Source organism: Kitasatospora sp. NPDC101155, from assembly GCF_044768305.1.
GTDB lineage: Bacteria > Actinomycetota > Actinomycetes > Streptomycetales > Streptomycetaceae > Kitasatospora.
On record NZ_JBIWPN010000016.1, the window covers coordinates 55,445 to 170,787 of the forward strand.

Consider the following 115,343-nt stretch of genomic DNA (forward strand, 5'->3'; position numbering starts at 1 on the left):
GAGGTGTGCCCGGTGTCGGAGACCTCGCAGATCAGGCTGCGGTCCCGGATCAGCCGGACCCGGATCGGCCCGGGGGCGTACCGGATCGCGTTGGTGACCAGCTCGCTCACGATCAGTTCGGTGGTGAACACCAGCTCCGCCAGGCCCCATTCGTCCAACCGCCCGGTGACCAGGCGACGCGCCCGGGCGACCGCCGCCGGGTCGGGCGCCAGCTCCCAGTCGACGACCTGCCCGGCGCCGAGCCGGCGGGTGCGGACCAGCAGCAGGACGGCGTCGTCGTCCACCGGCCCGGGCAGCAGAGTCGCCAGCGCCTCGTCGCACAGCCTCTCCAGCGGCTGGCGCAGCCCGGCCAGCGTCTCGGTGAGCCCGCGCCGACCGTCCACGGCCTGCACCAGGCCGTCCGTGTACAGGGCGATCAGGCTGTCGGCCGGCAGGTCCAGCTCGGCGCTCTGGAACGGCGGGCCGCCCAGCCCCAGCGGCCGCCCGGCCGGCAGTTCCGCGTAGCGGACGCCGCCCTCCGGGTCGGCCACGACGGGCGGCGCGTGGCCTGCCCGGGCCAGGCTGCACCGGCCGTTGACCGGGTCGTACACCGCGTACAGGCAGGTCACGCCGCCGCCGCGCGGCCTGCGCGGGTCGTCCTCCTCGCGCACCACGTCGTCCAGGTGGGTGAGCAGCTCGTCCGGATCCAGGTCCAGCCGGGCCAGCACCCGGATGCCGGCCCGCAGCCGGCCCATCGCGGCGGCGGCCCGCACGCCGTGGCCGAGCACCTCGCCGACCACCAGGCCGACCCGGCAGCCGGACAGGGGGATGACGTCGTACCAGTCCCCGCCCACCCCGGTGCGGGTGTCGGCCGGAAGGTAGCGGCTGGCCGACTCGACCGCGCTCACTGTCGGCAGCCGATGCGGCAGCAGACTGCGTTGCAGCCGCAGTGCCGCGGTGTGCTCCCGGGTGACCGCCGGCATCAGCGCCACGCCGATCAGCAGCGCACCCAGCCCCAGTACGGTCACCCCACTGACCCGGCCGAGCAGCGGCAGCCGGACGGAGGTCGCGCCGTAGTCGGGGGCGGCGTAGACGTGGAAGGCGGCGTAGCAGAACAGGAAGAGCATGATCAGCCCGCCGATCCCGGGCAGGACGCCCTTGAACAGCAGGTCCCGGAGGCTGCGGGTGAGCACCCGGCGGTGGTACCAGACGCAGGCGAAGCCGGTCAGACCGTAGTAGAAGGCGATGGCCAGGCCCACCGAGTCGATGGAGTCGGCCAGCACGTCGCTGCTGATCGAGGAGAGCAGCACCAGGAAGACGATCGACACCAGCCCCATGCCGACGGTCGACCAGGTCGGGGTCAGGAACCGGCGGTGCAGCCGGGCGAAACCGGACGGCACGGTCTTGTGCGCGGCCATCGAGAAGACGGTGCGGGCGGTCGGCAGGATGGTGGTCTGGGTGGAGGCGACCGCCGAGGTCAGCACCATCAGGATCAGCAGTTCGGTGAGCGCGGGGCCGAACCCGGTGGTGCCGAACACCGCACCGCCGAGGCCGGAGAGCACGTCTCTGGAGTTGGCCGGGTTGGCCAGCCCGATGCCCGTGGTGCCGGCCCCGGCGAAGGCCTGTGCCGAAGTGGCGACCAGACCGTAGATGACCAGCAGCAGAACGGTGGACAGTACGGCGGCCCGCCCGGGGGTGTGCCGGCTGTCCGCGGTCTCCTCGTTGACGGTGAGCGCGGTGTCCCACCCCCAGTAGATGAACACCGCGGCGAGCACCCCGGTGGTCAGCGCCTGGGGGGAGGGGACGTTCAGCGGATTGAACCAGGAGGCGGAGACGTGCGTCGCGGTCGGCGGGCCGCCGGTGTAGACCTTGACCAGGGCGGTGACGGCGAGAAGCACCAGGGTCGCGACCTCCAGGCAGACCAGCCAGCGCTGCAGGGCCGCCGACACCTCGATGCCCACGTAGCAGACCGCCGTCATCAGGGCGATCCAGGCCACCCCGGCCACGGTGGTCCACAACCGGCTGGCTGCCAGCGAGTCCAGTCCGACCAGCCGGAAGCCGTAGATGCCGGCGATCTCGGCGAGGTTCGCCATGGTGATCACGTCGGCGACGATCAGGCCCCAGCCGCCCATCCAGCCGGCGTGCGGGCCGAACGCTCGGGTGGCCCAGGCGAAGGTCGTCCCGCAGTCGGCGTTGACGGCGTTCAGTTCCCGGTAGGCGTACGCGATCAGCAGCATCGGCACGAACGCCAGCATGATGATGATCGGGGCCTGCAGCCCCACCCGGGCCACGATCACGCCGAGCGCCGCCGCCAGACTGTACGCCGGCGCGGTCGAGGAGATCCCGATCGCCACCGACGAGAACAGCCCCAGGGCGCCCGCCCTGAGCCCCTTCTCACCGGCGCCGGGCCCGGGTGCGAGCGGCGTGGCGGGCTCGGCGGGGCGAGGGGAGCTCTTCACACCAGTTACCAACTCCGCAGTTACCAACTCCGCGTCTCGCGGCGGCAAGCCTTGCGATCACCATTCTCCCCGCCCGCCGGGAGGGCCGCCAGACGGGCTCGACTGGCGGCGAACCGGCGTGATCCGGGCAAGGGCGCCCGAGGAACCCATGGCAAGGGGGCTCACGGGCCCCAGGGGGCGAGCGTGGTCCTCCGGCCGGTCCGTGCCGCCTCGCGGATCTGTTCCAGCATGCGGTGGCGCCGGACGGCGTGCCGGAAGTCGGGAAAGCCGTCCTCGCCCGGTGCGAGGCTCCCGGTGATCTGCTCGCGCAGCAGCGCGTACTCGTGGGCGACGTTGTGGGCGGGCTCGACGGCTCGCTCGGTCCAGTGGGTCAGCGACCGCTGGTAGCGGGCGGGGACCGGGAGTTCGACCGAGCCGCCGTCGTCGCCCCGGGCACCGTACAGCCGCAGCCGCCCCATCCACCACAGGTCGTGGTCGGCCTTCACGACGAGGTCGCCACGGGTGCCGTTGATCTCCCGGTGGAAGCCGGTGGCGCGGGATGTACCGCCGCGGAAGTGCATCGCGGCCACGGCCCCCGATTCGAGCAGACCGGTCACGGCGATCTGGTCCTCGGTGCTCTTGGCCGCGACCGCTCCGCTGGTCACGTGGGTGACCTCGGGACGCAGGTTCGCGATGTGCGCCGATATCTCGCGGAACTCGCCGAGCACCATGGCCAACGCGTCGACCGAGTGTCCGAAGGGGATCGACAGCAGGGTGGCGCCGCTCCTGACGTCCAGCACGTACGCGTGGCCGTCGTCGTACGTGGCGCCCCAGGGCCCGCCCCAGCCGAGCATGCTGGTCGACAGCACCCGGCCCACATAGCCCTCGGCGACCAGGTCGCGCAGGTACCGAAGCGACGGAGCCGACCGGGCCTGCAGGCCGACAGCCGTCAGCAGCCCCTGCGGTGCGCGAGGTCGGCCAGTTCCTCGGCCTGCGCGAGGTCGACGCCGAGCGGCCACTCACTGAACACCGTCTTCCCCGCTTCGAGTGCGGGCCGGATGAGTTCCAGATGGTGCGGAACCTTCACCGTCACGACGACGAGGTCGACCTCCTCGTTGCGGGCGAGCTCCTGCGCGCTGCCGAAGGTCAGCGGTACCGCGTGTTGTGCCAGGAGGCGACGTCGCCGACGGCGTAGATACCGGGTGCGGCCTGGCACAGTGCGTCGCACTCCACCCCGTCCGCGAGGCGCAGGCCCGAGCCGCTCAGCCAGCCGGTGGCGGGAGTGGCGCCGAGGGCCAGGACGACGAGGTCGGCCGGCAGCGTGGTGCCGTCGCCGAGTTCCGCCCCGGTCACTCGGCCGCCGGTGCCACGCAGCCGGCGTACCGGGATCCCGCAGCGCAGGCGGGTGCCGTGGGCGCGGTGCAGGTCGGCGACGACGGCGCCGACGCGCTCGCCGAGCGGGCGGCGCACCGGGACGGGCTCCGGCTCGACCAGGGTGACCTCCAGGCCCATGGTCCGGTGTACGACTGCGTCCGGCGCTCCTTCGTGGCCGGGCCCTGGTGGGGGCAGTGCGGGTGGCTGCTCTCCGAGCTGATCCGCGGATCAGCTCGGAGGGCCCGTAGGTCCTCGTAGCGGGTGACCAGCCACGGGGTGCTGCCGTCCCACAGCCGCACCCGGCTGATCGGGGCTTCGGCCTGCAGGGTTCGCAGGGCCGGCGGCGGGTCGAACGGGCAGCCGGCCGCCCGGGCCATGGGGTAGTCCGGTGCCCGCGCCGTTGGCGCATCGGAGCCCGACGCCGAGATGGTGCTCATGGTTGCTCCGCCCTTTCCGGAAGTCCGATATGAGGGCAGGTGCCAGGACCGGAGCCCGGCGCGCGGGGCGCGACGGGGCAGCGGATCGGATCCCGCCGCCTGCGGGAGGAGATACCGAAGAGAGAACCCCGGGGGTTCAGGAAGCCGTTCCGCCCCGGGTGGTGCGGGGCGACGTCGCTTCCCGGAGCATGCAGCGGACGATGGGCAGGGCCGTGTGCATGGCCTCGCTCAGCGCTTGCACGTCCTGTTCGGGCAGCTCGGCCAGCAGGTCGGCCACCCGGGCCCGCTGCGCGCGGTGGCGCTCGGCCAGCAGCTCGTGCCCGGCATCCGTGGTGGCGACGAGGCTGACACGCCCGTCCTTGGGATCCGCCGACCGCGAGGCCAGGCCCTGGCGTTCCAGCCGCTGGACCAGCGCGGTCATCGTCTTCAGCACGGCCGCGGTGATGTCCCTGGTGGCCGCCTGCGCCTCCGCGCTGCGCGGTCGCCGGAGCGGCACCGCAACCCGTCGACCGGCCGGCTCGACGAAGGAACGGCCGCGACCCGCTCCGGCGCCCGGCCGCGCCCCGCGCACACCGGGCCCCGGTCCCGACGCCATGCGGCAGCGGACATCCGAAGGACGGCGAGCCATGGGCACCACCTCGGCATCCGGCACCGGTGCGCCGCAGGCTGCGGCACCGCACGTTCCCGTGCCCGAGGTGGCCGGCCGCCCGTACAGCGCGCCGCCGGCCCGCGGACCGGTCGAGCGAATCGCGGCGGCCGTGACGGCGCGGGCGACGGACGGCTGCGTGCTGGTGACCCTCGACGGCCGGGCCGGAGCGGGAAAGTCGACGCTCGCGGCCGCGGTGGCCGCCTACCTGGGCGGGCCAGGACACGCGGTCGTGGTGCACGGCGACGACTTCTTCCACCCGATGCCCTGCCACGAACGCCTCTCCATGGAACCGGAAGAGGGCTACCACTGGCTCTTCGAGTGGCAGCGGCTACGCGATCAGGTCCTCGTCCCGCTCTCCGACGGCCGGCCGGCTCGCTACGAGCAGTTCGACCGGGACGCGAACGCCCTTCGGGCCGGCGGGCCGCGCAGCGTGCCGCCGGCGGACGTGGTGATCGTCGAAGGGGTGCTGACTGCCCGGCCGGAGCTGGCCGGTTTCTACGACCTGACCGTCTTCGTCGACACCCCGAGCGAGCTGTGTCTGCGCCGGGTGCATGCCCGTCCCGACCTGCGGCCCCAGCGCGAGGCCTGGCTCACCCACTGGCGGGCCGTCGAGGAGTACTACCTGACCGCCACGGACATGCCGGCGCGTGCCGATCTCACCGTCCCCGGGGACTGACGACGACGCCCGGTGAAGTGCCCTTGTCCGCAAGAGGGTTGATGGATCAGCGCTGCTCCTCCGGGCGGCCCTCGACCTCCCAGCGGGTGTGGAAGATCCCGTCCCGGTCGACCCGGCGGTAGGTGTGCGCGCCGAAGAAGTCCCGCTGTCCCTGCACCAGTGCGGCCGGAAGACGCTCCGCCCGCAGGCTGTCGTAGTAGGCGAGCGCGGTTGCGAAGCCGGGGGCGGGCACGCCCAGTTGGGCCGCCACCGAGACGACCCGTCGCCAGGCCGACTGCGCGGAACCGAGCGCCTCCCGGAAGTGCGCGTCGGTCAGCAGCGTGGGACGCTCCCGGTCCGCCTCGTACGCGGCCCGGATCCGGTCCAGGAACCGAGCCCTGATGATGCAACCGCCGCGCCAGATCACGGCCATCTCGCCGGGGTCGATCTGCCAGGAGTACTCCGCGCTGCCGGCCTGGATCTGGTTGAAGCCCTGGGCGTAGGCCACCATCTTGGAGGCGTACAGAGCCTGCTCGACGTCGTCCGCGAACCGGTCCGCCGCCGCGCTGTCGAGCCACGTCTCGGTGGGGCCGGGCAGCCCCCGTCCGGCCTGCCGGAGCGGCACGCTGCCGGACAGCGCCCGGGCGAAGACCGCCTCGGCGATCCCGCTCACGGGCACGCCGAGCTCCAGCGCGCTCTGAACCGTCCAGCGGCCGGTGCCCTTCTGCTCGGCCTGGTCCAGCACGACGTCGACGAAGGGCTTGCCGGTCGCCGCATCGGTGTGGGCGAGGATCTCGGCGGTGATCTCGATCAGATAGGACTCCAGGCGCCCGGCGTTCCAGCTCCGGAAGACCTCGGCGATCGCGTCGGGCTGCAGTCCCGCGCCGTGCCGCAGCAGGTCGTACGCCTCGGCGATGAGCTGCATGTCGGCGTACTCGATCCCGTTGTGGACCATCTTGACGAAGTGACCGGCGCCGTCCGGTCCGACATGGGTGCAGCAGGGCTTGCCGTCGACCTTGGCCGCGATGTCCTCCAGCAACGGCCCCAGGACCCGGTAGGCCTCCGCGGTACCGCCGGGCATGATGCTCGGCCCCTCCAGCGCGCCCTGCTCGCCACCGGAGATCCCGCTGCCCACGAAGTGCAGTCCGCGTTCCCGCAGGGCCGCCTCCCGCCTCCTGGTGTCGAGGAAGTGCGCGTTCCCGCCGTCCACCACCACGTCGCCCTCGTCGAGCAGTGGCACCAGCTCGTCGATGACCGCATCGGTCGGTGCCCCGGCCTTGACCATGATCACGATCAGCCGGGGGCGTTCCAGGGCCGCGACGAACTCCTCCGTGGTCCCGGCCGCCAGGAACTCGCCCTCGTGCCCGAACTCCTCCAGCAGCGCCGTGGTCCGCGCCTGCGTGCGGTTGTGCACAGCCACGCGGTATCCGTGACGGGCGAAGTTCCTGGCCAGGTTGCGGCCCATCACGGCCAGTCCGGTGACGCCGATCCGGGCGGGTGACTGCTCGGTCATGGCGGGAATCTCCAAAGGTCTCGGGGGCCTGGGGCCGTCGGGATCGAGGACGTCGGGTGCCGGGTGCGCCCGTCGCCCTGTCCCTACTCCGCGGAGAGCGCGAGGACCTCGTCCTCGGGAAGCTCGACGTACGCCTGCCCCTCCACCTCGATCTCCGATCCGGAGAACCTGTTGAAGAGGATCTTCTCGCCGACCTTGACGTCCACCGGGTGCGGCTTGCCGCTCCCCAGCTGCCGGCCGGGCCCGACCGCCACCACCTCGCCCTTCCACCTCTCCGGGTCCTGCGGTGTCGCGCCCCCGATCGGCTTGACGATCAGGTGATCGTGCTTCGGGTGGAAGTCGGGCATGGCATGGTCCTCTCACGTAGACGCCTGCGGCGCAGCCGGGGCCGTCCCCCACACATCGATTCTCCCGACGTTCGAGGTTCCCGCACCCGGACGGAAACGGCGGCACGGTCGAACGGGACCCGTCACGAGCCGCGGGACAGGACGAACGGGTCCAGCGTTTCGCCGCCGATCCGCGTCCGCGTCACCGCCGGTGCCGGCGGCCGCCGGTGCCCTGACCGAGCCCACTCTCAGGGCCGATCATCATGGAAGACGACTGCGGTATTAGGCTGGTCCGGGCCCGAACGACCCCTCACCCGACCACGCGGTACGGGCGTGGGGGCGGGGGCGGGCCCATGACCAGGACATACGCAGGGGGGACAGAGCAGGATGCACGAGGAGCAGGAGCACACAGGGTTCATCGACCACACCGGCTACGCCGATGACGGGGACCACCCGGAGCATGAGGACGAGCCGCGGCGCCGCTCGACCACGCGGAGGGTCGTGCTGGTAGCGGTCGGCGGGGTGTTCGCCGCGTTGGTCGGGGTCGGCGGGTACGGCGCGTACAACCTGGTGAACGCCGTGTCGGGCGGATCCTCCGGGGGCGGTGGCGGCGACAAGGCGGCGTCCGCGACCTCGTCGCCGCAGCAGCCGCCGAGCACCGAGCAGGCCGAGGCGGTCGCCAAGGACTTCCTGGCGGCCTGGGGCCGGGGGGACTTCACGGCCGCGGCCGGTCTGACCGACCGTCCGGAGGCCGCCCGGATGGCGCTGACCGCGTTCCATGACGGGGTGCCGACCAAGTCGCTCGCGCTGACCGGGACGGGCCCGGCCTCGTCCGGCACCCCGAGCGAACCCGCCGTCGGCTTCAAGGTGCGGGCGGAGTTCGACGGGGCCACGGAGGCCTGGGAGTACGACAACGTCCTGGGCGTGATGCGGGCCGCGGACGGGCGGACGCTGGTGCGGTGGGCGCCGAGCGTGGTCCACCCAAAGTTCTCCGCGGGCAGGACGATCGCCGTGCGGCCGCTGCCCAACGCGGTGTCGAAGCCGACCGACCGCAAGGGTCGGCCGCTGGACGCCTTCCCGTCGCTGCGCGGCGTGCTGCCCCAGATCGCCCCCGCCGACGGCGCGAAGGTGGTCACCGGGCAGGCCGTGGTGCTGTCCGGCGGCGGCGGACCACAGGATCCGGAGCAGTTGTTCGTCCTCACCCCGCCGAGTGCGCCGCAGGTCACGCTCACCCTGGACGCAGACCTCCAGCAGGTCGCCGAGGAGGCGGTCAAGCAGCAGTCGGCGGGCGGCAAGCCGGCTTCGCTGGTGGCCGTCCAGCCGAGCACCGGGCAGATCCTGGCGATGGCCTACGCCCCGCAGGGCGGCTTCAACCGCGCGGTCGGGGGCGGGCAGGCGCCGGGCTCGACGATGAAGGTGATCACCTCGGCCGCGCTGCTGGAGGCCGGGGTGAGTCCGGACACCGTGGTGCCGTGCAAGGAGACCACCTACTCCCCCAGGGCCTGGCACAACGACGAGCCCGGGGACTTCCCCGCCTACACGCTCGCCGACGACTTCTCCCGCTCCTGCAACACCGGCTTCGTCGACAAGGGCCTGGAGAAGCTGCAGCCGGGCACGCTCGCGACGGTGGCCCGCGACCAGTTCGGCCTCGGCCTGCAGTGGCACATCGGCATCCCGAGCCGGGACGCCACCATCCCGGTGCCGGGCAGCAAGGACGAGGCTGCCGCCGAGTACATCGGCCAGGGCCAGATCCAGGTGAACTCGCTGCTGATGGCCTCGGTGGCCGCCACCGTGCAGAGCGGAACGTTCCGTCAGCCCGTCCTGCGGGAGGACGTCAAACGCGTCTCCGCGACCGGAAAGCTGCCGGCCGACGTCGCCCGCGATCTGCGCGCGATGATGGCCAGGACCGCGACCCAGGGCACAGCCCGCGCCCCGATGTCCGGGCTGAGCGGCCAGATCGGCGCCAAGACCGGCACCGCCGAGGCGGGCTCCGGCCAGGCCACCAACAGCTGGTTCATCGCCTACCGCAACGACCTCGCCGTCGCGGCCGAGGTCGAGGGCGGCGGCCACGGCAACAGCGCGGCCGGTGTGGCGGCGGCCCAGGTGCTGAAGGCGGGCGGCGGCAAGGGCTGACGGAGGGTCTCCCCCCCCCGGCGGCGGCCCCGAGGCCAGGGGCCGCCGCCGCACTTCGGCTGGTTGACCACCGAGTTGCCGGTCTACTCGCCGAGCACCGTCAACCTGAAGACCAACGCCCACACTCGGCCGGTCGGGCAGCGGCCGTTCATCGAGCTGGAGCCCACGGACCACCCGCTCGCCGTCGAACAGCGCGAGGGGATCAGCCAGGACCGCGTCCGCGAGATCGTCAGGGCCGTGCTGCATCCGCGGTGACCGCCTGTGCCTTCCCTCCGGCAGCCGGGCCACCGAGGTCCAGGCCGAGCAGGCGTGCCAGGCGTCCCGCCGTCCCGGGCAGACCGTCCGCCAGCAGGGTGGTGATGCCGAGTTCGGCCGCCGGGACCAGGTTCGCCGGCTGGTCGTCGACGAACACGCAGGAGCCGGCGGGCAGGCTCATCCGGTCCAGGACCGTGCGGTAGATCGCCGGGTCCGGCTTGGCGATGCCCTCGCGCTCGGAGACCACCGCGACGTCGAACAGCTCCCAGACGCCGGTCGCCGCGTACGGGTCGTACGGGTCCAGGCCGAAGCTGTTGGAGAGCAGCGCGACGGTGTACCCGGCGCGGCGGGCCTCGCGGGCGAGTCGGACCATGTCGGCGGCCGGGCGGACCGCCGCCCAGGCCCGGCCCATCAGGTTGTCGCCGTCGACCCCGAGGACGGCCCCGGTGCGGGCGTTCCACTCGGCCTGCCCGAGCCGGCCGTGCTCCAGCTCGGTGTAGAGCTGTCGCACCACGGGGTCGGTGGTCAGGGTACGGCGCCAGGCGTCCGCGTCGAGCCCTTCGGCCACGGCCCAGGCGCCGGTCGCCTCGCGGACGCCCTCGGTGAGGACGCCGACGAAGTCGAGGATCAGGCCGCGGTAGCCGGGCGGCAGTTCCTCGTCGGCGGTGCGCTGGTGCATGGCGGGTGTCCTTCCTCCGCGGTCCTACCGCGACGGTACCGGGCGGGCGAGGACGGCCGGGAGGGCCGGGAGAGCCGAAGGTGCGGGTACGGAAAAAATCGCTTGCCCGGGCCGGGAGTGGCTGCCATCATCTGAGCCATGATCAAGAGAATCGAGCCGGCCGTCCGCTGGTGAGCGCCGCCGCCGGGCGGCGGCGCTCGACGGCGCGGAACGGGAGGAGCTCCGGCAAGGGAACTGAGCCCCAGAATCCGGGCTGATCGGCATCATGGCAGGATGTCTGAACTGATCGATCCGACAGTCCGTCTGCGGACCTCGTTCCTGGCGGCGGTGGCCGAGTTCCACGGCGAACTCGGCCGTCCCGTCCCGTGGTTCGTCACCGACGTCGACCCGCCCGCGTTGACCGACCCCGCCGCCTTCGGCGGCTACGTTGCGCGCGTCCTGGCCGAGCGCACCGAGGCGGGCATGCGCGCGGACGCGGCGGTGCCGATGACGACGCTCTGGTGGGCCGACGGCGACCAGTTGCTGGGCCGGATCGCGATCCGCCACCGGCTGACCCCGAGGCTGCGGCGGGTCGGCGGGCACATCGGCTACGACGTGCGGCCGAGCGCCCGGCGCCGGGGCCACGCGACCGCGATGCTCGCCGCCGCCCTGCCGGTCGCCGCCGCGCTCGGCATCTCCCAGGCGCTGCTGACCTGCGACGAGTCGAACACCGCCTCACGGCGGGTGATCGAGGCCAACGGCGGCCGTCTGGTCGGCACCGACGCCGGCAAGCTGCGCTATCTGCTGCCGACTCCTGCTTAATCGCCCGAAATCCGGAAGACCGGGTAGCCGGGGGCGATCCGCAGCAGTTCCTCGGTGGGCGCGTCGGCGCCGATGCCGTCGAAGAAGTAACTGACCTCCCACTTCCAGCGGCGCAGGTAGGCGCCCAGCACCTCGGGCTTGTCGGCGTCGGGCAGTTCGGTGGCGTGGAAGGTCTCGACGCGCCGGCCGACGCGCAGTTGGCCGGTGCCGGCGACCCGCAGGTTGCGCACCCACTGGACGTGGCCGCGCGGGGCGACCAGGTAGCGCTCGCCGTTGTGAGTGAGCAGGTTGACGGGGTTGGTGCGCCATTCGCCGCTCTTGCGGCCGCGTACGGCGAGGACCCGGGAGCCCCAGAGGCTGAGGCCGGCCTTGGTGAGGCCCGCGACCATCCGGTGGACGACGTTGTTGGCGGCGGTGCCGAGCCGGGTGGTGGGCTTGATCTCGCGGGTGGCGGGGTTGGGCGACTGCGCGGGCTGGGACATCGGACTCCCTCGATTCCGTGACTGCCGCTTCTATTCGAGAGCGCTGCTCTCGGCGACGTCTTCAGCATGGCAGTGGGAGACCCGCAAAGCAAGAGCAGTGCTCTCACTCATGTGCGCCGCTCTGAATCTGTGGCAGGCTGTCCCCATGCCAGCGATCCGGACCGCCCGCGAACGGGCCCGCGAGGAACTCACCCGCGAGATCAAGCAGGAGGCCCGTCGGCAACTCGCCTCGGCGGGCGCCCAGCAGCTGTCCCTGCGCGCCGTCGCCCGCGAGCTGGGCATGGTCTCCTCCGCCCTGTACCGCTACTTCCCCAGCCGCGACGAGCTGCTCACCGCGCTGATCATGGACGCCTACACCGAGCTCGGCGACGCCGCCGAGCAGGCCCTCGCGGCCACCGCCGACGCGCCCGCCCGCGAGCGCTGGCGGGCGCTCTGGCAGGCCACCCGCGACTGGGCCCGCGCCAACCCGCATGAGTTCGCCCTGATCTACGGCACCCCCGTGCCGGGCTACGCCGCCCCGAAGACCACGATCGAGGCGGCCGCCCGGCTCCCGCTCGCCCTGTTCGGCCTCGTCCGCGAGGCCCCCCTCAACCCCACCCCGCCCGGCCCCACACCCCGGGGCGCCCTGCCCGAGCAGCTCACCCGCTTCACCGCCACCCTCGCCCCCGGGCTCCCCCAGCACACCCTCGCCCGCGCCGTCTCCGCCTGGGTCCAGCTCATCGGCCTGATCGGCTTCGAACTCCACGGCCACCTGGTCGGCTCCTTCGACCCCGCCGACGACTTCTTCGCCTGGACCATCGAACAGACCGCCGACAGCCTCGGTCTCTGACCGGACGTCTCCCCGCCGGTCAGTCGCCCAGCAACCGTCGCGCGGCGAGGGCGAGCCTGGCGCGGGTCAGGCCGGCGGGGTCGGTGGGGTCGAACTCCAGGACCCTGGCGATCTGTTCGAGCCGACGGGCGACGCTGCTGTGGTGCAGGTGGAGGAGCTCGGCGGCGCGGCGCAGGGAGCCGGTGGCGCAGTAGGTGTCCAGGGTCTCCAGGTCCTCCGGACCGGCGGCGAGCCGGGCGACGGCGGTGACGTCGGCGTTCTCGCGCAGGGCGGCCGCGGGCACCTCGGCCAGCAGCGCCAGCGCACCCAACTCGCCGTAGTGGAGGGCGGGTTCGCGCGCGGTGGTGAAGCGCAGGGCGGTCCTGGCCTGCCGCCAGGAGCGCTCGGGGCTCCCGGGTTCGCCGAGGCCCGCCCGCACCCCGTCCGGGAGCCGGGCCGGATCCGGGGCAGTGGCCAGGATGACGCCGACCTCGCCGAGCGGCGCCGCCTTCACCGGCCGGTCCGGACAGAGCAGGACGCCGAGCCGGTCGAGCGGGAGCAGCGGGAGCCCCGCGGCCGGCGGGAGCTGCGTACGGACCGCGACCACGGTGAGCGCCACCCCGGGCGCGAAGCCCAGCAGCCGCAACGCCCGTGCCCTGGCCGCCTCGTCGCTGTCGGCGCTGATCGCCAGCTCGACCAGCGCCGGGTCGGCCATGGTGGTGCGGGCCGGACCGTAGCGTTCCACGGCGGCCGCGACGGCGATGGCGAGCCGGTCGAGCAGGACCTCGTCGAGCGGGCCCGGCGGGCCGGGGCGTTCCAGCCACACCGTGCCGATCTCCTCGTCGTCGAGGGTGACCGGCACCTCGCTGGACGCGGGCGACGGCTCGGTGGTGGCCTCGGTGCCGTACGGCGAGACCCGGATCACCCGCCCCGCGCCGTGCAGCCGGATGCCCGCCAGGCACTCGGCCAGGCCCGCCGAGGCCCGCGCGAGCGCCGGCAGGTCCACCCGACGGCGCATCAAGGTGTCGTAGAAGCCGACGATGCGGATCGCACCGTCGACGTACGGATCGAGTCCCGACAGCCGTACGGCCAGTGCTTCCATGGCAGCAGGATAGGGCGGCGGGCCCGGCTGCGGGTGCGCCGGTCGGCGCGCGATCGGGCCGGGACGCGCGACGAACGGCGGGTGACCGGCCACCGGACGGCCGCCAGGATGGTCCGCATGGATCCCGAACTCGAAGCATTCATCCCGCTGTTCCCGCAGACCGACCTGACCGATCCGCCGGCCGCGCGGGGCCTGCTCGCCGAACTCGCCGCCGCCGTGCCCGCCCCGGACACCGGCGAACTGAAGGTCGAGGACCGTACGGTGCCCGGCGACCCGGACGTCCCCGTGCGGATCTACTCCCCGCACGGCGCGCGGGGCGCCGTGATCTGGCTGCACGGCGGCGGGTTCGTCATGGGCAACGTCGACACCGAACACCCCTGGGCCGCCCGGATCGCGGCGGGCTCCGGCGCGGTGGTGATCTCGGTGGGCTACCGGCTGGCTCCCGAGCACCCGTTCCCGGCCGCCCTGGACGACGCCTACGCCGTCCTGCGCTGGACCGCCGAGCACGCGGCCGAGCTCGGCGTGGACCCGGACCGGATCGCCGTCGGCGGCCACAGCGCGGGCGGCGGGCTCGCGGCCGCGGTGGCGCTGCGGGCGCGCGACGAACGGGGGCCGGCGATCCGCTTCCAGCTGCTCAACCAGCCGGCGCTGGACGACCGACAGGAGACCTGGTCGGCGCGGAACTTCACCGACACGCCCTGGTTCAACCGCGACAAGGCGACGACGGCCTGGCGGCACTACCTGGGCGCCCAGCCGGCCACGCCGTACGCCGCCCCGGCCCGGGCGGCCGAGCTGTCCGGCCTGCCCCCGGCCTACATCGCCACCGCCGAGCTGTGCCCGAACCGCGACGAGGACCTCGGCTACGGGCTGCGGCTGCTGCAGGCGGGTGTGTCCGTCGAACTGCACCAGTGGCCGGGCACCTTCCACGGCTCGCAGGCGGTCGTGTCCGCCGAGGTCTCCCAGCGGCAGAACGCCGAGCTCGGCGCCGTGCTGCGCCGCGCGCTGGCGGACTGACCCACGGCGCGGTGCCCCACCCGTCGATCCCGACGCCGGCCCCGACGTCAATCCCGAGACCAACCCTGGAAGGACACCCGTCATGGACCTCCGACTGCCGCTCTGCGAAGCGGATTCCCCCTCGACCGGCCTCGATCCCGCCCGCCTGCAGGCCGCCCTGGACGGCGTCCACCGCGCAGGCGTGCCCGCGGTGTTCGCCGAGGTCCGCGCCGCCGATCGCGTCTGGCGCGGCGCCGCCGGGGTGGCCGACCTCGACACCGGCCGCCCCGCCACTCCCGAGCTGCGTCAGCGCGTCGGCAGCGTCACCAAGGCCTTCACCGCCACCGCGGTCCTGCGGCAGGTCGAGCGGGGCCGGATAGCGCTCGACGCGCCGATCGGCGACGTGCTGCCGCGGCTGGTACCGGGCGAGCGCGGCCGGAAGGTGACGGTCCGGATGCTGCTCAACCACACCAGCGGCCTCGCCGACTACCTCCCGTACGCGTACCCGTCCCTGCGGAACTTCCCCTCGGTACCGGACATCTCGACCGAGAGCCTGGACGACAGCCGTTACCGGCACTTCGACCCGGTCGAGCTGATCGACCTGGGCCTCGCCGCGCCGCCCGTCGGCGAACCCGGCGGCCCCACGGGCGTGTACTCCAACACCAACTACCTGCTGCTCGGCCAACTCCTGGAGCTGGTGACGGGTGTCGCGGCCGAGGAGTGCATCACCCGGGACGTCATCGAGCCCGCGGGCCTGCCCGACACCGGGTTCCCGACCGGGCCGTCCCTCGACGGGCCGCACCCGCGGATGTACGAGTCCTTCTACGGGAAGATCGACCCGCCGCGCGACTACAGCGACTACGACATGTCCTGGGTGGGCCCGGCCGCCGCGCTGGTGTCGACCATGGCCGACCTCAACCGCTTCTTCGCCCTCCTGCTCGACGGACGGATCGTCAGCCGTCACTCACTGGCGCAGATGCAGTGCACCGTCCCGGTCCGCGCCTTCGACGGCACGACCATCGACTACGGCCTCGGCCTGCACCGGGCCGACCTCGGCTGCGGCACCTGCTGGGGCCACGACGGCTCCGCCTGGGGCGCCGGGACGATCTCGCTGACCAGGGCCGACGGCACGCGCCAGCTGTCCGCGGCGGTCAACCTCCAGCGCTGGAACCGCCCTGACGCCTCCGGTCGGCCCCAGCCCCACCCGATCGACGGGGCACTCGCGGCTCTGTACCGGCAGGCGATGTGCGGCCACGACGGCCCCGCCCGGCCCGCGGACGGCCGCTAGGCGCGGCCGCGCAGGCCCGATCAGCCCCGCGCGGAACGCGGCGGGACGCTGCCGCCGGCGGCAGCGTCCTCCCTCTGATCAGCGGTTGCGCCTCCACCAACGGGCCATCGCCTCCCGCTGGGCGGCCACGGTGGGAAAGTCGGCGACGGCCACGGCCGCGCGGCCCTGGCGAATCAGGAGGAGGGCCAGCTCCCGGGCCGACCCGAGCTCCATCGAGGTCCGAAGCACCTCGACGGCCTCGTCCACCCGGCCGTCCCGCTCCAGGAGCCAGGCCAGTGACTGGTCCCACTGGTCGGGCTCCTGCGCCCGCACCGGCTCGATCTCGGCGATGCCCTCCCTGCTGCGGCCCGTCTCTCCCATCAGCCACCACCGGACCGACCGGATCCAGTCCAGCTTCTCCCGGACGAACTCCAGCCCGGCGGCCGGTGTCCTGGGCAGCAGCCCCATCAGCGGGCCGCCCACCCGGGAGGAGAGCTTGTCGTGGTCGGTCTCATCGCGCACGACCTGCTCGCGCTGGTCGAGGAAGGTCCTGCCGACGATGCCGGCCGGGGTGTCGCGCGGAGCCCGGGCGGCGACGTAGTAGGTCACCATGCCGCCGGCGCTCAGCCCGTAGAGCACGATCGGACGGTCGTCACGGGAGCGCTCGTACGCGAGGAAGTCCACCACCAGGTCGATCCAGTCGTCGTACAAGAGGGTGCTGCCGCGGTCGAGGTGGACGCGGTGTCCGCGCCGCGGGAAAACGAAAAGGCAAGGAGGTCAGCGACTCCTTGCCACTACCAAAGTACCGCGCCCAGGGGGCCTTGCGGCAAGGCCCCCGTCATGGCGCAGAATCGTCGCCCGAGGCCGGAACACACGAAATCTTCGGTTCGCGACACACATACGCATTTGTCCTGCGTACGGGCCTCGCGCGAACCCCATGGGGGAAGTACTGATGATCGACGTGATCGTGGTCGGCGGCGGGCCGACCGGTCTGATGCTGGCGAGCGAACTGCGGCTGCACGACGTGCGGGTGGTGGTGCTGGAGCGGCTGACCGAGCCGACCGACCAGTCCCGCGGCCAGGGCCTGCACGTGCGCAGCGTGGAGATGATGGACCAGCGCGGGCTGCTGGAGCGGTTCCTCGCGGTGAGCGGGAAGTTCTCGGTCGGCGGTTTCTTCGGCGGCATCTACAAGCCCTGGCCGGAGAGCATGGACACCGCCCACCCGTACGGGCTGACCACCCCGCAGCCGGTCACCGAGCAGCTGCTCAACGAGCACGCCCTCGAACTGGGCACCGACATCCGGCGCGGCCAGGAGGTGGTCGGGCTGAGCCAGGACGAGGACGGGGTGAGCGTCGAGCTGGCGGACGGCACCCGGCTGCGCTCGCGCTACCTGGTCGGCTGCGACGGCGGGCGCAGCACGGTGCGCAAGCTGCTCGGGGTCGGCTTCCCCGGCGAGCCCTCGAAGGTCGACACGCTGCTGGGCCAGCTGTCGCTGACCGAGGACCCGGCGACCGTCGAGGCCGTCGTCACCGAGGTCCGCCGGACCCAGATGCTCTTCGGTGCGATCCCCCAGGGGGACGGGTTGTACCGCGTGATCGTGCCCGCCGAGGCCGTGGTCGAGGACCGCGCCACCGCGCCCACCCTGGAGGAGTTCCGGCAGCGGCTGCGGGCCGTCGCGGGCACCGACTTCGGCGCCCACTCGCCGCGCTGGCTCTCCCGCTTCGGCGATGCCACCCGGCAGGCCGAGCGCTACCGGGTCGGCCGGGCCTTCCTGGCCGGCGACGCGGCGCACATCCACCCGCCCACCGGCGGCCAGGGCCTCAACCTCGGCATCCAGGACGCCTACAACCTGGGCTGGAAGCTGGCCGCCGAGATCCAGGGCTGGGCCCCGGCCGAGCTGCTGGACAGCTACCACAGCGAGCGCCACCCGGTGGGCGCCCGGGTCGTGGAGAACACCCGCGCCCAGATGACCCTGCTGGGCACCGGGTCCGGCCCCGCGGCGCTGCGCGAGCTGCTCTCGAAGCTGGCCGACTTCGAGGAGGTGAACCGGTACATGACCGAGATGGTCACCGCGGTCGGGGTCCGCTACGAGCTCGGCGAGGGCCACGAGCTGCTCGGCCGCCGGCTGCGGGACGTCCGGCTCAAGGAGGGGCGCCTGTACGAGCTGATGCGCGGCGGGCGGGGGCTGCTGCTCGACCGGACCGGCGGCCGGCTCGCGGTCACGGGCTGGGCGGACCGCGTCGACCATGTCGTCGACGCCACCGAGGAGTTGGACGTCCCCGCCGTCCTGCTGCGGCCCGACGGGTACGTGGCGTGGGTCGGCGAGGACCGGCAGTCCCTGCTCGACGCGCTGGCCCGGTGGTTCGGCGCCGCCGCGTGAGCGGCTCCCTCTCCTGGCGGACGACGCGCCCCGCCCGTCCGGGCTTCCGGACGGGCGGGGCGCGGTACTTCGGCGGGCCGGCTCCCGTGGCCCGGCCGCCTACCTCGGCTTCGGCTTGATCATCGCGAACGGAGCGCCCTGCGGATCGGCGACCACCGCCATCCGGCCGGCCACCATGTCGAAGGGCGGGGCGAGGACGGTCCCGTTGCGCTTGACCACGGTGTCGACGCAGTCGTCCACGTCGTCGACCGAGAAGTAGGTCAGCCAGTGCGGCGGGGTGCCGGGCGGGTCGTTGGCGAGCATCAGGGCGCCACCGACGGCGCGGCCGCCGACGTGCAGCTCCCAGTACTGGTCGTTGCCCGCCACCGGCTTCACCTCGATGCCGAAGGCCTCGCCGTAGAAGGCCGTGGCGCCCTTGACGTCGCTGGTGTGCAGTTCGTTCCAGGTCAGCGCCCCGGCCTCGTTGACCACCTGGGCCCCGGAGAACTCGCCGGGCTGCCAGACGCCGAACACCGCGCCCTGCGGATCGGCGGCCACCAGCATCCGGCCGAGGGAGCCGACGTCCATCACCGGGACCAGCAGGGTGCCACCGGCCTCGACGATCGCGTCCTGGGTGGCCTCCGCGTCGGTGGTGGCCAGGTAGCTGGTCCACACGGTGGGCGGCTCCGGCATGCCTTCGGGGGCCGCCGCCGGACCGATGCCGGCAACCGCCTTGCCGTTGAGCATGCAGACCGCGTACCCGCCGAACTCGGCCGGGCCCGGCTGACCCTGCCAGCCGAAGAGGTCTCGGTAGAAGTCCAGCGCGGCCTGCTGGTCCTTCGCCATCAGGTCGACCCAGCACGGGGTGCCGGTCGCGTACGGGGTGGTGACGTCAGGCATTCTCGCCCTTTCCTCGGGAGGTCCCCCGGCAGTCACCCTCCCGTCCCCCACCGGGATCCGCCACCCGACACGCCGCCCGACACGCCGCCCCAGGGGCGGAACCGACAGCGCCCCGGCGGCCCGGCGGAGTGTCTCCAACGGTGACAACCTGGTCCACCTTCTCGACCCCGATATCGACGCCGTCACCGAGCGTCTCTGCGACGCTGTCGCCCCCACCGTCACTCCCGACCAGTGACACCGGTACCTCCCTGGCGCCCCCTACCGACCCGCCTGCCGCTGCCCCCCGCTCACCCCAGGTCGGCGAGGGCCGCCTCGACGGCGCGGTGAAAGGTCGGGTAGGCGAAGATCATGTGCCGCAGCCGGGCGATCGGCACCCGGGCCTGGATCGCGACCGCCAGGCCGTACAGCACCTCACCGCCCATCGGCCCGGCGGAGGTCGCCCCGACGAGCACGCCCCGGTCGGCGTCCGCGACGAGCTTGACGAAGCCCTCGTTGCCGGCCTTGTGGATCCAGCCCCTGGTGGCGGACGGCAGCTGGGTGGTGCCCGTGCGGACGTTCAGCCCGCCGTCGCGGGCCTGCCGTTCGGTCAGGCCGACGGCGCCGATCTCCGGATCGGTGAAGGTCACCCGGGGCAGGGCGCGGTAGTCGGCCTCCGGGCCGGGGTCGCCGAGGATGTCGCGGACGGCGATCTCGGCCTCGTACATCGCGACGTGGGTGAAGGCGCCGTGGCCGGTGACGTCGCCGATCGCCCACAGTCCGTCGGCGGCCCGCAGCTGCCCGTCGGTGGGGACGGCGCGGGCCGCCGGATCGAGTCCGACGGTGTCCAGGCCGAGTTCGCTGAGGTCGGCGCGGCGGCCGGTGGCGACCAGGAGCCGTTCGGCGGTGAGCAGTTCGCCGCCGTCCAGGTGGAGGGTGAAGGTCGTTCCGTCGTGCTCGGCGCGGACGGCGCGGGCGCTGGTGCGGATCTCGATGCCCTCCCGCTGCAGGACCGGTGCGATCAGCCGGCCGGCCTCGGGTTCCTCGACCGGCAGCAAGAGGTCCAGGGCCTCGACGACGGTGACGGCGCTGCCGAAGCGGGCGAACACCTGGGCGAGTTCGAGGCCGATCGCGCCGCCGCCGAGCACCAGCAGGGATTCGGGCAGTTCCTTCGCCGCGACGGCGTCCCGGTTGGTCCAGTACGGCACCTCGGCCAGCCCCGGGACGGGCGGCGCGGTGGGGCGGGTGCCGGTGGCGATCACGACGCCGCGCCGGGCGGTGAGCTCCTGCCCGTTCACCGCGACGCGGCCCGGACCGGTGAGGCGGGCCCGGCCCCGGATGAACCGGGCGCCCTTGCCGGTGAGGCGGTCGACGGCGACCCGGTCGCTCCAGTCGTCGGTGGCCTCGTCGCGGATCCGGTCCGCGACCGGGGTCCAGTCGGGGGTGACCTGGGAGCGACCGGCCATGCCGGGCACCCGCCGGGTCTCGGCGAGCAGGTTCCCCGCCCGGATCATCATCTTGCTGGGGATGCAGCCCCAGTACGGGCACTCCCCGCCGACCAGCTCGGCCTCGATGCCGACGACGTCCAGGCCGGACTCCGCGAGGCGTCCGGCGGCGTGCTCGCCACCCGGGCCGAGGCCGATCACGATCACGTCCGCCTGCTGCTGTTCGCTCATCGCCGGTCCTCCTGAATCGGGTCGACCCGTCACCCCCACCACGCTAGGCGCCCCGCCGCGGACCGGCAGCGGACATGGTCGGGTGGCCGACGGTCCCCTCGCGGCCGGGCAGGGCCGACGTGCGGCCGGGCGGCGTTCCGGACCGTCCGACACGCACGGAAACCGGTCGGTGGCGCCACCGCCAGGACGGCCGCCGCAGAGGCCACCATGTGGTGCATCCGCCGAACCGCGCTGCCGGCTGCCAGAGACCTCCAGGAGGAGACCTTCGATGATGCGTGCGACCTGCAACGGCGTCGTCCCCGCCGGGGCCCCGCGCCCGGCCCGGGCCGTCGCGGACGGCACGGCCGGGAACGCGCCGCTCGTCACCGGGAAACCGGAGGAGGTGTCGGCCCCGTGACCGGCAACGGAATCGTGCTCTACTGGCGGCCCGGCTGCCCGTACTGCACCTGGCTGCGGCGCGGCCTGCGGGTGAAGCGGCTGCCGTTCGGCGAGACCGACATCTGGTCGGACCCGCAGGCGGCTGCCTTCATCCGCTCGATCGCCGGCGGCCACGAGACCGTCCCCACCGTCACCGTCAACGGGCGCGCCATGGTCAACCCGAGCGTCGCCGAGGTGCTGGCCGCGGTGGCCGACCACGCGCCGGGGCTGCTGCCCGCCGAGCAGCCCGCGACACCCTGGTGGCGGCGTCTGCGGCGAGCGCGGCCGTGAGCCGGAACGCCAACCCGGACGCCTTCCACCGGCTGCACCGGGCGTCACCGAGACAGTCCTCCGCCGCGCCCGCGACGCGAACGGGACGGAGCTTAGACGGTGGTCACGCGAGCAGGCCGACGGCTCGCTGGAGATTCACCCTCACGAGTGATTGCTACGCTACGCACACTAGCGGACACTCAGAGTGTCCGGAGAGCTCACGGGGCTCTCCCGGCGTAAGGAGAGTCGCTATGGCCGCAACCGAAGCAACCGCCTCCGACGCCCCGCAGATCGCGGGCCACTCGCAGCCCACCCGCCAGGACCAGGGCCTCGCGGCGATCGGCGGCAACGTCGGTGCCGTGTGGCGGGCCTGGTGGACGTGGACCCCGTCGAACGGGACGTTCAACCTCCAGCTCCCCTGGAACGTCATCGGGATCGACTCGACCGTCGTCATCACGGCCTCCGAGATCTACTCCAACGGCAACCGGTTCGTCGGCGGTGCCGCCTTCCAGGTGTCGAGCATCGCCCCCGGCAACGGAATCGTGACGTTCAAGATCAACATCGGCTGGGGCAGCCCGCTGCCGATGCGCACCGACGTGCTGGTCTTCAACTGACCTGGTCTCGAAGACCGGGGACGCACCACCGATCGTGGACGGGGACGGCGCCGGCCCGCCCCGTCCACGATGGCGCTCGGCAGGACCCCTTCGACACCACCACGGACCGCCGAGCTGCGGCGCCGCAGGATCGACTTCTGCCCGCTTCACGAGAGCCTCGACCCGGCTACCGCCGGGCCGGCTCGCCTACAGGTCAGTGCACCTGGCGGCGCAGCCTCAGTGACCCACCCCCCGGTACCACGGCAACGGGCGCGTCCCGCTCGGGCCCAGATGCTCAGCCCCCGCCCAGGCGACTAACGCCACCAGGAGGGCAAGGACCACGATCACACCGAAGCGCCACCGTCCGACTCGTGGGAGCGGAAGCGTCGAACTCCCGGTCCGAGAACCCCAGCCGAGATAGTGCCCGGCCTTGCCGCCCTGAACGGCCGTGAAGACGATCACTGACGGTCTGCCGAGGCGCTGCGCTCCGGCGCACAGGACGAGTAGCCGGGTCTCCCACCAGGCATGACCGTCTTCAAGGTCAACGATGACGACGATCGTGCCGGCGGAGCTGCGCAGCGTGCTGAGGATATGGCTGCCACCGCTGTCCACCACGGGCAGGCCCGGCTGGTCGGTGATGTTGCATGGAATCACCACCGGCCGCTGGGAGGTGGTTGCCGCGTTCAGCGCGATCTTGACACTGGCGACCTCGAACGAACCTCCGCTGGAGGCCAGGCCGTCCAGGATCACCAAGATCACGGGGACGAGGCTCAGTACGGCGATGCCCAGCAGCGCCCAGCCGGCGGGCACCTCCCCCAGACGCAGTTGCTTTCGGGCAGCACCCCAGGTGATCAGCAGCAGCACGAACAGGGTGAGGGCGAAAAGCATCGCCAGCTTGGTACCGAAAGGCCAGAACCCCAGAGCATGCTTCTTGGAGTGCCCTGATCGTGGTTCGTCGGACTTTCCCATGTCGAACGCCTTTTGCGGTCTGATGTCAGGCGATGCCTCTGCCCGTCCGGGGCGCGCGCTACCGCACGGCACCAGTCTGTGACAGATGCACGCCGCACGCCCACCGCAGCGACCAGGAAGACACGCCGGTCGTCCAGACGGCGAGGATCGGCTCCAGCATCAACGGGGTGCTCCAGGTGACCCGGCCCGACCGGCCGTCCACCACCCACGGCCCCGGGTCCCCCGACTCGTCAACCCAGCTCACCACCGTGCCGCCCATCTGCCGTCCGACGGCAAGTCGGGAGCGCCCGGGTTGCGCCGTCCCGACGACGGGACCTCCCGGAGTTCCGGCCTGGCGCGCACTTCGCTGCCGCGCGTGCGTGAATGAATCGTCCACGTGCGTATCTCTGTTCGCGGTTCGAGAAGTCCGCAGGAAAGCGTCATGGCACAGACGAAGAAGCCGCAGTCGATAGAACATGTGGTGATCATGGTTCAGGAGAACCACACCACCGACACCTACTTCCGCTCCGTGCGGGCGTACGGGGCGAACGTCGCGACCGGCTGGCCGCACCCGACGCCCACGCCCACACCGCCGCCGCCCTCCCCGGTCGACGGGCCCAAACCCGTCGCCGACGTGCTGCTGCGCGACGGCACCTCGCTGGGCCCGCCCCAGGACGTGCTCGCCAACTGACATGCGTCGGGCGGCCCGTGACGGCCGCCCGACGCCGGACCCGGGGCACGGGAAAAGGATGGTGAGAGCGATGGTCGAGTTCCACGAACGGCGGCGGGCGACGGCCCAGGTGCGGCAGACCCGCGAGGAAGGCGCCCGGGCCCCGGTCGGCGACTACGTCTCGCGGGCCGACGCGCTGGCGCCCGGCCGACTGTACCGCCAGGTGCTCGGCGTGGACGGCGCGGCCCGTCCGATGACCGCGCAGGAACTCGCGGGACTCGGCGATCCGATGGCCGCGGTCTTCTTCCGCCGGGGCGGCTTCCCGATGACCCTCCAGGACCTGCTGGGCGGCCTGCCGCCGCTCACCTCGGCCGCGCAACAGGCGGTGTACCTGATCGGCGAGGCCGGCCAGATCCCGCCCGCCAGCGCACCCGGACTGCACCGCGACCTCCGGTTCGCGATCGCCCGTTCCGTCCAGGGCCGGGACGCCGACCTGCTGATCAGCACCGGCGCCAACGCCGACCCGGCCACCACCTTCCTCCAGGTCGCCGCCTGGGACCCGACCGCGAAGGTGTTCAACTACTACATGCGGATCAGACCGGCCTGGGTCTGGGCCGGGAACTCGTGGTCCGCGCTCGCCGACGGCTCCCGGGGCAACGGCTGCTTCGACAGCCATGTCAACGGCAGCGTCGTGATGAAGGAGCTGAAACAGCCCTGGAGCAACTGGCAGACCCAGGCGGCCGGCATCCAGCTCGCCCCCGACGACCCGTTGCGCGCCGACCCGCTCTACCAACAGGTCACGGACGCCCAGAAGCTGGAGCTGACCGTCCGCTCGCTGGTCACCCGCTGGACCGCGGCCCGGCTGGACGCGGTCACCGCGAGCGGCACCATCGAGCACCCCGACCACCTGCTGCGCCAGTTGTTCACCACCACCTCGGTCAACCTTGCCAGCACCGCCACCCAGAGCACGACCGTCACGACGGCCGGCGCCGACCTGCCGCTGCCCGCCGGATTCTGGTTCAACGGCGACGCCCTGCTGGACATGGACACGCTCGCTCTGCCCTCCACCGCCGCGCTGCCGCTGGCGCCAGCCGCCCGGTACGTCGAGAGCCTGACCACCTTCGACTTCCGGCTGGAGGAGCGGGCGAGCGGCTTCTCCCGACCGGGCGACACCTTCTTCGCGTTCGTGGTCCCCGAGGCCGCCTACGAGGACAACGACGTGGTGCGCCAGCTGGTGCAACGCGGGATCGTCCCGGCGAAGCTCGCCGCCTGCGCCCTCATGGTCGACTTCACCAACCCGGTGTTCAGCCCGGACCGCGCCCGGCTGGCGGCCTACGTCCCGACCGCGCCGACCGGCGTCGCCGCGCTCGGTGAGCAGGTCGTCCGGGCGATCCTCGCCGCCGCCGCGAAGCTGCCGGCCGACAGCCCGGAGGGGCGGTTCGCGGCCGCCTGGGCACTGGCCGACGACGAGTGGCGTCCGGCCTTCGCCCGGCGCATCGACGCCTACCTGGTAAGCGTCGCCGACCGCATCCGCACGAACGCCGGATTCGCGGACTACGTACGGCTGGCGGAGTCCCGCCGTCGCGATTTCAAGGCGATGCGACTGGACGAGTTCGAACTCACCCTGCCCGTCACCAACATCCCCGCCGCCGCCCCCCGACTGGCGATGGCCGAGGACGCCACCGTCACCCAAAGGAGACCGTCGTGAGCACCATCAGCTCCTACGACCCACCCGGTAACCTCACCGACCTGGACGACACCGGACGCAAGGCCTGGAACGACTTCGTCACCAGCAACATCGACCAGGCCGTCAAGGGCCCCGACGCCAGCCAGACCCTCCACGACAGCCCGCGCAGCCAGTACTACGACCTCACCACCACCGACACCGCCGCCGACTCCACCGTGGCGACCGTCTCCTGGACGGCCTTCCCACGCCGGATCAAGGTGACCTCGACCGGCGACTCCCAGCGCTGGCAGCGCGCGGACGCGAGCCGCGACGTCCAGGACGAGTACTGCGAGTGGAGCGTCGCCCGCGACCCGGCATCGGGGAAGATCACCCAGGTCATGTTCACCTGCGAGGGCCCCGAGTACTGGGGCCTGCTCGCGCGGTCGAGCCCGGACACCGTCCTCCAGCTCTACCGCACCCTCATCAGCCCGAACGTCCAGCAGAGCGACCTGTTCGGACCCGACGGCAGCTACCGGCCCCGCAACCGCTGGAACGACTCCACCGCCCACGGGGCGATGCACCTGATCCAGGCAGCCAACACGCTCAGCGCCGAGATCGAGCTCGCCGCCGCGGCCACCATCGTCCGGGTCGTCAACGGTGTCGAGCTGACCACCGAGCAGGAGCTCATCCAGTGCAGCAAATACGGTGAGCCGGAGCGCAACAGCGACCCGCACATCGGCGCGGCCGTGAACGCGCTCGCCCGGCAGAAGGCCGACATCGCCCTGGCCAACCCCGTCGGGCTCTACTTCGACGACCTGGCCACGGACGGCTGGGCCGCCCCGGACGGCTCCGACCCGAAGAGCTACTGGACCTACCAACGCGGCGACGCCACCCATCCGGTGCGGGCGCTCTACCAGGTACCGGCGAACAAGGGCTTCACGGTGGGGGACATCACCATCAACGGCACGCCGATCCGGTTCGGCGCGCAGATCGCGGACTTCATCACCATCAAACTCTCCGCCGTCGCCTGCCGGTTCGGCCAGAGCACCACCCAGCCGCAGACCGCCTGCGTGGAGTTCCCACTGGCGCCCGCCGGGCCGACGCTCACCGCGAGCGCCCGGTCGGAGCCCGGCCACCGCAGCCCGCTCTCCGTCCCCGGGGCCCCGGCCACCCGGCGCCGCTGATCGCCCGGGCCTGATTCCGCCCGAGCGCCTCGGTCCGCCCTGTGCGGCCCGGGGCGCTCCCACGCGCGGGAACCGCCACCGCACCGGCAAGCGCCTCTCGGAGCGCAACGGCCTCCAAGACCTGCGCCGGGCACTGGAATTGGCCTGCGGATGAACGGGTCGAGCGGGGCGGTGCTCGGGCGTTGATCCTGCGTTGATCGGGGGGTGACAGCGTACGGGTGCCGCCGAAAACTCGGTCGGAAGCTTGGTAGAGAGGCACATTCGGATGTTCAAGCACCGCAGCCGCACCCGTATCGCAGCCCGACTCGCCTCGGTGGCGGTGGCCGTCGGGCTGGCCGTCCTGCCGCAGGTCGGCGCCTCGGCGCAGGCCCAGTCGCGGGCGGCGACGCAGGCTCACACCCAGGTGCAGGCCGGCCAGGCGACCGGTGGCGGCACCGGCGACATCAAGGAGTGGAACGGCACCGGCGCCTAGCGAGTGTCCTGCACGAAGGGCAGGCAGATCTAGCACGACTCATGTCTCGGCGGGCAGCGCGACCAGCTCGCCGAGGAGGGTGGCCACGTCGGCGGCGTCCGGGAGGCCGAGTCGTTCGAAGATGGCGTGCGCCTCGTGCAGCCGGGCCCGGGAGGCGTCGGGGCGGCCGAGTTCGGCGAGGGAGCGGCCGAGGACGACCAGTGCGTACCCCTGGTCGCGCTGGGCGCCGGTCTCCACGGTGATCGCCAGGGCCGCCTCGGCCTCCGCCGCCGCCTGTTCCGGCCGGGAGAGGGCCAGCAGGGCCTCCGCGAGGCGCACGCCCGCCAGGGCCTCCCGGTCGCGGCGGCCGGCGGTGGCGGCGAGGGCCCGGCACTCGCGGCAGCGGTCGGCGGCCTCCTGGTAGCGGCCCAGGCCGTGCAGGGCGAGGCCCAGCACGTAGAGGGTGTACGCGGTGTTGGCGGTGTCGCCGAGCGCGCGCACCTCGGGGAGCACCTGCTCGCAGGTCTCGGCCGCCTCGGCCGCCTGACCGTGCCGCACCCGGGCCAGCGCAGCGTTGACGGTGCCGGCCACCGCGCCGGAGCGGTGGCCCAGTCGGCGGGCCAGCTCGACCGACTCCTCGAAGCGGCGGATCGCCTCCTCGTTGCGGCGCAGCGCCTGGGCGATCAGACCGAGGTTGTTGAGCACCTGACGGAGGATGACGGTGTCCCCGGCCGCCCGGCTGGCCCGCTCCGCGAGCTCGGCCTCGGTGCGGGCCTCGTCCAGCCGGCTGGCGGCGAGTCGGAGGCCGCAGAGCAGGAACCGGGCCCGGCCTTCCGCGAAGCGCTCGCCGACCGTGGTGGCGGCGCTGATCAGGGCGAGGGCCGCGGTCTCCAGCCGGCCGCCGAGTTCGCCCGGACCGAAGGGGCTGAGTGCGATCAACAGGTCGGTCGTGGCGCGGAGTTGGTCGGCCGGGCCGACTTCGGTGGCCAGCCGGCCCGCCAGGGCGATGGCGCCGGGGTTCTCCGCCCGGGCCCAGGCCCGCGCGGCGGGCAGATCGGCGAGCACCGGCCCGGGCAGTGCGGGCGAGTCGCCACCGAGCGCCCCGGCCACCGGGTCCCCCGGTACCGCGAGCTGGAACGCCGTACGGGCGCCGGCCAGCAGGTGGCTCAGCAGCCGGCCGCGCGCCGCCCCGGATTCGGCCCCCTGGGCCCGGGAGGTGCGGCGGGCGAAGCCGCGCAGCAGGTCGTGGTAGCGGTAGCGGCCGGCGGTGAGCGAGTCGAGCATGGCGGCGTCCACCAGGGACTCCAGCAAATCCTCGGCCTCCTCCGGCGCGAGGTCCAGCAGCGCCGCGGCGGCGTCCAGGCCGACGTCGGGGCCCTCGGCCCAGGCGGCCAGCCGGAAGGTGCGGGCCTGTTCCGGGGTGAGCTGGCGGTAGCCGAGTTCGAAGGCCGCGTCGACGGCCAGGTCCCCCATCCGCAGCTCGTCGATCCGGCGCTGCTCGTCGGCGAGCCGTTCACTGAGGCTGGCGATGCTCCAGCGCGGGCGGGCGGCCAGCCGGGCGGCAGTGATCCGGACCGCGAGCGGCAGGTAGCCGCAGGCCGCCGCCAGGTCCAGCGCCGCTTGCGGTTCGGCGGCCAGGCGCTGTTGCCCGATCACCCGCCCGAGCAGGTCGACGGCTTCCTCGGGGGTGAAGACGTCCAGGTCCAGCTGGAGGGCGGTGGGCAGGCTGGTCGGGCGGGCGCGGCTGGTGACCAGTGCGGCGCAGTCGGGCGAGCCGGGCAGCAACGGGCGGATCTGCGCGGTGTCGCGGGCGTTGTCGAGGACGACCAGCAGGCGTCGGCCGTCGGTCAGGGACCGGAAGAGCGCGGTGCGGTCGGCGATGGTGTCCGGCACGGCCTCGGGGCGGGTGCCGAGGGCGGTCAGGAAGCTGGCGAGCACGTCGGCGGGGCCGGCCGGGAGGGCGTCGGCACCGCGCAGGTCGGCGTAGAGCGCGCCGTCGGGGAAGGCGGCGCGGGTGCCGTGGGCGGCGTGCACGGCCAGCGCCGTCTTGCCGACACCGCCCATGCCCACCACGGAGACCACAGGCAGCGCGTCCCGGGAGGACACGGTGAGGGCGGTCCGGATCGCCTCGACCTGGGCCGATCGGCCGATGAAGTCGCCGGGTGCGGGCGGGAGCTGGGCCGGTCGGGGCGGACCGGCGGGGGCCGTGACCGCCACCGCGGACTCGGCCGTCGCGGGCGGCTCGTCCAGAGGCTGGGCCTCCTCCGCGGACTCCTCGCCGTTCAGGATCCGCCGGTGCAACTCGGCCAGCTCGGGCCCCGGTTCCACGCCGAGCTGCTCCACCAGCACCTCGCGCACCCGCCGGAACGCCGCCAGCGCGTCCGCCTGCCGCCCGCTGCGGCTCAGCGCCCGCATCAGCAGGCCGTGGGGCCGCTCGCGCAGCGGGTGCTCGGTGGTCAGCGCGGTCAGCTCGGGCACGCAGCGCGCGGCCCGGCCGAGCGCCAGGTCGAGCGCTATTCGCTCCTCCAGCAGCGCGAGCCGCAGCTCCCCGAGTCGGTCACGCTGCCGCTGGGCGTACGGGCCGGGGATTCCGGCCAGCGGTTCGCCCTGCCACAGCTCCAGCGCCTCGTTGAGCAGTTCACGTGCCTGCCCGGGACGCCCGGCGGCAGACTCGGCCTCGGCGCGAGCGGCCAGCCGCTCCGCCTGCTGGGCGTCCACCGAGTCCGGGGGCAGCACCAGCCGGTAGCCGTCGCCGAGCGAGACCAGGACGGCGGGCGTGCCCCGGCCGGGTTCCAGCAGTTTGCGCAGCCGCCAGGCGTACGTGCGGACCGTGGTGGTCGCGGCCTGCGGCGGTTCCTCCCCCCAGAGCGCCTCGATCAGGTCGGCGGCCCCGGCCGCTCCACCCGGGCGCAGCAGCAGGACGGCGAGCATCGCCTGCTGCTGCGGACTGCCGAGCCGCAGCGCCGTGCCGTCGCGTCGGCCGCGCATCGGTCCCAGTACCGAGAACCTGAGTTCCGCCCATCCCTCGCCCACGCTTGTGCCCCCACAGCTCGGCCACGGGTCACGCGGCCGTCGATCTTCGTTGGTGTCGCACAGACTAGGCAGACGAGCGGCCCCCTGCCGAGTACCGGCGGCCTTCCGGCGTGGGCGCGTTGATCGGGCGTCGATCGGGGGCGTGGCGGCGTTGACCTTTGGTTGATCGAGTGTTGATCGCGCCCACCTAATGTTTCCGGTGTCGGAGGGACCGTGGAGCCTACGGAACATCGGTCAGGCGGGACGCCTGCCCTACTGTCGAAAACTCATTGGATCCCGTGAAAGGTGGTTCGCCGTGAACGACATCCTGGAGCTCGACGTCCTGGAGATCCGCGCCCCCGCCCAGGAGGGGACCGAGGCCCAGAACGCGGCCGCCAGCGGCTCCCGGCCCTTCTCCAGCAGCTCGACCCGCAACTCGCGCTGCTGCGGCTGATCCGACCCATCCGACTCCCGGTGCGGCGGCACATCCCCCGGCCGCCGCACCGGGTTCTCTCGGCCCTCCTTCCCCCGTTTCCCGATCCCCCTGCCCCGTTTCCGATCGTCCCTCCCCGTTCGCTTCCCCCCGCCGCTCCCCTTGGTAGGAGACCCCGCCATGTCGGACACGCCGACCTTCGCCTGCGGCGAGGTCGCCCTGCTACGGGCCGCCGTCCGGCCTGCCCGCGCCCTGCCCGAATCCCCCGCCCCGCACGGATCCGACCTCGACCAGCTGAAGGCAGCCCTCGCGGACCCCCTGCTGTGCGAGGCCGTCGCCGTGTCCAGCCCCTCGCTGAGCCGGGTGCTCGACCGGGTCGAGGCCGGTCTGCCGGTGAAGCCCGAGCAGTTGCGCAAGGCGGCCCGCGCGGTCACCCGGTACCGGCTGCGGATGTCCGACCGGGCCACCCCGTTCGGCCTGACGGCCGGGGTCGCCACCGCCCGCTTCGCCGACCGGCCCGCCGTGCGCTGGGGCGGGCGTCCGCGCAAGGCGGCCCGGCCCGACCAGGAGTGGCTGACCGGGCTGGTCGCCGCGCTGGAGCGCGAGCTGCCGGTGCTGCGCGGGCTGCGGGTGACCGCCAATGACCTGTGCCAGGTGCGCGGCGACCGGCTCGTGCTCCCGTACCTCCCGGCGCCCGGCGCCGAGCAGCGCACGGCCGGGCGGGAGCAGTCGATCCGTCACACCGCGACGATCCGCACCGTGCTGGACCACGCCGCCGAGCCGCTGCCGTGGACCGAGCTGCACCGGGCCGTCACCACCGCGCACCCCCAGGTGGACGGCGCGGCGGTGGACTGGCTGCTCGGCGAGCTGGTGCGCACCCAGGTCCTGCTGACCGACCTGCTGCCGCCGCTGGAGCAGCCGGACCCGATCGGGCACCTGCTGGCCAGGCTGCCTGCCCTTCCGATCGCGGCCGAACTACGCGCCTTACAGGATGAGTTGACGGCGTACGAGTGCACCGCGCCCGGCGAGGGCCTGCCCCGGTGGCGGGCGCTGACCGAGCGGATGCGCCGTTTGCACCCGGCCGAGCGACTGGTGCAGGTGGACCTCGGCCTCGACGTCGAGGTGCGGCTGCCGCCGGCCGTCCGCACCGAGGTCGAGCGGGCCGCGCACGTGCTGTGGGCGGTCTCGGCGGGCCGCCCGGGACCGGCACACCTGCGGCAGTACCACGAGGACTTCATGGAGCGGTACGGGCTGGGCCGCGCCGTGCCGCTGCTCGAACTGCTCGACCCCGAGCGCGGCCTCGGCGCGCCCGCGGGCTACCGACTGCCGCGCAGCACCCGCCCGCTGCGGCCCGGCGAGCCCGCCGACCCGCGCGACGAACTGCTGCTCGCGCTCGCCCAGCGCGCCGCCGCGAGCGGTGAGCGCGAGCTGCTGCTCGACGAGGGGCTGCTGGCCCGGCTCAGCGGCACCGGCACCACCCCTCCGCCCTCGCTGGACCTGCTGGCCGAGCTGCGGGCCGACTCACCCGAGGCGCTCGCGGACGGCGACTTCACCCTGGTGGTGAGCGGGATCGGCGCCACCGCCGGGGCGACGGCGGGCCGCTTCGCGCAACTGCTCGGCGACGCCGGCCAGCCGCTGACCGAGGCGGTGCGCGCCCTGCCCACCGACAACCCGGAGGCGGTCCGCGCCCAGCTCACCTTCCGTACGCCCCGCGCGCACACCGGCAACGCGGCCCGGGTGCCGCGGGTGCTGCCGTACACCGTCCGGCTCGCCCGGTTCGCCGACCGCGCGGACCCGGGCACCCTCGGTCTGACCGACCTCGCGGTGGTCGCCGACCACGACCGGCTCGCGGTGGTCTCCCGCCGGCTCGGCCGCGAAGTGGTGCCGACCGTACCGCACATGCTCGCCACCGATGTGCACGCGCCCAACGCGGCCCGGCTGCTGGACGAGCTCTCGCGCGGCGGCTCGGCCGCCTGGCCGCGCTGGCGCTGGGGCGCCGCCGAGTCGCTGCCCTTCCTGCCCCGGGTGCGCTACGGACGCATCGTGCTCAGCCCGGCCCGCTGGCGCCCCGAGGAACCGGGGCTGCGCGACGGCAGCCTGCCGTACGAGCGGTGGTCGGCGCTGCTGGAGCAGTGGCGGCGCCATTGGCGGGTGCCGCGCGTGGTGCAGAGCGTGAGCCGCGACCAGCGCCTCACCCTCGACCTGGCGGACGAGCGCCACCGGGAGCTGCTGCGCCACACGTGGACCGGCAGCGCCGACGGATACCTCCGGGAGGTGACCGAGCGGCCGGCCAACTGGCTGGGCGAGGGCGGCCGCACCAACGAGCTGGCCTTCGCCCTCACCCGCCGCTCCCCCGGCACGGCCCGCACCCCGGCCGTGGCACCGCCCCGACGGCGGACCGTGCACGGCCCCGGCTCGACCTGGCTGTACGCCAAGCTCTACTGCTCCACGGCCCGCCAGGACGACCTGCTCAGCCAGGAGCTGCCGGCGCTGCTGGAACACCTCCCCGCCACGGTCGACCGCTGGTTCTTCATCCGCTACCTCGACCCGGATCCGCACCTGCGGCTGCGCTTCCACGGCGACCCGGCCGTACTCTGCGCCGAACTGCTCCCCGTCCTCGGCGCCTGGGCCGACCGCCTGGCCACCGCTGGGCTCGCCGACCGGCTGCTCCTGGACGGCTACGAACCGGAGCTGGAGCGCTACGGCGGCCCGGCGGCGATGGCGGCGGCCGAGCGGGTGTTCGCGGCGGACAGCCGCTCCTGCCTGGAACAGCTACGGCTGCTGCGCGAACACAGCCTGGACGTTCACCCGTTGACCCTCGCCGCCGCCAACTACGTCGACCTGGCCCACCACTTCGGCGACCTCGGCCTGCTCACCCGGCTCTACCACGCCACCGAACGGCACGAACTGCCGTCAGCCGTACGGGAACAGGCCAAAACGCTGATCGACCCCGGCGGCCACTGGACCGAACTCGGCCGGCTGCCGGGCGGCAGCGAGCTGCTCGCCTCCTGGGACGAGCGGGCGGCCGCCCTGGCCGCCTACCGCGCACGGCTGGACGAGGAGTGGAGCAGCCCCGACACGGCGCTCGGGGCGCTGCTGCACATGCACCACAACCGGCTGATCGGCGTGGACCGCACGGGCGAGGAACGCTCGCTCGCCCTGGCACGGCGGACGGTGCGGGCGTACCAGGGGCGGACGGCGGCGCTCGGCACGGCCGAGGCCGTCGCGTGATCCACCTGAGCGACCACGCGGACACCCTCACGCCCCTGCGCGAACGCGCCGCCGCAGCCGTCGCGGCCACCGCCGAACGCCTCGCCGACCCCGAGCGGGTGGCCGCCGCGCTCTCCGCCTCCGGCCGCCCGTGGGACCCGAACGGCCTGGCAGGCGGTGCCCCCGGCATCGCTCTGCTGTACGCCGAACTCGCCCGCTACGACGATGCGTTCCGCGCCACCGCACACAACTGGCTGTCCCTCGCCTCCCGTTCGGCCCACACTGCCGCGCCCGGCACCGGGCTGTACGACGCCGTCCCCGCGCTCCGCTTCGTTCTGCCCCGGGCCGCGGCCGGCCCGCAGGACTACCGCTCGGCCCGTACGCACCTGAACGGCGAGACCGCCGTCCTCGCCGAACGCCTGGCACGGCGCGAGCGGCAGCGGATCGCCGACGGCGCCGGCCACACCACCCTGGAGTCCTACGACCTGATCTCCGGCCTGGCCGGGCTCGGCGCCGCCCTGCTCGACGACGACCGCCCCGGAACGGAGGAGGTACTGCGGGCCCTGGTGCAGCTCTCCGAGCCGCTGGCCGGGCTGCCCGGCTGGTGGGTCGCCCAGGACGTGCGCAGCTACGCCACCGTCGCCCCCAAGCTGGGCCACGCCAACCTCGGCCTCGCGCACGGCGCCCCCGGCCCGCTGGCGCTGCTCGCGCTGGCCTGGCGGCAGGGGGTACGGGTACCCGGGCAGGCCGACGCCATCGCCCGGCTGGCAGAGTGGCAACTCGGCCGGCTGCGCACCGATGCGGCCGGGCCCTGGTGGCCCGCCTCCGTCGAGCTGACGCCCGGCCAGGAGGCACCGGGGCGGCCGTCCTGGTGCTACGGATCACCGGGCGTCGCACGGTCGTTGCAACTGGCTGGGCTCGCGCTCGACGTCCCCGACTGGCGGAGGACGGCCGAGCAGGCGCTGCTCGCGGCCCTGGCCCGCACCTCGGAGCACGTCGGCCGCATGGACCCCGCCGGCTGGCCGGACGCCGACGGCCGGACGGATCACCACGGCCTCACGGACGCCGGGCTCTGCCACGGCTGGGGCGGGCTGCTGCAGTGCGCCTGGCGAATCGCCCAGGACAGCAGCGACTCCCGGGTGGCGCGACGGCTTCCCGCCCTGGCCGAGAGAATGCTCCAACTCACCGACCCCAAAGCGCCGTTCAGCTTCGTACCGCCCCGGATCCGGAACGGCTGGACGGACGATGCGGCCGGCTTCCTCACCGGCGCCGCGGGCGCCGCCCTCGCCCTGCACACCTTCGCCGTCGACCGAGCCCCCGCCACCGTATGGGACCGGGCACTCCTGCTGGCCTGACCCGTCCGCCGACCCTGGCCTGAGACTCCGTCCCGCCGACTCCCCTACCAAGGGCACCCGACCCGCAAGGCACCCGCCATGCCCCCCGCCCCCGCCTGGCGCCTGCTCGCGCCAACTCCGGCCGCAGCGCGAGCGTCTGGCGGCGGCCGGCACGCTCAACCTGCTCGGCGGCCTGGTCCGGCCCGCGGCCGCACGCTCCGGCCTCGACTCGCTCACCGACCACCGCCCGGCCGCTGCGCTTCTCGCCGGAGTGATGCTGGCCGGAGTGGTGCTCACCGCCATCGGCTCCTACCAGCTCCAGCTGATCGCCGAGACCGTGGTACGCCTCCCCGGCCGACGTGGCCGAGCCGTGCCGCATCCTGACCCTGACCCGGCTCGACGACCTGGTCACCACCCTGCCCGACGGCCTGGACACTCAGCTCGGCGAACGCGGCCGCACCCTCTTCGGCGGCCAGCGCCAGCGGGTCGCGATCGCCCGGCGGCCCGCGCCTACCTCGACGTGTGCTACTTCCACCCGTTCGACGACGGCAACGCCCGCGCCGCCTTCCTCACCCTGCTCTTCGTCCTGGCCCGCGAGGGCATCACCCTCGACGGCGTCAGCCTGCTGCGCCGAGTGAGCTTCCAGGCCGACCACCCCGACGACCCGCCGACCCTCGCCCGCTACATCGACGTCCACCTCAGCGAAACCCGGCGCAACGCCGACTGAGCGGCTCCCGAGGCCGCGTGAGAAGTCGGACCGGCCGACTTCTCACGCGCAGAGGTGCTCGTAGGAGACCATGGCCCCGCCCGGCTGGGTGAACTCCACCGTTGCGTCGGCGGAACTGCCGTCCACGCGGTGGACCTTGGCACGCAGGCTGCCCAGTACGGACCACGGGGTCCCGACGGCGTAGACGGCGCGGCGGCCGTACGGGGTCGGGAAACTGGCGACGCGTTCGGCGGCGAGGTGCTGGTCGCCGCAGGCGAGGTCCAGGACCTCCTCCTGGTCGGCGTAGAGAAAGCTCACCCAGTGGCCGCCGGCCACAATGGCCGGGCCGTCGAACACCCACACCGCGGGCGTGCTGCCCTCAGGAAGCGGGTTGCCGTTGCAGACGACCTGCCGAACGTCACTGTCATCCGGGAGGTTGAACTCCCGCCCGGTACAGGACCGGCCGTCGGGGAGGGGCCAGAAGAACCAGATCTGGCCGCCCTGATCCCGGTAATAGGCCCACAGGTCCGCGGGCGGGGTGTCCGTCGCGCCGCGGATCCGTTGCAGACCGGCCGCGACCTCGTCGGAGAACGGCGCCCTGACCGCGCTCTGCGGGACGGTGACCGAGGCGGCCCGGCCGGCGTGCGTGGACGTCGACGTGGTGCAGGAGACCAGGATGGTGAGCAACAGCCCGGCGACTGTCGAAATGGCGGCATGACGCCGCAGCGAGTCGATTTTCACGTTTCCCCCCGTGTACGACCGCTTCGATTGTACGGTCAACTCGCCCGTACGACGCCGGGTTCGGGGGCGAGCAAGCTCAGCGGTACCAGGTGCGGATCGCGTCCGCGGTCTCCCGCACGTCGGCCTGGCCGGCGCGGACGCGGGCGGCGAGAGCGACGGCCTGCTTGGGTTCAGCGGTGACGATGACGCCGGAGGCGCTGAGGTAGGAGGCGGCGACCACGGCGGCGAAGTGCTCGTTGCCGGACTCCAGCGCCGGGACGCGGATCAGCTGGTGCATCAGCGCGGCCGCGCGCTGGTGGACGGCGCCGTACACGGGCACGTCCATCACGGCATCGGCGTGCCTGGCCACCGCGGCGGCCAGGGTTCCGTAGTCGGTGATGTCCGGGTCGCCCGGCAGGAACTGGTGGGCGATGTCCAGCAGCCAGACCCGGTCGATCCGCAGGATCACGCCGCGTCCGCCGTGGCCTCGCGGGCGCTCCGCGGGTACGGCCCGAACTCCGCCTCGAACGCTGGCCCCCAGGCATGCGCGAAGTGCGCCGCCGCGGTCAGGAACCGCTCACGCCGCTCGTCCGCCTCCTCCGCCAGCACCTTGCGCGCGTAGTCCGGCAGGCTCATCCCTACCGCCTCGGCGCGCTGCTCCAGGGCCTCGTGCAGGGCGTCGTCCAAGCGGACGTTCAGCTGCTTCATAGCGGCGAGCGTAGCGCCGCGTAGTGTCCGCTACAAGACGGGCTCTGAAGCGTCCGTCACGCTCATGCCCGCCCGCGCCTGCCAGCCGTCGTCCCGCCCGTCCTCGACCCGGACGTCCAGGGCGGGCCAGTGCGTCGCCCACCGGGCCAGGCGATGCGCGTCCACCGGGCCCTGTGGGACCAACGATGCGTCCGGTAGGAAGGTCACACAGGTGCCGGTGGTGCCGTCGTGCTCAATCGGGTCGAGGCCGGTCACCGGGATGCCGTGCTCGTAGCGCTGGGTCCAGGCGCCGTTGTGGCGGCGGTTGGTGTGGAGCAGCCGGGTGCTGAGCGCCGCGACGACGGACATGCCCCGGCGCGGCCGCCCGTTCGGGAGCCGCTCCGCCTCCGGGGAGTCCTCCGGCGAGTTTTCCGGGGAGTCGAAGAAGCGCAGGTCCTTGGTCGCCATGACCGGCTTCTTGACCACCTCACCGCGCTCGTCGACGCGGGTGTCGGTGCCCCGCCCGTCGTCCCGCACGGAGACCGAGCCGTCGGCGTGCAGGGTGACGACGCATCGCCCCGTGCCCCGGCTGGCCGCCTCGTCGGCCGCGTACGCGAGCACCTCCAGGACGAGGTGCTCCGCCCCGCCCGGCGCGAAGCCCCCGGCATCGCGGCGGATGGCGGCGAGGTGCTCCGTGTCCACGGCGGAGGCCCAGTCGTGGGTGGTGTTGGTCCAGGTGTCCCTTGATCCGTCCATCCGACGAGTATCTCCCGGCGGCGGCCGTCACCCCTCCCCGGCCCCTGCCACCAGCTGGTCGCCCAACGCGCTGCGCCGGTACAGGACTTGCCGTCCGGCGCGGGCCCTTGCCAGCAGCCCGGTCGCGTGCAGCACCCTCAGGTGCTGGGAGACCGCGCTCGGGGTGACCCGTAGGCGCCGCGCGAGTTCGACCGTGGGCAGCGGCTCCTCCAGGAGCGTCAGCAGGCGGGCGCGTGGGGCGCCGAGGAGGCTGGTGAGGGCGGTCGGGTCGGGGGCCGGTGGGGCGTCGGGGCGGCTGGTGGACCGGCACGGGCCGGACCCGGTGAACCTGGCGTGCCTGCTGGGCGTGCTGGCCTCGGCCGCGGTCCTGCTCGCGGGGGCCCGGGGCGGGCCACTGGGGCCGGCCGCGCTGGTCGTGGGCACACTGCTGCTGGACGTGGCGATGCAGTTCGGCATGGTCGCGAGTCAGGCGCGGGTCTACGCGGTGCGCCCGGACGCCCTGAGCCGGCTCAAGACCGCCTACATGACCTGTTCCTACCTGGGCGGCAGCGCCGGTTCGTGGCTCGGGGTGCGGCTCTGGGGCCGGGCCGGCTGGTGGGGCGTGTGCGCGCTGCTGGCGGCGCTCGCCGCACTGGCCCTCGGCCGCCATCTGCTGGCCGTGCGCGGAAAAGTCGAACCCGCCCCGCTCCGGCAGTGACCAGCCGCCGCCCGCCGTCTCGGCGGGCCGGATCCGTAGCCGGCTCGTCCGGTACACCCCGCCCGGGCGGGGTGTACCGGACGGAGGGCGTCCGGGCGCGCATCCGGACGGTGACCAGGCCGGATCCGTCCCGAGCGCCCGGATCGCGCCAAGTCGAGGCACGGCAGGGCCCCGTGCGCGTCGGAGCATCCGCCAAGCCTCCGCCGGGAACCCGACCTTGATCCTCCACCACCCGGCTGCAATCATCCGTCTGACGCGGAATCAAGTCCGCGTCGCAAACGGGGAACGACGGGGAAACAAGGAGAAACATCCGTGATCGTCGTGACGGGCGCCACCGGTACGGTCGGCTCCAAGGTGGTCGTGGGGCTGCGTGAGCGCGGCCAGGCGGTTCGAGCGCTGGTGCGCGCCGGGTCCGAGGGCCCGGCCGAGTGGGACGAGGCGGTCGAGCGGGTGGCCGCCGACTTCATCGACCCGGACTCGCTGGACATGGCCCTCGCCGGGGCCGACACCGTCTACCTGCTGGTGGCGGTGCACCCGGAGATGTCCGCCCACGAGCGGAACGTGATCGACGCCGCCGTCCGTACGGGCCGCCGCCCGCGGATCGTGCTGCACGCCGCGGCCGGCATCGAGTACCGGCCGGAGGGCGTGCGCTTCGTCGGCACGCACGTCGCGGGCCTGGACCACCTGAAGGCCTCCGGCCTGCCGTGGACGGTGCTCGGGCCGAACGGCTTCTACCAGAACTTCCTCGGCATGGCCGAGTCGGTCAAGGCCGGCACCCTGGCCGTGCCGGGCGGCGAGGCCGCGGTGTCGTACGTGGACGCCCGGGACGTCGCGGCGGCCGCCGTCGAGGTACTGGCCACCGACGGGCACGAGGGCGCGGTCTACACCCTGACCGGCCCGGCCGGGCTCACCCACGGGGAGCTGGCCGAGCAGCTGGCCGCCGTCGCGGGCCGCCCGGTGTCGTACACCGCGCTCGCGCCGGAGCAGGCGCTGGCCGGGATGCTCGGCGCGGGCTGGCCGGCGTGGCGGGCCGAGGGCATGGTCGAGCTGTACGGGCTGTACGCGGCCGGGCAGGCCTCGGCGGTCAGCTCGGACGTGGAGAAGCTGACCGGCCGCCGGCCGCGTTCCTTCGCCGAGTTCGCCGCGGAGCACGCGGACGTCTTCCGCGACTGAGGCACCGCCATCGCCTGACAGCCGTGCGGGCGCGCCGTCACTCCACCGCGACGGCGCGCCCCCGGTCCCGGCGGCGGTCCCACAGCGCCGGAGCCAGCGCCACCAGCATCACCCCCGCGGTGAGCGCGAACGCCCACCGGTACCCCGTCCCTCCCGCGACCGCCCCGAAGGCCGACGCGCCGACGCCCATCGCCCCGTCGTAGGCGACGTTCCACAGCGCGGTGACGGTCCCGAACCCGGCCGCCGGCACCCGCTCGTACATCAGCGCCAGCGTGGCGTTCTGCACGACGCCGAAGCCGAGGCCGAACACCGCGGCCCCCGCCACCACGGCCACCGCACTGCCCGTCCAGGCCAGCAGCAGCACCCCGCCCGCCGAGGCCACCAGCGCGGGCAGCACCAGCCGGGCCGCGCCGCGCCGGTCCCCGTACCGCCCGGCCAGCCAGCGACCCAGCGTGGCGGCGCCCGGCTGGACGAACAGCGCCACCGCAACGGCGTCCGCGGACGGCACCGCCAGCGGCAGGAAGGTCACGATGATCCCGGCCCCCAGCGCCGTCGAGGCGAACACCACGGCCGGGCGCAGCAGTCCGCCGGAGCGCAGCCCCTGCCGGATGCCGACGGTCGCTCCGCCCGTACGGTCACGCTCGGGCAGGGCGGGGACGGACGCGACCGCGACCAGCGGGCCCGCCGCGCCGATCGCGAACACCCAGCCGTAGCCGATGTGTTGGGCCAGCCAGACACCGAGCGGCAGTCCGAGCACGGCGGGCACGCCGGAGACCAGGCCGACCAGCGCGAGGCCCTCGCCGCGCCGCTCGGCGGGGATCAGCGAGGCGGTCAGCGCCCCGCCCGCGACCAGGGTGATCGCGAAGCCGAGGCCGCGCAGCAGGCAGACCGCGACCACCGCCGCCATGCTCCCGGTCAGGGCGAGCACCAGTGCGGGCGCGCCCAGCAGCCCCAACCCGGCGGCCAGCACCGGGCGGTAGCCGAAGCGGGCGGTCAGCGTGGGGGTGAGGAACTCGCCCACCACGGTGGCGAGCATCAGCGCACCGGTGGCCAGGCCCGCCGCGTGCTCGCCACCGCCGGACTCCTGGGCGTACAGCGGGACGGTGGACAGCAGCAGGTTGAAGCCGATCGAGCCGCCGAGCAGGGAGACGAAGCGCACCAGCAAGGCCCTGGTCATCAGCGGCGGACGGTCCGAAGCGGATTCTCGGGACTGGGAGTTGGCGATCGTGGTCACCCGCAGACGGTACCCGGCACCGCGCCGGACCGCCGGTGCGAACCGGCCTCCGTCAACGATGCGTCAAGATCCCCCTTCACACGCCTTACCGCGCGGGCCGGGCGGGCGCATACTGTGCTGCGCGCGACGCGCCCCGGCGACAGGGCCACTCCGGACCCGGCCCGGCCGCGCCGCGACGGGGAGAAGGTAGAACAGGCGTGGCAGTACTCGTGATCGTCGTCGTGGTCGTCCTGCTCTGGCTGATGACCGGCGTGCGGGTGGTGCAGCAGTACGAGCGCGGCGTGGTGTTCCGGCTGGGCCGGGTGCGCGGGTCGGCCCGCCAGCCGGGCCTGACCCTGCTGGTGCCGGTGCTCGACCGGATGCGCAAGGTGAACGTCCAGGTCGTCACCATGCCGGTGCCCGCCCAGGAGGGCATCACCAAGGACAACGTCTCGGTGAGTGTCGACGCGGTGCTGTACTTCCGCGTGGTCGAGCCGATCAAGGCCACCGTGGACGTGCAGAACTACAGCTTCGCCATGCTGCAGGTCGCCCAGACCTCGCTGCGCTCGGTCATCGGCAAGAGCGAGCTGGACGACCTGCTGTCCGGCCGGGAGCACCTGCACCAGGGCCTGGAGGTCATGCTGGAGAGCCCGGCGGCGGGTTGGGGCGTGCACATCGACCGGGTGGAGATCAAGGACGTCAGCCTGCCCGACTCGATGAAGCGCTCGATGGCCCGCCAGGCCGAGGCCGACCGTGAACGCCGCGCCCGGATCATCACCGCCGACGGCGAGTTCCAGGCGGCCGCCAAGCTCGCCGAGGCGGCCGGGATGATGGCCGACACCCCGGCGGCGATGCAGCTGCGCATGCTGCAGACCGTGGTCGAGGTGGCGGCCGAGAAGAACTCGACGCTGGTGCTGCCGTTCCCGGTGGAGCTGCTGCGCTTCTTCGAGGCCTCCACGGCGCGCGTCGCCGAGGGCGCCGACCCCGCGGCGCAGGCCCCGGCCGTCCCGCCGCAGGCGCCCGCCGACGGCGGCTGACGACGATTGGCCGGCCCGGATCGTTCCCGGGTCGGCCATAGGTCCACTCTATGACGTCATAGATCAGCACCGACTACACCTCCGCGTGACCAGCGGGTTGGCTGCAAGGGTCCAGACCATTGGCCTCCCGCTGCGCCCGACCGGAGGAACCGCCCGCATGACCCGCCCGATCAGAGTCGCGATCGTCGGAGCCGGCCCCGCCGGCATCTACGCCGCGGACGCCCTGCTGAAGTCCGACGCCGCCCAGACGCCCGGCGTCTCGATCGACCTGTTCGAGCGGATGCCCGCCCCGTTCGGCCTGATCCGCTACGGGGTCGCCCCCGACCACCCGCGCATCAAGGGCATCGTCACCGCCCTGCACCAGGTGCTCGACAAGCCCCAGGTCCGGCTGTTCGGCAACGTGGACTACCCGTCCGACCTCACCCTGGACGACCTGCACCGGTACTACGACGCCGTGGTCTTCGCCACCGGCGCGACGGCCGACCGGGCACTCGGCATCCCCGGCATCGACCTGGACGGCTCGTACGGCGCGGCGGACTTCGTCTCCTGGTACGACGGCCATCCGGACGTGCCCCGCAACTGGCCGCTGGAGGCCGAGAAGGTCGCCGTCCTCGGCGTCGGCAACGTCGCCCTGGACGTCGCCCGGATCCTCGCCAAGACCGCCGACGAGCTGCTGCCCAGCGAGATCCCGCCGAACGTCCACGAGGGCCTGAAGCGCAACCGGGCCGTCGAGGTCCACGTGTTCGGCCGCCGGGGCCCGGCGCAGGCCAAGTTCAGCCCGATGGAGCTGCGCGAGCTGGACCACTCCCCCACCATCGAGGTGATCGTCGCCCCCGAGGACATCGAGTACGACGAAGGCTCGATCGCCGAGCGCCGCGCGGTCAAGCACGTCGACCTGGTCGCCTCGACGCTGGAGAACTGGGCGATCCGCGACGTCGGCGACCGCCCGCACCGGGTCTACCTGCACTTCTTCGAGTCCCCGGTGGAGGTGCTCGGCGCGGACGGCCGGGTGGCCGGCCTGCGTACCGAGCGCACCGAGCTGGACGGCACCGGCAACGTCCGCGGCACCGGCCGCTTCACCGACTGGGACGTCCAGTCCGTCTACCGGGCCGTCGGCTACTACTCGGACGAGCTGTCCAAGCTGCCCTTCGACCCGGTCGCCGGCACCGTCCCGCACGAGGCCGGGCGCGTCCTGGAGGGCGACGGCTCGCACCACACCGCCACCTACGTCACCGGTTGGATCAAGCGCGGCCCGGTCGGCCTGATCGGCCACACCAAGGGCGACGCCAACGAGACCGTGGCCTGCCTGCTGGCGGACCACGCCGCCGGCAAGCTGCCCGGCGCGGTCGAGCCGGACCCGGCGGCGGTCGAGGAGCACCTGCGCGGGCGGGGCGTCCGCTACACCACCTGGGAGGGCTGGCAGCTGCTCGACGCCCACGAGCGCGCGCTCGGCGAGGCCGAGGGCCGGGAGCGGGTCAAGGTGGTCGAGCGCGAGGAGATGCTGCGCCACAGCGGGGCGTGACAGCGCCTTACGGGCGGACGATCGGCAGCAGCACCTCGTCCACGATCGCGGCCGGGTCGAGGTTCGCGCTGTCGCCCCCGCACATCTTGATCCGGTACAGCATCAGCGCCGGGACCACGTCGGTGACCAGCGGGATGACCGCCCCCGGGCGGACCTCGCCCCGGGCGGTGCCCCGGTCGAGTACCTCGGCGATCAGCGCGGTGGTGGGCCCGACCACCCGGTCCAGCACGAGTTCGAGGAAGGCGTGCGCGCGCTGGTGGTCGAGCTCGCTCATGATCGCCCGGACGGCGGCGCCCAGCTCGCTGAACATCGCGGTGCGCAGCCCGGTCACCACCTCCAGGAGGTCCCCGCGCAGGCTGCCGGTGTCGGGAGCAGGGGCGGCCGGGGGCAGGCTGGCCCGCAGCGCGTCCATGACCAGGTCCTCCTTGGAGGACCAGCGGCGGTAGAGCGCGGCCTTGCCGGTCTGCGCGGCGGCAGCGACGCCCTCCATGGTGAGTCGCGCGTAACCGTCGGTGGTGAGCTGCTGGAGGGCCGCCTCGTAGATGGCGCTCTCCAGCGCCTCGCCGCGCCGCCGGAGCGGGGCGGCCGCCGTCGCTGCGCGCGCGGGGCCGGTTTCAGCGGACATGGCTGCGCACCTTCCGGGGGGGTCCTGTACTCCAGGCCTCCTACCGATGTTAGTGAACGAACTCGTTCCCTCCCAAGCACCGTGCGGGGTTCGGCCGCCTGGGGCGGCGCCCGGTCCCGGAGGCCGGGGACACCGGTGTCGGCGATCGCAAATCCCATGAAGCAATCAGATGACCTGTACACATAAGGGTGTTCGCGGCGCTGTTCGCGTGACTCCCGGGCGCCGCCACCCCGACGACGGGCTGCCGGTCCGCTACGAACGAGGGACACCATCCCCCGCCGAGAGGAAGTCCCCTCCGTGGCCGTACCCACCACCTTCGACCAGAGCGCGACCGGCTACAGCCTCGCCCACGCCTACTGCCTGGCCAAGGCCTCCGACCTCGCGTACCAGGACGACGCCACCGTCGACCGGCATGCCCGCGACTGGGGCTTCGACACGGTGCGCCACCACGAGACCCGGTTCACCCCGCCGTTCCCGCTCCAGGACACCCAGGCGTACACCATGGCGAGCGACCGGATGATCGTCACCGCCTTCCGCGGCACCGAGCCCAAGGAGGTCCGCGACTGGCTCACCGACTCCACCACCCCGCCCTGGCCCGGGCCCGCCGGAACCGGCTACGTCCACTTCGGCTTCGCCGAGGCCCTCGAATCGATCTACCCGGACGTCCGCAAGGCCCTCACCGAGCTGCACACCAACGGCCAGACCGTCTGGCTCACCGGCCACAGCCTCGGCGGCGCCCTGGCGATGCTCGCCGCCGCCCGCCTCAGCATGGAGGACCCGCGACTCACCGCCGACGGCGTGTGCACCTTCGGCCAGCCCCGCACCTGCGACCGCATGCTCACCGCCGCCTACAACAAGGGGCTCAAGGGCCGCAGTTACCGCTTCGTCAACAACCACGACATCGTCCCGCAGCTCCCGCCCGAGCCGGCCTTCACCCACGTCGACGCCCTGCGCTTCATCGACTCCGCCGGTACGGTCCACGAGGGCGCCAGCGGCCTCCTGGCGGGCATCGCCAACCGCGCCAAGGGCCTGACCTCCGCCGCCTTCGAGCCCACCGGCGAGGGCGTGCGCGACCACTTCATGCGCAACTACCTGACGGCGCTGGAGAAGAACCTCTGACCGCCCGGACCTCCCGGACATGAACCAGGGCAACAGCGGCCGGTTCCGCAAGGACGACGGGGTGTACCAGGACGGCGGCCTGCTGATCCACCTGCCGGACGAGAACCGCTGGACGGCGGTGTTCCTCGCCTTCCAGTCGCAGTCCTGGCACACCGACGACCGCACCGGCCACACCCTGCCGGCCTCCGTCCCGCACCCGACCCCGGCGCCGCACGGGACGCCGCTCGGGACGCCCGGCAACCAGGCGTAGCCGGGGGCCGGGTCGCCGGTGCGCAGCACGGCGATGGCGATCGGCGACATCCGCCCGTGGCACTCGCTGGGACCGCCCTCGACCTGGTCGAGGACGTGCCGGGAGTACAGGCAGGACGGGCAGTGGTTGCGCCGCGTGCCGTCGGCGGCGTAGGTGGACACGGTCAGCCCGCACCAGGTGCAGGTGAAGGTGTCGGTCTTTCTTTTGAGTGTTGGTGGTGCTGGACACCCGGGGTGCTCCTTGCTGGAAGGCTTGCGATGACAGCAAGAGCAGGCCGAGCGGCCTCGACGGGAATGGTCGTTACGCGGTGCGGCGAGGCGCGCTCGGCGCGATCCGGGACATCAGGACACCCTCTCCGGTGGGCACGTGGCCCTTGATCAGGACGAACAGTGGAGCGGCCAAGCTAACAGCGCCGTCCGCGGCGGCGCCACCGAATTAATTCGTGATCGGCGGATTGGGCCTGGTCAGCCCGCGGTCGTAGGCGAAGATCACCGCCTGTACCCGGTCCCGGGCGCCGATCTTCGCCAGCACCCGGCTGACGTGCGTCTTGACGGTCGATTCGGCCAGCACCAGGCGCTGGGCGATCTCGCTGTTGGTCCAGCCCTGGGCGATGGCCACCAGGATCTCCCGCTCGCGCTCGGTCAGCGCGTCCAGCCGGGGGTCGTCGACCGGCGCCGCACCGGGCGGGCGGACCGGCAGGTGGTGGGCGTAGGCGTCAAGCAGGCGACGGGTGATCGCGGGCGCCACCACGGCGTCGCCCTCGGCGACCGCGCGGATCCCGGCGAGCAGTTCCTCCGGGCGCGCGTCCTTGAGCAGGAAGCCGCTGGCCCCGGCGCGCAGCGCGGCGTGGGCGTACTCGTCGAGGTCGAAGGTGGTCAGCACGAGGATGCGCGAGCGGCCGCCGGAGGCGACGATCTGGCGGGTGGCCTCGATGCCGTCCATGCCGGGCATCCGGATGTCCATCAGCACGACGTCGGGCCTCAGGTCGGCGGTCAGCCGCACAGCCTCGGCGCCGTGGGAGGCCTCGCCGACCACCTCGGTGTCGGGCTGGCTCTCCAGCAGCATCCGGAAGCCGTAGCGCTGCAATGGCTGGTCGTCCACGATGAGGACGGTGGTCACGTCGGGCCGCCTGTCGGGTCGGGGGTGAGGTCGAGTACGGCCTCCACGGTCCATCCTGCCCCAGGGCCGGGACCGGCCGTGACGGTGCCCCCGTACACGGCCGCGCGTTCGCGCATGCCGGCCAGGCCGTGCCCCTCGCCGGCCGGCCGGACCGGCCGGGGAGTACCGGAGGGCGGGCCGCTGTCCTGGACGCTCACCCGCAGCCGGGCGGCGTCGGCGGTCAGGGTCACGTGCGCGCGGGTGTCCGGGCCGGCGTGCTTGAGGGTGTTGGTGAGGGCCTCCTGCACGATGCGGTAGGCCATCAGCTGGACGCCTCGGTCCAGTTGGTCCAGGTCGCCGCCGACGGTGTACAGCACCTGGGGGCCGGCGGCGCGGATACGGGCGCACAGCCCGTCGAGGTCGGCGATGCCCGGCTGGGGGTTGAGCTCGGCCCCCTCGTCGCCCTGGTCGCGCAGCACGCCGAGCATCCGGCGCAGTTCGCCGAGCGCCTGGCGGCTGGTCTCGCCGATCAGCTGCAGCGCCTCCCGGCCGCGCTCGGGCGAGGCCTGGGCGGCGTAGGCGCCGCCGTCGGCCAGGGTGACGATGACGGACAGGTTGTGGCCGATGATGTCGTGCATCTCCCGGGCCACCCGGGTGCGTTCGGTGGCGGCGGCCAGTCGGCTGCGCTGGTCGCGTTCGATCTCCAGCCGGGCCGCCCGCTCGCGCAGCCCGGCGAGCTGGGCGCGGCGCACGCGCACCGCGATGCCGAGGGCGACGGCCGCCGTCGCGGCGCTGACCAGGAAGAACAGTGCGTCCCCGACCGGCAGTCCGCCGCCGGAGACCTCGACGGCGACCAGCGCCATCGCGCCGACGATCACCGCGCAGGACCAGGCCAGGTGCCGCAGCCGCCCGTGCAGGGCCAGGCTGTAGAGGGCGAACAGCAGGGCGGCGTCGGCGCGCAGGGCAACACCGAGCGACCACTGCAGCACGAACACCGCCATGATCGCCGCGAAGGCCTCGGTGGGCCGGCGTCGGCGCCACAGCAGCGGCAGGACCAGGCCCGCCTGGAGGGCCAGCATGGCCGGCAGCGCCGGGCGGACCAGCACGACCCGGTGCTCGTGCGGGGGCTCGCCGTGGCCGGGGAAGAGGTCGGGGAGGCAGAACATCAGGAAGACCACCGCGACCACGGCGGTGTCCAGCACCCAGGGGTGGGCGCGGTCCGCCTCCCGCACCCGCTGACCGATCCGGGCCAGCCGGGCGAACAGCGGGTGGCCGGACAGCGTGTCGGCGGCCACGAGCGGGCCGGTGGGGGTGGCGTGGTCCTCGCTCACCGGTGGCGCCTCCCTGGTGGTGGTGCGGGTGGTACGGGTGGTGCGGCGCCGGTCGGATCCGACACCGCACCGGGAGTGTCTCAGGCCCGGGAGCCGGTACGGACGCGGACGTCCGTACCGGCTCGGGTTCCGTGCGGGCTCGGGCGCCCGGACGGGCTCAGGCGTCCGTGCGGACCAGCCGTACGGCGGCACCGGCCAGCGCGAGCACCGTCCAGCCGAGGAAGACCAGCAGTCCGGCCGTCGGCGAAAGCGTGGTCGTGTCGTGGTGGAGGGCGAACATCGCCTCGCCGGCGTGGCTGGGCAGGTAGGGGCTGATGTGGTCCTGCCAGGAGCTGGGCAGCAGCGAGACCAGCCCGGGGATCAGCATCAGCGAGGCGACCAGCACCGAGATGCCGCCTGCCACCGAGCGCAGCAGCGCGCCGAGGGCGACGCCGATCACGCCGACCAGGCCCAGGTAGAGCGCGGCGCCCAGCAGGCCCCGCACGACCCCGGCGTCGGAGATGGTCATCGCCGCCCGGGTGCCGGAGAGGATGCCGCTGTCGGCGAGGAAGGCGACGAACACCCCGACGGTGCTCAGGACCAGCGCGATCAGGCCGTACACCGTGGCCTTGGACCACAGCACCGGCAGCCGGCGCGGCACGGCGGCCAGGGTGGAGCGGATCATGCCGGTCGAGTACTCGCCGGCCGCGACCAGCACGCCGAGGACGCCGAGCGCCAGCTGGGCGAAGTTGGTGCCGAACAGCGAGAGGCTCAGTGCGCTCGCGCTGGCGAAGTCCCGGTCCATCGGGCGGCCCGAGGTGATCCGCGACTTGAACTGGAAGGCGGCGATCAGGCCGAAGGCGACCAGGAAGAGCAGCGCCAGACCGGCGGTGATCCAGGTCGAGCGCAGCGACCACAGCTTGGCCCACTCGGAGCGCAGCACGCGCGCCGCGGTCACCTTGTAGGCGGGGCGGGCGGGGCGCAGCTCGGCGGGCGTGGCCGGCTGGGAGGTCACAACGGTGCTCATGCCGCGCTCCTCGGGGTCTCGGTCTCGATCTCGATGCGGGCGGTGGTGGTGCCGTGGTACTCCACGGCGTCCCTGGTCAGGTCCATGAAGGCCTCCTCCAGGGAGACCGTCCGGGGGGTGAGCTCGAAGACGGCGATGCCGTGCTCGGCGGCGGTGAGCCCGATCTCGCGGGCCGTACGGCCGGTGACCAGCAGTTCTTCCGAGCCGGACCGGCCGGTGATCTCCACGCCGGGCCCGGCGAGCGCCGAGCGCAGTCGGGTCGGGTCGGCGCTGGCCACCTTGACGGCGTCGCCGCCGGCCTCGCTGATCAGGTCCTGCACGGTGGTGTCGGCGAGCAGCCGGCCGCGACCGACGATGATCAGGTGGTCGGCGACCAGCGAGACCTCGCTCATCAGGTGCGAGGAGACGAAGACGGTCCGGCCCTCGGCGGCGAGGGAGGTGAGCAGGTTGCGGATCCACAGGACGCCCTCGGGGTCGAGGCCGTTGACCGGCTCGTCCAGCATCACCGTGGCCGGGTCGCCCAGCAGGGCGGCCGCGATGCCGAGGCGCTGGCCCATGCCGAGCGAGAAGGCGCCGGCCCGCTTGCGGGCCACCGACTGCAGGCCGGTCAGCTCGATGACCTCCTCGACCCGGCGGCGCGGAATGCCGTGGGTGTGGGCCTGGGCCATCAGGTGGTTGAACGCCGAGCGGCCGGGGTGGATCGACTTGGCCTCCAGCAGCGCGCCCACCTCCTGCAGCGGCGCGGCGTGCTCGGCGTAGCGGCGGCCGTTGACCCGCACCGACCCGCTGGTGGGCGCGTCGAGGCCGACGATCATCCGCATGGTGGTGGACTTCCCGGCGCCGTTGGGCCCCAGGAACCCGGTCACCGTCCCGGGCCGAACCGTGAAGTCCAGCCCGTCCACGGCGGTCTTCTCCCCGTACCGCTTCGTCAGCTGGTGCGCCTCGATCATCGCTCGCCCTTACGCTCAGGGGCCGGGCTGTCCCGGCCGCCACGCTTCCACGCTAGGTGCGACCGGCGCCGGATCCGTGGCACCGCGGGCTGATCATCGGGCGGCCCGTAGTACCGCGGTACCACGCCGCCGCGCTACTCCGGCCGTCCTGGCACGAAATCCGGTACCGCCGCCGCCCGCGGCCGGTCGAAGATGGGGCATGGACGTTCGGAAGGTGGCCCTGCGACAGATGACGCCCTCGGAGTACCGGGCGGCGACCGAGATCCGCGAAGCCGAGACGACGCGCGAACTGGCCAAGCTCATGCCCGAGGAGCTGGCCCGGGACCGCGCTCGCCAGGGCACCGCCAGGTTCCTCCCCGACGGCCTCGCCACCGCCCGCCACCACCTCGTGGTGGCCGAGAACGACTCGGGCGAGACCGTCGGCACCGCCTGGATCGGCCCCGATCCCCGCGCGGAGGCCGGCACCTCCTCCTCCGCCTGGCTCTACCACATCCGTGTCCTCCCCCCGTTCCGCCGCCGGGGCTACGGCTCCGCCATCCTCACCGCCGCCGAGCAGTTCGTCGCTCGCGAGGGCATGACGGAGCTGGGCCTGAACGTCTTCGGCGGAAACGAGGCCGCCATCGCCCTGTACCGCCGCAGCGGCTACGGCGTGTCCTCGATGTACCTGAGCAAGCAGGTGCGGGAGTGACCGGCGTCGGCCCCTGCGGGGAGTGCGGTGCGCCGGGGTGCGAGGAGCTGTTCCAGACGCTGCTGGCGTTGGACCACGGGCGACAGGAGCCGTGGGGGCCGTTGCACGGGGTGTCGGTGTCGTGCTTCCTGCTGCAGCATCCGGGCCGGCTGCCCGGCGACGGCGGGGCGCGGGCGCGGGAGTTCCTGCGGGCGTACCTCGGCGGGGGGCTCGCGGAGGTGGACCGGCTGGTGGAGCGGGCTCGGCGGGCCAATTCGCACCGGATGAGGGGCGAGGCACCCGAGGTGGTGCGGGAAGCCCCGAGGGAGGTACCGCGGGGCGGGTACGGCGTCACGATCGCGGAGGTCGCGGTCGACGGGACGTTCCCGGCGGAGGGCTTCCCGGAACGGGTGCGGGCCTGGGCGGCGGCGACGGTCGCGCCGTGGGAGCGCCACGGAGCGTAGCCGCACCGGGACCTGGACGGGACCGTGGCCCCATGCGCAGGGGCGGCGGCCCCACGAGTGACGGGCGTGGCGCGGACGGTGACCGCGGGCGCGAGGTCGCGCCCGCCGGGGCGGGCGCGGGCGTGCACCGCCCCGACAGGCGCCGGTCTCGGCCAGCGCGGATACTGGGGCGGCAACCCGAGGCGGCCCCGGCGGCCGGGGACGGCCGTCGACGCGCCGCGGAATCGAGGAGTACGCCGTGACCGGACCCGTTGTCGTCGGCTTCGACGGCTCGCCCGAGAGCCTCGCCGCCACCGAGTGGGCGGCGCTGGAGGCGCAGCGTCGCGGGCTCGGCCTCGAAGTCCTCCAGGCCTGGCCCTGGCCGAAGCGGGACGTGGTGGGCAGCGACCAGACCTACCACCGCGCGCTGGCGCACCTGGCCGACCGCGAGGCCGGGTTGCGCGCTCTGGTGCCCGGGGTGCCGATCTCCTCCGAGGCCGTGGCCGCCGATCCGGTGGAGGCGCTGGAGGCCTCCTCGCGGACGGCGGCCGTGCTGGTGCTCGGCTCGCGCGGGCTGGGCACCGTACGCGGCTTCCTGACCGGTTCGGTGAGCCAGGAGGTGCTGCGCCGGTCGGCCTGCCCGGTGGTGCTGGTCCGGGCCCACGAGAGCGAGCCGACCGGTCCCGTGACGGTCGGCCTCGACCTGGCGCACCCGGCGGAGGAGGTGCTGGCCTTCGCCTTCGAGGCCGCCGCGCTCCGCTCGGCGCCGCTGCGGGTCGTCCACGTCTGGAGCCCGCCGGCCGGCAGCGAGTACATGTCCTACGGCGCGATCGGCGGGCTGGAGGGTGAGGTCTCCGCCGTCGAGCGGACCGGCCTCGCCGAGGCGCTGGAGCCCTGGCGGGCCCGTCACCCCGAGGTGGAGGTGACGGACGAGCTGGTCCGGGGCAAGGCCGCCGTCGAGCTGGTCGACTCGGCGGCGACGGCCCGGCTGCTCGTCGTCGGCCGCCGCACCCGGCACCTGCCGCTGCGCCACCACCACCTCGGCCCGGTGGCACACGCGGCGATCCACCACGTGCACTGCCCGGTCGCCGTCGTCCCGTACGGCTGATCCGGGCGAAATGACCTCCCCGATGCCTCCCGCTTCGCAAGCCCACCGTTCGGCCCGCCGTTGGGCCCACCCCTGAGGAGTACGTCATGGCCGATCACACCCGCGCCCACCTGCTCGCGGCCATCGATCTCGCGGCCTCCGCCCGAGCGCACGGCAACCACCCCTTCGGCGCGCTGCTGACCGACCCCGACGGGGGCGTCCTGCTCACGGCCGAGAACACCGTGCTCACCGACCACGACGTCACCGCCCACGCGGAGACCAACCTGGTCCGGCAGGCCTCCCGCGCTCTGGCCCCGGCGCAGCTCGCCAAGGCCACCCTGTACTCCAGCACCGAGCCCTGCGCGATGTGCGCCGGCGCGATCTTCTGGAGCGGCATCCGCCGGGTCGTCTACGCGCTCGCCGCGACCGACCTGAACGTCATCGCGGGCATGGATCCGGAGGAGCCGGTGCTCCACCTGCCGTGCCGCCAGGTCTTCGCGGCCGGCGGCAGCTCCGTGGAGGTCTCGGGGCCGCACCTGTACGAGGAAGCCGCGGCGGTGCACACGGGGTACTGGGGGTGAACCGCGAGGCCGCACGGTCGCGGCACCGCACCGTGGCCCGGTACCCGGCCAGGGGCCGGGCGCCCAACGGGGGTTACCGGCCCCGGAGCGGACCGCGGCCATGCGGCAGACTGTTCGACGTCGCGGACGGCAGGGCACGGGGAGGGACAGCGATGGGCACGGATGTCGTCAGGGAGTTGGGGGCGGCACTCGGCTGCGGCGACCGGGCGGTGGTGGACATCGGTCCGGGTCACCGTCGGCTGGCCGTCCCGGACCGGCACAGGGGCCGGTTCACCGTCGACGTCCTCGGCGACGACGGCGCGGCGCGCCGGGTGGTCCACCTGCTGCCGGGCGGCGGACTCAACGTCGCCGCCGACTACTGCACCGCGCAGGGCCGGAGCCTCGCGCACTTCCTCGCCGACCACGGGTACCTGGTCATCGGCACCACCCCGCCCGAGGACGCGCTGACGCCCGACCGGATCGGGCCGCAGTGCGCCGACTGGGGCCTGGACGGGCACCGCACGGACCTCGAACGGGTCGTTGCCGCCGTCGAGTCCCTCACCGCCCTGCCCTACGAGCTGCTCGGCCACTCGGCCGGGGCCGCGCTCGCCCTGGCCACCGCCGCCCGGAACCGGGGCGAGGCCCTGCGGCGGGTGCTCGTCCTCGACACCACCGGTCCCTACGACCCGGAGACGGAACCGGAGCTGGTCGCGAAGGCCGAGGCGCTGACCCGCCTGTTCCAGCAGCAGCTGGAGGCGGGCGTCTGGACCGTCGACCCCGGTCTCAAGGGCCTGTTCGCCCGCGCCACCACCGCCCCGGACGCCCCGAGCGGGGTACCACGGCCGGTGGACGGAGCGGGGCAGTTCAGCAACCTCGGCCTGCTGCACTACGCCCTGACCCACACCCGGGACCTGCCCGGGCCCGCGAGCTGGATCCACCACCGGGGACACAGCAGCGGCACCTACGCCTTCGGCACCACCCCCGGGGAGGACCGCTTCGCCCTGGAGCACAGCCCGCTCGCCGTCTGGACGGAGGCGATCGGCCGCCTCGGCAGCGGACTCCAGCCGACCGCGCTGCTGCGCGACCTGGCGGCCGTCTGGGCCGGTCTGACGGAGGTCCACCGGATCGACTGGGCGGCGATCCGAGCCGAGGTGGTCTGGGTGAACGCCGAGTTCGGACGCGGGGACCACGACCTCGGTGCCCGCCTCATCCGCCGGGGCGGCGCCCGGGTGGACTACCGGGTGGTGCCGGGCTACGGCCACGGCGACGTGGTCTGGTCGGCCACCGCCGAACGCGACGTGTGGGAGTCGTTGCTGCCCCGCCGCTGAAGGCCGCCCACACCGGTCATTCAGCATCCGGTCCGGAGTCACCGAAGGCGGACGGCCCCGCACAAGGTGTGGTTGCAGAGGGTGCCGGGGCTGTCCTCCAGGCCCCGACCCCCGTGGTCGCCGGGATGCCCGGCTACCACTTCGTCCACGCCGATGCGACCGCGGCGGAGGCCGGAGGAACCTGGAAGCACTGCACCCCGGCAACCACAGTCGACAGCAACTGACGCCCAGTGGACGGATCGGACGTCAGCACTGGCAGCCACCTGTTCAGCGACGCCCGCCGGCCTCAACGTCCTCCCGGCTGCCCAGGAAACCGGCCACCAGGTCGCAGAACTCCGCCGGTGTGTCGACCCAGGGCCAGTGCCCGCATCCGGACAGCACCTCCAACCGGGCGACCGGGTAGCAGGACGCGACGAGCCGTGTCGGCGCGCTGCCCGTCACGCCGTCCTCGGCACCGGCAACCACCAGCACCGGGCTGAGCACAGCAGCGCGGCGGGCAACTTCAGCTGCGGCAGCCGCTGCGGAGACAGGGCTCACATAGAAGGTCTCGCGCAGCCACGAAGGCGGCTGCGGATAGTCGGCCTCGGCCTCGTGGTGCCTTCGCGTCGCCTCCGACCAGGCACCGTAGCTCCACGGCAACGCCCCGGCCGCCAGTGCCTCAGCACTTCCCGGCTCGCCGGCACGCCGTTCCCGAATGACGGCCACCTCAGCCTCATCCACCTCCCGGGCGACCAGGCCGGCAGGCGTGACCAATATCAGTTTCCCCAACCGCTCCGGGTAGCAGGCCGCAAACGCCTGAGCTGTCAGGGTGCCGGCAGAGTGGGCGAGCAAGTCCATGCGCTCCATGCCCAGGTGTCGGCGCAGTTCTTCCACATCCCGGCCCTGCTCGGTGAAGGCGCAGCTGCCACGGTCCGCAGGAACCTCAGACCGCCCGGCGGCACGGGCATCCAGCAGTACCAGAGTGCGGTGGCGATCCAGACCTCCGAGATCGCCGAGATCGCGAACGTCCGCCCCCGGTCCGCCCGCCAGGCAGACCAGCGCTGGGCCACTCCCGGCAACCGAGTAGAACAACCTGGTTCCGTCATACGAGGTGAAACAAGGCACGAGCCGCATCCTCGCAGGGAATGGCTTCCACCCTCCAGGCCGCGTCGATCCGCTTCCAGTGGCGACGACGGGAGTCACCTACAGTGACGGCTTCCTCGGCGGATCGGAGGAACACCGATCACTCGATCAACGGCCCTTACCGGTACCAGCCCCCCTTGGCGCCCTGGCCGTGCTGTTCACCGTGACCATGGCGCCCGGCACGGCCCAGGCGTGCTCCCCCGTGCGCCCGCCGCCGCACATCGGTCGGCTGCTCTCGACGCTGGTCGAGCCGTCACAACGCTACGCCGTCGTCTTCGCCGACTCGGGCTCCGGGGCCGGGCCGGGGGCCGACATCGACTCCTGATCCGGCGTCGGGTTCGGCCGGGCCAGGCAGGCGACCGCCGTGGCGAGGGCCGCCAGCACGACCGCTCCCGCCACCGCGCCGTGCAGGCCATCGGTGACCGCCTCCCCGACCGCGTCGCGGACGCCGGCCGGCAGGCCGGTGAGCGACGCCGGGGTGAGCCCGCCGCCACCGGTGAGCCGGGCGGCCGGCTCGGCGCCGAGCCGCTCGGTGAGGGTGTCCGCCATCCGGGCCGTGTAGACCGCGCCGAGCACCGCCATGCCCAGCGAGCCGCCGATACTGCGCACCAGGGTGACGACCCCCATCGCGGCGCCCATGTCCCGTGGCGGGACGGCGCCCATCGAGGTCAGCAGGGTGCTCTGCATGACCAGCCCGATCCCCACCCCGGCGACCGCGGTGAGCCCGGAGGCGACCACCCGCGGCGTGCCGGTACCGAGGAGCAGCAGCAGGGCCGCTCCGGTCAGGGCGATGGCGCCGCCGGTCAGCGGGTAGCGCCGCTCGCCGCCGGTGCGGCTCATCAGCTTGGCGGTGACGAGCTGGGAGCCGACCATGCCGAGCATCAGCGGCAGCAGCAGAAGGCCGCCGGTGGTCGGCGTGGCACCCTGGACGAACTGGAGGTACTGCGGCAGGTAGCCGGCCAGGGCGACCATCACCGCACCGATGAGGAAGCCCAGCACCTGGGCCACGGTGAAGTTGCGGTTGCGGAACAGCGCGGGCGGCACCAGCGGTCCGGGGACCCGCCGTTCCACCCGGGCGAACCAGGCGAGCGCGACCACCGCGACGGCCCCCGTGCCGAGGATCCACGGCGAGGTCCAGGCGTATGTCACACCGCCCCAGCTGCCGATCAGGGTGAGCCCGACGATGCCGGTGGTCAGCAGGACGAGGCCCGCCCAGTCGAAGGGGGCGCGGACGCGTTCCGTCCGCAGCCGTACCCCGAGCGCGACCGCCACCAGGGCGAGCAGGCCGACCGGCAGGTTGACGTAGAACGCCCAGCGCCAGTTCAGCCGGTCGGTCAGGAAGCCGCCCAGCAGCGGCCCGCCGACGAAGGCGACCGGCATCAGGACCCCGACCACCGCCTGCACCCGCCCCCGGTCGGTGGCCGGGACGATCACCCCGATCACCGAGAGCGCGCCGACCATCAGCCCGCCGGCCCCGACCCCCTGGAGCGCGCGGAAGGCGATCAGTTCGGCGATGTCACGCGACAGCCCGGAGAGCACCGAGCCGGCCAGGAACACCACCACCGCCCACTGGTACGCGCCCTTGCGCCCGTACAGGTCACCGAGTCGGCCCCAGAGCGGGGTGGCGGCGGCGGAGGTGAGCAGGTACCCGGTGACCGCCCAGGAGAGGTGGTCCAGCCCGCCGAGGTCGCCGACGACGGTCGGCAGAGCCGTGCCGATGATCTGCCCGTCGAGTACGGAGAGGAAGAAGCCGAGCATCAGCCCGAGGATGCCGAGAAGCGGCGGCCTGGGGCGCCCCTCGGCCGGTTCCGTCACCATGGTTGGTCCGCCTTTCCCGTGTTCCAGTAGTCCGCCTGTTCGTCTGTCGGTTTGCCTGGCTGCCCGTTTGCCTGGCTGCCGGTTTGCCTGGCTGCCCGGTGCCGGTACCGGTGCCCTGGTCAGGCCGCGAACGGGCGGGCGCGCCGGGCCTCGCGCAGGGCCTGCGCCCACCAGGCCAGCTGGTCGAGCATGGTCTTGGCGGCGGCGTCGGCCGCCGGGTCGAGGGCCTTGCCGTCGGCGTCGAAGCGCTGCGCGGCGCCGTGGAAGCTGACCGTGTTGCGGATCGTCGTGGCGTTCAACTCGGCGAGCACCACCCGCAGTTGCTCCACCGCGCGGAGGCCGCCGGAGAGCCCGCCGTAGGAGACGAAGGCGACCGGCTTGCCGTGCCACTGGCGGTTGTGCCAGTCGATGGCGTTCTTCAGCGGAGCCGGGAAGCTGTGGTTGTACTCGGGCGTGACGATCACGAAGGCATCGGCGGCCTCCAGGCGGGGCGAGACGGCCGCGAGCAACTCAGCGTCGACCGGGTCGAGTTCGCCGCCGAAGGACGGGAAGGTGGTGGGCAGCGGGGTGTCGACCAGGTCGACGAGGTCGGCGGCCATGTCGGCGCGGGAACCGAGGTGGCCGAGCAGCCAGTCGGTGACGACCGGCGCGAACCGGCCGTCGCGGGTGCTGCCGACAAGTACGGCCACCCGCAGCTGCTCCTGTGCCTGCCCGGGCCGCGCCTGCTGCTGGTCGTTGGACATGGGGGGTCCCCCTCCGAGTCGATGTGTACGACGTATCAGATGGATACAACGTACACATCGACGCGTACGACGTCTACTACAGATACGTCGTACGCTCGGAGTGGTACGGTGGGCCGACAGCCGGCCGGAAGGAGCCCACCGCCATGCCCGCCCCGCAGGCCCCCACCGGGGACGACGACCAGGCCAAGCCCCAGACCTCGCTCTGGGAGCGCCTCGACCGCCCGGCCCCCGCCCCGCGCACCACCCTCACCCCGCACCGGATCGCCGAGGCCGCCGTCGCCATCGCCGACGCCGAAGGCCTGGACGCCGTCACCATGCGCCGCCTGGCCACCGCGCTCGGCGTCGCCCCGATGGCCGCCTACCGGTACGTGTCCGGCAAGGACGAACTCATCGAACTGATGGTCGACTTCGTCTACGGCCGTCTCCCCCTGGACGCCCCCGCCACCGACTGGCGCGACACCATGCGCACCCTGGCCGTCCAGCTGCGCGCGATGAGCCTGGCTCACCCGTGGACCGCCCGGGCCGCCGCCTCCGCCCTCACCCCCAACCAACTGGCCGTCCCCGAGCGCGCGTTCACCGCCCTCGCCGGACACGGCCTGGACGCCGACACCACCATGGCGGTGTTCCGCACCGTCACCGGCTACGTCCGCGGCTCGGTCTCCGCCGAGATCGCCCTCCTGGCGCTGCAGCGCGAGCACGGCTGGGCCGACGGCGACGAGACCCGCGCCGGCCTGGCCTCGCGGATGTCCTGGCTGATCAACACCGGCCGCTACCCCGCCTACCAGCACTACCTCCGCGAGGGCACCCGCAAGGACGACCAGGACTGGCAGTTCGAGACCGGCCTCGACTGCGTCCTCGACGGCATCGCCACCCGCCTGGGCATCTGACACCGGCCACCCGGGGGCGGCCGTGAACGCCCGCCCGCCGCTCCGACCCCTGTCCGGCCGAACATCCGTTCAGTAGCATGAACTCGCCTCCGCCCGTGGCCCCGAGGGGACGAGTGACCGCCGTGATCGCCCTGACCGCAAGCAGCCTGCCCGTCGACGTCGTGGACGTCGACATCATGGACATCGACGTGGACGTCGACCTCCTCCTGGACGGCGATGACGCCGACTTCCCGTCCCCGGCGATTCTCGCGGCCGGGGCTCCGATGCTCACGGCCCCGCCGCAGAGCACCCTGGGCGTCTTCGAGTTCGACGCCCCGATCCTGATGCCGCCCACCCCGCAGATCAGCCAGATGGAGCCCTCCCCGCAGATCACCCAGATCGACTTCGAGCTCGACGCACCCGTCCTGGCGGAGCCCACGCCGCAGATCATCCAGACCTACGTCCAGCTCGACCCCCCGGTCCTGGTGGACCCGTTGCCGCCGCAGAGCACCCAGATGGTCGTCGACTTCACCGACACCGCGGACACGGTCTGAGGCCAGCGCCGCCACATGGACTCCGACCGCCGCTCCGCGCACCGCTACACCCGCCCCTTCGACCGCTTCCCCTCGCGCCAGGAGCACGAGGCCCGCTGGGCCGAACTGTCCCGGGCCATCGCCTCGGCCGGGCCACCGACCGGTGAACCCGCCGAGCCCAAGGGCGAGTTGACCGTCCTCGGCTCCGGCATCGAGGCCGCCGGCTTCACCCGGGCCGACGAGCAGCTGCTCCGCGAGGCCGACCACGTCTTCCACTGCGTGGCCGACCCCGCCACCGTTGTCCGCATCAACGCCTGGCGCCCGGACGCCTACGACCTCAGCGTCCTCTACGACGACGCCAAGGACCGCTATCTGACGTACATACAGATGACCGAAGCGGTTCTTCACTTCGTCCGCGCCGGGCGGCGGGTGGCGGCGGTCTTCTACGGCCACCCGGGCGTCTTCGTCCTCTCCAGCCACCGCGCTGTCCGCATCGCCCGCCGCGAGGGCCACACCGCCGTGATGCGGCCGGGCATCAGCGCCCTGGACGTGCTCTGCGCCGACCTCGGGGTGGACCCGAGCAGCCCCGGCATGCAGACCTTCGAGGCCTCCGACCTGCTGATCCGGGGCCGACGCATCGACCCGGGCCTGAACCTGGTGCTCTGGCAGGTCGGCGTCGTCGGCGAACTCGACTACCAGCGCGCCGGGTTCACCAACCGCCACCTGCCCGTCCTGCTGGACCGGCTGGAGGAGGTCTACGGCCCGGACCACACCGTGGTGAACTACATCGGTGCCCGCTACCGGGGCCTCGACCCCGTCACCGCCCACCACACCGTCGCCGCCCTGCGCGACCCTGCCGTTCAGCGCACCGTCACCAGCGCCTCCACCTGGTACCTGCCGCCCGCCGTCGCCGCCCCGGCCGACCCGCAGGCGCTCGAACGCCTCGGCCTGCTCAAGCCCGGCCAGAGTGTCCGCCCGCCCGACGGCCCCCTGCGGATCATCGATGAGTACGGACCGCGCGAACTCGCCGCCCTCGACGGCTTCACCGACTTCCGCATCCCGGCCGGCTTCCACTGGCAGCAGGACACGCCCGGCGCCCGATTCGTCCTCGCCCTCGGCGAGGACAGCGTCCTGCGCGAACGCTACGTCCGGGAGCCCGCCGCCGCCGTGGCGGACTGGGCCCCGCCGGAACTCGGCGAGGCCGAACGCGCCCTGCTGGCCCGTCGCGAGGACCTGGCCCTGCAGGCCGCCGCCCGAGGAGTCCGCCGGCGGCCCACGCCGGAGGCGGCGCGACGGCTGCGTACCCTGCTCACCCGCAAGTCCGAGGCGCGCAGGCTGCTGCGGGACGGCGCGGCGGACCGGAAATCCCTGCGGCGCGACCTCGACTCGGTCCTCGCCGGAGCCCTCTACCCGTGGACGGGCCTGTACGGCACGCCGGACGGCGAACTCTCCGTCTACCTCCTGGGCCGGGCGACCGACCCGCCCCGGCACCGGGTCTACGTCAACGGCCGCCGGGTCGCCGACCCGCGCTACGAGCACGGCGTGCTGCGCTGGCGCGGGGCGGACGGCAGCGGCGGTGCCGGTTCCGGAGTCGGTGGTGAACTGCGGACGGAGTTCGGCCGCGACGGGCGGCGCCGGCTGATCGGCACCGTGGGGCGCGCGGTGCGCCTGACCGAGTACCCGCTGCCGGAGGTCCCGCCGCTCGCCGACCTGGTCGGCGCCTACCGGTCCGGGGGCGTGCGCGTGGACGTCGCACCCGACGCCCTCGGCTCGGCCCCGCGTCTGCGCGTCACCGTCGACGGCGAACCCGCCACCGCGGCGGTGGTGATCGGACCGGCGGGCTTCGAGGTGGACGGCCTCACCGTCCCGTTCGACCGTGCGGCGCCGGACGCTCCCCCGCGCCTGTACGGGACCTACCGGCTGCGGCTGCCGTCACGGCCGGGCGGCGCGCAGCTGCGGGTCGCGGAGGACGGCGTCACACTCGACGGACAACCCGTCCCCAAGGCCGAGTCGAACGGCCGCCGCCTCAGCTGGCAGGACGGCCCGGACCCGGTACCCGGCGCCGACCTCACCCTGCTGCTCGACCCGATCACCCTGCACCCGATGCTCCACGGCACCGGACGAACCACGGACGGCACACCGTTCCCGCTGATCGGCATGGTCCCGGTCGACGCCGAGGCCGCCCAACGCCTCGCCGCCCGGCCGCAGTTCGGTATCCCGGCCGGCCCGTGGGCCGGGCTGACGGCACTCGCCGCCGGGGCGAGCCAGGACGGCGGGCTGTTCTGGTGGCACGGCTGGGAGCAGTCGGCCACCGCCCTGCGCACCGTCGAGCGCGCCCTGTGGGAGGACGGACGGTAGGCGCCGACACTCAGAAGGACGGCCCGGCCGGCGGCCGCCCGACGATCGGCTACAGCCGCCCTCCGGGCGTGTCCGAGGACAGCCGCTGGGCCAGGTACACCGGGACCACCGAGAGCAGCATCAGGACCGCCGCCACGACGTTGACCACGGGGGCCTGGTTGGGCCGCGCCAGGTTGGCGTAGATCCAGACGGGCAGGGTCTGGACGCCGGGCCCGGCGGTGAAGGTGGTCACCACGATCTCGTCGAAGGAGAGCGCGAACGCCAGCAGCCCGCCAGCCAGCAAGGCGCGGGCCTGATCAGCGGCAGGACCACCGAGCGGAGGGTCCGCCCGGCGGAGGCGCCCAGATCGGCCGAGGCGTCGAGGAGGTTGGCCGGCAGGTTCTCCAGCCCCGCGTAGACCGGCAGGATCATGTACGGCAGCCACAGGTAGGCGAGGACGGCGATGACCGCCGCCGTGCCGTACCCGGGGCTGGCCAGTCCGAACGGGGCGCCGAGCCGGTCGAGCACCCCGCCCTGGCTGAAGATGACCCGCCAGGCGTACACCTTGACCAGGTAACCGGCCCAGAGCGGGGTCAGCACCGCGACCACCAGGAGCTTGCGGGTCCGCGGCCGGGCGATCCGGGCCATGTAGAAGGCCATCGGGAACGCCACCACGGCGTCGCCCGCGTTGAACACCGCGACCCGGTCGCTCATCGTCAGCGCCTCGTCCTGGTCGTGGGTGACGAACACGAAGGTGATCCCGACCTCGCGCTGGATCCGCTTGAGCTCCGCCTGCATCTCGTGCCGGAGCTTCAGGTCGAGCGCACCGAGCGGCTCGTCGAGGAGCAGCACCTTCGGGCGTTCACCAACGCCCTGGCCAGGGCCACCCGCTGGCGCTGGCCGCCGGAGAGCTGGGCCGGTCGACGCCGCTCGAAGCCGTCGAGCCGGACCATCGCGAGCGCCGCGCGCACCCGCTCCGCCCGCTCGGCCTTGGGCACCCGGCGCACCATCAGGCCGTAGCCGACGTTCTGCTCGATCGTCATGTGCGGGAAGAGCGCGTAGTCCTGGAACACCGTGTTGACGTCCCGGCCGAACGGCGCGAGACCGGTGACCTCGACTCCGCCCAGCAGGACGGCGAGCTGCTCCTCACCACAGGCCTGCGGCAGCGGACCGCCGCCGCACAGAGCGCCTTCGTGCGACGGGTGGCCGCCGCCGGCGCGTCCGGGCTGGGCTTCGGCACCGGGCTGAGCCACCCCACCGTCCCGAGGGCGACGGTGGCCGAGGCCGAACGGCTGGGCCTGGCGGTGCTGGAGGTGCCGTACGAGACGCCCTTCATCGCGGTGAACCGCCTGGTCGCCGAACGGATCGCGGCCGAGGACCACAGCGCCCAACGGCGGCTGGTCGATCAGCACGACCTGCTGGTCCAGGCCCTGCTGACCGGTGAGGGCCTGACCGCGCTGCTGCGGGTGCTGCGGCACGCCTGCGGCTCCGAGGTCGCCGTGGTCGACCGCCACGGCTCGCTGCTCGCCGCCGCCCCGGAGCGGGCCGGTGCACTGGTCGAGGAGGTCCGGGCGGCCGAGCTGGAGTCCCCGGACGGGCCCGGTCAGGCCGGTCCGCTGCGCCTGCCGGTGCAGGTGGACGGGATGGTCGCGGCGTACCTGTGCCTGCGGTCGGCCGGGCGGGCGGCGGACGTGCTCCCGTACGCGGTCCGGCTGGTCGGTCTGGAGCTGACCCGCCGTCAGGCCCATCTGGCCGGACGGCGGGAGCTGGTCAGCCAGGTCGTGGAGGACATCGTGCGGGACGTGATCGCACCGGCCGCCGCCGAGCGCAGGCTCGCCGCGTTCGGGCTCGACACCACGGCGGCCCACCGGGTCGTCCTGGGCTGCCCGGCACCGGAGGGCGAAGGGCCGGCGGCGGACCGCCGCCTGGCCCGGCTGCCCTGGCTGACGGCGGGCCACCCCGACTCCCCCGAGCCGGTGCTCACCGCCGTGGTCGGCCGGTACCTCGTGGCGGTACTCCCGCAGAACGCGTCCGTGGACAAGCTGGCCCGGCGGTTCGGCACCGCGCTGTCCGGCCTCGACACCCGCGCCTCGGTCGGGATCGGCGGCTGCTACCGGGGCGTCGACGGCCTGCGCTGGAGCTGGTTCGAAGCCCAGGCCGCGCTCACCAGAGGCCCCGGCATCCACTCCGGCGACCCGCTCAACCTGCCGCGGCTGCTGCTCTCCAGCCCCGACCTGCCGTTGAAGCAGCTCGCCACCGAAGTGCTGCGCCCGCTCACCCGGTTCGACGAGAGCAACAACGCCGACCTCGTCACGACCCTGCACGCCTACCTGGCGGCGGACTGCTCGGTGCAGACGGTCGCCGACCGGCTGTACGTCCACCGGAACACCGTCCGCTACCGGCTGGACCAGATCGAGCGCCTCACCGGCCGGTCGCTGCAGTCCATGCAGGACCGCTTCCAGCTCTGGCTGGCCCTGCTCGCCGCCTTCCCCGACCGGGAACCGGCCGTGCCCCGGCACGGCTGACCGCTGCCCGTCGACCGTTGCCGATTCACCGCCGCGCCGGACCCGGTCGAGGTACCGACCGGGTCCGGCACCGGCCTCACGGTGCCGACGCAGGGCTACCAGCGGCCGCGCGACGGTGCGGGGTTGAGCTTGGCGCTGAGCGCCGAGAGGAAGGTCGGGAGCTTGTCCACCATGGACTTGGGGACCGGGATGGTCTGGACGGTGTCCCGCGCCACGTCCTGGACGACGAGCGTGTACCTGCCGTTCTCCTCGACGACTTCGGCGGCGTAGAGCAGTGTTTCCATCGAGGTTTCCATCGAGGTCTCCATCGAAGCTTCCATCGGTGATCCTAGGCCTGGGTGTCGTTGAGCCAGGCGTTCCACGCCTTGGTGGCCTGCTGCTCGTTCGTGTCCCCGGCGAACAGGTGGTGGCCCAGCCAGATCGGCACGTTCCAGGTGCTGCCGTTGAAGAACCGGTAGAGGGCGTCGGGGCCGCGCAGGCCGATGAAGTCGGCGCTGAGCCAGTCCACGACCACATCCTCCGGGCCGCCGTCCGGACCGGGGGTGTGGAGCCGGAGCCGGTCGCCGACGGCCGCGTCCTCGGCGAGGCCGAGGCGGCGGCGCAGGGCGGCGAAGCCGGCCGGGTCCGCGGTGGGTTCGGGACACTGGGCCTTGACGTAGACGGCGGGGCGGCCGGCGAAGTGACGCAGGTACTCGGCGAGGCCGTGCTGGTAGAAGTCGACGTGCTTCTCGGCCGCGTCGGACTTGGTGTCCCAGTTCCAGGTGTCGTCGACGACGCCCGTGTGCACCCAGTGGATTCCCATCCGCAGATGGCTCGTTCCGTCGGTGGCCGGCTCGATGTGGTAGCTGAGCGTGTTGGAGAACCCGCCGTCCTGGGTCGCCCGGACGGCGAAGTGGTGCGGTGGCTCCCACGCCACGACGGTGCCCGCACCCCGGGTCACCTTTCCGCCGACGTGCGGCTCGACCTCCATGGGGTACAGCCAGCCGAGGTTGCCGGCGCCGGTGGCGACCGCGTCCCAGACCTGCTCCGGCGTGGCGGGCAGCTCCTGCTCCCGCCGGACCTCGAACTCTCGGGCCATGGTCAGTTCTCCTTCGTCGTCGTTCAGGTGTCAGTAGGTGAGCGGGAGGGCGCTGAGCCGCCGTTGCAGCGGGTTGGGCCGCCAGTCGAGCGCCGCCCCGTCGGCGGCCTCGTCGGCCAGCCGCAGGTGCGGGAGCCGTCGGACCAGCGTGCCGATGGCCACCTCGGCCTGGAGCTTGGCCAGCGGGCCGCCCAGGCAGAAGTGCGGGCCGTTGCCGAAGGTCAGGTGCCGGTTGCCGGGGCGGCTCAGGTCGAGCCGGTCGGGGTCCTCGAAGCGCTCGGGATCGCGGTTGGCCGCGGCGAGGAACGGGTAGACGAGCTCTCCCTCGCGCAGTGTCCGCCCGCCGATCTCCAGGTCCTCGGCGACGACCCGGACGATTGCCTGGGTCGGCGTGTCGTAGCGGGCCAGTTCCTCGACGGCGGTGCGGATCAGGGCCGGCTCCTCGCGCAGTCTGGCCAGTTGGTCGGGGTGGCGCAGCAGGGCGAGCGTGCCGTTGCCGATCAGGCTGGTGGTGGTTTCGTCGCCTGCGGTGATCAGGACGAAGCAGGTGGACAGCAGCTCGGAGTCGGTGAGCCGGTCGTCCTGCGCCTGGGTGGCGACCAGGGCGCTGATCAGGTCGTCGCCCGGGTCGGCCCGGCGTCGGCGGACCAGCCGGGCAAGGTACTCCTCGTACTGGTCGATCGCCGCCTCGGTCTTGGCGATGTCCTCCGTCAGCCGTCCGAAGCATCGGAACCAGGCCTTGACCTGGAGGCGGTCCTCGGGCGGGATGCCGAACAGCTCGCAGACGACGGACAGCGGCAGCGGGGAGGCGACCGCGTCGATCAGGTCCATGGTCGGCCCGGCCTCGACGGCCCGGTCGACCAGCTGGTCGACGATCCGCTGGATGCCGTCGCGCAGCGCCTCGACACGCCGGGCGGTGAACGCCCGGTTGGCGAGCTTGCGCAGCCGGGCGTGGTCCGGCGGGTCGGTGTTGGTCATCACCCGGCCGAGCCTGTCGGTGAGCCGACTGAGGGCCTTGAGGTTGCCGCCCTGCGCGCCGAAGGCGGCGGTCATCCGGTCCCGGTCGTTGGACAGTCGCAGGTCGCCCAGGGCCGCCTCGACGTCGGCGTACCGGGTGAGGTACCAGATGCCCTGGGCACTGCGGTGGACAGGGCTCTCGCGCCGCATGCGGGCGTAGAACGGGTACGGGTCCCGGCGGGCCTCGGGTGTGAGCAGCGCCGCGGCGAGGTCGTCGGACGGCCCGGCCGGGCCCGCCGTGGGGCGGGCCGCGTCCGTGGTTTCGGTCAGATTCACTACGAGCCGCGCTACCGCTTGGCGTCCATGGCGTCGATGAGGCTCTGGGGCCGCATATCGGTCCAGGACCGCTCGACGTACTCCAGGCAGGCGGCGTGGGTGTCGGGACCGTGGGCGACGGTCCAGCCCTCGGGGACGTCCGCGAACTGGGGCCACAGCGAGTGCTGGTTCTCCGGGTTGACGAGCACGAGGAAGGTGCCGTCCTGGTCGTCGAAGGGGTTGGTCATGGGTCAGTCCTCCTGGTTGGGGATGGTGGTGCCGCCGGCGGCCTCGGCGAGGCGGGCGGCCAGGATCGGGCCGATCTGGGCCAGCGAACCGGGCTGGGTCATCCGGTCGTGGCGGGTGGTGATGTCGTACGACTCGACCCGCCCGGCGATGTAGCGCTGCCAGATCCCGGGGCCGGCCGAGTCCTCGGTCCGGTCGATCGTGGAGTTGAACAGCAGCAGGTCGCCGTCGAATCGGGCCGGGGCGAAGGCGACCGCCAGCTTGGCGTTGTTGATCATGATCTCGACGACGGCGCCGATCCGCCGCTCGTCCAGGCAGGCCAGGGCGCTGCCGCGCCGGCTGAGGATCTCGGCGACCTCGGCGTAGGTCAGGGGCCCGTCCCCCAGTTCCCCCGGGTCGATGTCCATGATTCCGACCAGGACGTCCCGCTCGGCGGGCACGGGCACCTCGTCGAACGTGATGTCCTGCACCGGGTAGGCGTCGAGGATCGCCAGCACTGCGGTCTGCTCCCCCCTGGCCTGGAACTCGCAGGCGATCGCGTGGGCGATCAGCCCGCCGGCGGACCAACCCAGCAGGTGGTACGGGCCCTCGGGCTGGACCTTGCGGATCTGGTCGGCGTAGTCGGCCGCCATCTCCTCGTACGAACCGGGCAGGGCCTCCGGGCGCGCGAGGCCCCGGGCCTGGAGCGCGTAGACCGGGCGGTCCGGGCCGATGTGGTTCAGCAGCCCGGAGTACGACCAGCTGATGCCGCCGCCGGGATGGACGCAGAACAGTGGCGGCAGACTGCCGGTCGGGCGCAGCGGCAGCAGCCCGTCGAAGGCCTCCTCGGGGTCGCTCATGGCCAGGCGCTCGGTCAGTCCGGCCACCGTCGGCGCCTCGAACAGGGTGCGCAGGCCCACGTGGACGCCCAGCGTCTCGCGGACGCGGGAGACCAGCCGGGCGGCCAGCAGGGAGTGCCCGCCGAGGTCGAAGAAGTCGTCGTCGATGTGGACCTGCTCCCGGCCGAGGATCTCGGCGAACAGCTCGCACAGCAGCTGTTCCTGCGGGGTGCGGGGGCCGCGGCCGGTGCCCGTCGCCTCGTACGCGGGCGCCGGCAGAGCGGCCCGGTCCAGCTTGCCGTTGGCCGTCAGCGGCAGCCGCTCCAGGGTGACGAAGGCCGAGGGCACCATGTACTCGGGCAGTTCGCGGCCGAGCCGGCGGGCGAGCTCGTCCGGCGCGGGCGGCTGCCCGTCGACGGGCACCAGGTAGGCGACCAGGCGCTGGTCGCCGGGCTGATCCTCGCGGGCGAGGACGGCCGCCTGGGCGACGCCGGGGCACCCGGCGAGCACGGCCTCGACCTCGCCGGGTTCGATCCGGAAGCCGCGCAGCTTGACCTGGTCGTCGGCCCGGCCGACGAACTCCAGGGTGCCGTCGGGCAGCCACCGGGCGAGGTCCCCGGTGCGGTACATCCTCCCTCCGTGCCCGTCACCGGGCTGGGGGTGCCTCCCGGCCGCCGGGCTGGGGGCGAGGGGCCCGCCCTCCGCGTACGGGCAGGCGACGAACCGCTCGGCCGTCAGGCCGGGCCGGCCCAGGTAGCCCCGGGCCACGCCCGCCCCGGCGAGGTACAGCTCGCCGGTCACGCCCGGCGGCACCGGGTGCAGTCCGGCGTCCAGCACGTAGGCCCGCATGTTCGCCATGGGCCGGCCGATCGGCACGGTCGCGGCGCGCTCCGAGAGGGTGCGGACCCGGTGGTGGGCGCCGAACGTCGTGGTCTCGGTCGGGCCGTAGCCGTTCACCACGGCGAGGTCCGGGCAGGCCGCCAGGACCCGGGCGACGGCCCCCGGCGGCACCACGTCACCACCGGTCCACACCTCGCGGACCCCGGCGAGCAGCTCCGGCCGCTCCTCGGCCACCAGCCGGAACAGACCGGCGGTCAGCCACAGTCCGGTCACCCCGTGCTCGGCGACCGTTGCCGCCAGCAGGTCGAGGTCGAGCCGGCCGGGCGGCGCGACGACCACCCTGCCGCCACCGAGGAGCGGCACCCAGAACTCGTACGTCGAGGCGTCGAAGGCCGTCGGCGAGTGCAGCAGCACCCGGTCGTGGCCCCCCTCGCGCCAGCACGGGGCGAGCGCGAGCGCCGCCACGTCCCGGTGGGTGACTCCGACGCCCTTCGGGCGGCCGGTCGAGCCGGAGGTGTACATCACGTACGCCAACTGCCGTGGATCGCAGGTGACTTCCGGGTCGGAGTCGTCTGGCTCGGCCTGGCTGAGCGCGGCCAGCACGTCCTCGGTGAGGACCAGCGCGGCGCCGGTCTCCCGGACGATCAGATCGGTCCGGGAGGACGGGAACCGCGGGTCGAGCGGGACGTACGCGCCGCCCGCCTTGATGATCGCCAGGATCGCGACGACGAGCTCCGCGGAGCGCTCCAGCAGCACCGCGACCGGGGTCTCCGGCCGCACGCCCTGCCCGATCAGGGCCCGGGCCAGGCGGTTGGCCCGCCGGTCGAGCTCCCGGTAGGTCAGCTCGGTCGTGCCCACGACGACCGCGACCGCGTCCGGCGCGGCCGCCACCCGGCGGGCGAACAGCTCCGGCAGGCCGGCCTCGGGCAGCTCGGCCCCGGTCCGGTTGAACCCGACCAGCAGCGCGCGGCGCTCCTGCCCGGACAGCAGGTCGAGTCGGCCGATCGGTCGCTGCGGCTCGGCGGCGGCCGCGCGCAGCAGTCGCGTCCAGCGGGCGACGAGCCGCTCCACAGTGCCCGGGTCGAACAGATCGGTCGCGTACTCGACCGCGCCGAGCACGCCGGCCGGGCTTCCGTCCGGGCCGTACCGCTCGGCCAGGCTGACGGTCAGGTCGACCCGCGCGGTGTCGGTGGGCGCCGCAAGGTAGGAGGTCTCCAGGCCGGGCAGGGTGAACTCGCCGACCGGCGCGTTCTGCAGGGCCAGCATGACCTGGAACAGCGGATGGTGGGCCAGCGACCGGGTGGGGTTGACGGCCTCGACCAGGTACTCGAACGGCAGGTCCTGGTGGGCGTACGCGGCCAGCGCCTTCTGCCGGACCCGACCGATCAGTTCGGCGAAGCCGGGGTCGCCGCTGGTGTCGGTGCGCAGCACCAGGCTGTTGACGAAGAACCCGACGAGCTCGTCCAGCGCCTGGTCGGTCCGACCGGCGATCGGGCTGCCGATCGGGATGTCGGTGCCGGCGCCGAGCCGGGTGAGCAGTGCGGCGAGGCCCGCCTGGAGCACCATGAACATGCTGGCGCCCTGCGCGGCGGCCAGGTCCCGCAGCTCCCGGTGCAGGTCGGGGTCCAGCTGCACCTCGACCCGACCGCCGCGCTGGGAGGCCTCGGCCGGCCTGGGCCGGTCGGCGGGCAGCCGGACCTGGTCCGGCAGACCGGCCAGCTCGTGCTTCCAATAGTCGAGTTGCCGGGTGAACAGGCTCTCCTGGTCGGCCGCCTCACCGAGCAGCTCGCGCTGCCACAGGGTGTAGTCGGCGTACTGGACCGGCAGCGGGGACCACAGCGGCTCCTCGCCCCGGCAGCGGGCCCCGTAGGCCGCGGCCAGGTCCCGGGAGAGCGGGCCCATCGACCAGCCGTCGGCGGCGATGTGGTGCACCACGATCAGCAACACGTGCCGTTCGGGGGCGAGCGCGTACAGCTCCGCCCGGATCGGCGGTTCGGCGGCCAGGTCGAAGCCGAGCCGGGCGCCCCGGGCCAGCCGCTCGAAGAGCCCGCTCTCGTCGACCTCGACCACCGGGAGCCCCGGGCTCGCCTCCGCCGCGCCGAGCACCAGCTGGTACGGCACCCCTTCCACCTCGCGGAGCACCGTTCGCAGGCTCTCGTGCCGGGCGGTCACGTCGGCGAGCGCGGCTTGCAGCGCCGGCTGGTCGAGCGGACCGTCCAGGCGCAGCGCGAGCGGCATGTTGTAGGTGGCGCTGGGACCGTCCATCCGGTGCAGGAACCACAGCCGGCGCTGGGCGAAGGACAGCGGGATCCGCTCGGGGCGCGGCCGGGCGGTCAGCGCCGGTCGCTGCGTCACGGAGCCGTCGAGGCGTGCCGCCAGGGCGGCCACGGTCGGCGTCTCGAACAGCGTCCGGACTTCCAGCTCCGCGCCGAGGACGGCCCGGACCCGGGAGGCCAGGCGGGTCGCCAGCAGCGAGTGCCCGCCCAGGTCGAAGAAGTTGTCCTCGACACCGACCTGGGCCAGCCCGAGCACCTCGGCGAACAGCTCGGCGACGAGCTGCTCCTGCGGGGTGCGCGGCGCCCGTCCGGCTCCGGCCGAGCCGAGGTCGGGGGCGGGCAGCGCGCGGCGGTCGAGCTTGCCGCTGGCCGTCAGCGGCAGCGCCTCCAGCGCCACGAACGCCGACGGGACCAGGTAGTCCGGCAGCCGCCCGCGCAGCCAGTCGCGGAGTTCACCGAGGAGGGCGCCGGTACCCCGGCTGCCGGTCGGGCGGTTGGTCAGCGACGACAACGCGGTGCCGGTCGGCCGCACCGGCCGGTAGGCCTCGACGGGGGCGTCCGTCGGTCCATCGGCGAAGAGCACGTCCAGGGCTTCGGGCGCTTCGGCCGACCAGGTGAGGTCCACCCGGCGGCCGAGCTGCCCGCCGAGGGCGTGGAAGTCCTCCGGGTCGGGCAGGTCGCCGTCGTCCGGGCCGTGCAGCCGCTCCAGCAGCCCGGCGAGCGTGCCGTCGCCGTCCCGCACCGCCCGGGCCAGCTCGGCCTCGTGTGCGACGCGGCGGTTCGGGACCCCGGTGAGGCGCACCCGGCCGGCGCCGGGCCGACCGAGCAGTTCACGCAGCTCCGCGAGGTCGGCGATGTCCCGGCCCCATCCCAGGTCCAGTGGCTGGACCGGTACGGCCGGCTGCTTGTGCAGCGTCACGTCGTAGCGGTAGCGGGTCAGTTCGTTGTGGTGGCGGCCGCGCTTGACCTCCACGGCCACCGCACCGATGTCCGCGCCGCGCTCCCGCAGGACGGTGAAGAAGTCCGGGTCGACCAGGAGTTCCTTCTCGACCCTGACGGCCTGCTCCACCGCGCGGCGCACCGCGGCGAGGTCGCCGCCGTCGCCGGTCCGGTGCAGCTGGACGGCGGTGGCCAGCGGGCGCAGCAGTCGCAGGTTGCGGACGTCGCCGATGAAGAGTGCGCCGCCGGGGGCGAGCAGGCCCATCAGCTTGTGGATCACGTCGGCGAGGTAGTCGGCGGACGGGAAGTACTGCACCACCGAGTTGATCACGATGGTGTCGAACCGCCCGGCCGGCAGCCCGTCGGTGTCGTGGGCCGGCCGGGTCTGCAGCACGACGCGCTCGGCGAGGTCCGCCTGCCGGGCGACCTGGGCGGTCAGCGAGTCGATCGCGGTGGCGGAGAAGTCCGTCGCCCAGTACGTCTCGCAGTGCGGTGCGATCTGCGAGAGCAGCAGTCCGGTGCCGACGCCGACCTCCAGCACCCGGCGGGGGCGCAGGGCCAGGATGCGGGCCACGGTGGCGTCCCGCCATTCCCGCATCTGCTCGACCGGGATCGGGCTGGCGTCGTAACTGCTGTTCCAGCCGACGAAGTTCTGGCCGAAGGCGGCCTCCTCGGGGGCGATGGGCAGGGCGTCGTAGATGTCCTGCCACTCGCCGACGTGATCGGCTTCGAGGCCGCTGTCCCGGGCCGTGTCCTGGCGCGGGACGACGTAGCCGATGAGCCGGTCGTCCTGGGCCAGGACAGCTGCCTGGGCGACGCCGGGGTGCTCGGCCAGCGCCGCCTCGACCTCGCCGGGCTCGACGCGGAAGCCGCGCACCTTCACCTGGTCGTCGGCGCGGCCGACGTATTCCAGCTGGCCGTCGGTTCGGAAGCGCACCAGGTCGCCGGTGCGGTACATCCTGGCGCCCGCCGGGTCGAACGGGCAGGCCACGAACCGTCCGGCCGTCAGGCCCGGCCGGTTCAGGTACCCGCGCGCCAGACCGGCGCCCGCGACGTACAGCTCCCCCGGCACGCCCGGGGGCACCGGCCGCAGCCGCTCGTCCAGCACGTACACCCGGGCATTGGCGATCGGCCGGCCGATGGGCGGCACGCCCGCCCCTGGGGACAGCGAGTCGCTCATCGTCGCGCACACCGTCGTCTCCGTCGGGCCGTACGCGTTGATCATCCGTCGGCCCGGCGCCCAGCGTTCCACCAGCTCCGGCGGGCACGCCTCGCCCGCCACGACCAGCGTCGACACGGTCACCGAACCCTCCGGCACAGCGGCCAGGACGGACGGCGGCACGGTCACGTGGGTGACCGCGAGGTCCGGGTCGGTCAGCGCGGCGAGCGGTTCGGCCGCGGGGGGCAGCACCAGGGCCGCTCCGCACAGTAGAGCGGTGTAGATCTCCGACACCGAGGCGTCGAAGCTGGGTGAGGCGAACTGGAGCACCCGGCTGTCGGGTTCGATCGCGAACCGCTCGATCTGTCCGGCGACCAGACTCGCCACACCACCGTGGCCGACCACGACGCCCTTGGGGCGACCGGTCGAGCCGGAAGTGTAGATCACGTACGCCGGATGCCGGACGTCGAGCGCGACCTCCGGATCGGTCTCCGGCCAGTCTCCTCCAACCACCACGGCCGGGTCGTCGACCACCACCGAAGGACGGGCGTCCTCCAGCATGAACGCGATCCGCGCCTGCGGGTACGCCGGATCCACGGGCAGGTACGCGGCCCCGGCCTTCAGCACACCGAGGACGGCCACCACGGACTCCACCGAACGCGGCAGGGCCACCGCCACCACCTGCTCCGGGCCGACACCCCGCGCGATCAGCGCATGCGCGAACCGGTTCGCCCGGGCGTTGAGCTGACGGTACGTCAACTTCGTGTCACCGCAGACGAGCGCGAGCGCGTCCGGAGTGGCCTCGACCTGCGCCGCGAAGGCGTCCGGCACCGGGACGGCGCCGACCTCGCGGGCGGTCTCGTTGCCCCGCTCCAGCAGCCGGTGCCGCTCGTCGGCATCGAGGAGGTCGATCCGCCCGATCGGCTGCTCCGGGTCGGCGGTGACCGCCTCCAGCAGGAGCGTCCAGCGCCGGACGAGGGCGTCGACCGTCGAGCGGTCGAACAGGTCGGTGGCGTACTCGACCGCGCCGACGATCCCGGCCGGGCTTCCGTCCGGACCGAACTGTTCGACGAGGCTCACCCCGAGGTCGAACTTGGCGGTTCCGGTGGCCACCGCGTAGGTGGCGACGTCCAGGCCGGGCAGCGAGAACCGGCCCATCGGCGCGTTCTGCACGGCCAGGATGGTCTGGAACAGCGGGTGGTGGGACAGCGACCGGGAGGGGTTCAGCACCTCCACCAGTTGCTCGAACGGCACGTCCTGGTGCGCGTACGCCGACAGCGCCGTCTCCCGCACCCGCCCCAGCAGCTCGGCGAAACTCGGATCACCACTCGTGTCCGTGCGCAGCACCAGCGTGTTGACGAAGAACCCGACGAGATCGTCCAGCGCCTCGTCCGTGCGCCCAGCGATCGGGCTCCCGATCGGGATGTCCGTCCCCGCACCCAACCGCGTGTACAGCGCCGCCAACGCCGCCTGCAGCACCATGAACAGACTCGCCCCCGAACGCCGCGCCAACTCCGCCAGAGCGGCATGCAGTTCGGGGCTCAGCTCCAGGCCGACGTGGTCCCCGTGCCAGCCCGCGACAGCCGGCCGCGGCCGGTCGGCGGGCAGTTGGAGCAGCTCCGGCAGCTCGGAGAGCTGTCGCCTCCAGTAGTCGAGCTGCTCGGCGAACCGGCTCTGCGGGTCGGCGACGTCGCCGAGCAGGTCACGTTGCCACAGCGTGTAGTCGGCGTACTGCACCGGAAGGTCCGACCCGCCCGGCGCACGCCCCTCGCTCCGGGCGGCGTACGCCTCGGCCAGGTCACGGGCCAGCGGGCCGGTCGACCAGCCGTCACCGGCGATGTGGTGCATCACCAGCAGCAGCACGTGCTCGTCCGGCGCGAGCGCGAACAGCTCCGCCCGCAGCGGCGCTTCCGCCTCCAGATCGAAGGGCCGCCGGGCGAACTCGGCGAGCCGCTCGGGCAGTTCGGCCTCCGACACCTCGGTCAGCCGTGCCCGGGGGCGGGCCTCGGCCGACTCAAGGACGCGCTGGCACGGTACGCCGTCGACCTCCGGGAAGACCGTCCGCAGGCTCTCGTGCCGGGCCACCACGTCGGCCAGCGCTTCGTCCAGCGCCGCCCGGTCGAGCGTCCCGGTCAGTTGGAGTGCCAGCGGGATGTGGTACGTCGCGGCGGCGGCGTCCATGCGGTGCAGGAACCAGAGCCGGCGCTGAGCGAAGGACAGCGGCACCGCCTCCGGCCGCTCGTGCACCTTCAGCGCCGGGCGGGCGCGGCCCGCTCCGGCCAGCGCCTCGGCCAGGCCCGCCACGGTGGGCGCCTGGAACAGCGCGCGCAGCCCCAGCTCCACGCCGAGCACCGACCGCACCCGCGCGGCCAGCCGGGTGGCGAGCAGCGAGTGCCCGCCCAGGTCGAAGAAGTCGTCGTCGACCCCGACCCCCGACACGCCGAGCACCTCGGCGAACAGCTCGCACAGGATCTGCTCCTGCGGGGTGCGCGGCGCCCGCCCGGCCTCGGCCGAACCGAGGTCGGGAGCGGGCAGCCCCGCCCGGTCCAGCTTCCCGTTCGGCGTCAGCGGCAGCGCGTCCAGCACCGTGAACACGGCCGGCACCAGGTAGTCGGGCAGCCGGTCGCGCAGGTACGCCGCCAGCTCCGCGGGGCGGACGGCCGCGTCGGGACGGGCCACCACGTAGCCGATGAGCCGGTCGTCCTGGGCCAGGACGGCGGCCTGGGCGACGGCGGGGTGCTCGGCCAGCGCCGCCTCGACCTCCCCGAGTTCGACACGGAAGCCGCGCACCTTCACCTGATCGTCGGCGCGGCCGAGGTACTCCAGCTCGCCGTCGGAACGGAAGCGTGCCAGGTCGCCCGTACGGTACATCCGTGCACCCTCCGGGCCGAACGGGCAGGCCACGAAACGTCCGGCCGTCAGGCCCGGCCGGTTCAGGTACCCGCGCGCCAGACCGGCGCCCGCGACGTACAGCTCCCCCGCCACACCCGGTGGGACGATGCGCAGCCGCTCGTCCAGCACGAACACCCGGAAGCCCGCGACCGGTCGGCCGATCGGTGGCACGCCCGAGCCGGGCGACAGCGGGTCGCTCATCGTCGCGCACACCGTCGTCTCCGTCGGACCGTACGCGTTGATCATCCGGCGCCCGGGCGCCCAGCGGGCCACCAGCTCCGGCGCGCAGGCCTCACCCGCCACCACCAGGGTGGCGGCCGTGAGGTCGGCGCTCTCCAGCGCGGCCAGGGCCGATGGCGGCAGCGTCACGTGGGTGACGTCCAGCCGGCGGTCCGTCAGGGCCTCCAGCGGCGCCTCGGACGGGGCCAGCACGAGGGCGGCGCCGGTGAGCACGGCACTGCACAGGTCCCAGAAGGACGCGTCGAAGCTGGGCGAGGCGAACTGGAGCACCCGGCTGCCCGGCGCCACACCGAGCCGCTCGACCTGCGCCGCCACCAGGCCGGACACGCCGGTGTGGCTCACCACGACGCCCTTGGGGCGGCCGGTCGAACCCGAGGTGTAGATCACGTAGGCCGGATGCCGAGCGTCCACCACGACCGCCGGATCGCTCTCCGGCCAGTCCCCCTCCGCCGGCATCGCCGGATCGTCGACCACCATCGCCGGCCGGGCGTCCTCCAGCATGAACGCGATCCGCGACTCCGGATACGCCGGATCCACCGGCAGGTACGCGGCCCCGGCCTTCAGGGTGCCGAGGACGGCCACCACGGACTCCACCGATCGCGGCAGCGCCACCGCCACGACCCGCTCCGGGCCTACACCCCGCGCGATCAGCGCATGCGCGAACCGGTTCGCCCGGGCGTTCAACTCGCAGTACGTCAACTCCGTGTCACCGCAGACGAGCGCGACCGCACCCGGCCTCGCCGTCACCTGCGCCGCGAACAGCTCCGGCAGGCTCACCGTGACCGCCCCACCGTCGACGGCGGGCAGCAGCTCGCGCCGCTCCTCGGCGGACAGCAGATCGATCCCGCTGATCGGCAGGTCCGGGGCGGCGGCGACCGCCGCCAGCAGCCTGGTCCACCGGGCGACCAGGGCCTCGACCGTCGAGCGGTCGAACAGGTCGGTGCTGTACTCGACCGCGCCGCTGAGCCCGGCCGGAGCACCGTCCGGCCCGTGCTCCTCCGCGATGCCGAAGGTCAGGTCGAGCCGCGCGGTCCCGGTGAGCACGGTGACCCCGGAGACCCGCAGGCCGGGCAGGTCGACGTCGCCACCCGGCGCGTTCTGCACCACCAGCCCGGTCTGGACCAGCGGGTGGTGGGACAGCGACCGGGACGGGTTCAGCACCTCCACCAGGTGCTCGAACGGCACGTCCTGGTGCGCGTACGCCGACAGCGCCGTCTCCCGCACCCGCCCCAGCAGCTCGGCGAAACTCGGATCACCACTCGTGTCCGTGCGCAGCACCAGCGTGTTGACGAAGAACCCGACGAGATCGTCCAGCGCCTCGTCCGTGCGCCCAGCGATCGGGCTCCCGATCGGGATGTCCGTCCCCGCACCCAACCGCGTGTACAGCGCCGCCAACGCCGCCTGCAGCACCATGAACAGGCTCGCCCCCGAACGCCGCGCCAACTCCGCCAGAGCGGCGTGCAGTTCGGCGTCGATCCGGAGTTCCAGCAGGTCGCCGCCGTACGAGACGGCAGCCGGGCGCGGCCGGTCGGCGGGCAGCCGAAGCTGCTCGGGCATCCCTGCCAACGCCTCGGTCCAGTAGGCGACCTGCCGGGCGAAGACGCTGTCCGCGTCGCGCTCGTCGCCGAGGATCTCGTGCTGCCACAGGGTGTAGTCGCCGTACGTCACCGGCAGCGGCGGCCATTCGGGCGCCCCGCCGCCGCGCCGGGCGACGTAGGCGGTGGCGAGGTCGCGGGCCAGCGGTCCCATGGACCAGCCGTCGCCGGCGATGTGGTGCATCACCAGCAGCAGCACGTGCTCGTCCGGCGCGATCGCGAACAGCTCGGCGCGCAGCGGCACTTCCGAGGTCAGGTCGAATCCGCGCACCGCCGCCTCGCGCAGCAGGGCCGGCAGCTCGGCCTCACCGGCCGCGAGCACCGTCAGCGGGACGGTCGCCTCGGCCGCGTCCAGCACCCGCTGCTGCGGGACGCCTGCGGTGTGCGGGAAGACCGTGCGCAGGGTCTCGTGCCGGACCACCACGTCCGCGAGCGCGGCACTCAGCGCGCCCCGGTCGAGGTCGCCGGTCAGCCGCAGCGCCAACGGCATGTGATAGGTGGCGCTCGGTGCCCCGAACTGCTGGAGGAACCAGAGTCGGCGCTGGGCGAACGACAGCGGCATCGGCTCGCGGCGGAGCCGGGGTACCAGGGCCTGCCGCGCGGAGGCGGCGTCGTGCAGCCCGGCCGCCAGTCCGGCCGGCGTCGGGGTGCGGAACAGGTCGCGCAGCTCCAGTTCGACCCCGAGGGTCGCCCGGACCCGGGACACCAGCCGGGTGGCGAGCAGCGAGTGCCCGCCCAGGTCGAAGAAGTCGTCGTCGACCCCGGCCTGCGGCAGGCCCAGCACCTCGGCGAACAGCTCGCACAGGATCTGCTCCTGCGGGGTGCGCGGCGCCCGGCCGCCGGTGGCTCCCGTCGGCTCGGGCGCGGGCAGCGCGGCCCGGTCCAGCTTGCCGTTGGGCGTCAGCGGCAGCGCGTCCAGCAGGACGAACGCCGACGGCACCAGATAGTCGGGCAGCCGGTCGCGCAGGTACGCCGTCAGCGCGGCGGCGGTGGCCGGGCTGTGAGCCGAGGGCACCACGTACGCGACGATCCTGGTCTCGCCCCGGTCCTCGCGGGCGAGCACCGCGACCTGGGCGACGCCCGGGTGAGCCGTCAGCTCGGCCTCGATCTCACCCGGCTCGATCCGGAACCCGCGGACCTTCACCTGGTGGTCCACCCGGCCGGCGAACTCCAGCTCGCCTCCCCCAGCGCCCCCAGCCATGGGGGTACCCCCGGCCGAAGGCTGGGGGAGGCTGGGAGGTGCCCCCACCGGCCGGGGGGACCCCCAAGCGCGCCAGCGCACCAGGTCACCGGTGCGGTACATCCGCGCGCCCGCCGGGCCGTACGGGTTGGCGACGAAGCGCCCGGCGGTGAGCCCGGGCCGGTTCAGGTAGCCGCGGGCGAGCCCCGTCCCGGCGAGGTACAGCTCGCCCAGCACCCCGGGGGCGACCGGCCGCAGCGCCGAATCCAGCACATACGCCTGGCAGTTGGCGATCGGACGGCCGATCGGCACCGGGAGCGGGCAGTCGGCCGGGTCGGCCGGCAGCGGATAGGCGGTGATCACATGGGTCTCGGCGGGGCCGTAGTGGTTGTGCAGCGCCCGGCCCGGTCGGCGGGCCTGGAAGCGGCGCACCGCACCGCCGAGGCGCATCGCCTCGCCGGCCTGGGCGACCAACCGCAGGTCCGGCAGCTCCAGCCCGGCCTCCTCGGCGGCCTCGGCCAGCGCCTCGACCACCAGGTTGGGCGCGAACAGTTCGCCGACCCGGTGCCGGTCCAGCCAGTGCGCGAAGAGCTCGGCGCTGCGGCGCTGCTCCTCGGTCGGCACCGCCAGCGTCTTGCCGTACAGCAGCGCGGAGAGCAGCTCCTGCACCGAGACGTCGAAGCTGATCGCGGTGAACTGCGCGGTGCGCGTGCCCGGTTCGCCGCCGACGGCCTCGTGGTGCCACGCCAGCAGGTTCAGCAGTCCGGCGGCGGGCATCACCACGGCCTTGGGGCGCCCGGTGGAGCCGGAGGTGTAGATGACGTAGGCCGGATGGCGCCCGTCCACGGCGACGACCGGATCGTGCTCCGGCTGCTCATCGGACGGCGTGACGGCCGCGAGGTCGTCGAGCACCACGGCCGGCCGGGCGTCCTCCAGCATGTAGGCGATGCGGGCGGCCGGGTAGTCCGGATCGACCGGCAGGTACGCCGCGCCGGTCTTGAGCACCGCAAGGACGGCGACCACCAGCTCGGCGGAGCGCGGCAGCCGCAGGGCGACGACCTGCTCCGGCCCCACGCCGCGCGCGATCAGCGCGTGCGCCAGCCGGTTGGCCCGGCGGTTCAGCTCGCGGTAGGTCAGCACGGTGTCCTCGAACACCACCGCCTCGGCGTCCGGGGTCGCCCGGACCTGCGCCTCGAACAGCGCCGCCAGACCCTCGGCCGGGACCGGGCTCGCGGTGTCGTTGCGGGCGACCAGCAGCTCGTGCCGCTCCTCGGCGGTGAGCACGTCGATCCGGCTGAGCGGCCGGTCGGGCTCGGTGACCACCGCCGCCAGCAGCCGCAGCCAGCGGTCGACCAGCGCCTCCACCGTGCCGTGGTCGAACAGGTCGGTGCTGTACTCGACCCGCCCGACGATGCCCTCGGCCGGCCCGCCGGTGCCGCCGCGCTCCAGCAGGTGGAAGCCGAGGTCGAACATCGCGGTCGGCGTCCGCACCAGGAGGATTTCGGCGTCCAGACCGCTCAGTGTGAACTCGGTGCGCGGCACGTTCTGCAGCGCGAGCAGCACCTGGAACAACGGCTGCCGGGCGAGCGAGCGGGACGGGTTGAGGGCCTCGACGACCTGCTCGAACGGCAGGTCCTGGTGCGCGTACGCGCCGAGCGCGCCCTCCCGGACCCGGACCAGCAGCTCGGCGAAGGACGGGTCGCCCGAGGTGTCGGTGCGCAGCACCAAGGTATTGACGAAGAATCCGACGACGTCGTCCAGCGCCTGGTCGGTCCGGCCGGCGATCAGGCTGCCGACCGGGATGTCCGTGCCCGCGCCGAGCTTGTCCAGCAGCGCCGCCAGCGCGGCCTGGAGCACCATGTAGACGCTGGCCCCGTGCTCCCGGCCCAGGCGCACCAGGGCACCGTGCAGCTGCGCGTCCAGGTCGATCGCCAGGTGTCCGCCCTGGTACGAGGTGGTCGCCGGACGGGGCCGGTCGGCGGGCAGCCGGATCTGCTCGGGCAGGCCGGCCAGCTGCTCCGTCCAGTAGGCCGACTGTCGGGCGAACAGGCTCGCGGGATCGTCACCGTCCCCGAGCAGCCGGTCGTGCCACAGGGTGTAGTCGGCGTACTGCACCGGCAGCGGCGCCCACCGCGGTTCCGTGCCCTGGCGGCGCGCCGCGTACGCGGTGGCCAGGTCGGCGGCCACCGGGCCCAACGACCAGCCGTCACCGGCGATGTGGTGGATCACCAGGAGCAGCACGTGCTCGTCCGCCGAGAGCTCGAACACCTCGGCGCGCAGCGGCGGTTCGGCCGCGAGGTCGAAGCCGCGCACCGCGGCCGCGGTCAGCAGCTCGGTCAGGTCGGGCTCGGCGGCCGGGGTGACCTTCATCTCCGGCCGCACCTCCCCGACGGCCAGCACTTGCTGGTACGGCACCCCGTCGACCGCCGGGAACACCGTGCGCAGGGTCTCGTGCCGGTCGACGAGGTCGCCGAGCGCCGTGCGCAGCGCTTCCCGGTCGAGACCGCCCGAGAGCCGCCAGGCCAGCGGCATGTGGTAGGTCGGTCCCGTGCCCTCCAGCTGGTACAGGAACCACAGCCGCCGTTGGGCGGAGGACAGCGGCACACGGTCGGGCCGCTCCGCCCGGTCCAGCACGAGCCGGGCCCGGCCGGCCTCGTCCAGCCCGGCGGCCAGCCCGGCCGGTGTCGGCGTCTCGAACAGTGCGCGCAACTCCAGCTCCACGCCCAGCGTCGCGCGCACCCGGGAAACCAGCCGGGTGGCCAGGAGCGAGTGTCCGCCGAGTTCGAAGAAGTCGTCGTCGGCCCAGACCCGAGCCACGCCCAGTACCTGCGCGAACAGTTCGGCGAGGACCTGCTCCTGCGGCGTGCGCGGCAGTCGACCGGCTCGCGACACGGCGTATTCGGGTTCGGGCAGGGCCCGCCGGTCGAGCTTCCCGTTCACGGTCAACGGCAGGCTCTCCATGGTCACGAACGCGGCCGGCACCATGTGGTCCGGCAGCCGCTCCCTCAGGTGAGCCCTCAACGCATCCGGCTGAACGGCCCCCCCTGCTGCCGGCACGACGTAAGCGACCAGCCGGGCATCCCGGTCGCCGCGGACCAGAACGGCGGCCTGCGAAACCTCCGGGTGCGCAGCGAGCACGGCCTCGATCTCGCCGAGCTCGACCCGGAAGCCCCGGATCTTGACCTGGTCGTCCGTACGGCCAAGGAACTCCAGGTTCCCGTCCGGGCCCCACCGCACCAGGTCCCCCGTACGGTACATGCGCGAGCCGGTCGGTCCGAACGGGTCCGCGACGAACCGCCCAGCGGTCAGGCCGGGCCGGTTCAGATAGCCGCGGGCCAGCCCCGCACCGGCGATGTACAGCTCGCCCGACACGCCGGCCGGCAGCGGCCGCAGCGCGCCGTCGAGCACGTACAAACGGGCGTTGGTGATCGGCCGGCCGAGCACCGGACGCTCACTCGACTCCATCAGCGCGGTCACCGTCTCCACCGTGCATTCGGACGGCCCGTAGAAGTTGAGGCAGGAGACCCCGTCGGCCGCCCGCAGCTGTGCCCACAGCTGCTCCGGGACGGCCTCACCGCCCGCCACGACCACCTTTGGAAGCCACTGCGGATCATTCAACAGTCCATGTGCTACCAGGACTCGGAGGTAGGACGGGGTGGCCTCGACGAAGTCGAGCCCGAACCGCGTGGCGTAGCCGATGAAGGCGCGCGGGTCGGCCCAGGTCGCCTGCTCCAGGACGTGCAGCTCGTGGCCCGCGAACAGACAGGACAGCTGGTCCCAGTGGGCGTCGAACGACACCGACGAGGTCAGCGCCACCCGCAGCCGCTCCTCGCCCAGCTCCGGGAACAGCACGGGCCGCTGGTGGGCGAACAGGTTCAACACCGCGCCGAACGTCGACACCACGCCCTTGGGCCGTCCCGTGGACCCGGACGTGTAGATCACATAGGCCGGGTGCCCCGGATCGACTGCCGCCATCGGATCCGCCGCCGAGCAACCCGCCACCAGCGCGGCCGTCTCCGGGTCCTCCAGCACCAGACACTCGGCTGGACCGGCGTCGCCGAGCCGCTCCCGGGTCCCCATGTTGGTCACCAACAACGCGGGCCGCGCGTCATCGAGCATGTACCCGATCCGCGCGACCGGATACTCCGGATCCACCGGGACGTACGCCGCCCCCGCCTTCAGCACCGCCAGGATCGCCACCACCAGCTCGACCGACCTCGGCAGGGCCACCGCCACCAGCCGCTCCGGCCCCGCCCCCCGGGCGATCAGCGCGTGGGCCAGCCGGTTCGCCCGCGCGTCCAACTCCGCATACGACAGCGACACACCCCCGCACACCACCGCGATCGCATCCGGGATCGTCAGCACCTGCCGTCGGAACAACTCCTGCGGGCTCACGACCGGGACCTCCGCCCGCGCACCGGTGCCCACGGCCAACAGATCGGCGCGCTCCTCGGCCGAGAGCAATCCGAATCGGCTGAGCCGCCGTTGCGGGTCGGCGGAAGCCGCCCGGAGCAGGCGCACCCATCGATCGGTCATCGTCTCGACGGTGGCCGGGTCGTAGAGATCGCTGGCGTAGTCGACGCGAACGGTGATCCCTTCCGGGTAGCCGTCCTCCGCATGCCGCTCGGACAGCGAGAAGATCAGGTCGAGCTTGGCGCCGGCCGTGGTCAGTTCCACCTCGCCGACCCGCAGGCCGGCCGGGGCGAAGTCAGCCCGGGTGTTGTTCTGGAGCACCAGCATGACCTGGAACAACGGGTGGTGGGAGAGCGACCGCGCCGGGTTGAGGGCCTCGACCAGGTACTCGAACGGCAGGTCCTGGTGGGCGTAGCCGGCCAGCGAGGTGTCACGGACCCGGGCCAGCAACTCGGTGAACGTCGGATCGCCCGAGGTATCCGTACGGAACACGAGGGTGTTGACGAAGAAGCCGACCAGCTCGTCCAGGGCCTGATCGGTCCGGCCGGCGATCGGGCTGCCGACCGGGATGTCGTCGCCGCCGCCGAGCTTGCTCAACAGCGCGGCCAGCCCAGCCTGGAGCACCATGAACAGACTGGTCCCGTTGGCGCGGGCGAGCTCGCGCAGGCCGCTGTGGAGCTCCGCGTCCAGCTCGGCCCGCACAAAGCCGCCCCGATGCGAGGCGACCGCCGGGCGGGGCCGGTCGGCGGGCAGCTGGAGCTGCTCCGGCAGATCGGCCAACTGCCGCTTCCAGTAAGCCGCCTGGCGGGCGAGCGGACTGTCCTCGTCGGTGGCCTCGCCGAGCAGCTCGTGCTGCCACATGGTGTAGTCGGCGTACTGCACGGCCAGCGGCTCCCGCCGCGACTCCTCGCCCCGGCAGCGGGCCGCGTAGGCCTCGGTGAGGTCGGCAGCCAGCGGGCCGAGCGACCAACCGTCGCCGGCGATGTGGTGGAGCACCACCAGCAGCACGTGCTCCTCCGGCGCCAGCTCGAACAGCTCGGCGAACAGCGGGAGTTCGCTCTCCAGGTCGAACCGGTGGGCCTGCGCCGCCGCCAGGGCGCCGGTCAGCTCGGCCTCGGTGATCCGGCGCACGGCCAGCGCGGGGCGGGCCGCGACGACGTCCAGCACCTGCTGGTACGGCACGCCGTCCAGCACCGGGAAGACCGTCCGCAGCACCTCGTGCCGGGCCACCACGTCCGCCAGGGCCGCGTGCAGCGCGTCCCGGTCGAGCGGGCCGGACAGCCGCCAGGCCAGCGGGATGTTGTAGTTCGCGCTGGCACCCTCCAGCTGGTGGAGGAACCACAGCCGCCGCTGCGCGAAGGACAGCGGGATCCGCTCCGGCCGCCGGTACGGCGCCAACGCCGCCTGCGCCGGTCCGGCCGCCACCAGGGCGGCGGCCAGGCCGGCCGGGGTCGGCGCCTCGAACAAGGTGCGCAGCGGCATCTCCACGCCGAGCGTCGCACGGATCCGGGCAGCCAGGCGGGTGGCCAGCAGCGAGTGCCCGCCGAGGTCGAAGAAGCCGTCCTCCACGCCGGCCGACGCCACGCCCAGGACCTCGGCGAACAGCTCGCAGAGGATCTGCTCCTGCGGGGTGCGCGGTGCGCGGCCGGTGCTCGTCGGGGCGAGGTCGGGGGCGGGCAGGGCGCGGCGGTCCAGCTTGCCGTTGGCGGTCAGCGGCAGCGCGTCCAGCACGACGAACGCCGACGGCACCATGTACTCCGGCAGCCGCTCGGCCAGGTGCCCGCGCAGATCGGCCGGGCTCGGCGCGGCACCTGCGGCCGGCGCCAGGTAGGCGACCAGCCGGGTGTCGTCGGCACGCTCCTGCCGGGCCAGCACGGCCGCCTGGGTGACGCCGGGGTGCGCGGCCAGCGCCGCCTCGATCTCGCCGAGCTCGATGCGGAAGCCGCGCACCTTCACCTGCTGGTCGGCCCGGCCGACGTAGCGCAGGCTGCCGTCGGCCGCGCGGCGCACCACGTCGCCGCTGCGGTACATCCGGGAGCCGGCCGGCCCGAACGGGTCCGCGACGAACCGGCCCGCCGTCAGGTCCGGCCGGTTAAGGTAGCCGCGCGCCAGGCCGGCGCCGGCGACGTACAGCTCGCCCGCGACGCCCGGGGCCACCGGCCGCAGGCCTCCGTCGAGGACGTACGTGCGCAGGTCCGGGAGGGCCGTGCCGACCTGGCCGGCCGCGGTGCCGGACGCGCCGAGCGCCGCGTACGTGACGTGCACCGTGGTCTCGGTGATGCCGTACATGTTGACCAGCCGCGGCGCGTCGTCCGGGTGCCGCTCGTACCAGCTCGCCAGTCGGCCGTGCTCCAACGCCTCACCGCCGAACACCACGGTGCGCAGGGCGAGTTCGCGGCCGGTCTGCGGCGCCTCCTGGTCCGCCTGCATCAGCTGGTAGAAGGCGGACGGCGTCTGGTTGAGCACCGTCACCCGCTCGCGGGCGAGGAGTTCCAGGAAGCGGTGGGGCGAGCGGCTGGTCTCCTGGTCCACGACCACCAGGCGGCCGCCGTGCAGCAGCGGGCCCCACAGCTCCCACACCGAGAAGTCGAAGGCGTAGGAGTGGAAGAGGGTCCAGACGTCCTCGGCCGAGAATCCGAACAGCTCCCGGGTGGTGTCGAACAGCCGCACCACGTTCCGGTGCGGGACCACGACGCCCTTGGGGTTGCCGGTGGACCCGGAGGTGTGGATGACGTACGCGGGGTGGCCGGCATCGACCGGGATCCCCGGGTCCGATTCCGGCTGCCCAGCCAGGTCGGCGGTGTCCAGCAGCAGCCGGTCCACCTCGTCCGCTCCCGGCAGGTCGCCGGTCCCGCTTGTCGTCACCAGCAGCGCGGGTCGGCCGTCCTGGAGCAGGTAGGCGATCCGGGCGGCCGGGTACCGCGGGTCCACCGGCAGGTAGGCGGCCCCCGACTTGAGCACCGCGAGGACGGCCACCACCAGCTCGGCCGAGCGCGGCAGGGCCAGCGCCACCAGCCGCTCCGGCCCCACACCGCGGGCGATCAGGGCGTGCGCGAGCCGGTTGGCCCGGGCGTTCAACTCGCCGTACGTCAGGGCGACTTCGCCATCCGTGAGCGCGACCGCGGCCGGGTTCGCCCGGACCTCCCGCTCGAAGAGCTCGGTGATGCTGCTCTCCGACAGCCGCTCAGCGCTGTCGGCTCCGGCCGGCAGCAGCGCGCGGAGCTCCTCGGCGGAGAGCACGTCCACCTGGCCGATCCGCCGGCCGGGGTCGGCGGCCACGGCGCGCAGCAGCCGCAGCCACCGCTCGACGATCCCGGCCACGGTGGCCTCGTCGAACAGGTCGGTGCTGTACTCCACCAGGCCCGACAGCCCGTCAGCGTCGGACTGTTCGCCCAGGATGAAGGTCAGGTCGCACTTGGCCGTCCCGGTGGGGACCAGGCCGGTCGTCACCCGCAGCCGCGGCAGGTCGAAGGTGCCGAGCGGCGCGTTCTGCAGGGCGAGCATGGTCTGGAACAGCGGGTGGTGCGCGAGCGTGCGGGTCGGGTTCAGCGCCTCCACCAGGTGCTCGAACGGCACGTCCTGGTGCGCGTACGCGGCCAGCGCGTCACCGCGCACCCGGCCCAGCAGTTCGCCGAACGTCGGGTCGCCGGACAGGTCGGTGCGCAGCACCAGGGTGTTGACGAAGAACCCGACCAGGTCGTCCAGGGCCTCGTCGGTGCGTCCGGCGATCGGGGTGCCGATCGGGACGTCGGTGCCCGCACCGAGCTTGCCGAGCAGGGCGGCCAGTCCGGCCTGGAGCACCATGAAGAGGCTGGCCCCGCCGTCCCGCGCGAGCGCGCGCAGGCCCTGGTGCAGCTCGGCGTCGATCCGCACCGGCAGTTGGGCGCCCCGGTACGACATCGCCGCCGGCCGGGGCCGGTCGAACGGCAGCTCTACCTGCTCGGGCAGGCCTGCCAGCTGCTCGCGCCAGTAGGCGAGTTGGCCGCCCAGCAGGGTGTCCCGGTCCGAGCCGTCGCCGAGCAGCTCCCCCTGCCAGAGGGCGTAGTCGGCGTACTGGACCGGCAGCGGCACCCACTCCGGCTTCGCCCCCTCGGAGCGGGCCGCGTAGGCGGTCGTCAGATCACGCGAGAGCGGCCCCATCGACCAGCCGTCACCGGCGATGTGGTGCACCACGAGCAGCAGGACGTGCTCCTCGGGTGCCGACTGGAACAGTTCGGCGTGCAGCGGCGGCTCTGCCGAGAGGTCGAAGCCGTACCGGGCCGCCTTCGCCAGCCGGTCGGGCAGCTCGCGCTCGCCGACCTCGGTCACTCGCAGCCGCGGCCGGGCCGCGTCGGGATCGAGCACCAGCTGGCACGGCACACCGTCGACCACCGGGAAGACGGTGCGCAGGGCCTCGTGCCGCTCGGCCACGTCCGCCAGGGCGGCTTCCAGAGCCCGCTGGTCCAGCTTTCCGGTCAGCCGCAGGGTCAGCGGGATGTTGTACGTGGCACTCGGCCCGTCCATCCGGTGCAGGAACCACAACCGGCGCTGGGCGAAGGACAGCGGGACGGCCTCGGGCCGCTCGCGCCGCTCCAGCGCCGGGCGGGCCCGGCCCGCGACGTCCACCGCCGCCGCCAGTTCCGCCACCGTCGGCGCGTCGAACAGGTCGCTCAGCCGCAGCTCCACGCCCAGCACCGACCGGGCCCGGGAGACCAGCCGGGTGGCCAGCAGCGAGTGCCCGCCGAGGTCGAAGAAGCTGTCGTCCAGCCCGGGCTCGGAGGCCCCGAGGACCTCGGCGAACAGTCCGACGAGCTGGTGCTCGGTCGCGGTGCGCGGGGCGCGGCCCGGCGCGGCGGGCTGCCGCTCGGGGGCCGGCAGGGCCCGCCGGTCGAGCTTGCCGTTCGGGGTCAGCGGCAGCGCGTCCAGCAGCACGAACGCCGACGGCACCATGTACTCCGGCAGCCGCTCCCGCATCCGGGCCCGCAGTGCCTCCGGCTGGACGGTCTGCCCGGCCACCGGGACGACGTAGGCGACCAGCCGGGGTTCCTCCTCGGTGCGCACCACCACGGCGGCCCGCGCCACCTCCGGCTGTTCGGCGAGGACGGCCTCGATCTCGCCGAGCTCCACCCGGAAGCCGCGGATCTTGACCTGGTCGTCGGTGCGGCCGAGGAACTCCAGATTGCCGTCCGAGTCCCACCGCACCAGGTCGCCGGTGCGGTACATCCGCGACCCGCTCGGCCCGAACGGGTCCGCCGTGAACCGCCCGGCGGTCAGGCCCGGCCGGTTCAGGTAGCCGCGCGACAGGCCCGCACCGGCGATGTACAGCTCACCGGGCACGCCGCTCGGCAGCGGCCGCAGGGCGCCGTCGAGCACGTACAGCCGGGCGTTGGTGACGGGCCGGCCGATGACCGGGCGCGGGCTCGACCCGACGGGCGCGACCACCGAGTTGACGGTGCACTCGGACGGTCCGTAGAAGTTGAGGCAGTCCACCCCCTCGGCCGCCCGCAGCTGCTCCCACAGCCGCTCGGGGACGGCCTCGCCACCCGCCGCGACGAGCGCCGGGCGGCGCTGCGGATCGCTCAACAACCCGTGGGCGACGAGTACGTGGAGGTAGGAGGGGGTGGCCTCGACGAAGTCCAGCTGGCAACGTGCGGCGTAGCGGACGAAGGCCTCGGGGTCGGTCCAGGTCGCGTGGTCCAGGACGTGCAGCTCGTGGCCCGCGAACAGCGCGAGCAACTGGTTCCAGGAGGCGTCGAAGGACACCGAGGTGGTCAGGGCCACCCGCAGCCGCCGCCCCTCCTTCAGCAGCGGCGCGAACCACGCCAGCCGGTGGTCGGTGAGCAGGTTGAGCAGGCCGCCGTGGGTCGGCAGCACGCCCTTGGGCCGTCCGGTGGAACCGGAGGTGTAGATCACGTACGCCGGGTGGCGCGGGTCGACGGCCACCAGCGGGTCGGCCGCCGGGCAGGCCGCCAGCAGCTCTGCCGTCCGTGGATCGTCCAGCGCCAGCCGGTCGACGGACCCGGCCTCGGGCAGCCGCTGCTCGCTGCGGGTGTCGGTCACCAGCAGCGCCGGCCGGGCGTCGTCGAGCAGGTAGCCGATCCGGGCGGCCGGGTACTCGGGGTCGATCGGGACGTACGCCGCCCCGGTCTTCAGCACCGCGAGGATCGCCACCACCAGCTCGGCCGAGCGCGGCAGGGCCACCGCGACCAGCCGCTCCGGCCCGGCTCCCCGCTCGATCAGGGCGTGCGCCAGCCGGTTCGCCCGCGCGTCCAGCTCCGCGTACGTCAGCGCGACGTCCCCGCAGACCAGCGCGACCAGGTCAGGAGTCGTCCGTACGTGCTCCCGGAAGAGCTCCGGCAGGCTCTCGGCCGGGACCTCCGCCACCTGCCCGGTGCCGAGGGCCGCCGACTCGCGGTGCTCCTCGGCCGTGAGCAGGTCGATCCGGCCCACCGCCTCGTCCGGGTCGCAGTCCGCGACGGCGTCGAGCAGGGCGAGCAGCCGCTGCTGGTGGGCGGCGAGGTCGTCGTCGCCGTAGGCCTCCGGGGAGCCGTGGAGCCTGAGCAGCGGCGGGTTGCCGTCGCGGTAGTCGAACACCCAGACCGCGAGGTCGGTGGTCGACCCCGACACGAAGTGGTGCACGGAGGCCGGGTGCCCGGCGAAGCTCGGCCTGGAGTTGAAGGCCATGATGTTGACGATCAGCGGGAACGCCGTCCCGATGCTGCCGGGCGCGCCGAGGTCCCGCAGCAGGTCCTCGCTGCGGTAGCGCTCGTGGGTGACGGCCGCGTCGACCTCCCGGGCGACCTGGGTGACGAGCTCCCGCCATGGCATGTCCGGCCGCACGCTCAGCCGCAGAGGCACCACGTTGGACAGCGTGCCCGGTACCGACATCAGGTCGCGGTCGGCGGAGCGGCGGGCGGTGACGGGCATGGCGAGCACCACGTCCTGGGTGCCGCTCAGCCGGTGGGCGTAGAGCGCCGTCGCGGCGATCAGCACCCGGGACCACCGGACGCCGGCCCGACCGGCCGCCGCCCGCAGCGCCTCGGGGCTCCGCAGTTCCAGTTCCTCGGCCAGGCGCAGGACGCGGTGCGGGTCGGTCGTGGAGGTGTCGGTGAGCCGTGTCGGGGCGGGCAGGTCGGCGAAGCGCTCGGTCCAGTAGGTGCGGTCGGCGGTGAAGTCGGCGGACGAACGGTAGGCGGCGTCGCTGTCGACCAGGTCCCGTAGTGAGCCGAACGGGCAAGGCGGCACGGCGCCGCCCTCGGCCAGCGCCGAGTACACCTCGCCGACCCGCTGCCGGACCATGGAGCTGCTGATCGCGTCCAGCACCACGTGGTGGTAGTTCAGGTACCAGAGGAATTCCGTCGCCGACAGCCGGATCAGCGCGTGGCCGAACAGCGGATCACGGGCGAGGTCCAGCGGGCGCATCAGGTCCCGCTCCATCCACGCCATGGCCGCCGAACGGGGGTCCGGCTCCGCGCTGAGGTCGAGGTGCGCGGGCGCCCAGTCCCAGGCCTCGCGGAGGACCTGGCGCGGGCCCTCGCCGTCGTCGACGAAGCTCACGTGCAGGGCGTCGACCTCGTCGACCGCCTTGCGCAGCGCGGTCTCGAACAGCTCCGGGTCGACCGGCCCGTGGATCTCCAGGCACTCGCCGACGCGGTAGCCCGGGATCGCTGTCCGGGAGCGCTGCTCGGCCAGCCAGATCTCGCGCTGGGCCGCTGTCAGGGGAAGGATGTCGCCTTCGCGACGGGACATGGGGGTACCTCTCAGGAGTGTGGGCAGGCGTCGTCGCAGGGCACGCCGGGCCGCGCCGACCACGGTGGCGTCACGTGGTCGGCGGGCGGGCGCGGCCGGCTGCGGTCAGGCGGCGAGTTCGCCGGCCTGGAGCTGCCAGAGGGATGCGTAGAGTCCGTGCTGGGCGAGGAGTTCGTCGTGGGTGCCCTGTTCGGCGATGACGCCGCCCTTGTCCATGACGTAGATCCGGTCGGCGTGGCGGACCGTGGAGAGCCGGTGGGCGATGATGACCATCGTCCGGTCGGCGGCGAACCCTCGGAGCGTGCGCTGGATGGCGGCTTCGGTCTCGTTGTCCACGGCGGAGGTGGCCTCGTCGAGGATGACGACCGGCGCATCCTTGAGGATCGCCCGGGCCAGGGCGATCCTCTGTCGCTGGCCGCCCGAGAGGGCGGCGCCGCGCTCGCCGATCAGCGTGTCGTAGCCGTCCGGCAGGGTCGCGATGAAGGAGTGCGCCTCGGCCATCGTGGCCGCCTCGACCACGGCCTGGTCCGAGGCCGCGAAGCTGCCGTAGCGGATGTTGTCGGCGATGCTGCCGTCGAAGAGGAACGGGTCCTGGGCGACGAAGCCGATCGCCTCCCGCAGGTCGTGCCGCCGCAGGTCCCGGACGTCCCGGCCGTCGAGCAGCACGGCGCCGGACTCCGCGTCCTGGAAGCGCATCAGCAGCTTGGCGATCGTCGTCTTGCCGGAGCCGGTGGCGCCGACGAGGGCGGTGGTCCGCCCGGCGGGGATGGTCAGCGAGAGGTCGTCCAGCGCCGGCGGCCGACCGGGGTAGGCGAAGGTGACGTCGTCGAGGACGATCTCACCCAGCACCTTGTCGGCGTCCAGCGGCTCGCCGGTGCCTTCGGTCTCCACGGGCAGTGCGCGGAGCCGCTGTACCCGGTCGTAGGCGGCCAGCGTCCGCTGGTACTGGTCGACGATGCCGCCGAGCCGGTTCATCCGCACCAGCACCATCTGGGGCAGCCCGATGAGCGGGCTGAACACCTCGAACCGGAGGCGGCCGTTGAGCACCGCCTGGCCGCCGGCCAGCAGGGTGCCGGCCATCGAGGCGATCGTGCAGGCCCGAACGGTCTCGGCGTGGCGGATCGTGTTCCGATCGGTCTGCCGGTTGCTCTCCAGGGCCGCCTCGCTCAAGTGGTCGATGCGTTCGGCCTCGTAGTCCTCGGTGCAGAAACTCTTGACGGTGGCTCCGGCCTCCAGCGTGTTGACCAGTTGGCTGTGCAGCCTGGCCCGGCGCTCGCCGGAGACGGCGTAGTCGGCCGCGACCTTCTCCTGGTAGCGCAGTGACAGCCAGGCGATGACCGGGATGGGCAGGAACGCGACCCAGGCGATCTGCGGTGCCAGCAGCAGGAACGCCGGCACCAGGATCGCCAGGCTGGTGCCCAGTTGCAACACCTCGTTGGCCGAGGTGGCGAAGAAGGTGCCCAGCTGGCCGACGTCGTCGGTGAGCGCGCCGGCCACCCGGGTGGTGCGCTCGCCCTCCAGGTGTCGCAGTTCGAGGTGCTGCACGTGCGCGTAGGTGCGGCCGCGCCAGTCGTGCTCGATGTCCTGGCCGAGTCGGCGCCACTGGAGGTTCGAGGTGTACGACAGGCCCGCCACGGCGGCACAGGCGGCGGCCACCAGCCCGGCCAGGCCCCAGAGTTGGGCGGACGCGGTGGTCAGGCCGAGGCTGACCAGCGGTGAGGCCTCCCCCTTGATGAGGACCAGTGCCGTCCAGCCGAGGAAGGTGCCGAGCGCCATCTCCGAGATCTGGCAGGCGACCGAAAGCGCGGCGGCGCGGTAGAGGCGCTTGCGGTGCGGGCCGACGATCTCCAGCAGGGGGTGTCGATAGGCTCCGGCTTCGGCCCCGGAGAGGTCCCGGGTGGTGTCGACCGCTCCGTGCCAGGCCTTCCGGAGCACGGCCGCGGTCGCGGCCGCCACCCCGCCGAGGGCCACCAGCTGCCTGCTCAGCGCCGACCCGCGGATCAGCGCGATGCCGGCCGCCACCCCGCCGCCGACGGCGAGGACGGGGCGCACGACGAGGCCGCGGTCCGCACGCGGGGCCGGTTCGGCGGCGGGCCGGGCCGGCGCGGGCCGTCCCGCGCCGGTCGGCCCCTCCGCGACCAGGGCGACCGCTCTGCGGACGATCCGGCCGACGTCCGCGGCGCGCACCCGCGCGTCATGCCGGACGAGGACCCCGCCGGTGATCGGACTGGCCTGTGCCTCGGTGATCCCGGGGACGTGGCGAAGAGTCGCGGCGAGGAGTTCGGCCGCCCGGGGCCGTCCGAGTACCAGCTTGGCGTCCCAGCGCTGGCGGCCAGGAATGACCGAGCGCGGGCTCACGTCCAAATCCACGGTGCGATATCCGGCTGCGGCACCCAGCAGAGACGGCATGTGTACGATCACCTGTTTGCGGAGGTCGCGGATTGGTCCGTCAGTGGGCGCGGCGGAATTCCTGCGCACGGCGGATTACTGCGACGGAGTGGAAAGTCTGGAGGAGGGAGTGGTGCGGCCGAAAGGCCCGCAACGGACCCGCCGCGTGGACACGCCTTCCGAGGTCGGTCGGAGGACGCGCCCAAGCGGCGGGCGGAGCCGTGAATCAGGGCGTCAGTGCGCCTTGCCGGCGCCGACCCCGGCGCCGGCGCCGGCGGTCGCGCGGATCTTCGGGGCCCTCGCCTCGGCCTCGGCCCGCTCGGCGGCCTCGTCCTTCCCACCGTGCGGGGCGGTGCCGCCGCTCGGAGCGACGGCCCCTGCGGGCCAGCGAGCGTCACCGGGGGCGGCCTGCGCCGCCACCATGTCGGCGGCCACCTCGGCCGCGAGGTCGTGGATGTTCTCCCCGGCCTCATGGGCCGCCTTCTTCACCTCCATGGCGATACCGACGGACGTCTTGACGACGCCGCGCACCAGCGGCTTGAGGAGACGCTTGGCGAGTGGCGCGACGATGAGACCGACCAGGAACGGCGGAACTACGGGCGGCATGATGCTCCAACCTCTCTACGCAGACGGATGACAGGGCCCCGGGTACTGCGAAATCCGGAGTACGCACAGCCGAGCGGACGGAAGCACCCGTTTCCGGAATTTTCGACTCCCCTGCCGGTTTCCCTGCTGGGTCGAATTCTTCGTCGATGGGGTCACGCCGCCCGCTCCTCCGCCACCGTAGACCAGTCATGTCCATCGAGGCCAAACAGTCCCGGCGGGTTTCACCCATGCGAGTGCTATCCACATTCTCGGCCGCCACGAATTACCCTGTGAACCCACCACGGGAAACGCTTGTCCTATTTACACATCACTGCTCAATGCTCAGTTCACGCGCCACCCGCCGCCACAGGGCGGGGAACGGCAGCGCACCGCCGCCCAGCACCGCCTCATGGAAGGCCCGCACCTCGAACCCGGCGCCCAGGTCGGCCTCCGCCCGGGCCCGCAACCGGCCGAACTCCAGGAAACCCGCACGGTAGGAGAGCGCCTGCCCCGGCAGGTCGGTGGCATAGCGCAGCAGGTCCGAGGCGATCTGGCCGTCTGCCTCGGTGGTGTTGGCGCGCATGAAGTCCCGGGCCTGCGCGAGGCTCATCGTCCCGAGGTTCAGCCCGGTGTCGACCACGAGCCGCTGCGCGGTGAACCGCTCCTGAGCGAGGCGCCCGTAGGCGTCCCACGGGTCCTCGTAGAGGCCCGCCTCCCAGCCGAGGCCGGCCGCGTACTCGGCCCAGCCCTCGTTGAACGCGCCGAACTCGGCCACCTCGCGGCGCAGTTGCGGAAGCTCCCGGTTCTCCGCCTGTCGGGCGAGGTGGAAATGGTGCCCCGGCGCCAGCTCGTGGTAGATCAGGGAAGCCGAGCCCAGGAGCGAGCGCCGGTCCAGGTCCGAGCCGTTGTAGCGGTAGCGCCCGACCGGGCTGGCCGGGGTCGGCAGCTCGTAGTACCCGAAGGTCATCCCCGCCTCCAGCGCCGGATCCAGCCGCGCCAGCCCGTACGGCGCCGCCGGCAGCACGGCGAACCACTGCGGCAGCCGCAGGGCGAGCCGGTCGAGGTGGCCGCGGTAGCGCGCCTCGACCTCCTCGGGCGTCCGGGCGTACAGCCGGGGCTCGGTCCGCAGCCGGTCGTGGAACTCGCTCTCGGCGCCCGAGAATCCCAGGACGGTCCGGGACTCCCGCATCCGCTCGGCCAGTTCGAGACACTGCTCGCGGCCGAGCCGGTGGAGTCGTTCGGGCGACACCTCGCCCCCGGTGTGGGCCCGGACGAACTCCCGGTACGCCTCCTCCCCGCCCTCGTACTGCGCCCAGCCGACAGTCTGCGGCGCCGCAGACAGATAGGCCGGATCGTCGAGCACGGCGAGCAGGCGGTCGAAGGCCGGTTCCAGCTCGTCCGCCACCAACCGCTCGACACCGTCGCGGAGTTCACCTTGGCCGCCCCGGCCGAGTCCGCCGAGCCGGTCATCCGCCGGCTCCACCCGTCGGGCCACCGACGCCCGCAGACCGGCGGCGGTGGCGCGCGCGCCGGCGAGGGCCGGGGCAGGGATCCGGAAGCCGCGGGCGGCCTGTGCCGCCGCCTTGTCGGCGATCGACCCGACCGCCCGGGCCAGCTCGCGCAGCAGCGTCAAGTACCGCTCGGCATCCGGTGGTTCGGCGAAGCCGAAGGGGCGCAGCAACGCGTCCACGTACTGCGACAGCGGGAACAGCCGGTACGGCGTGGCCGCGGGCGTGAGCCAGTAGCAGCGACCGTTCCGCAGCTCCTGCTCGGCCAGCCCGGCGAGGAACGCGACGGTGTCGGCGTCCGCACCGGACAGCTCTGCGCCGTCGAGGGCCCGGACCTGCCCCAGCACACCCTCCGCGAACGCCGCCCGTTCCTCGGCCTCGGCGAGCGACGCCCCCGGCAGAGTCTCGACCGGGAGGCCTTGGCGCACTCTCAGCAGTGGGTCGCGCTCCAGCAGGAACTCCCAGTAGCGGTCCGCCAGACGGCCGATCTCCCGGCCCGGTTCGTTCGTCCTCATGCGGTTCATAGTGACGACGCGGGGCCGCCCGGTCACCCGGTTCACGGCACCCGGGCGGGGGCACCCCCCGAAAGGGTGAATCGCATCAGGCCCGCCCTGACGCGTTCGCGACTCCCGACCAAGGCAGAAGGCGACTCCATTCATTCGAACATGCTTGTCATGCATATAAGTTGACTCGTCATCAGCCAATCCCGATGAAACCATGGCGCCATGTCGCGTCGTACCCTGCCGGTCCCCCTGGCGGCCGCCGTCACCGCCACGGCCGTCACCTTGACCGGCTGCGGGGGCACCGCCCGCTCCTCGACAACCACACCTCTCGTCGACCACGGGACCGTCCGGATCGCCGGGTCCAGCGAGACGCCGAGCTTCAACCCGTACTCGGCCTTCGGTGCCTCCCAGGCCCGTTTCGGCTACGACTCGCTGGTCAACGTCACCCCCGACGGCGCGGTGGTTTCCGGCCTGGCCTCGTCCTGGCAGGCCACCACCACCACGGCCACCTTCACCCTCCGCCCGGGGATCACCTGCTCCGACGGCACCCCCCTCACCGCCTCCGCGGTGGCCCGGGCACTGGCCTACGCGGGTGACCCTGCCAACCAGCTGGCCGGCGCCCAGACCGTGCTGCCGAACGTCCCGTTCACCGCGAGCGCCGACGACCGGGCCGGCACGGTGTCGGCCACCACCGCCGCCCCCTTCCCGTTCCTCACCCGCACCCTCGGCCTGCTGCCGATCGTCTGCCCCGCCGGCCTCGACCGGCCCCAGTCACTGGACCGCGCCACCCAGGGCACCGGCCCGTACGTGCTCACCCGTTACACCCCCGGCGGACCCTACGAGTTCACCGTCCGCGAGGGCTACCACTGGGGCCCGGCCGGAGCGGACACCGCCCAGCCCGGCCTGCCGGCCCGGATCGTCCTCTCGGTGGTACCCCAGGCCTCCACCGCCGCGAACCTGCTGCTCACCGGGGGCATCGACATCGCGAGCGTCAACGGCCCCGACCGTGCCCGGCTCACCGGCCACGGCCTGGCCGCCGCCGACGTGGCGACCGTGGTCGGGCTGACCTTCTTCAACCAGCGTCCCGGCCGCCCACTGGCCGATCCGGCGCTGCGCCGCGCCCTGGTCTCCGCGCTCGACCGCCAAGGGCTCGCCAACGTCGCCGTCGGCGGCACCGGCCGGCCCGCCACCGACTTCGGCGCCCCAGGCGCCGTCTGCCACGCCGACCTCGCCGACGCCAACCTGCCGGCGCAGGACGCCGTCGAGGCCCTGCGCGCGGCCGGCTGGACCCGCGTCGGCGACGGCCCGCTCACCAAGGACGGCCACCCGCTCCGGCTGCGCCTGATCACCAGCCCGGACATCGGCCCGACCCTGCCGTCCGTCGCCGAGCTGATGGCCCGCACCTGGACGGCGCTCGGCGCGGACGTCACCCAGGTCACCGAGGGCCTGCCCGCCCTCGTCAACGCGATGTACCAGACCGGCGACTTCGACATCGTGGTCGGCAGCACCCCGGGCTTCGCCCTGCCGGTCGGCTTCATCCCGTTCTTCTCCGGGCCGACACCCGCCCAGGGCCTCAACTTCGCCGGAGTCGCCAACCCCGAGTACGACGCCATGGTCGCCCAGGCCCTCCATGAAGCCGACACGACGGGCTGCGACACCTGGAACCGGGCCTCCGCCGCACTCCTGCGCTCGGCCGACGCCCTGCCGATCGCCGACGGCCGGAACACCGTGTACGGCCACCGCACCACCTTCGCCACGACCTTCGGCGGCCAGCTCGTTCCCACCAGCATCCGCCTCCACCAGTGACCGGGGCCCATCATGTCCGTACCCCAGCTGCTGCGGCACCCCTGGACGGTGTTCCTCGGCCGCCGCATCGCCCGGCTGCTCCTGTCCCTCGGGGTGGTGCTCACCGCGTCGTTCGCGATGATCCGCCTGGTCCCGGGCGATCCGGTCCGCGCCGCCCTCGGCGTCGACGCCGCGCCCCCCCTGGTGGCCGCCCGCAGACACCAACTCGGCCTCGACGCCCCCTTCCTGTCCCAGTACGGGCACTACCTGAACGGCCTGGTGCACGGCGACCTCGGGACCTCGCTGGTCACCGGGACACCGGTCGCGGAGCTGGTCCGCACCCGGCTGCCGGCCACCCTGGAGATCGCCGGCCTGGCCTTCCTGGTCACCCTCGCCGTCGCCCTGCCCTGCGGACTGCTCGCCGCCGTCGGCACGCAGGACGGCCGGCACCCGCGCAGCGAGCTGGCGTTCACGGCCGTGACCGCCGGCCTGGCCGGGGTGCCGGACTTCGTCCTGGCCGCCGGGCTGACCGCGCTGCTGGCCGTCGGCCTCCGGCTGCTCCCGGTGGCCGGCGCGGCGGGCGTCGAGTCCTTCGTGCTGCCGGTCCTCGCGCTCTCCCTCGCGCCCACGGCCGTGCTGGTGCGGATCGTCCGGGTGGAGGCGCTGAAAGTGCTGTCCGAGGACTACCTGCGCACCGCCCGGGGGAAGCGCCTGTCCCCCGCCCGCCGCTACCTGCGGCACGCGGCGCCGAACATGGCGACCGCCGCGCTCACCGTCGCCGGGAGCCTGCTGCCCGCCATGATCGCCGGCACCGTGCTGGTCGAGAAGGTGTTCGCCTGGCCCGGCATCGGTTCGGCGATGGCGCAGTCCGTGGTCACCCAGGACTACCCGGTGATCCAGGCGATGGTGCTGGTCCTGGGCACCACCGTGCTGCTCGCCGGCCTCCTGGTCGACGTGCTGCTGGCGCTGCTCGACCCCCGCTCGGCGATCCGGGAGAGCTGAGGATCCGATGCCCCTTCCCACTCGATACCCCCGCTCCCCCATGGCCTGGGTCGCGGCCGCCATGCTGGTCTCGCTGGTCGTGCTCGCGCTGGCCGCCCCGCTCCTGTGGGGCGCCGCCGCGGACCGCCCGGACCCCTCGGCCGTGCTGCAAGGTCCTTCGGCGGCGCACCCGTTCGGCACCGACAACCTCGGACGGGACGTGCTCGCCCGGGTCCTGACCGCCACCCGGCCCTCCCTGGTGCTCGCCCTGGCCGCGACCCTGCTCGGCGCGACCGGCGGCGTGCTGCTCGGCGCGTCCACCGCCGTCGTCGGCCCGCGCACCCGGCGGCCGCTCACCGCGCTGATCAACCTGCTGCTCGCCTTCCCCGCGCTGCTGGTCGCCCTCGTCCTCGCGGTGGTGTTCGGCGCGGGCGCCGGCCCGGCGATGCTCGCCCTCGCCGTCGCGGGCATCCCCGGCTTCGCCCGGCTCGCCCAGACGCTCGCCGCCGGCGTCGCGGGCACCGACCACCTGGCCGCGGCCCGGGTGCTCGGCCTGCGCCGGCACCGACTGCTGTGGCGGCACGTCCTGCCCAACATCGCCGAGCCGCTGCTGCTGAGCACCACCACGGCGGCGGGTACCTCCCTGGTCGCACTCTCCGGGCTGAGCTTCCTCGGCCTGGGCGTCCAGCCGCCCGGCTACGACTGGGGGCAGCTGCTCAACCAGGGGCTCGACCGCATCTACGCCCAGCCGCTGCCCGCCCTCGCCCCCGGCCTGGCCATCCTCTACGCGGCGGTGACCTTCCAGCTGCTCGGCGAGGTCTTGGCCGGCGGCGTCGCCCGGCGCAGCCCGGCACCCCGTACGGCCCCGCGGCCGATCGCACCGAGCGGGCCCGCCGAGGAGGGCCTGGTGCTCCAGGTCGAGGACCTCGGCGTCGAACTCCCCACCCCGGACGGGGTGATCCGGCCGGTGCGCGGGGTGCCCCTGTCGCTGCGGCCCGGCGAGATCGTCGGGCTCGTCGGCGAGTCCGGCTCCGGCAAGTCACTCACCGCGCTGGCGATCGCTGACCTGCTCCCGGAGCGGGCCCGGGTGTCCCGGCGGACCCTGCGGCTGCTCGGTGCCGACCTCGCCACCATGACGCCCAAGGAGCGCGACCACCACCTCGCCACCGGCCTGGCGGTGATCTTCCAGAACCCGGCCTCGGCCCTCAACCCGGCGCTGCGGGTCTCCACCCAGCTCACCGAGACCGTCCGGGCCCATCGCGGCGCGAGCCGCGCCCAGGCAACCACGGAGGCCGCCGACGCGCTGCGCCGGGTCGGCCTCCCGCCGGCGACGCTGCGCGTACGCCCCCACCAGCTCTCCGGCGGCCAGCGCCAACGCGTGATGATCGCGGCCGCGCTGATGGTGCGACCGGGCCTGATCATCGCCGACGAGCCGACCACCGCGCTGGACGTCACCGTGCAGCGGCAGATCACCGGGCTGCTGTCCGAGATCCGCCGGGACACCCGCGCCGCCATCCTGTTCATCAGCCACGACGTCGCGCTGGTCGGCGAGTTCTGCGACCGCGTGCTGGTGATGTACGCGGGGACGATCGTCGAGGCGCTGCCCGCCGGCCGGCTCGCCACCGGCACCCGGCACCCCTACACCCGGGCCCTGGTCGACTCGGTGCCCGACCTCCCCGCGGACCGCGACCGGCCGCTGCCCACGGTGGAGGGCGCGCCGCCCGACCCGCTCGTGCCCGCCCCGGGCTGCCCGTTCGAGCCGCGCTGCCCGCGACGCCGGGCCCACTGCGCCGAGCAGGCCCCGCCGTTGGAGGAGCTCGACCCGGTCCACCGGGTCGCGTGCTGGTACCCGGTACCGGTGGAGGCGGAGGTGACCGCGTCATGACCACCCTTCAGGTCTCCGACCTCACCGTCCGCCACCACGGCCCGCGCGGCCCCGTCATCGCCGTGGACGGCGTCTCGCTGCAGATCCCGTCCGGCACCACGCTCGGGCTCGTCGGCGAGTCCGGCTCCGGCAAGTCGAGCCTGGCCCGGGCGATCGTCGGCCTCGACCCCGTGCACGGGGGCAAGGTCCTGCTCGACGGCCGGGAGCTCCGGGTCCGCACCGTCCGCGACCGGCGCCGGCTCGGCCGCCTGGTCCAGGTCGTCCTCCAGGACCCGGACACCGCGCTCGACCCCCGGATGACGGTCCGCCAGACGCTCGTCGAGGCGGCCACCGCGTTCCACCGGCTCGACCGGCGGGTCCGGCCCGAACGCGTCGCCGCCCTGCTCGAACTCGTCGGCCTGGATCCCCGGCTCGCCGACCGCCTGCCACGGCAACTGTCCGGCGGCCAGCGGCAACGGGTCGCCGTCGCCCGCGCCCTGGCCGTCGAACCCGGCCTGCTGATCGCCGACGAGATCACCTCGGCACTCGACGTCTCGGTACAGGCCTCCGTCCTCAACACGATCCGCGAACTCCAGCGGCGGCTCGGCCTGTCCATGCTGTTCATCGGCCACAACCTCCCCGCGGTCTGCTACGTCTCCGACACGGTGGCGGTCATGCGGCAGGGCCGGATCGTCGAGACCGCCGCCACCGGGGCCCTGCTGCGCACCCCGCAGCACCCGTACACCCGAACGCTGCTCGCCTCCGTGCCGAGCCTGCGCACACCGCCGACCGAGGAGGAGCCGTCGTGACCGTCGGGCAACCGGACGCCGTGGTGGTCGGGGCCGGGGTGATCGGCGCCGCCGTCGCCCTCGAACTCGCCCGTACCGGGCGGCAGGTGGTCGTGGTGGACAAGGCGGGCGCCGCCGGCCACGGCTCCACCAGCGCCTCCAGCGCGATCATCCGGTTCACCTACTCCACTTTCGACGGCGTCGCCACCGCCTGGGAGGCCCAACACCTCTGGACCTGCTGGCCCGACCACCTCCGGCTCACCGGCCACCGCCCGCTCGCCGCCTTCCACCGCACCGGCGCCGTACAGCTCGACGCCCCCGGCAGCGCGCCGTCGGGCGCCACCGCCCTGTTCGACCGCGCCGGCGTCCCGTACGAACGGTGGGACACCCCGACGCTGCGCGGGCGCCTTCCCGGGATCGACCCTGGGCGGTACTGGCCGCCGAAGCCGGTGGACGACGACGCCTTCTTCGCCGCCCCCACCGGCGAGCTCGGCGCGCTGTTCACCCCGGACGCCGGGTTCGTCGACGATCCGCAGCTCGCCGCCCAGAACCTCGCGGACGCGGCGGGCGAACTGGGCACGCGCTTCCTGTTCCACCACACCGTGGTGGCCGTCGACCGGCACGCGGACCGGGTGACGGGCATCCGCCTCGGCGACGGGACGCGGATCGCCGCGCCGGTCGTCGTCAACGCGGCCGGCCCGTGGTCGGGCGGCCTCAACCGACTGGCGGGCGTCGGGAGCGACTTCACCATCGGCGTGCGCCCGCTGCGCGAGGAGGTCCACCAGGTCGCCGCACCGGGCGGGCACGCCACCGGCCCCGGCCCCGTCGTCGCCGACCTCGACCTCGGCACCTACCTGCGCGCGGCACCCGGCGGGCACCTCCTGATCGGCGGCACCGAGCCGGACTGCGACCCGCCCGAGTGGATCGACGACCCGGACCTGGCCGACCCCCGCCCGACCGCCCACCGCTTCCGCACCCAGGTGACCAGGGCCGCGCGCCGCTTCCCGGCGATCGGCGTCCCCAACCGGCCGCTCGGGGTCGCGGGCGTGTACGACGTCGCCGACGACTGGACGCCGATCTACGACCGCACCGCCCTCGACGGCTACTACGTGGCCATGGGCACCAGCGGCAACCAGTTCAAGAACGCCCCACTGGTGGGCCGCTACCTCGCTACCCTGATCGACCTGGTCGAGGCCGGCCACGACCACGACGGCGACCCGGTCCGCTACCGCTGCGAGCACACCGGCAACGTCGTGGACCTGGGCTCGTTCTCGCGCCGACGCCCCGTACGGGCCGACTCCGCGCGGTCGGTCATGGGCTGATCAACGGACGGCCATGGGGTGCCGTCCGCCGATCGGCGGACGGTCACGAGCTGGTCACCCGCAGCTCCCGAACCAGGTCCCCGACCACACCGACCACGAACTCCGGCACCTCGTGCGGGAAGTCGTGACCGGTCCCCTCCGGCGTGTACACCAACCGGGACGCCGACGACGCCGCCAGGTACCGGACCCGGCTGCGGAGGTAGAAGCGGCTGATCCGCTCGGCCTCAACTGCGTCCCGGGCGCCGGCCAGCACCGCCTCACCGCCGTTGAGATCCCGCGGTATCACCAGGACGAGCGGCAGGTCCGCGAGATCCCCGTCGTACACCACGGTCTCCCAGCCCACACCGGCCAGGCCGGACGGCGAGAGCTCGCTGAAGATCGACGCGGCGGCGCAGTCCTGCCCGGTCCGGCCGCCCCGGCCACGGTGTGCACCGAAGAGATGCCGCACCGCAGCCAGCAGTAACCGCCGCCGCATCCCCGCGACCAGCCCGTTGGATGGCGCGAAGGCGATGACCTCCAGCGGCGTCGGGTCCAGCAGCACCAGCCCGGCCGTCAGATCCGGCCGCCGCCGGGCCGCGTTCGCGACCAGCAGCCCGCCGAAGGAGTGGCCGACGAACACGAACGGGGGCCGCTCGCCCGCCGCCTCCAGCGCCGTCAGCAGCTCCTCCGCCTCGACGGCCGTCGTCCGGGGGAAGGGCCCGGTATCGCTCCAGCCCGTGCCGAACCGGTCGACCAGCACCGAGCGGGTCCGGGCCGCCAGCATCGTGTGCAGCTCTCCGAACTCCTCACCGGGCACGTGTCCCCCCGGCATCCACACGACCGTCGGCCCGCCCGCCCGCTCCCCCTCACCCAGGACGTGCATCCGGTGGCCGCCCACGTCGACCAGTGACCCCGGCGCCGGCCGCGCCCCCGTCTCCCGGGCCACCAGCACCAGGTGCCGCACGGCCCCGACCAGCAGCGCCGCACCGACGGCCACGGCCACAGCACCGAGCGCCACCGCCCAGGTCGTGCCGAGCGCGACGAGGCAGCCGCCCACACCCGCCGTCACCAGCGCGACCGGCACCCCCGTCCAGTCCCGGCTCAGTAACGCGAGCAGGGAGTTCGCCACCCGTCCGTCCCGGCGCATCGTGTCCTCCGCGACAGCAGCATCCGACAGCTGACCCCTTTCCGTCTTCTTCCCCGTCTGCCCGCGCCCTCACCCCACCAGCACTCAAAAACGTACCGCGTACGCCCAAGGACCCTGGGTCATCGCCCGCCCGGCCCGACTCGGCCCGGCGGGACGGACGACCCCGGGGCCGACGCCGTCGAAGTCCGCCTCCTTCCAAGCCCTTTGAGGACCCTGGAGGTCTCCGTGATCGACCTGGGCGGGGCGGCGAGCCCCGGTGGGCGGCGAGCCGGTCAGGACTGGCGCAGGGCTTCGCTGAGGCGGTTGGCCGCCTCGACGACGGCCTGGAAGTAGTGCGGGCCGGGGTGGCGGGTGAGGCGTTCGAGCGGGCCGGAGACGGAGACGGCGGCCACCACCCGGTTGGACGGGCCTCGGACGGGCGCGGAGACGGAGGCGACCCCGGGCTCGCGTTCGCCGATCGATTGCGCCCAGCCGCGGCGCCGGACCCCGCTGAGGGCGGTGGCGGTGAAGCGGGCGCCCTGGAGGCCCCGGTGGAGCCGCTCGGGCTCCTCCCAGGCGAGCAGGATCTGCGCACCGGAGCCCGCCTTCATCGGGAGGGTGACGCCGACTGGGACGGTGTCGCGCAGGCCGGAGAGCCGCTCGGCGGCGGCCACGCAGATGCGGACCTCGCCCTGGCGGCGGTAGAGCTGGGCGCTCTCGCCGGTGACGTCGCGCAGGTGGGTGAGCACCGAGCCGGCGGCGGCCAGCAGCCGGTCCTCACCGGCCGCCGCCGAGAGCTCGGCGAGCCGCGGGCCGAGGACGAACCGGCCCTGCATGTCCCTGCCGACCAGCCGGTGGTGTTCCAGCGCGACGGCGAGCCGGTGCGCGGTGGGCCGCGCCATGCCGGTGGCGGCGACCAGACCGGCCAGGGTGGTCGGCCCGGCCTCCAGGGTGCCGAGGATCGAGCTGACCTTGTCGAGCACGCCGACGCCGCTCGTGTTCTCCATGGATGGGTACTCCAGTCTCAAATCCCGTGAGCGGCAGGTGGGTTCGGCTCACGGGAGCTCCCCGCGGGGAGCGGGGGGTGGTCAGCGAGGACGGGCCGGAGAAGTCGGCCGATTGCCTGCGCCGGGCACGAGACGGGTACGCGAAAGGGCCGGGGCGGGAAGCGCCCGGGCGAAGGACAGCACAGAGAGCACCGTGTCTCCTCATCTTTCCCGCGCCACGTTGGCGACAGGCCGGAGTTGGCACTGATCCCGGACGGCGCGGCGCGTACTTCGAACGCCGAGTCGACCGGGGAGTTGCCGGGGCTTCGTAGGGCCGGTCCCTCCACCCCTCTGGATGATTCGCCAGGAACCATACAAGATTCCCCCGCCGACCAGCCAAACCCCCCTGCTCCGCGCCGCTGCCGCGCCCGCCGCCGATCGGGTGTGCCGCCTGGTGCCGGTCCCGTGACCGGTCGAGGATGGCGGCATGGGTGTCGACGACTCGGGTGCCGGGCTGCTGGTGACGAACGTGCGCGTGTTCGACGGGATCGGCGAGGAGGCGGTGCCGGGGCACGTCCGGATCGAGCGGGACAGGATCGCGGAGGTGGTGACGGGTCGCCCGTCCCCGCGCGGTACCCACGGGGTGAGGGTGCTCGACGGCGGGGGCGGCACGCTCATCCCGGGGCTCACCGATGCCCACGTCCACCTGTTCGCGATCGGCGGCACCATGGCGGACCTGCAGCTCGCACCGACCGGCACCGTCTACTACCAGGCCCTCGCCTCCGCCCGCGACATGCTGATGCGGGGCTTCACCACGGTGCGGGACATGGCAGGTGACACCGAGCCACTGCGGCGGGTCCTGGACCGCGGACTGTTTCCGGGCCCGCGGATCTACCCGAGCCAGGCCGCCGTCTCCCAGACCTCCGGCCACGGCGACTTCGGCTCGGTCCACGAGGTCCCGACCGTCCTGGGCGGGCCGCAGTCCCGCACCGAGCAGATCGGGTTCACCCGGGTGGCCGACGGACCGGAGCGGGTGCTCGCGGCGGTGCGCGAGCAGTTGAGGAAGGGCGCCACGCAGATCAAGGTGATGGCCGGCGGCGGGGTCGTCTCGGAGTTCGATCCGCTGGACGTACTGCAGTTCACCACGGCGGAACTGGAGGCGGCGGTCGCCGCGGCCTCCGACTGGGGCACCTACGTGACCGTGCACGTCTACACCTCGGAGGGCGTGCGCCGCGCGGTGGAGGCCGGGGTGCGCTGCATCGAGCACGGGCACCTCACCGACGAGGACACCATCCGCTACCTCGCGGAGCGGAACGTGTGGCTGAGCACCCAGCCCTTCGAGGTCGACGACCACCACTACGCCTCCGCGGACAGCGACCGCAAGAACCGCGAGGTGTGCGAGGGCGTCGCCCGCACCTTCGGCTGGGCACTCGAACACGGCGTGCGGCTGGCGTTCGGCACCGACCTGGTACTCGACCCCGCGAAGGCCCACCGGCAGTCCGAGATGCTGGTGCGGCTCGGCCGGTACCTCAGCCCGGTCGGGGCCCTGAAGATGGCCACCTCCGGGAACGCGGAGCTGTTCCGTCTGTCCGGCCGCCGCGACCCCTACCGCGCCGCGCCGCTCGGGGTCATCGCGCCGGGCGCGTGGGCCGACCTCCTGGTCGTCGACGGCGACCCGACCACGGACCTGTCCGTCCTCGCCGAGCCCGAACGCAACCTGCGACTCATCGTCAAAAACGGCGTGGTGTACAAGAACGAGCTCGGTTGACCCCGGTCCCGGGCGAGCGGCGTCCGGCCGCCGGCCCGCGGCGATGCCCCAAGACTCGGACGCCCCCAACTCCGGTACTGGATCGAAGATTTCACCCGTCCAGGGCCCGGGCACGGCGGAGCCGGACCGTGAGGGCGTCCGGGGCGATGATCGGGTCCGGGTACTCGGGGGCGAGCAGCCAGGGACGGTGGACGGCCGGTCCGGGCAAGTGGGCGAGCTCGGGCAGCCAGCGTCGTACGTAGTCCCCGTCCGGGTCGTAGCGGTCGGCCTGACGCAGCGGGTTGAGGATCCGGTTGGGCCTGGTGTCGGTGCCGGTGCCCGCGACCCACTGCCAGTTGAGCTGGTTGTTCGCGACATCGCCGTCGACCAGCAGGGACAGGAAGTGGGCGGCGCCGATCCGCCAGTCCAGGTAGAGGCTCTTGGCGAGGAAGCTCGCGGTGAGGAGACGGGCCCGGTTGTGCATCCAGCCCTCGTGGGCGAGCTGACGCATCCCGGCGTCGACGATCGGGTAGCCGGTGCGGCCCTGCCGCCAGGCTTCGGCCTCGTCCTCGTCGTGGTGCCAGTGGTCGTCCCTGCTGCGGTAGTCGTCGTGCGCGGCGTCGGGGCGGGCGGCGAGGACCTGGTGGTGGAAGTCGCGCCAGGCGAGCTGCCGGACGAAGGCCTGCGCACCGTCGCCGCCGCGCTGGCAGGCGCGGGCGGTCAGCTCCGTGGGCGACAGGCAGCCGAAGTGCAGGTACGGGGAGAGCCGGGAGGTCGAGTCGGCCGCGAGGTCGTCGTGCACCTCGGCGTACGCGTCGACGTCCCAGCGCCGCCACCGTGCCCGGGCCGCGGTCTCGCCGCCGGGGGGAAGGCCTGGGGAGAGGGGGCCGCCGACGACCAGGTTCTCGCTGCCGATGCCGCCCGGTGTGCGGATGGCCCGGGGCGCGGCCAGCACCGTGCGGTGGGGGGCCTGCTGCCAGGCGCGGTGGTAGGGGGTGAAGATCGCGTAGTGGTCGCGGCCGGCCGGGGTGATCCGGCCCGGTGGGACCACGGTCACCGAGGCGTCGTGGACGTGCAGGCGGTCACCGAAAAATGCGCGCAGCCGTGCCTCGCGCAGACGGGCGAAAGCGCTCACCCCGGCGGCGACGTGCACGGTCGCCGCGCCGGTTTCGGCGGCCACCCGGGCCGTCTGCTCGGCGGCCGCGCCGCGGCGCACGACCAGGCGCGAGCCGGTGCGGCGCAGCGAGGCGTCCAGGTCGGCGAGGCACTCGCCCAGGAAGGCCAGCCGGTTGGGGGCGGCGAAGCCGGCCGTCTCGACGGCGGGATCGAGCACGAACAGGGGCAGCACCTGGTCGGCTGCGGTGCACGCGGCGTGCAGCACGGGGTTGTCGTGCAGGCGCAGGTCCTGGGTGAACAAGGCGATCGCGACAGTCATGGGAGGGGCCTCGGAGCGGGTGCGGTCGTGGTTCCCAGGGTATTCGGAGCCGATCGCACGGCGGATTGCGCAGAATCCGCCCACCCCGCCCCGTCCGGTCCGGGGTGGCCTGGTCAGCGGAGCAGGTCCGCCAGCTGGTCGAGCGCGGTGGCGAGGTCGAGGGGCCGCAGGGCTCCGGGAGGCCGGCGGGAGCCGGACCACCCGGGTCCGGCGGCCAGGACGACCGGGCGGGTGCGCGCACCGGGAGGACCCCAGGCCGCCCGGGCGACGCGTACGGCCAGGGCCCGGTCGGCGGTGCCGGCGACCTGGGACCAGAGCAGGACGGCGGGCGGGCCGGTGCGGCGGACCGCTTCGAGAAGCGCTTCCGGAGGCAGGGCGGGGCCGCACATGCGGAACGGCAGGCCGCGTTCGGCCAGCCCGGCGGCGACCGCTTCCAGCGCGAGGCCGTGCAGTTCGGCGGGGCCGTACCAGATCGGCACGCTCAGCGGCGCGCGGTCGCCTTCTCTGGGATCCGCGACACTCAGCACTCCGACTCGCCGGTCGCCGAGGAAGCTTTCCCGGTCGTGCTGCGACATGGCGGGCAGCATCAGCCAAACCCCTTTTCTGGTCAGGAAGTTGAGGTCCGCAGTGGCTCCTGTTCCGCCTTGGTCACGGCGGACGGCGCGTCACTTGCTCATCGGATGGAACGGCAACCACCGATCGGGTGGCGTCGGCGCCGGTGCGGCGAGGGGCCGCCGGTGCGCCCCGGCGGCCGGGGTCGTCTCCGTAGGAACAGCATGACGCTCTTGGCACGTACAGTTACAAGGAGATCACTCTGCTGTCGTGAACATGTCATTCACTGGCCTGAATCCGACCGGCTGCGACACCGCTGCGGGATCAGCAGAACAGGGCCGGGTTGGGCAGTTGTGCCCAGTGGTCGCCTTCGGGAGCGAGCCGCATCGAGGTGAGGGCCTTGACCGGCAGCGGGTCCCTCAGAAGGGCGTGCAGGTCGGAGGTCGCCGGGAGGCCTCGGGCGGCGGCCGCCAGGAGCGCGCCGAGGCCCGGTGCGTCTCCGGCCAGTGGGCCCAGCGCTCCGGTGAGCAGGCAGCCGAAGACCTTGCGGCGCAGGGTGGTGGGATCGTCGTCCAGGAGCCGACCGGTCATCGGCGGCCGGAGTCCGTGGCGGGCCAGACGGGTTGGGCTGATCCGGATGTCGGCGAGGTCACGGTAGACCAGTCGCCGGGCTCGGCCCTGCCGGTCAAGGACGGCGAGCAGGTTCTGCCCGTGCGCTTCCAGGGCCACGCCCAGGTCGAGCAGGTCCAGGCAGATCCCCACGGCCAGGCGCGCGAACTCGGCGATCCGGTCCCGTCGTTCGTCGGTCGCAAGCGCTGCGAAGCACGCGGGTAGCTGCGCCACCGGCACCACCTGCTCACCCGGCCCCGCGTACGCGTACGGGGACTGACGCAGCACCGCGGCCAGATCCGGTGTGCCGTCTCCTGCCGCTGCCAGGGTCCGCGCGATGTGCAGTCGGCCTCCGAGGTGCTCCGCGGCCCGCTCGACGATCTCGGAGGTGGTCAGCGCGTGCTCCACCGAGTAGGCCGAGATGTCGCGTACCGCGGAGGTGAGTTGGACGCTCAGCGCGGTCTTCACGTGGATGTTCCCGCCGAGGTCGAGCGTGCGCAGGGACAGCAGCGGATGGGCGTTCGGGCCCGGCCGCAGGGGTCGTCCGGTCAGGACGTGCTCCACCTGCCAGGGGTGCACCGGGATCAGCACGAGCCGGCCGTCGAGCAGGTCCGCCGGCCACGGGCCGCGCACCATGGCGTCCGCCACCGGTGCGAGCCGCAGACCCACCACCGGCCGGTGCTCCGGTGCGTACGCGAGCTGTTCGGCGGCCGAGAAGCCCGGACGGGACCGGCAGGCGGGGTGGTAGGGGTGCCCGTCGGGTGACCGCTGCTCCCACTCCCACGGCATCGCGGGCGGCCCGGCGGGGTGCGGGGCGGTGCGGGAGAGCGCCATCGAGGCGACGCTGTGATCGAGCTCGCCGGCGAAACGTCCGCCACCGGGTACGGCCAGGGCCGTGAGCAGGTGGGCCGGATGGTCGAACGGCCGGCCGTCCAACTCCACGCGGGCGACGGCCGTCCCGGTGGCCCACGGGTCCGACGGCGGTCCGTGCAGCACCCGCCCGTCCGCAAGCCGCAGGCTGGTGCCGTCCCGCCCGGAAAGGCGTCCCGCGATCCAGGGCAGCGGCTCGTGGACGAGCCCCCGCCACAGCCGCGCCAGCACCGCGGACCGGGCCGCGGGCAGCGCGGCGAGATAGCCATCGACCAGCTCGGGGCGGATGTCGTCCAGCTGCTCCGCCAGCTTCCGTTCAGCGGCACTGTCAGGCATGTGACCTCCTATCACCAGCTGGGCCGTTCCAGACATGATGACGGCCGGTGGATGATATTGGTGGCTGATGGATGACTTCGCTCGGACAGCTGACGCGCTGTCCGTCGCCCCGCTGCTCAACTGCCTTCTGCGCGAAGCCGTCGAACCGTCGGTGAGCACGTCCACCGGTCACACCGCTCACACCGTCCACCGGCTGAGTACCACCGGCCGGCTGCTCCGCGTGCGCACCGGCCACCGGCCCTCCTCCCCCGAGCTGTGGACCGGTGCGACCTGGCACGCCCTGGACCACGCCGACCTCGTCGAGGTCACCGCCCGGGAGATGCGTGCCGCCACCGGGCGCTCCAACCCCGCCCTGGTCGCCGAGGCGACGGCCAGTCGCACGGCCCTGGGGGCGATCCTCGAAGCCCGCGCACGCGCCACCCCACCCGAGGACCCGTGGCTGCGCTCCGAGCAGGCGCTCGTCATGGGACACCCCTGCCACCCGGCCCCCAAGGCCCGCAGCGGTGGCGGCCCGCCCGCCGCCTGGCTGCGCTACGCCCCGGAGGCGTACGCGCGATTCCCCCTCCTGCTGCTCGGTGTCCGTGCCGACGCGGTGATCGACGAAGGCTGCACCCGCGCCCTCGACGCGCTGGGCCAGGCGCCGCCCGGCTACCGCCTGCTGCCCGTCCACCCCTGGCAGTTCGCCCTCACCCACCACCTGCCGGCCGTACGCACCGCCTTCGCCGAGGGGCGGCTCGTTCGGCTCGGCAGCACCCCCTGGCAGGCCCGGGCGACGTCCTCGGTACGCACGGTCCACGTCCCGGGAAGCCCCGAGCGTCCCGGATCGGCCGATCTGTTCCTCAAGTTCAGCCTGGAAGTGCAGATCACCAACGACGTCCGGCGGATGCGGCGGCACGAACTCTGCCAGGGGCGCCGCACCGACCCGCTGGTCGCGGCCGCCTTCGCGGCCATGGGCGGCCGGGCGACCTGGTTGGGTGAACCGGGATACCGTACGGTTCGCGGCCTTGAGGAGACCCTTCCGGTCCTGGTCCGCGACGGCCTGGACGAGCACCTGGTGCCGGGCGCCACCGCGGTACTGACCGCCGCGCTCACCGAAGGCTTCGACGGCAATCCACTCGATCGCGTCGCCGACCCGCTGCGCTGGTGGGAGGCCTACCTGGGCCACCTGGTCCCGCCGGTGCTGGAGGCGTACGCGTGCCACGGTGTGGCGGTCGAGTGCCACCTGCAGAACACCCTGATCGCCGTGGACGCGGACGGCCATCCCGTCCAGGCCGTCTTCCGTGACGCCGAGGGAGCCAAAGTCGTTCCCGAGACGCCTCACGAGGCGGCCTGGCGCCGCGTGGTGTACTGCCTCGTCGTCAACAACCTCGGCGAGATCGCCAACACCCTCGCGCACCGCTTTCCCCGGGTGGCGGGCGCGCTGTGGCCGGCCGCGCGGCAGGAGTTCGAGCGGTGCGAGAAGGAACTCGGCCTCCCGGAAGCTGCGGCGCTGCTGGCCGCAGCCACGGTGCAGGGCAAGGCCAACCTGCTCTCCCGCTGGCTCGACGCGGACGGCACCGAGCCCCGGTTCGTGCCCGTCCCCAACCCACTGGCCGCCACCCGGGGTCTTCCGTAGCGGACCACCTGCGCCGCGCCCGGCCCGCGCGGCGGGGATTCGAAGGGGCCCGGGTTGGGCACCTTGCCTGCCGGGGCAACGTGGGCGGGCCCGGGACGATCGGACGAGGACAGTGGGGCTGCGGTGGTAGGAGAAACTGATCGCGCTACCGGGGTCGAGGTGAACCCGGTCGCGGGACACATTGGGGCGGAGATCACCGGCGTCGACCTGGCGGACGATCTCGATGAGGCCGTGATCGCGGCGATCAGGACGGCGCTGCTGCGGTGGAAGGTCGTCTTCTTCCGGGAGCAGCGACTGGACCACGCCGGGCACGTGGCACTCGCCCGACGCTTCGGGCGCCCGATCGTCTGGCCGCGACGCGGCAGCGCGTCCCCGCCGGACGTGCCCGAGATCGAGACGACGGCCGATCGGCTGGAACTGTCCGGACGGTACGGCATGGACCGGGCGGAGTGGCTTCACCGGCGCAACGACAGCCTGCTGCACCCTTGGCACTCCGACTGGAGCAACCACATCGACCCGCCGGCCGCGACGATCCTGCGGGCCGAGACCGTACCGCCTTACGGCGGTGACACCACCTGGGCCAACCTCGCCGCAGCCTACGCGGGACTGTCGGCGCCCGTGCGCGACTTCGTGGACGGACTGCGGGCCGAACACCGACTCGGAGTCGGCTACCAGCCGAGGCCCGGCCATGACGCGTACGTCGAGCACCTGCTCGGTCATCAGATGGCCACGGCCCACCCATTGGTACGCGTCATCCCGGAAACCGGCGAACGCGTACTGTTCGTCAACGGTTTCTACGTCGAGGAGATTATCGGCCTCTCCCGCCCGGAGAGCCGGGCGGTCCTGGAGATGCTGCTGGAGCAGGCGGTCCGCCCCGAATACACGGTCCGGTTTCGCTGGGAGCCGGGCAGCGTTGCCTTCTGGGACAACCGGACCACCGTTCACATGGCCCCTCGTGACACCGCGCACCTCGACTTCCCGCGGATCATGCACCGGGTGTTGATCGCCGGAGACGTGCCGACCGGTGTGGACGGCAAACAGTCAGAGCCCCTCACCGTCGGCGATCCGGAACTCCGGTGAGGCACCGGCCCTACGGAGGGCGCGGGTGGAGGCCGGCCCAGGCGGGGACGGACGGGGTGTCATCGTCGGGTCCCGGCGGTGAGCGGCCGTAGCCGGTGGACGTCGTCGAACAGGGCGCGCTCGGCCAGGTGGGCGGCGGTGAGGGCGGCCAGGGCAGCGGCGGAGAGCATCATGTACATCACGACGATCTGGTAGCGGATCGCGGTGAGCGGGTCGACGCCGGCCAGGATCAGGCCGGTCATCGCACCGGGCAGGCTGATCAGCCCGACGGTCCTGGTGGAATCGACGGCGGGGATCAGCGCCGTACGCAGGGTCGAGCGGAGATGGGGCGCGAAGGCGTCGACGGCGGGCAGGCCCAGGGCGAGGCGGGCCTCGATGGCGGGGCGCGCGGTGCGGGCCTCGTCGCGAAGGCGCACCAGGACGAGGGTGGTGGACTGCATCGCGCCGGAGACCACCATGCCACCGACGGGGATCACCACCCGGGCCTGGGGGGCGATGACCCCGAGGGCGAGCAGCACGCCGAGGGTCGCGGCGGAGCCGACAGCGGCTGCGGCGGTGGCGATCGGCAGGGCGTGGGGCATCCCGGCGGAGCGGCCCGCGCAGACGCGCCCGGCCGTGATCACCATGAGCGCGAGCCAGCCGGCGGCTCCGGCCACGCCGGTGTTCTGGAAGACAAAGACCAGGATCGCGCCGACGGCGGTGAGTTGGACGCCGGCGCGGGCGGCGGCAACGGCGATGTCCCGGGCCAGGTGCAGCCGCTTGCGCCACGCCACCGCGATCGCCGGCAGCACCAGGGCAATGGAGGCGGCAACCCCGGCCCAGGTCGGTACGGCCGTGTTCACGTGCCCTTCCGGAGGTAGTCGACATGGTCCGCCGGCCCCGAGGCGACCAGACATCCGCTCCGCAGGACCAGGACGTGGTCGGCGACCCGGCGCGCCTGCGGCACGTTGTGGCTGACCAGCACCACCGCGAGCCCGTCCGCGACCAGGCCCTTGATCGTGTGCTCCACCGCCTGCGCGCTCTCCGCGTCCAGCGCCGAGGTCGGCTCGTCGAGCAGCAGCACCTCCGGACCGACGGCCAGCGCTCGCGCCAGGCAGACCCGTTGGGCCTCGCCACCGGACAGCCCGGCCGTGGACCGCTCCAGCATCCCGGCCGGCAGGCCGACCCGCTCCAGCAGCACGGCCGCCTGGTCCTCTTCGAGGTCCGGGCGGCCCACCCGCAGGTCGTCAACCACACGGTCGGTGAGCAGCACCGGCTGCTGGCCGACCAGCCCGACCCGGCGGCGCAGCTCCAACACGTCGAGCGCCGGCAGCGGCCTGTCCCGGAAACGGACGACACCCGACGTCGGCTCAGCCAGCCGGTTCAGCAACCGCAGCAGCGTCGACTTGCCCGCTCCCGACGGCCCGACCAGCGCCGTGCACGCGGCGCCGGGGATCTGCGCCGCGAGGCCGTCCAGCAGCAGTCGCCCGGCGCGGCGCACAGTCACGCGGTCCAGGACGAACGACAGGGGCGCGTCCGCCCTGGGCCTTTCCCGATCGCAGGTGCGGGCGCCGTCGCGGTCGCGGTCGCGAACAGCGATGGCGAAGGGCTCGTCCACGGGCCTCCGTTGCTGGTGGGACGGCGGGCGGGGCCGTGCCGGTGGACACGGGTTCGCCCGGGGCGTGCGGGTCGGGTGGGCAGCGGACGGACGTCCGGAGGTCGTAGCCGCCGGGGACGACGGCGTACCGGGCGGCCAGATGCGAAGCGAGCAACCTCGAACATCTGCACGTGGGTCGAGGCGAGGGTGGCGGTGGCGGTGGCCTCGGCGAGGACCTGATCGGCCTGCTCGACGCTCTGCTGCACGACGAGGTGGAAGTCGTACGTGGTCGCCGACTGGACGTCATGGGCGCCCACGTAGCTGAGCTCCTCGACCTCCGACCGCCAGCTGATCGGCATGCCGTCGCTGGTCCGGTTCCACCCGTACGCCAGACCCGTGTGCCGGGCCGCGGCGTGCACCAGCCGGAGCTCGACCAGGGTGACCAGGCCGGCGACACGGCGGTCCTGCGGCTGGACGGCGACGGAAGCGCTGTCGGGCAGACCGGCGGCGGCCGCACCGGCTGCCAGTGCGGCCGGAGTGGCACGCCTGGTCATGAATCGGTCCATGCGCCTCATCGTGCCGGTTCGACCGCCGACACCCGTGGTGATAACCACCGAGCCCACTCGTACGGAGGACGGACCGCTGTTCACCAACGATGGATAGATCGCTCCAGACGAACGCCATTGATTCCGCATTCCGGGGCGCCCCCGGTGTAGCACACGTCACCGGATGTCCACTGAACGACACGACCCCTTTGTCCGACCTCATCGGCAACCCATTCGCTGCTCACTTCGGCACGGCATCAAAACAGGCGGTGGCGCTCTCCAGCGTCCCGTACTCGTAGTCGCTGGTGCGCACCGCGAACTGCCCGCCCGGGAGCAGCTTCTTGGCCTGATCGGGGTCGTGGGCGCGGCGCGGGAGCGTCGTGTCGTACCAGGACTGGTGGCGTCCGAGCGCGTCGTCCGCGATCTCGCCGTAGCCGAGGGTGACGGTACGGACCATGGCCTCGCGGTCGATCGCGTACTTGACCGACGGCGCTGCCGGTCGCCTGGATCACGCTGGTCGACTCGGCTCCGGATCCGGCGAAGGCCGCGCGGAGCCTGCCTCCTCGCCGGGGTGCGAC

At 73.6% G+C, this 115,343-nt stretch carries 85 protein-coding genes, 6 pseudogenes and 1 riboswitch (1 of these 92 cut by a window edge); of the genes and pseudogenes, 42 read left to right on the plus strand and 49 right to left on the minus strand.

Features of this window, described 5'->3' with window-relative positions; translation table 11 throughout:
• From ACIRYZ_RS24460 to ACIRYZ_RS24480, 5 genes are all read right to left on the minus strand, one after another.
• Window positions 1-2,438, minus strand: the 5' portion of a protein-coding gene (locus tag ACIRYZ_RS24460; protein ID WP_402947563.1) for a SpoIIE family protein phosphatase. 145 nt of this gene lie to the left of the window's left edge; the window shows 2,438 of its 2,583 coding nt (coding positions 1-2,438); its start codon is at window positions 2,436-2,438; the stop codon falls past the left edge of the window.
• Window positions 2,439-2,599: 161 nt separating this feature from the next.
• Window positions 2,600-3,286, minus strand: coding sequence for a Gfo/Idh/MocA family oxidoreductase (locus ACIRYZ_RS24465; protein WP_402947566.1), 687 nt, complete (start codon window positions 3,284-3,286; stop codon window positions 2,600-2,602).
• An 80-nt stretch (window positions 3,287-3,366) separates the two neighbouring features.
• Complete coding sequence (locus tag ACIRYZ_RS24470) at window positions 3,367-3,645, minus strand: Gfo/Idh/MocA family oxidoreductase (RefSeq protein WP_402947568.1); 279 nt, start codon at window positions 3,643-3,645, stop codon at window positions 3,367-3,369.
• On the minus strand, window positions 3,564-3,929 hold the full coding sequence (locus ACIRYZ_RS24475; protein WP_402947571.1) for an FAD-dependent oxidoreductase: 366 nt from the start codon (window positions 3,927-3,929) through the stop codon (window positions 3,564-3,566). The genes ACIRYZ_RS24470 and ACIRYZ_RS24475 overlap by 82 nt, the downstream gene beginning before the upstream one ends.
• 435 nt (window positions 3,930-4,364) lie before the next feature.
• Window positions 4,365-4,724: a MarR family winged helix-turn-helix transcriptional regulator gene (locus ACIRYZ_RS24480; RefSeq protein WP_402947574.1), complete on the minus strand. Its 360-nt coding sequence runs from the start codon at window positions 4,722-4,724 to the stop codon at window positions 4,365-4,367.
• 130 nt (window positions 4,725-4,854) lie between these two features.
• Between ACIRYZ_RS24480 and ACIRYZ_RS24485 the strand changes: the two genes are divergently transcribed.
• Window positions 4,855-5,553 (plus strand): uridine kinase, encoded by a 699-nt coding sequence (locus tag ACIRYZ_RS24485; protein ID WP_402947577.1) that lies wholly within the window; start codon window positions 4,855-4,857, stop codon window positions 5,551-5,553.
• Window positions 5,554-5,599: 46 nt separating this feature from the next.
• Here the strand turns inward: ACIRYZ_RS24485 and gndA are convergent, their stop codons facing one another.
• Window positions 5,600-7,045, minus strand: coding sequence for an NADP-dependent phosphogluconate dehydrogenase (gene gndA / locus ACIRYZ_RS24490; RefSeq protein ID WP_402947578.1), 1,446 nt, complete (start codon window positions 7,043-7,045; stop codon window positions 5,600-5,602).
• An 83-nt stretch (window positions 7,046-7,128) separates the two neighbouring features.
• On the minus strand, window positions 7,129-7,392 hold the full coding sequence (locus tag ACIRYZ_RS24495) for a hypothetical protein (RefSeq protein ID WP_402947581.1): 264 nt from the start codon (window positions 7,390-7,392) through the stop codon (window positions 7,129-7,131).
• Window positions 7,393-7,758: 366 nt separating this feature from the next.
• Here ACIRYZ_RS24495 and ACIRYZ_RS24500 point away from each other — a divergent pair, with 366 nt between their 5' ends.
• Together ACIRYZ_RS24500 and ACIRYZ_RS24505 are read left to right on the plus strand one after the other, a co-directional pair.
• Window positions 7,759-9,504, plus strand: a complete 1,746-nt coding sequence (locus tag ACIRYZ_RS24500; protein ID WP_402947582.1) for a penicillin-binding transpeptidase domain-containing protein — start codon at window positions 7,759-7,761, stop codon at window positions 9,502-9,504.
• A 48-nt stretch (window positions 9,505-9,552) separates the two neighbouring features.
• Window positions 9,553-9,759 (plus strand): annotated as a pseudogene (locus tag ACIRYZ_RS24505) (DUF2199 domain-containing protein); the annotation flags it as partial.
• Here ACIRYZ_RS24505 and ACIRYZ_RS24510 read toward each other — a convergent pair.
• Window positions 9,734-10,438: an HAD-IA family hydrolase gene (locus ACIRYZ_RS24510; protein ID WP_402947585.1), complete on the minus strand. Its 705-nt coding sequence runs from the start codon at window positions 10,436-10,438 to the stop codon at window positions 9,734-9,736. The pseudogene ACIRYZ_RS24505 and the gene ACIRYZ_RS24510 overlap by 26 nt on opposite strands.
• Window positions 10,439-10,711: 273 nt before the next feature.
• Here ACIRYZ_RS24510 and ACIRYZ_RS24515 point away from each other — a divergent pair, with 273 nt between their 5' ends.
• Window positions 10,712-11,239 (plus strand): GNAT family N-acetyltransferase, encoded by a 528-nt coding sequence (locus ACIRYZ_RS24515; protein ID WP_402947588.1) that lies wholly within the window; start codon window positions 10,712-10,714, stop codon window positions 11,237-11,239.
• On the opposite strand, the gene ACIRYZ_RS24520 is transcribed toward ACIRYZ_RS24515, so the two are convergent.
• Entirely contained in the window at window positions 11,236-11,721 is a 486-nt protein-coding gene (locus tag ACIRYZ_RS24520) for a nitroreductase family deazaflavin-dependent oxidoreductase (RefSeq protein WP_402947591.1), read from the minus strand. The two genes, ACIRYZ_RS24515 and ACIRYZ_RS24520, sit on opposite strands and share 4 nt — an antisense overlap.
• A 145-nt stretch (window positions 11,722-11,866) precedes the next feature.
• On the opposite strand from ACIRYZ_RS24520, the gene ACIRYZ_RS24525 reads away from it, so the two are divergent.
• Window positions 11,867-12,550, plus strand: a complete 684-nt coding sequence (locus ACIRYZ_RS24525) for a TetR/AcrR family transcriptional regulator (RefSeq protein WP_402947594.1) — start codon at window positions 11,867-11,869, stop codon at window positions 12,548-12,550.
• A gap of 19 nt (window positions 12,551-12,569) precedes the next feature.
• On the opposite strand, the gene ACIRYZ_RS24530 is transcribed toward ACIRYZ_RS24525, so the two are convergent.
• The gene (locus ACIRYZ_RS24530) at window positions 12,570-13,631 is read right to left on the minus strand and encodes a helix-turn-helix domain-containing protein (RefSeq protein ID WP_402947596.1); all 1,062 of its coding nucleotides are present in this window, start codon (window positions 13,629-13,631) and stop codon (window positions 12,570-12,572) included.
• 117 nt (window positions 13,632-13,748) lie between these two features.
• Here ACIRYZ_RS24530 and ACIRYZ_RS24535 point away from each other — a divergent pair, with 117 nt between their 5' ends.
• Both ACIRYZ_RS24535 and ACIRYZ_RS24540 read left to right on the plus strand, forming a co-directional pair.
• Window positions 13,749-14,645 (plus strand): alpha/beta hydrolase, encoded by an 897-nt coding sequence (locus tag ACIRYZ_RS24535; protein ID WP_402947599.1) that lies wholly within the window; start codon window positions 13,749-13,751, stop codon window positions 14,643-14,645.
• 82 nt (window positions 14,646-14,727) lie between these two features.
• The gene (locus tag ACIRYZ_RS24540; protein ID WP_402947602.1) at window positions 14,728-15,912 is read left to right on the plus strand and encodes a serine hydrolase domain-containing protein; all 1,185 of its coding nucleotides are present in this window, start codon (window positions 14,728-14,730) and stop codon (window positions 15,910-15,912) included.
• A 78-nt stretch (window positions 15,913-15,990) separates the two neighbouring features.
• Here the strand turns inward: ACIRYZ_RS24540 and ACIRYZ_RS24545 are convergent, their stop codons facing one another.
• The gene (locus ACIRYZ_RS24545) at window positions 15,991-16,602 is read right to left on the minus strand and encodes a hypothetical protein (RefSeq protein WP_402947604.1); all 612 of its coding nucleotides are present in this window, start codon (window positions 16,600-16,602) and stop codon (window positions 15,991-15,993) included.
• Window positions 16,603-16,843: 241 nt separating this feature from the next.
• Between ACIRYZ_RS24545 and rox the strand changes: the two genes are divergently transcribed.
• Window positions 16,844-18,271 (plus strand): rifampin monooxygenase, encoded by a 1,428-nt coding sequence (rox, locus tag ACIRYZ_RS24550; RefSeq protein ID WP_402947607.1) that lies wholly within the window; start codon window positions 16,844-16,846, stop codon window positions 18,269-18,271.
• A 99-nt stretch (window positions 18,272-18,370) separates the two neighbouring features.
• Here the strand turns inward: rox and ACIRYZ_RS24555 are convergent, their stop codons facing one another.
• The gene (locus ACIRYZ_RS24555; RefSeq protein WP_402947612.1) at window positions 18,371-19,150 is read right to left on the minus strand and encodes a VOC family protein; all 780 of its coding nucleotides are present in this window, start codon (window positions 19,148-19,150) and stop codon (window positions 18,371-18,373) included.
• Window positions 19,151-19,437: 287 nt separating this feature from the next.
• Window positions 19,438-20,802: a dihydrolipoyl dehydrogenase family protein gene (locus ACIRYZ_RS24560; protein WP_402947615.1), complete on the minus strand. Its 1,365-nt coding sequence runs from the start codon at window positions 20,800-20,802 to the stop codon at window positions 19,438-19,440.
• 268 nt (window positions 20,803-21,070) lie between these two features.
• On the opposite strand from ACIRYZ_RS24560, the gene ACIRYZ_RS24565 reads away from it, so the two are divergent.
• The 3 genes from ACIRYZ_RS24565 to ACIRYZ_RS24575 all read left to right on the plus strand — a co-directional run bounded on the left by ACIRYZ_RS24565 (window position 21,071) and on the right by ACIRYZ_RS24575 (window position 22,103).
• The gene (locus ACIRYZ_RS24565) at window positions 21,071-21,199 is read left to right on the plus strand and encodes a hypothetical protein (protein ID WP_402947618.1); all 129 of its coding nucleotides are present in this window, start codon (window positions 21,071-21,073) and stop codon (window positions 21,197-21,199) included.
• Window positions 21,196-21,510, plus strand: a complete 315-nt coding sequence (locus ACIRYZ_RS24570) for a glutaredoxin domain-containing protein (protein ID WP_402947621.1) — start codon at window positions 21,196-21,198, stop codon at window positions 21,508-21,510. Before ACIRYZ_RS24565 ends, ACIRYZ_RS24570 begins: the two co-directional genes overlap by 4 nt.
• A 230-nt stretch (window positions 21,511-21,740) precedes the next feature.
• Entirely contained in the window at window positions 21,741-22,103 is a 363-nt protein-coding gene (locus ACIRYZ_RS24575) for a hypothetical protein (protein WP_402947624.1), read from the plus strand.
• Window positions 22,104-22,319: 216 nt separating this feature from the next.
• Here the strand turns inward: ACIRYZ_RS24575 and ACIRYZ_RS24580 are convergent, their stop codons facing one another.
• Window positions 22,320-23,051 (minus strand): hypothetical protein, encoded by a 732-nt coding sequence (locus tag ACIRYZ_RS24580; RefSeq protein WP_402947630.1) that lies wholly within the window; start codon window positions 23,049-23,051, stop codon window positions 22,320-22,322.
• 421 nt (window positions 23,052-23,472) lie between these two features.
• Between ACIRYZ_RS24580 and ACIRYZ_RS24585 the strand changes: the two genes are divergently transcribed.
• From ACIRYZ_RS24585 to ACIRYZ_RS24600, 4 genes are all read left to right on the plus strand, one after another.
• Complete coding sequence (locus ACIRYZ_RS24585; protein ID WP_402947632.1) at window positions 23,473-23,721, plus strand: hypothetical protein; 249 nt, start codon at window positions 23,473-23,475, stop codon at window positions 23,719-23,721.
• Window positions 23,722-23,791: 70 nt separating this feature from the next.
• Window positions 23,792-25,408 carry a hypothetical protein gene (locus ACIRYZ_RS24590; RefSeq protein ID WP_402947634.1) on the plus strand — a complete coding sequence of 539 codons (1,617 nt, stop codon included), beginning with the start codon at window positions 23,792-23,794 and terminating at the stop codon, window positions 25,406-25,408.
• Entirely contained in the window at window positions 25,405-26,550 is a 1,146-nt protein-coding gene (locus ACIRYZ_RS24595; RefSeq protein WP_402947636.1) for a hypothetical protein, read from the plus strand. The genes ACIRYZ_RS24590 and ACIRYZ_RS24595 overlap by 4 nt, the downstream gene beginning before the upstream one ends.
• A gap of 265 nt (window positions 26,551-26,815) precedes the next feature.
• The gene (locus ACIRYZ_RS24600) at window positions 26,816-27,022 is read left to right on the plus strand and encodes a hypothetical protein (RefSeq protein ID WP_402947639.1); all 207 of its coding nucleotides are present in this window, start codon (window positions 26,816-26,818) and stop codon (window positions 27,020-27,022) included.
• A gap of 39 nt (window positions 27,023-27,061) precedes the next feature.
• On the opposite strand, the gene ACIRYZ_RS24605 is transcribed toward ACIRYZ_RS24600, so the two are convergent.
• The gene (locus ACIRYZ_RS24605) at window positions 27,062-29,989 is read right to left on the minus strand and encodes a BTAD domain-containing putative transcriptional regulator (RefSeq protein WP_402947641.1); all 2,928 of its coding nucleotides are present in this window, start codon (window positions 29,987-29,989) and stop codon (window positions 27,062-27,064) included.
• Window positions 29,990-30,329: 340 nt separating this feature from the next.
• Between ACIRYZ_RS24605 and ACIRYZ_RS24610 the strand changes: the two genes are divergently transcribed.
• The 4 genes from ACIRYZ_RS24610 (at window position 30,330) to ACIRYZ_RS24625 (ending at window position 35,717) form a co-directional block, all read left to right on the plus strand.
• A complete protein-coding gene (locus ACIRYZ_RS24610; protein WP_402947644.1) occupies window positions 30,330-30,467 on the plus strand; it encodes a hypothetical protein in 138 nt (45 codons plus the stop codon).
• A gap of 159 nt (window positions 30,468-30,626) precedes the next feature.
• Window positions 30,627-33,677, plus strand: coding sequence for a lantibiotic dehydratase (locus ACIRYZ_RS24615; RefSeq protein ID WP_402947646.1), 3,051 nt, complete (start codon window positions 30,627-30,629; stop codon window positions 33,675-33,677).
• Window positions 33,674-35,011: a lanthionine synthetase C family protein gene (locus ACIRYZ_RS24620; protein WP_402947649.1), complete on the plus strand. Its 1,338-nt coding sequence runs from the start codon at window positions 33,674-33,676 to the stop codon at window positions 35,009-35,011. The genes ACIRYZ_RS24615 and ACIRYZ_RS24620 overlap by 4 nt, the downstream gene beginning before the upstream one ends.
• A 499-nt stretch (window positions 35,012-35,510) precedes the next feature.
• The gene (locus ACIRYZ_RS24625; protein ID WP_402947831.1) at window positions 35,511-35,717 is read left to right on the plus strand and encodes a hypothetical protein; all 207 of its coding nucleotides are present in this window, start codon (window positions 35,511-35,513) and stop codon (window positions 35,715-35,717) included.
• 42 nt (window positions 35,718-35,759) lie between these two features.
• On the opposite strand, the gene ACIRYZ_RS24630 is transcribed toward ACIRYZ_RS24625, so the two are convergent.
• The 5 genes and pseudogenes from ACIRYZ_RS24630 to ACIRYZ_RS24650 form a co-directional block, all read right to left on the minus strand.
• Window positions 35,760-36,437, minus strand: a complete 678-nt coding sequence (locus tag ACIRYZ_RS24630) for a hypothetical protein (protein ID WP_402947651.1) — start codon at window positions 36,435-36,437, stop codon at window positions 35,760-35,762.
• A gap of 76 nt (window positions 36,438-36,513) precedes the next feature.
• The gene (locus tag ACIRYZ_RS24635; RefSeq protein ID WP_402947654.1) at window positions 36,514-36,885 is read right to left on the minus strand and encodes a fic family toxin-antitoxin system, toxin component; all 372 of its coding nucleotides are present in this window, start codon (window positions 36,883-36,885) and stop codon (window positions 36,514-36,516) included.
• Window positions 36,882-37,124 carry a hypothetical protein gene (locus ACIRYZ_RS24640; RefSeq protein ID WP_402947656.1) on the minus strand — a complete coding sequence of 81 codons (243 nt, stop codon included), beginning with the start codon at window positions 37,122-37,124 and terminating at the stop codon, window positions 36,882-36,884. The genes ACIRYZ_RS24635 and ACIRYZ_RS24640 overlap by 4 nt, the downstream gene beginning before the upstream one ends.
• A 30-nt stretch (window positions 37,125-37,154) precedes the next feature.
• The gene (locus ACIRYZ_RS24645; protein ID WP_402947658.1) at window positions 37,155-37,859 is read right to left on the minus strand and encodes an ATP-binding protein; all 705 of its coding nucleotides are present in this window, start codon (window positions 37,857-37,859) and stop codon (window positions 37,155-37,157) included.
• A gap of 27 nt (window positions 37,860-37,886) precedes the next feature.
• Window positions 37,887-38,120, minus strand: a pseudogene (locus ACIRYZ_RS24650) (ArsR/SmtB family transcription factor); the annotation flags it as partial.
• On the opposite strand from ACIRYZ_RS24650, the gene ACIRYZ_RS24655 reads away from it, so the two are divergent.
• Together ACIRYZ_RS24655 and ACIRYZ_RS24660 are read left to right on the plus strand one after the other, a co-directional pair.
• Complete coding sequence (locus ACIRYZ_RS24655; RefSeq protein WP_402947833.1) at window positions 38,113-38,556, plus strand: hypothetical protein; 444 nt, start codon at window positions 38,113-38,115, stop codon at window positions 38,554-38,556. The pseudogene ACIRYZ_RS24650 and the gene ACIRYZ_RS24655 overlap by 8 nt on opposite strands.
• Before the next feature lie 312 nt (window positions 38,557-38,868).
• Window positions 38,869-39,729: an NAD(P)H-binding protein gene (locus ACIRYZ_RS24660; RefSeq protein ID WP_402947660.1), complete on the plus strand. Its 861-nt coding sequence runs from the start codon at window positions 38,869-38,871 to the stop codon at window positions 39,727-39,729.
• Between the two features lie 37 nt (window positions 39,730-39,766).
• Here ACIRYZ_RS24660 and ACIRYZ_RS24665 read toward each other — a convergent pair whose 3' ends face one another.
• Entirely contained in the window at window positions 39,767-40,963 is a 1,197-nt protein-coding gene (locus tag ACIRYZ_RS24665; protein ID WP_402947663.1) for an MFS transporter, read from the minus strand.
• Window positions 40,964-41,205: 242 nt separating this feature from the next.
• Here ACIRYZ_RS24665 and ACIRYZ_RS24670 point away from each other — a divergent pair, with 242 nt between their 5' ends.
• Together ACIRYZ_RS24670 and ACIRYZ_RS24675 are read left to right on the plus strand one after the other, a co-directional pair.
• Window positions 41,206-41,979, plus strand: coding sequence for a slipin family protein (locus tag ACIRYZ_RS24670; RefSeq protein WP_402947822.1), 774 nt, complete (start codon window positions 41,206-41,208; stop codon window positions 41,977-41,979).
• A gap of 157 nt (window positions 41,980-42,136) precedes the next feature.
• Window positions 42,137-43,501: an FAD-dependent oxidoreductase gene (locus ACIRYZ_RS24675; protein WP_402947666.1), complete on the plus strand. Its 1,365-nt coding sequence runs from the start codon at window positions 42,137-42,139 to the stop codon at window positions 43,499-43,501.
• Between the two features lie 7 nt (window positions 43,502-43,508).
• Here the strand turns inward: ACIRYZ_RS24675 and ACIRYZ_RS24680 are convergent, their stop codons facing one another.
• Window positions 43,509-44,126 carry a TetR/AcrR family transcriptional regulator C-terminal ligand-binding domain-containing protein gene (locus tag ACIRYZ_RS24680; protein ID WP_402947668.1) on the minus strand — a complete coding sequence of 206 codons (618 nt, stop codon included), beginning with the start codon at window positions 44,124-44,126 and terminating at the stop codon, window positions 43,509-43,511.
• Window positions 44,127-44,423: 297 nt separating this feature from the next.
• Between ACIRYZ_RS24680 and ACIRYZ_RS24685 the strand changes: the two genes are divergently transcribed.
• Both ACIRYZ_RS24685 and ACIRYZ_RS24690 read left to right on the plus strand, forming a co-directional pair.
• Complete coding sequence (locus tag ACIRYZ_RS24685; RefSeq protein ID WP_402947671.1) at window positions 44,424-45,245, plus strand: lipase family protein; 822 nt, start codon at window positions 44,424-44,426, stop codon at window positions 45,243-45,245.
• Window positions 45,246-45,264: 19 nt separating this feature from the next.
• Window positions 45,265-45,444 (plus strand): annotated as a pseudogene (locus ACIRYZ_RS24690) (DUF2278 family protein); the annotation flags it as partial.
• A 62-nt stretch (window positions 45,445-45,506) separates the two neighbouring features.
• Here ACIRYZ_RS24690 and ACIRYZ_RS24695 read toward each other — a convergent pair.
• The 5 genes and pseudogenes from ACIRYZ_RS24695 to ACIRYZ_RS24715 all read right to left on the minus strand — a co-directional run.
• Window positions 45,507-45,689: pseudogene (locus ACIRYZ_RS24695) on the minus strand (RNHCP domain-containing protein); the annotation flags it as partial.
• Between the two features lie 241 nt (window positions 45,690-45,930).
• Window positions 45,931-46,614 carry a response regulator gene (locus ACIRYZ_RS24700; RefSeq protein WP_387628609.1) on the minus strand — a complete coding sequence of 228 codons (684 nt, stop codon included), beginning with the start codon at window positions 46,612-46,614 and terminating at the stop codon, window positions 45,931-45,933.
• Window positions 46,611-47,924 carry a sensor histidine kinase gene (locus tag ACIRYZ_RS24705; RefSeq protein ID WP_402947675.1) on the minus strand — a complete coding sequence of 438 codons (1,314 nt, stop codon included), beginning with the start codon at window positions 47,922-47,924 and terminating at the stop codon, window positions 46,611-46,613. Before ACIRYZ_RS24705 ends, ACIRYZ_RS24700 begins: the two co-directional genes overlap by 4 nt.
• Window positions 47,925-48,081: 157 nt before the next feature.
• On the minus strand, window positions 48,082-48,930 hold the full coding sequence (locus ACIRYZ_RS24710) for an ABC transporter permease (RefSeq protein ID WP_402947678.1): 849 nt from the start codon (window positions 48,928-48,930) through the stop codon (window positions 48,082-48,084).
• A complete protein-coding gene (locus tag ACIRYZ_RS24715; RefSeq protein WP_402947680.1) occupies window positions 48,927-49,880 on the minus strand; it encodes an ABC transporter ATP-binding protein in 954 nt (317 codons plus the stop codon). Before ACIRYZ_RS24715 ends, ACIRYZ_RS24710 begins: the two co-directional genes overlap by 4 nt.
• 199 nt (window positions 49,881-50,079) lie before the next feature.
• On the opposite strand from ACIRYZ_RS24715, the gene ACIRYZ_RS24720 reads away from it, so the two are divergent.
• From ACIRYZ_RS24720 to ACIRYZ_RS24740, 5 genes are all read left to right on the plus strand, one after another.
• Window positions 50,080-50,568, plus strand: a complete 489-nt coding sequence (locus tag ACIRYZ_RS24720) for a GNAT family N-acetyltransferase (protein ID WP_402947683.1) — start codon at window positions 50,080-50,082, stop codon at window positions 50,566-50,568.
• Window positions 50,565-51,011 carry a DUF5946 family protein gene (locus tag ACIRYZ_RS24725; protein ID WP_402947685.1) on the plus strand — a complete coding sequence of 149 codons (447 nt, stop codon included), beginning with the start codon at window positions 50,565-50,567 and terminating at the stop codon, window positions 51,009-51,011. Before ACIRYZ_RS24720 ends, ACIRYZ_RS24725 begins: the two co-directional genes overlap by 4 nt.
• A gap of 238 nt (window positions 51,012-51,249) precedes the next feature.
• A complete protein-coding gene (locus ACIRYZ_RS24730; RefSeq protein ID WP_402947688.1) occupies window positions 51,250-52,098 on the plus strand; it encodes a universal stress protein in 849 nt (282 codons plus the stop codon).
• An 86-nt stretch (window positions 52,099-52,184) separates the two neighbouring features.
• Window positions 52,185-52,658 carry a nucleoside deaminase gene (locus ACIRYZ_RS24735; protein WP_402947691.1) on the plus strand — a complete coding sequence of 158 codons (474 nt, stop codon included), beginning with the start codon at window positions 52,185-52,187 and terminating at the stop codon, window positions 52,656-52,658.
• Between the two features lie 152 nt (window positions 52,659-52,810).
• Window positions 52,811-53,965: a thioesterase domain-containing protein gene (locus ACIRYZ_RS24740; RefSeq protein WP_402947694.1), complete on the plus strand. Its 1,155-nt coding sequence runs from the start codon at window positions 52,811-52,813 to the stop codon at window positions 53,963-53,965.
• Window positions 53,966-54,232: 267 nt separating this feature from the next.
• Here the strand turns inward: ACIRYZ_RS24740 and ACIRYZ_RS24745 are convergent, their stop codons facing one another.
• The 3 genes from ACIRYZ_RS24745 to ACIRYZ_RS24755 form a co-directional block, all read right to left on the minus strand.
• Complete coding sequence (locus tag ACIRYZ_RS24745; protein WP_402947696.1) at window positions 54,233-55,078, minus strand: alpha/beta fold hydrolase; 846 nt, start codon at window positions 55,076-55,078, stop codon at window positions 54,233-54,235.
• Between the two features lie 270 nt (window positions 55,079-55,348).
• Window positions 55,349-56,905, minus strand: a complete 1,557-nt coding sequence (locus tag ACIRYZ_RS24750) for a DHA2 family efflux MFS transporter permease subunit (protein ID WP_402947699.1) — start codon at window positions 56,903-56,905, stop codon at window positions 55,349-55,351.
• A gap of 119 nt (window positions 56,906-57,024) precedes the next feature.
• Window positions 57,025-57,648, minus strand: a complete 624-nt coding sequence (locus ACIRYZ_RS24755; RefSeq protein WP_402947702.1) for an NADPH-dependent FMN reductase — start codon at window positions 57,646-57,648, stop codon at window positions 57,025-57,027.
• Window positions 57,649-57,791: 143 nt separating this feature from the next.
• Here ACIRYZ_RS24755 and ACIRYZ_RS24760 point away from each other — a divergent pair, with 143 nt between their 5' ends.
• The 3 genes from ACIRYZ_RS24760 to ACIRYZ_RS24770 all read left to right on the plus strand — a co-directional run bounded on the left by ACIRYZ_RS24760 (window position 57,792) and on the right by ACIRYZ_RS24770 (window position 61,405).
• Window positions 57,792-58,535 (plus strand): TetR/AcrR family transcriptional regulator, encoded by a 744-nt coding sequence (locus ACIRYZ_RS24760; protein WP_402947705.1) that lies wholly within the window; start codon window positions 57,792-57,794, stop codon window positions 58,533-58,535.
• A gap of 113 nt (window positions 58,536-58,648) precedes the next feature.
• A complete protein-coding gene (locus ACIRYZ_RS24765) occupies window positions 58,649-59,068 on the plus strand; it encodes a hypothetical protein (RefSeq protein WP_402947707.1) in 420 nt (139 codons plus the stop codon).
• Between the two features lie 15 nt (window positions 59,069-59,083).
• On the plus strand, window positions 59,084-61,405 hold the full coding sequence (locus ACIRYZ_RS24770) for an SAM-dependent methyltransferase (RefSeq protein WP_402947710.1): 2,322 nt from the start codon (window positions 59,084-59,086) through the stop codon (window positions 61,403-61,405).
• Window positions 61,406-61,454: 49 nt separating this feature from the next.
• Here ACIRYZ_RS24770 and ACIRYZ_RS24775 read toward each other — a convergent pair.
• Window positions 61,455-62,065: pseudogene (locus ACIRYZ_RS24775) on the minus strand (ABC transporter permease); the annotation flags it as partial.
• Window positions 62,066-62,511 (minus strand): annotated as a pseudogene (locus ACIRYZ_RS24780) (ABC transporter ATP-binding protein); the annotation flags it as partial.
• Between ACIRYZ_RS24780 and ACIRYZ_RS24785 the strand changes: the two are divergent.
• Window positions 62,428-63,909, plus strand: a complete 1,482-nt coding sequence (locus ACIRYZ_RS24785; protein WP_402947713.1) for a PucR family transcriptional regulator — start codon at window positions 62,428-62,430, stop codon at window positions 63,907-63,909. The pseudogene ACIRYZ_RS24780 and the gene ACIRYZ_RS24785 sit on opposite strands and share 84 nt — an antisense overlap.
• 95 nt (window positions 63,910-64,004) lie before the next feature.
• Here the strand turns inward: ACIRYZ_RS24785 and ACIRYZ_RS24790 are convergent, their stop codons facing one another.
• From ACIRYZ_RS24790 to ACIRYZ_RS24825, 8 genes are all read right to left on the minus strand, one after another.
• On the minus strand, window positions 64,005-64,229 hold the full coding sequence (locus tag ACIRYZ_RS24790; RefSeq protein ID WP_402947716.1) for a hypothetical protein: 225 nt from the start codon (window positions 64,227-64,229) through the stop codon (window positions 64,005-64,007).
• 8 nt (window positions 64,230-64,237) lie between these two features.
• Window positions 64,238-64,987, minus strand: coding sequence for an SRPBCC domain-containing protein (locus ACIRYZ_RS24795; RefSeq protein ID WP_402947719.1), 750 nt, complete (start codon window positions 64,985-64,987; stop codon window positions 64,238-64,240).
• A gap of 30 nt (window positions 64,988-65,017) precedes the next feature.
• The gene (locus ACIRYZ_RS24800; RefSeq protein WP_402947722.1) at window positions 65,018-66,280 is read right to left on the minus strand and encodes a cytochrome P450; all 1,263 of its coding nucleotides are present in this window, start codon (window positions 66,278-66,280) and stop codon (window positions 65,018-65,020) included.
• Between the two features lie 11 nt (window positions 66,281-66,291).
• Window positions 66,292-66,507, minus strand: a complete 216-nt coding sequence (locus ACIRYZ_RS24805; protein ID WP_402947725.1) for an MbtH family protein — start codon at window positions 66,505-66,507, stop codon at window positions 66,292-66,294.
• Between the two features lie 3 nt (window positions 66,508-66,510).
• Window positions 66,511-90,585 carry a non-ribosomal peptide synthase/polyketide synthase gene (locus ACIRYZ_RS24810; protein WP_402947727.1) on the minus strand — a complete coding sequence of 8,025 codons (24,075 nt, stop codon included), beginning with the start codon at window positions 90,583-90,585 and terminating at the stop codon, window positions 66,511-66,513.
• Window positions 90,586-90,690: 105 nt separating this feature from the next.
• Entirely contained in the window at window positions 90,691-92,943 is a 2,253-nt protein-coding gene (locus ACIRYZ_RS24815; RefSeq protein WP_402947729.1) for an ATP-binding cassette domain-containing protein, read from the minus strand.
• Window positions 92,944-93,207: 264 nt separating this feature from the next.
• A complete protein-coding gene (locus ACIRYZ_RS24820; protein ID WP_402947732.1) occupies window positions 93,208-93,579 on the minus strand; it encodes a DUF5132 domain-containing protein in 372 nt (123 codons plus the stop codon).
• Between the two features lie 307 nt (window positions 93,580-93,886).
• A complete protein-coding gene (locus ACIRYZ_RS24825) occupies window positions 93,887-95,581 on the minus strand; it encodes a DUF885 domain-containing protein (RefSeq protein ID WP_402947735.1) in 1,695 nt (564 codons plus the stop codon).
• Between the two features lie 210 nt (window positions 95,582-95,791).
• Here ACIRYZ_RS24825 and ACIRYZ_RS24830 point away from each other — a divergent pair, with 210 nt between their 5' ends.
• From ACIRYZ_RS24830 to ACIRYZ_RS24850, 5 genes are read left to right on the plus strand one after another with little or no spacing between them, the layout of a single operon-like run.
• A complete protein-coding gene (locus ACIRYZ_RS24830) occupies window positions 95,792-97,375 on the plus strand; it encodes an ABC transporter substrate-binding protein (RefSeq protein WP_402947737.1) in 1,584 nt (527 codons plus the stop codon).
• Between the two features lie 12 nt (window positions 97,376-97,387).
• Window positions 97,388-98,356 (plus strand): ABC transporter permease, encoded by a 969-nt coding sequence (locus tag ACIRYZ_RS24835; protein WP_402947740.1) that lies wholly within the window; start codon window positions 97,388-97,390, stop codon window positions 98,354-98,356.
• A 40-nt stretch (window positions 98,357-98,396) separates the two neighbouring features.
• The gene (locus ACIRYZ_RS24840) at window positions 98,397-100,220 is read left to right on the plus strand and encodes a dipeptide/oligopeptide/nickel ABC transporter permease/ATP-binding protein (protein WP_402947742.1); all 1,824 of its coding nucleotides are present in this window, start codon (window positions 98,397-98,399) and stop codon (window positions 100,218-100,220) included.
• The gene (locus ACIRYZ_RS24845; RefSeq protein ID WP_402947744.1) at window positions 100,217-101,008 is read left to right on the plus strand and encodes an ABC transporter ATP-binding protein; all 792 of its coding nucleotides are present in this window, start codon (window positions 100,217-100,219) and stop codon (window positions 101,006-101,008) included. The genes ACIRYZ_RS24840 and ACIRYZ_RS24845 overlap by 4 nt, the downstream gene beginning before the upstream one ends.
• Entirely contained in the window at window positions 101,005-102,309 is a 1,305-nt protein-coding gene (locus ACIRYZ_RS24850) for an NAD(P)/FAD-dependent oxidoreductase (protein WP_402947746.1), read from the plus strand. Before ACIRYZ_RS24845 ends, ACIRYZ_RS24850 begins: the two co-directional genes overlap by 4 nt.
• Before the next feature lie 43 nt (window positions 102,310-102,352).
• Here ACIRYZ_RS24850 and ACIRYZ_RS24855 read toward each other — a convergent pair whose 3' ends face one another.
• Together ACIRYZ_RS24855 and ACIRYZ_RS24860 are read right to left on the minus strand one after the other, a co-directional pair.
• Window positions 102,353-103,435, minus strand: coding sequence for an alpha/beta fold hydrolase (locus tag ACIRYZ_RS24855; protein WP_402947749.1), 1,083 nt, complete (start codon window positions 103,433-103,435; stop codon window positions 102,353-102,355).
• Between the two features lie 272 nt (window positions 103,436-103,707).
• Window positions 103,708-104,421 carry an IclR family transcriptional regulator gene (locus ACIRYZ_RS24860; protein WP_402947752.1) on the minus strand — a complete coding sequence of 238 codons (714 nt, stop codon included), beginning with the start codon at window positions 104,419-104,421 and terminating at the stop codon, window positions 103,708-103,710.
• 198 nt (window positions 104,422-104,619) lie between these two features.
• A riboswitch (SAM riboswitch) is annotated at window positions 104,620-104,762 on the minus strand.
• Window positions 104,763-104,887: 125 nt separating this feature from the next.
• Between ACIRYZ_RS24860 and ACIRYZ_RS24865 the strand changes: the two genes are divergently transcribed.
• Window positions 104,888-106,168, plus strand: coding sequence for an amidohydrolase family protein (locus ACIRYZ_RS24865; RefSeq protein WP_402947755.1), 1,281 nt, complete (start codon window positions 104,888-104,890; stop codon window positions 106,166-106,168).
• 91 nt (window positions 106,169-106,259) lie between these two features.
• Here the strand turns inward: ACIRYZ_RS24865 and ACIRYZ_RS24870 are convergent, their stop codons facing one another.
• The 3 genes from ACIRYZ_RS24870 to ACIRYZ_RS24880 form a co-directional block, all read right to left on the minus strand.
• Entirely contained in the window at window positions 106,260-107,582 is a 1,323-nt protein-coding gene (locus ACIRYZ_RS24870) for a cryptochrome/photolyase family protein (RefSeq protein ID WP_402947757.1), read from the minus strand.
• Window positions 107,583-107,695: 113 nt separating this feature from the next.
• Window positions 107,696-108,157 carry a hypothetical protein gene (locus ACIRYZ_RS24875; RefSeq protein ID WP_402947759.1) on the minus strand — a complete coding sequence of 154 codons (462 nt, stop codon included), beginning with the start codon at window positions 108,155-108,157 and terminating at the stop codon, window positions 107,696-107,698.
• 301 nt (window positions 108,158-108,458) lie between these two features.
• Complete coding sequence (locus ACIRYZ_RS24880) at window positions 108,459-109,949, minus strand: IucA/IucC family protein (protein WP_402947761.1); 1,491 nt, start codon at window positions 109,947-109,949, stop codon at window positions 108,459-108,461.
• A gap of 67 nt (window positions 109,950-110,016) precedes the next feature.
• Here ACIRYZ_RS24880 and ACIRYZ_RS24885 point away from each other — a divergent pair, with 67 nt between their 5' ends.
• Both ACIRYZ_RS24885 and ACIRYZ_RS24890 read left to right on the plus strand, forming a co-directional pair.
• Window positions 110,017-111,564: an IucA/IucC family protein gene (locus ACIRYZ_RS24885; RefSeq protein WP_402947763.1), complete on the plus strand. Its 1,548-nt coding sequence runs from the start codon at window positions 110,017-110,019 to the stop codon at window positions 111,562-111,564.
• A gap of 123 nt (window positions 111,565-111,687) precedes the next feature.
• Window positions 111,688-112,644, plus strand: a complete 957-nt coding sequence (locus ACIRYZ_RS24890; protein WP_402947765.1) for a TauD/TfdA dioxygenase family protein — start codon at window positions 111,688-111,690, stop codon at window positions 112,642-112,644.
• A 59-nt stretch (window positions 112,645-112,703) separates the two neighbouring features.
• Here the strand turns inward: ACIRYZ_RS24890 and ACIRYZ_RS24895 are convergent, their stop codons facing one another.
• The 4 genes from ACIRYZ_RS24895 to ACIRYZ_RS24910 all read right to left on the minus strand — a co-directional run bounded on the left by ACIRYZ_RS24895 (window position 112,704) and on the right by ACIRYZ_RS24910 (window position 115,237).
• Window positions 112,704-113,486, minus strand: a complete 783-nt coding sequence (locus tag ACIRYZ_RS24895) for an ABC transporter permease (RefSeq protein WP_402947767.1) — start codon at window positions 113,484-113,486, stop codon at window positions 112,704-112,706.
• Complete coding sequence (locus ACIRYZ_RS24900; protein WP_402947769.1) at window positions 113,483-114,130, minus strand: ATP-binding cassette domain-containing protein; 648 nt, start codon at window positions 114,128-114,130, stop codon at window positions 113,483-113,485. The genes ACIRYZ_RS24895 and ACIRYZ_RS24900 overlap by 4 nt, the downstream gene beginning before the upstream one ends.
• Window positions 114,127-114,786, minus strand: a complete 660-nt coding sequence (locus ACIRYZ_RS24905) for a hypothetical protein (protein ID WP_402947771.1) — start codon at window positions 114,784-114,786, stop codon at window positions 114,127-114,129. Before ACIRYZ_RS24905 ends, ACIRYZ_RS24900 begins: the two co-directional genes overlap by 4 nt.
• A 220-nt stretch (window positions 114,787-115,006) precedes the next feature.
• Window positions 115,007-115,237, minus strand: a complete 231-nt coding sequence (locus ACIRYZ_RS24910; protein WP_402947824.1) for a hypothetical protein — start codon at window positions 115,235-115,237, stop codon at window positions 115,007-115,009.
• Window positions 115,238-115,343: the final 106 nt, after the last annotated feature.

Coding starts and splice junctions, on each gene's coding strand:
- ACIRYZ_RS24475 (WP_402947571.1), bottom strand. CDS start 3,929: ATGGGCCTGGAGGTCACCCTGGTCGAGCCGGAGCCCGTCCCGGTGCGC.
- ACIRYZ_RS24485 (WP_402947577.1), top strand. CDS start 4,855: ATGGGCACCACCTCGGCATCCGGCACCGGTGCGCCGCAGGCTGCGGCA.
- gndA (WP_402947578.1), bottom strand. CDS start 7,045: ATGACCGAGCAGTCACCCGCCCGGATCGGCGTCACCGGACTGGCCGTG.
- ACIRYZ_RS24495 (WP_402947581.1), bottom strand. CDS start 7,392: ATGCCCGACTTCCACCCGAAGCACGATCACCTGATCGTCAAGCCGATC.
- ACIRYZ_RS24500 (WP_402947582.1), top strand. CDS start 7,759: ATGCACGAGGAGCAGGAGCACACAGGGTTCATCGACCACACCGGCTAC.
- ACIRYZ_RS24510 (WP_402947585.1), bottom strand. CDS start 10,438: ATGCACCAGCGCACCGCCGACGAGGAACTGCCGCCCGGCTACCGCGGC.
- ACIRYZ_RS24515 (WP_402947588.1), top strand. CDS start 10,712: ATGTCTGAACTGATCGATCCGACAGTCCGTCTGCGGACCTCGTTCCTG.
- ACIRYZ_RS24520 (WP_402947591.1), bottom strand. CDS start 11,721: ATGTCCCAGCCCGCGCAGTCGCCCAACCCCGCCACCCGCGAGATCAAG.
- ACIRYZ_RS24525 (WP_402947594.1), top strand. CDS start 11,867: ATGCCAGCGATCCGGACCGCCCGCGAACGGGCCCGCGAGGAACTCACC.
- ACIRYZ_RS24530 (WP_402947596.1), bottom strand. CDS start 13,631: ATGGAAGCACTGGCCGTACGGCTGTCGGGACTCGATCCGTACGTCGAC.
- ACIRYZ_RS24535 (WP_402947599.1), top strand. CDS start 13,749: ATGGATCCCGAACTCGAAGCATTCATCCCGCTGTTCCCGCAGACCGAC.
- ACIRYZ_RS24540 (WP_402947602.1), top strand. CDS start 14,728: ATGGACCTCCGACTGCCGCTCTGCGAAGCGGATTCCCCCTCGACCGGC.
- rox (WP_402947607.1), top strand. CDS start 16,844: ATGATCGACGTGATCGTGGTCGGCGGCGGGCCGACCGGTCTGATGCTG.
- ACIRYZ_RS24555 (WP_402947612.1), bottom strand. CDS start 19,150: ATGCCTGACGTCACCACCCCGTACGCGACCGGCACCCCGTGCTGGGTC.
- ACIRYZ_RS24560 (WP_402947615.1), bottom strand. CDS start 20,802: ATGAGCGAACAGCAGCAGGCGGACGTGATCGTGATCGGCCTCGGCCCG.
- ACIRYZ_RS24565 (WP_402947618.1), top strand. CDS start 21,071: ATGATGCGTGCGACCTGCAACGGCGTCGTCCCCGCCGGGGCCCCGCGC.
- ACIRYZ_RS24575 (WP_402947624.1), top strand. CDS start 21,741: ATGGCCGCAACCGAAGCAACCGCCTCCGACGCCCCGCAGATCGCGGGC.
- ACIRYZ_RS24580 (WP_402947630.1), bottom strand. CDS start 23,051: ATGGGAAAGTCCGACGAACCACGATCAGGGCACTCCAAGAAGCATGCT.
- ACIRYZ_RS24585 (WP_402947632.1), top strand. CDS start 23,473: ATGGCACAGACGAAGAAGCCGCAGTCGATAGAACATGTGGTGATCATG.
- ACIRYZ_RS24590 (WP_402947634.1), top strand. CDS start 23,792: ATGGTCGAGTTCCACGAACGGCGGCGGGCGACGGCCCAGGTGCGGCAG.
- ACIRYZ_RS24600 (WP_402947639.1), top strand. CDS start 26,816: ATGTTCAAGCACCGCAGCCGCACCCGTATCGCAGCCCGACTCGCCTCG.
- ACIRYZ_RS24605 (WP_402947641.1), bottom strand. CDS start 29,989: ATGCGCGGCCGACGCGACGGCACGGCGCTGCGGCTCGGCAGTCCGCAG.
- ACIRYZ_RS24615 (WP_402947646.1), top strand. CDS start 30,627: ATGTCGGACACGCCGACCTTCGCCTGCGGCGAGGTCGCCCTGCTACGG.
- ACIRYZ_RS24640 (WP_402947656.1), bottom strand. CDS start 37,124: ATGAAGCAGCTGAACGTCCGCTTGGACGACGCCCTGCACGAGGCCCTG.
- ACIRYZ_RS24645 (WP_402947658.1), bottom strand. CDS start 37,859: ATGGACGGATCAAGGGACACCTGGACCAACACCACCCACGACTGGGCC.
- ACIRYZ_RS24670 (WP_402947822.1), top strand. CDS start 41,206: ATGACCGGCGTGCGGGTGGTGCAGCAGTACGAGCGCGGCGTGGTGTTC.
- ACIRYZ_RS24675 (WP_402947666.1), top strand. CDS start 42,137: ATGACCCGCCCGATCAGAGTCGCGATCGTCGGAGCCGGCCCCGCCGGC.
- ACIRYZ_RS24680 (WP_402947668.1), bottom strand. CDS start 44,126: ATGTCCGCTGAAACCGGCCCCGCGCGCGCAGCGACGGCGGCCGCCCCG.
- ACIRYZ_RS24710 (WP_402947678.1), bottom strand. CDS start 48,930: ATGAGCACCGTTGTGACCTCCCAGCCGGCCACGCCCGCCGAGCTGCGC.
- ACIRYZ_RS24715 (WP_402947680.1), bottom strand. CDS start 49,880: ATGATCGAGGCGCACCAGCTGACGAAGCGGTACGGGGAGAAGACCGCC.
- ACIRYZ_RS24720 (WP_402947683.1), top strand. CDS start 50,080: ATGGACGTTCGGAAGGTGGCCCTGCGACAGATGACGCCCTCGGAGTAC.
- ACIRYZ_RS24735 (WP_402947691.1), top strand. CDS start 52,185: ATGGCCGATCACACCCGCGCCCACCTGCTCGCGGCCATCGATCTCGCG.
- ACIRYZ_RS24740 (WP_402947694.1), top strand. CDS start 52,811: ATGGGCACGGATGTCGTCAGGGAGTTGGGGGCGGCACTCGGCTGCGGC.
- ACIRYZ_RS24745 (WP_402947696.1), bottom strand. CDS start 55,078: ATGCGGCTCGTGCCTTGTTTCACCTCGTATGACGGAACCAGGTTGTTC.
- ACIRYZ_RS24750 (WP_402947699.1), bottom strand. CDS start 56,905: ATGGTGACGGAACCGGCCGAGGGGCGCCCCAGGCCGCCGCTTCTCGGC.
- ACIRYZ_RS24755 (WP_402947702.1), bottom strand. CDS start 57,648: ATGTCCAACGACCAGCAGCAGGCGCGGCCCGGGCAGGCACAGGAGCAG.
- ACIRYZ_RS24760 (WP_402947705.1), top strand. CDS start 57,792: ATGCCCGCCCCGCAGGCCCCCACCGGGGACGACGACCAGGCCAAGCCC.
- ACIRYZ_RS24770 (WP_402947710.1), top strand. CDS start 59,084: ATGGACTCCGACCGCCGCTCCGCGCACCGCTACACCCGCCCCTTCGAC.
- ACIRYZ_RS24790 (WP_402947716.1), bottom strand. CDS start 64,229: ATGGAAGCTTCGATGGAGACCTCGATGGAAACCTCGATGGAAACACTG.
- ACIRYZ_RS24795 (WP_402947719.1), bottom strand. CDS start 64,987: ATGGCCCGAGAGTTCGAGGTCCGGCGGGAGCAGGAGCTGCCCGCCACG.
- ACIRYZ_RS24805 (WP_402947725.1), bottom strand. CDS start 66,507: ATGACCAACCCCTTCGACGACCAGGACGGCACCTTCCTCGTGCTCGTC.
- ACIRYZ_RS24810 (WP_402947727.1), bottom strand. CDS start 90,585: ATGTCCCGTCGCGAAGGCGACATCCTTCCCCTGACAGCGGCCCAGCGC.
- ACIRYZ_RS24820 (WP_402947732.1), bottom strand. CDS start 93,579: ATGCCGCCCGTAGTTCCGCCGTTCCTGGTCGGTCTCATCGTCGCGCCA.
- ACIRYZ_RS24825 (WP_402947735.1), bottom strand. CDS start 95,581: ATGAGGACGAACGAACCGGGCCGGGAGATCGGCCGTCTGGCGGACCGC.
- ACIRYZ_RS24830 (WP_402947737.1), top strand. CDS start 95,792: ATGTCGCGTCGTACCCTGCCGGTCCCCCTGGCGGCCGCCGTCACCGCC.
- ACIRYZ_RS24835 (WP_402947740.1), top strand. CDS start 97,388: ATGTCCGTACCCCAGCTGCTGCGGCACCCCTGGACGGTGTTCCTCGGC.
- ACIRYZ_RS24840 (WP_402947742.1), top strand. CDS start 98,397: ATGGCCTGGGTCGCGGCCGCCATGCTGGTCTCGCTGGTCGTGCTCGCG.
- ACIRYZ_RS24845 (WP_402947744.1), top strand. CDS start 100,217: ATGACCACCCTTCAGGTCTCCGACCTCACCGTCCGCCACCACGGCCCG.
- ACIRYZ_RS24855 (WP_402947749.1), bottom strand. CDS start 103,435: ATGCGCCGGGACGGACGGGTGGCGAACTCCCTGCTCGCGTTACTGAGC.
- ACIRYZ_RS24860 (WP_402947752.1), bottom strand. CDS start 104,421: ATGGAGAACACGAGCGGCGTCGGCGTGCTCGACAAGGTCAGCTCGATC.
- ACIRYZ_RS24865 (WP_402947755.1), top strand. CDS start 104,888: ATGGGTGTCGACGACTCGGGTGCCGGGCTGCTGGTGACGAACGTGCGC.
- ACIRYZ_RS24870 (WP_402947757.1), bottom strand. CDS start 107,582: ATGACTGTCGCGATCGCCTTGTTCACCCAGGACCTGCGCCTGCACGAC.
- ACIRYZ_RS24875 (WP_402947759.1), bottom strand. CDS start 108,157: ATGTCGCAGCACGACCGGGAAAGCTTCCTCGGCGACCGGCGAGTCGGA.
- ACIRYZ_RS24880 (WP_402947761.1), bottom strand. CDS start 109,949: ATGCCTGACAGTGCCGCTGAACGGAAGCTGGCGGAGCAGCTGGACGAC.
- ACIRYZ_RS24885 (WP_402947763.1), top strand. CDS start 110,017: ATGGATGACTTCGCTCGGACAGCTGACGCGCTGTCCGTCGCCCCGCTG.
- ACIRYZ_RS24905 (WP_402947771.1), bottom strand. CDS start 114,786: ATGGACCGATTCATGACCAGGCGTGCCACTCCGGCCGCACTGGCAGCC.